The sequence below is a fragment of the Mesorhizobium sp. M1423 genome (genome assembly GCF_040317575.1).
In the GTDB taxonomy this organism is placed as follows: domain Bacteria; phylum Pseudomonadota; class Alphaproteobacteria; order Rhizobiales; family Rhizobiaceae; genus Mesorhizobium.
Genome location: NZ_JAMYKU010000015.1, coordinates 1 through 111022, shown reverse-complemented (window position 1 = coordinate 111022; position 111022 = coordinate 1). Strand labels below are relative to the sequence as shown.

113 protein-coding genes, 1 tRNA gene and 3 pseudogenes (1 of these 117 cut by a window edge) are annotated in these 111022 nt (G+C 63.0%); 59 read left to right on the top strand and 58 right to left on the bottom strand.

Annotated elements, in window-relative coordinates; translation table 11 throughout:
* Positions 1-236, bottom strand: partial view of a translation elongation factor 4 gene (lepA, locus tag NKG95_RS19690; protein WP_353042047.1) — the 5' end (the start) only. 1570 nt of this gene lie to the left of the window's left edge; the window shows 236 of its 1806 coding nt (coding positions 1-236); it begins with the start codon at positions 234-236; the stop codon falls past the left edge of the window.
* A 158-nt stretch (positions 237-394) separates the two neighbouring features.
* Here lepA and NKG95_RS19685 point away from each other — a divergent pair, with 158 nt between their 5' ends.
* From NKG95_RS19685 to msrA, 4 genes are all read left to right on the top strand, one after another.
* Positions 395-1492 (top strand): TadE/TadG family type IV pilus assembly protein, encoded by a 1098-nt coding sequence (locus NKG95_RS19685; protein WP_353042045.1) that lies wholly within the window; start codon positions 395-397, stop codon positions 1490-1492.
* 349 nt (positions 1493-1841) lie between these two features.
* Entirely contained in the window at positions 1842-2567 is a 726-nt protein-coding gene (locus tag NKG95_RS19680) for a DUF1223 domain-containing protein (RefSeq protein WP_353042043.1), read from the top strand.
* Positions 2568-2645: 78 nt separating this feature from the next.
* On the top strand, positions 2646-2948 hold the full coding sequence (locus NKG95_RS19675; RefSeq protein WP_353042041.1) for a hypothetical protein: 303 nt from the start codon (positions 2646-2648) through the stop codon (positions 2946-2948).
* Positions 2949-3025: 77 nt separating this feature from the next.
* Positions 3026-3754 (top strand): peptide-methionine (S)-S-oxide reductase MsrA, encoded by a 729-nt coding sequence (gene msrA / locus NKG95_RS19670; RefSeq protein ID WP_353042039.1) that lies wholly within the window; start codon positions 3026-3028, stop codon positions 3752-3754.
* Between the two features lie 229 nt (positions 3755-3983).
* On the opposite strand, the gene NKG95_RS19665 is transcribed toward msrA, so the two are convergent.
* The 3 genes and pseudogenes from NKG95_RS19665 to NKG95_RS19655 all read right to left on the bottom strand — a co-directional run bounded on the left by NKG95_RS19665 (position 3984) and on the right by NKG95_RS19655 (position 8972).
* Positions 3984-6518 (bottom strand): mechanosensitive ion channel family protein, encoded by a 2535-nt coding sequence (locus NKG95_RS19665; protein WP_353042037.1) that lies wholly within the window; start codon positions 6516-6518, stop codon positions 3984-3986.
* Between the two features lie 101 nt (positions 6519-6619).
* Positions 6620-7602 (bottom strand): annotated as a pseudogene (locus tag NKG95_RS19660) (cytochrome d ubiquinol oxidase subunit II).
* Entirely contained in the window at positions 7599-8972 is a 1374-nt protein-coding gene (locus tag NKG95_RS19655; RefSeq protein WP_353024196.1) for a cytochrome ubiquinol oxidase subunit I, read from the bottom strand. The pseudogene NKG95_RS19660 and the gene NKG95_RS19655 overlap by 4 nt, the downstream one beginning before the upstream one ends.
* A 263-nt stretch (positions 8973-9235) precedes the next feature.
* Here NKG95_RS19655 and NKG95_RS19650 point away from each other — a divergent pair, with 263 nt between their 5' ends.
* The 4 genes from NKG95_RS19650 to NKG95_RS19635 all read left to right on the top strand — a co-directional run bounded on the left by NKG95_RS19650 (position 9236) and on the right by NKG95_RS19635 (position 12244).
* A complete protein-coding gene (locus NKG95_RS19650) occupies positions 9236-10162 on the top strand; it encodes an ABC transporter ATP-binding protein (protein WP_023718883.1) in 927 nt (308 codons plus the stop codon).
* 14 nt (positions 10163-10176) lie between these two features.
* Positions 10177-10938, top strand: coding sequence for an ABC transporter permease (locus tag NKG95_RS19645; protein WP_292656992.1), 762 nt, complete (start codon positions 10177-10179; stop codon positions 10936-10938).
* Between the two features lie 137 nt (positions 10939-11075).
* Positions 11076-11567: a MarR family winged helix-turn-helix transcriptional regulator gene (locus NKG95_RS19640; protein ID WP_353042035.1), complete on the top strand. Its 492-nt coding sequence runs from the start codon at positions 11076-11078 to the stop codon at positions 11565-11567.
* A complete protein-coding gene (locus tag NKG95_RS19635; protein ID WP_353042033.1) occupies positions 11564-12244 on the top strand; it encodes a GNAT family N-acetyltransferase in 681 nt (226 codons plus the stop codon). Before NKG95_RS19640 ends, NKG95_RS19635 begins: the two co-directional genes overlap by 4 nt.
* A 103-nt stretch (positions 12245-12347) precedes the next feature.
* Here NKG95_RS19635 and NKG95_RS19630 read toward each other — a convergent pair whose 3' ends face one another.
* The gene (locus tag NKG95_RS19630) at positions 12348-14339 is read right to left on the bottom strand and encodes a PhoX family protein (protein ID WP_353042031.1); all 1992 of its coding nucleotides are present in this window, start codon (positions 14337-14339) and stop codon (positions 12348-12350) included.
* 201 nt (positions 14340-14540) lie between these two features.
* Here NKG95_RS19630 and NKG95_RS19625 point away from each other — a divergent pair, with 201 nt between their 5' ends.
* The 4 genes from NKG95_RS19625 to NKG95_RS19610 all read left to right on the top strand — a co-directional run bounded on the left by NKG95_RS19625 (position 14541) and on the right by NKG95_RS19610 (position 18077).
* On the top strand, positions 14541-14879 hold the full coding sequence (locus tag NKG95_RS19625; RefSeq protein ID WP_352918696.1) for a hypothetical protein: 339 nt from the start codon (positions 14541-14543) through the stop codon (positions 14877-14879).
* A gap of 14 nt (positions 14880-14893) precedes the next feature.
* Positions 14894-15595, top strand: a complete 702-nt coding sequence (locus NKG95_RS19620; RefSeq protein WP_023718877.1) for a phosphatase PAP2 family protein — start codon at positions 14894-14896, stop codon at positions 15593-15595.
* A 318-nt stretch (positions 15596-15913) separates the two neighbouring features.
* Positions 15914-16183 carry a helix-turn-helix domain-containing protein gene (locus NKG95_RS19615; RefSeq protein WP_023718875.1) on the top strand — a complete coding sequence of 90 codons (270 nt, stop codon included), beginning with the start codon at positions 15914-15916 and terminating at the stop codon, positions 16181-16183.
* Between the two features lie 181 nt (positions 16184-16364).
* Entirely contained in the window at positions 16365-18077 is a 1713-nt protein-coding gene (locus NKG95_RS19610; protein WP_353042029.1) for a SulP family inorganic anion transporter, read from the top strand.
* A 13-nt stretch (positions 18078-18090) separates the two neighbouring features.
* On the opposite strand, the gene NKG95_RS19605 is transcribed toward NKG95_RS19610, so the two are convergent.
* Entirely contained in the window at positions 18091-18951 is an 861-nt protein-coding gene (locus NKG95_RS19605; protein ID WP_353042027.1) for an SMP-30/gluconolactonase/LRE family protein, read from the bottom strand.
* Positions 18952-19066: 115 nt separating this feature from the next.
* Here NKG95_RS19605 and NKG95_RS19600 point away from each other — a divergent pair, with 115 nt between their 5' ends.
* On the top strand, positions 19067-19870 hold the full coding sequence (locus NKG95_RS19600) for a helix-turn-helix domain-containing protein (RefSeq protein WP_353042025.1): 804 nt from the start codon (positions 19067-19069) through the stop codon (positions 19868-19870).
* A 128-nt stretch (positions 19871-19998) separates the two neighbouring features.
* On the opposite strand, the gene NKG95_RS19595 is transcribed toward NKG95_RS19600, so the two are convergent.
* Genes NKG95_RS19595 through NKG95_RS19585 form a run of 3 tightly spaced genes read right to left on the bottom strand, consistent with a single transcriptional unit; the run spans position 19999 to position 22267 of the window.
* A complete protein-coding gene (locus NKG95_RS19595; protein WP_352789088.1) occupies positions 19999-20811 on the bottom strand; it encodes a C40 family peptidase in 813 nt (270 codons plus the stop codon).
* Positions 20812-20852: 41 nt separating this feature from the next.
* On the bottom strand, positions 20853-21797 hold the full coding sequence (locus NKG95_RS19590) for a CHAD domain-containing protein (RefSeq protein WP_353042023.1): 945 nt from the start codon (positions 21795-21797) through the stop codon (positions 20853-20855).
* A complete protein-coding gene (locus tag NKG95_RS19585; protein ID WP_023718867.1) occupies positions 21794-22267 on the bottom strand; it encodes a CYTH domain-containing protein in 474 nt (157 codons plus the stop codon). The genes NKG95_RS19590 and NKG95_RS19585 overlap by 4 nt, the downstream gene beginning before the upstream one ends.
* An 88-nt stretch (positions 22268-22355) precedes the next feature.
* Between NKG95_RS19585 and NKG95_RS19580 the strand changes: the two genes are divergently transcribed.
* The 4 genes from NKG95_RS19580 to NKG95_RS19565 are packed head-to-tail and all read left to right on the top strand — an operon-like array spanning position 22356 to position 26084.
* Positions 22356-23072, top strand: a complete 717-nt coding sequence (locus NKG95_RS19580) for a CerR family C-terminal domain-containing protein (protein WP_023718866.1) — start codon at positions 22356-22358, stop codon at positions 23070-23072.
* Complete coding sequence (locus NKG95_RS19575; protein ID WP_353042021.1) at positions 23069-24022, top strand: HlyD family secretion protein; 954 nt, start codon at positions 23069-23071, stop codon at positions 24020-24022. The genes NKG95_RS19580 and NKG95_RS19575 overlap by 4 nt, the downstream gene beginning before the upstream one ends.
* On the top strand, positions 24019-24939 hold the full coding sequence (locus tag NKG95_RS19570) for an ABC transporter ATP-binding protein (RefSeq protein ID WP_023718864.1): 921 nt from the start codon (positions 24019-24021) through the stop codon (positions 24937-24939). The genes NKG95_RS19575 and NKG95_RS19570 overlap by 4 nt, the downstream gene beginning before the upstream one ends.
* An 8-nt stretch (positions 24940-24947) precedes the next feature.
* On the top strand, positions 24948-26084 hold the full coding sequence (locus tag NKG95_RS19565) for an ABC transporter permease (RefSeq protein ID WP_023718863.1): 1137 nt from the start codon (positions 24948-24950) through the stop codon (positions 26082-26084).
* Between the two features lie 36 nt (positions 26085-26120).
* Here NKG95_RS19565 and NKG95_RS19560 read toward each other — a convergent pair whose 3' ends face one another.
* From NKG95_RS19560 to NKG95_RS19550, 3 genes are all read right to left on the bottom strand, one after another.
* Complete coding sequence (locus NKG95_RS19560) at positions 26121-26774, bottom strand: glutathione S-transferase family protein (protein ID WP_352848277.1); 654 nt, start codon at positions 26772-26774, stop codon at positions 26121-26123.
* A 92-nt stretch (positions 26775-26866) separates the two neighbouring features.
* Positions 26867-27844: a threonine/serine dehydratase family protein gene (locus NKG95_RS19555; RefSeq protein ID WP_353006072.1), complete on the bottom strand. Its 978-nt coding sequence runs from the start codon at positions 27842-27844 to the stop codon at positions 26867-26869.
* A gap of 202 nt (positions 27845-28046) precedes the next feature.
* Positions 28047-28364 carry a hypothetical protein gene (locus tag NKG95_RS19550; RefSeq protein ID WP_023718860.1) on the bottom strand — a complete coding sequence of 106 codons (318 nt, stop codon included), beginning with the start codon at positions 28362-28364 and terminating at the stop codon, positions 28047-28049.
* Between the two features lie 181 nt (positions 28365-28545).
* Here NKG95_RS19550 and mbfA point away from each other — a divergent pair, with 181 nt between their 5' ends.
* Positions 28546-29529, top strand: coding sequence for an iron exporter MbfA (mbfA, locus tag NKG95_RS19545; protein ID WP_023718859.1), 984 nt, complete (start codon positions 28546-28548; stop codon positions 29527-29529).
* Between the two features lie 6 nt (positions 29530-29535).
* On the opposite strand, the gene NKG95_RS19540 is transcribed toward mbfA, so the two are convergent.
* The 3 genes from NKG95_RS19540 to NKG95_RS19530 form a co-directional block, all read right to left on the bottom strand.
* Positions 29536-29880, bottom strand: coding sequence for an antibiotic biosynthesis monooxygenase family protein (locus NKG95_RS19540; protein ID WP_023718858.1), 345 nt, complete (start codon positions 29878-29880; stop codon positions 29536-29538).
* Positions 29877-30209, bottom strand: a complete 333-nt coding sequence (locus NKG95_RS19535; protein ID WP_353006071.1) for an NIPSNAP family protein — start codon at positions 30207-30209, stop codon at positions 29877-29879. Before NKG95_RS19535 ends, NKG95_RS19540 begins: the two co-directional genes overlap by 4 nt.
* Positions 30210-30304: 95 nt before the next feature.
* Positions 30305-30520: a DUF1127 domain-containing protein gene (locus tag NKG95_RS19530; RefSeq protein ID WP_353006070.1), complete on the bottom strand. Its 216-nt coding sequence runs from the start codon at positions 30518-30520 to the stop codon at positions 30305-30307.
* Between the two features lie 68 nt (positions 30521-30588).
* Here NKG95_RS19530 and NKG95_RS19525 point away from each other — a divergent pair, with 68 nt between their 5' ends.
* Positions 30589-31263 carry an ArsR/SmtB family transcription factor gene (locus tag NKG95_RS19525; protein ID WP_352789094.1) on the top strand — a complete coding sequence of 225 codons (675 nt, stop codon included), beginning with the start codon at positions 30589-30591 and terminating at the stop codon, positions 31261-31263.
* Positions 31264-31487: 224 nt separating this feature from the next.
* Here NKG95_RS19525 and ligD read toward each other — a convergent pair whose 3' ends face one another.
* The 3 genes from ligD to NKG95_RS19510 form a co-directional block, all read right to left on the bottom strand.
* On the bottom strand, positions 31488-33989 hold the full coding sequence (gene ligD, locus NKG95_RS19520) for a DNA ligase D (protein ID WP_353042018.1): 2502 nt from the start codon (positions 33987-33989) through the stop codon (positions 31488-31490).
* A 9-nt stretch (positions 33990-33998) separates the two neighbouring features.
* Complete coding sequence (gene ku, locus NKG95_RS19515) at positions 33999-34850, bottom strand: non-homologous end joining protein Ku (protein WP_352858783.1); 852 nt, start codon at positions 34848-34850, stop codon at positions 33999-34001.
* Between the two features lie 125 nt (positions 34851-34975).
* Complete coding sequence (locus NKG95_RS19510) at positions 34976-35482, bottom strand: YciE/YciF ferroxidase family protein (protein WP_023718852.1); 507 nt, start codon at positions 35480-35482, stop codon at positions 34976-34978.
* A gap of 407 nt (positions 35483-35889) precedes the next feature.
* Between NKG95_RS19510 and NKG95_RS19505 the strand changes: the two genes are divergently transcribed.
* From NKG95_RS19505 to NKG95_RS19495, 3 genes are all read left to right on the top strand, one after another.
* Positions 35890-36036: a hypothetical protein gene (locus tag NKG95_RS19505; protein WP_023718851.1), complete on the top strand. Its 147-nt coding sequence runs from the start codon at positions 35890-35892 to the stop codon at positions 36034-36036.
* Between the two features lie 257 nt (positions 36037-36293).
* Positions 36294-36674, top strand: a complete 381-nt coding sequence (locus NKG95_RS19500) for a thiol-disulfide oxidoreductase DCC family protein (RefSeq protein WP_502895944.1) — start codon at positions 36294-36296, stop codon at positions 36672-36674.
* A 50-nt stretch (positions 36675-36724) separates the two neighbouring features.
* Positions 36725-38452, top strand: a complete 1728-nt coding sequence (locus NKG95_RS19495) for a saccharopine dehydrogenase family protein (protein WP_353042016.1) — start codon at positions 36725-36727, stop codon at positions 38450-38452.
* Here NKG95_RS19495 and NKG95_RS19490 read toward each other — a convergent pair.
* The 3 genes from NKG95_RS19490 to NKG95_RS19480 all read right to left on the bottom strand — a co-directional run bounded on the left by NKG95_RS19490 (position 38365) and on the right by NKG95_RS19480 (position 41981).
* Positions 38365-38748, bottom strand: a complete 384-nt coding sequence (locus NKG95_RS19490) for a DUF1850 domain-containing protein (RefSeq protein ID WP_352858787.1) — start codon at positions 38746-38748, stop codon at positions 38365-38367. The genes NKG95_RS19495 and NKG95_RS19490 overlap by 88 nt on opposite strands.
* Positions 38745-40841, bottom strand: a complete 2097-nt coding sequence (locus NKG95_RS19485; protein ID WP_353042014.1) for a TRAP transporter permease — start codon at positions 40839-40841, stop codon at positions 38745-38747. The genes NKG95_RS19490 and NKG95_RS19485 overlap by 4 nt, the downstream gene beginning before the upstream one ends.
* Positions 40842-41021: 180 nt before the next feature.
* On the bottom strand, positions 41022-41981 hold the full coding sequence (locus tag NKG95_RS19480) for a TAXI family TRAP transporter solute-binding subunit (RefSeq protein ID WP_352481372.1): 960 nt from the start codon (positions 41979-41981) through the stop codon (positions 41022-41024).
* Between the two features lie 258 nt (positions 41982-42239).
* Between NKG95_RS19480 and NKG95_RS19475 the strand changes: the two genes are divergently transcribed.
* Complete coding sequence (locus NKG95_RS19475) at positions 42240-42593, top strand: YciI family protein (RefSeq protein ID WP_353042012.1); 354 nt, start codon at positions 42240-42242, stop codon at positions 42591-42593.
* Positions 42593-43849: an RNA polymerase sigma factor gene (locus NKG95_RS19470; protein ID WP_352495443.1), complete on the top strand. Its 1257-nt coding sequence runs from the start codon at positions 42593-42595 to the stop codon at positions 43847-43849. The genes NKG95_RS19475 and NKG95_RS19470 overlap by 1 nt, the downstream gene beginning before the upstream one ends.
* 15 nt (positions 43850-43864) lie before the next feature.
* On the opposite strand, the gene NKG95_RS19465 is transcribed toward NKG95_RS19470, so the two are convergent.
* From NKG95_RS19465 to hrcA, 6 genes are all read right to left on the bottom strand, one after another.
* Positions 43865-44488: a glutathione S-transferase family protein gene (locus NKG95_RS19465; protein WP_353042010.1), complete on the bottom strand. Its 624-nt coding sequence runs from the start codon at positions 44486-44488 to the stop codon at positions 43865-43867.
* A gap of 472 nt (positions 44489-44960) precedes the next feature.
* The gene (cysK, locus tag NKG95_RS19460; protein ID WP_023718844.1) at positions 44961-45941 is read right to left on the bottom strand and encodes a cysteine synthase A; all 981 of its coding nucleotides are present in this window, start codon (positions 45939-45941) and stop codon (positions 44961-44963) included.
* Between the two features lie 165 nt (positions 45942-46106).
* Entirely contained in the window at positions 46107-46724 is a 618-nt protein-coding gene (locus tag NKG95_RS19455; RefSeq protein WP_353042008.1) for a LysE family translocator, read from the bottom strand.
* 87 nt (positions 46725-46811) lie between these two features.
* Entirely contained in the window at positions 46812-48167 is a 1356-nt protein-coding gene (locus tag NKG95_RS19450; protein ID WP_353042006.1) for a PQQ-dependent sugar dehydrogenase, read from the bottom strand.
* Positions 48168-48267: 100 nt separating this feature from the next.
* Entirely contained in the window at positions 48268-48465 is a 198-nt protein-coding gene (locus tag NKG95_RS19445) for a hypothetical protein (RefSeq protein ID WP_023718841.1), read from the bottom strand.
* 33 nt (positions 48466-48498) lie between these two features.
* Complete coding sequence (gene hrcA, locus NKG95_RS19440; protein WP_352481369.1) at positions 48499-49611, bottom strand: heat-inducible transcriptional repressor HrcA; 1113 nt, start codon at positions 49609-49611, stop codon at positions 48499-48501.
* A 132-nt stretch (positions 49612-49743) separates the two neighbouring features.
* On the opposite strand from hrcA, the gene rph reads away from it, so the two are divergent.
* Genes rph through NKG95_RS19415 form a run of 5 tightly spaced genes read left to right on the top strand, consistent with a single transcriptional unit; the run spans position 49744 to position 53067 of the window.
* The gene (gene rph, locus NKG95_RS19435) at positions 49744-50460 is read left to right on the top strand and encodes a ribonuclease PH (protein WP_353042004.1); all 717 of its coding nucleotides are present in this window, start codon (positions 49744-49746) and stop codon (positions 50458-50460) included.
* A gap of 33 nt (positions 50461-50493) precedes the next feature.
* Entirely contained in the window at positions 50494-50904 is a 411-nt protein-coding gene (locus NKG95_RS19430; RefSeq protein WP_023718838.1) for a VOC family protein, read from the top strand.
* Entirely contained in the window at positions 50904-51581 is a 678-nt protein-coding gene (rdgB, locus tag NKG95_RS19425) for an RdgB/HAM1 family non-canonical purine NTP pyrophosphatase (RefSeq protein WP_353042002.1), read from the top strand. The genes NKG95_RS19430 and rdgB overlap by 1 nt, the downstream gene beginning before the upstream one ends.
* Positions 51578-52741 (top strand): radical SAM family heme chaperone HemW, encoded by a 1164-nt coding sequence (gene hemW, locus NKG95_RS19420; protein ID WP_023718836.1) that lies wholly within the window; start codon positions 51578-51580, stop codon positions 52739-52741. The genes rdgB and hemW overlap by 4 nt, the downstream gene beginning before the upstream one ends.
* 5 nt (positions 52742-52746) lie before the next feature.
* Positions 52747-53067 (top strand): low molecular weight protein tyrosine phosphatase family protein, encoded by a 321-nt coding sequence (locus NKG95_RS19415; RefSeq protein ID WP_023718835.1) that lies wholly within the window; start codon positions 52747-52749, stop codon positions 53065-53067.
* Positions 53068-53257: 190 nt separating this feature from the next.
* Here NKG95_RS19415 and NKG95_RS19410 read toward each other — a convergent pair whose 3' ends face one another.
* Positions 53258-53446, bottom strand: coding sequence for a hypothetical protein (locus tag NKG95_RS19410; protein WP_023718834.1), 189 nt, complete (start codon positions 53444-53446; stop codon positions 53258-53260).
* A gap of 7 nt (positions 53447-53453) precedes the next feature.
* The gene (locus tag NKG95_RS19405; RefSeq protein ID WP_023718833.1) at positions 53454-53636 is read right to left on the bottom strand and encodes a hypothetical protein; all 183 of its coding nucleotides are present in this window, start codon (positions 53634-53636) and stop codon (positions 53454-53456) included.
* 175 nt (positions 53637-53811) lie between these two features.
* Between NKG95_RS19405 and rsmI the strand changes: the two genes are divergently transcribed.
* The 4 genes from rsmI to NKG95_RS19385 all read left to right on the top strand — a co-directional run bounded on the left by rsmI (position 53812) and on the right by NKG95_RS19385 (position 56682).
* Complete coding sequence (gene rsmI / locus NKG95_RS19400) at positions 53812-54738, top strand: 16S rRNA (cytidine(1402)-2'-O)-methyltransferase (protein WP_353023484.1); 927 nt, start codon at positions 53812-53814, stop codon at positions 54736-54738.
* Positions 54731-55108 carry a YraN family protein gene (locus tag NKG95_RS19395; RefSeq protein WP_352640380.1) on the top strand — a complete coding sequence of 126 codons (378 nt, stop codon included), beginning with the start codon at positions 54731-54733 and terminating at the stop codon, positions 55106-55108. Before rsmI ends, NKG95_RS19395 begins: the two co-directional genes overlap by 8 nt.
* A gap of 294 nt (positions 55109-55402) precedes the next feature.
* A complete protein-coding gene (locus NKG95_RS19390; RefSeq protein ID WP_353042000.1) occupies positions 55403-56362 on the top strand; it encodes a complex I NDUFA9 subunit family protein in 960 nt (319 codons plus the stop codon).
* A gap of 83 nt (positions 56363-56445) precedes the next feature.
* Positions 56446-56682: a metallothionein gene (locus NKG95_RS19385; RefSeq protein ID WP_023718829.1), complete on the top strand. Its 237-nt coding sequence runs from the start codon at positions 56446-56448 to the stop codon at positions 56680-56682.
* Between the two features lie 115 nt (positions 56683-56797).
* On the opposite strand, the gene NKG95_RS19380 is transcribed toward NKG95_RS19385, so the two are convergent.
* Both NKG95_RS19380 and NKG95_RS19375 read right to left on the bottom strand, forming a co-directional pair.
* The gene (locus NKG95_RS19380; RefSeq protein WP_353041998.1) at positions 56798-58033 is read right to left on the bottom strand and encodes a flavin-containing monooxygenase; all 1236 of its coding nucleotides are present in this window, start codon (positions 58031-58033) and stop codon (positions 56798-56800) included.
* Positions 58034-58127: 94 nt separating this feature from the next.
* The gene (locus NKG95_RS19375) at positions 58128-58934 is read right to left on the bottom strand and encodes an undecaprenyl-diphosphate phosphatase (protein ID WP_352481365.1); all 807 of its coding nucleotides are present in this window, start codon (positions 58932-58934) and stop codon (positions 58128-58130) included.
* Between the two features lie 161 nt (positions 58935-59095).
* Between NKG95_RS19375 and NKG95_RS19370 the strand changes: the two genes are divergently transcribed.
* The 9 genes from NKG95_RS19370 to NKG95_RS19330 all read left to right on the top strand — a co-directional run bounded on the left by NKG95_RS19370 (position 59096) and on the right by NKG95_RS19330 (position 67741).
* The gene (locus NKG95_RS19370) at positions 59096-59788 is read left to right on the top strand and encodes a glutathione S-transferase family protein (RefSeq protein WP_023678968.1); all 693 of its coding nucleotides are present in this window, start codon (positions 59096-59098) and stop codon (positions 59786-59788) included.
* A complete protein-coding gene (queG, locus tag NKG95_RS19365) occupies positions 59769-60929 on the top strand; it encodes a tRNA epoxyqueuosine(34) reductase QueG (protein WP_352495434.1) in 1161 nt (386 codons plus the stop codon). The genes NKG95_RS19370 and queG overlap by 20 nt, the downstream gene beginning before the upstream one ends.
* The gene (locus NKG95_RS19360) at positions 60926-61834 is read left to right on the top strand and encodes an SDR family oxidoreductase (RefSeq protein ID WP_353041996.1); all 909 of its coding nucleotides are present in this window, start codon (positions 60926-60928) and stop codon (positions 61832-61834) included. The genes queG and NKG95_RS19360 overlap by 4 nt, the downstream gene beginning before the upstream one ends.
* A 56-nt stretch (positions 61835-61890) precedes the next feature.
* Positions 61891-62982: a penicillin-insensitive murein endopeptidase gene (mepA, locus tag NKG95_RS19355; protein ID WP_353041995.1), complete on the top strand. Its 1092-nt coding sequence runs from the start codon at positions 61891-61893 to the stop codon at positions 62980-62982.
* 121 nt (positions 62983-63103) lie between these two features.
* The gene (locus NKG95_RS19350) at positions 63104-64129 is read left to right on the top strand and encodes a glucokinase (RefSeq protein ID WP_023718823.1); all 1026 of its coding nucleotides are present in this window, start codon (positions 63104-63106) and stop codon (positions 64127-64129) included.
* 119 nt (positions 64130-64248) lie between these two features.
* Positions 64249-66108 carry an ABC transporter ATP-binding protein gene (locus NKG95_RS19345; RefSeq protein ID WP_353041993.1) on the top strand — a complete coding sequence of 620 codons (1860 nt, stop codon included), beginning with the start codon at positions 64249-64251 and terminating at the stop codon, positions 66106-66108.
* A complete protein-coding gene (gene dapB / locus NKG95_RS19340) occupies positions 66105-66938 on the top strand; it encodes a 4-hydroxy-tetrahydrodipicolinate reductase (protein WP_502897719.1) in 834 nt (277 codons plus the stop codon). Before NKG95_RS19345 ends, dapB begins: the two co-directional genes overlap by 4 nt.
* A gap of 24 nt (positions 66939-66962) precedes the next feature.
* Positions 66963-67583: a 2,3-bisphosphoglycerate-dependent phosphoglycerate mutase gene (locus NKG95_RS19335; protein WP_352495430.1), complete on the top strand. Its 621-nt coding sequence runs from the start codon at positions 66963-66965 to the stop codon at positions 67581-67583.
* 73 nt (positions 67584-67656) lie between these two features.
* Positions 67657-67741 (top strand) — tRNA-Leu (locus tag NKG95_RS19330).
* A 272-nt stretch (positions 67742-68013) separates the two neighbouring features.
* Here the strand turns inward: NKG95_RS19330 and NKG95_RS19325 are convergent.
* The 10 genes from NKG95_RS19325 to NKG95_RS19280 form a co-directional block, all read right to left on the bottom strand.
* Entirely contained in the window at positions 68014-69165 is a 1152-nt protein-coding gene (locus tag NKG95_RS19325; RefSeq protein WP_353041991.1) for an MFS transporter, read from the bottom strand.
* Positions 69162-70505 carry an HdeD family acid-resistance protein gene (locus NKG95_RS19320; RefSeq protein WP_353041989.1) on the bottom strand — a complete coding sequence of 448 codons (1344 nt, stop codon included), beginning with the start codon at positions 70503-70505 and terminating at the stop codon, positions 69162-69164. The genes NKG95_RS19325 and NKG95_RS19320 overlap by 4 nt, the downstream gene beginning before the upstream one ends.
* Positions 70506-70719: 214 nt before the next feature.
* A complete protein-coding gene (locus tag NKG95_RS19315; protein WP_353041987.1) occupies positions 70720-71091 on the bottom strand; it encodes a DUF4087 domain-containing protein in 372 nt (123 codons plus the stop codon).
* An 88-nt stretch (positions 71092-71179) separates the two neighbouring features.
* Positions 71180-71617 carry a hypothetical protein gene (locus NKG95_RS19310; protein WP_352481358.1) on the bottom strand — a complete coding sequence of 146 codons (438 nt, stop codon included), beginning with the start codon at positions 71615-71617 and terminating at the stop codon, positions 71180-71182.
* Between the two features lie 148 nt (positions 71618-71765).
* Positions 71766-73631: a M60 family metallopeptidase gene (locus tag NKG95_RS19305; protein ID WP_353041985.1), complete on the bottom strand. Its 1866-nt coding sequence runs from the start codon at positions 73629-73631 to the stop codon at positions 71766-71768.
* Between the two features lie 15 nt (positions 73632-73646).
* A complete protein-coding gene (locus tag NKG95_RS19300; protein ID WP_023718799.1) occupies positions 73647-74063 on the bottom strand; it encodes a lysozyme inhibitor LprI family protein in 417 nt (138 codons plus the stop codon).
* A gap of 17 nt (positions 74064-74080) precedes the next feature.
* A complete protein-coding gene (locus tag NKG95_RS19295) occupies positions 74081-76405 on the bottom strand; it encodes a lysozyme inhibitor LprI family protein (RefSeq protein ID WP_353041983.1) in 2325 nt (774 codons plus the stop codon).
* 39 nt (positions 76406-76444) lie between these two features.
* Complete coding sequence (locus tag NKG95_RS19290) at positions 76445-77440, bottom strand: PDZ domain-containing protein (RefSeq protein ID WP_353041981.1); 996 nt, start codon at positions 77438-77440, stop codon at positions 76445-76447.
* A gap of 119 nt (positions 77441-77559) precedes the next feature.
* Positions 77560-77925 carry a hypothetical protein gene (locus NKG95_RS19285; protein ID WP_353041979.1) on the bottom strand — a complete coding sequence of 122 codons (366 nt, stop codon included), beginning with the start codon at positions 77923-77925 and terminating at the stop codon, positions 77560-77562.
* A gap of 101 nt (positions 77926-78026) precedes the next feature.
* Positions 78027-78416, bottom strand: a complete 390-nt coding sequence (locus NKG95_RS19280; protein WP_353041977.1) for a hypothetical protein — start codon at positions 78414-78416, stop codon at positions 78027-78029.
* Between the two features lie 907 nt (positions 78417-79323).
* Between NKG95_RS19280 and NKG95_RS19275 the strand changes: the two are divergent.
* The 3 genes and pseudogenes from NKG95_RS19275 (at position 79324) to NKG95_RS19265 (ending at position 81334) form a co-directional block, all read left to right on the top strand.
* Positions 79324-80294, top strand: a pseudogene (locus NKG95_RS19275) (ABC transporter substrate-binding protein).
* A gap of 11 nt (positions 80295-80305) precedes the next feature.
* Positions 80306-80981, top strand: a pseudogene (locus NKG95_RS19270) (L,D-transpeptidase).
* 134 nt (positions 80982-81115) lie between these two features.
* A complete protein-coding gene (locus NKG95_RS19265) occupies positions 81116-81334 on the top strand; it encodes a hypothetical protein (RefSeq protein ID WP_031212349.1) in 219 nt (72 codons plus the stop codon).
* 125 nt (positions 81335-81459) lie between these two features.
* Here the strand turns inward: NKG95_RS19265 and NKG95_RS19260 are convergent, their stop codons facing one another.
* Positions 81460-83493 carry a transcriptional regulator gene (locus NKG95_RS19260; protein ID WP_353041975.1) on the bottom strand — a complete coding sequence of 678 codons (2034 nt, stop codon included), beginning with the start codon at positions 83491-83493 and terminating at the stop codon, positions 81460-81462.
* A gap of 222 nt (positions 83494-83715) precedes the next feature.
* Here NKG95_RS19260 and NKG95_RS19255 point away from each other — a divergent pair, with 222 nt between their 5' ends.
* Both NKG95_RS19255 and NKG95_RS19250 read left to right on the top strand, forming a co-directional pair.
* Positions 83716-84801 carry a PLP-dependent cysteine synthase family protein gene (locus NKG95_RS19255; protein WP_353041973.1) on the top strand — a complete coding sequence of 362 codons (1086 nt, stop codon included), beginning with the start codon at positions 83716-83718 and terminating at the stop codon, positions 84799-84801.
* A 25-nt stretch (positions 84802-84826) separates the two neighbouring features.
* Positions 84827-86314, top strand: a complete 1488-nt coding sequence (locus NKG95_RS19250; RefSeq protein WP_353041971.1) for a pyridoxal phosphate-dependent decarboxylase family protein — start codon at positions 84827-84829, stop codon at positions 86312-86314.
* A gap of 27 nt (positions 86315-86341) precedes the next feature.
* Here the strand turns inward: NKG95_RS19250 and NKG95_RS19245 are convergent, their stop codons facing one another.
* The 7 genes from NKG95_RS19245 to NKG95_RS19215 form a co-directional block, all read right to left on the bottom strand.
* Positions 86342-87982 (bottom strand): ABC transporter substrate-binding protein, encoded by a 1641-nt coding sequence (locus NKG95_RS19245; protein ID WP_353041969.1) that lies wholly within the window; start codon positions 87980-87982, stop codon positions 86342-86344.
* Positions 87983-88130: 148 nt separating this feature from the next.
* Positions 88131-89138, bottom strand: a complete 1008-nt coding sequence (locus NKG95_RS19240) for an alpha/beta hydrolase (RefSeq protein ID WP_353041967.1) — start codon at positions 89136-89138, stop codon at positions 88131-88133.
* A 16-nt stretch (positions 89139-89154) separates the two neighbouring features.
* A complete protein-coding gene (locus NKG95_RS19235; RefSeq protein ID WP_353041965.1) occupies positions 89155-89832 on the bottom strand; it encodes an isochorismatase family protein in 678 nt (225 codons plus the stop codon).
* A 20-nt stretch (positions 89833-89852) separates the two neighbouring features.
* A complete protein-coding gene (locus tag NKG95_RS19230; protein WP_352845452.1) occupies positions 89853-91157 on the bottom strand; it encodes a M24 family metallopeptidase in 1305 nt (434 codons plus the stop codon).
* Positions 91158-91449: 292 nt separating this feature from the next.
* Positions 91450-92427: a GlxA family transcriptional regulator gene (locus NKG95_RS19225; RefSeq protein ID WP_353023519.1), complete on the bottom strand. Its 978-nt coding sequence runs from the start codon at positions 92425-92427 to the stop codon at positions 91450-91452.
* Between the two features lie 263 nt (positions 92428-92690).
* Positions 92691-93872 carry a cystathionine gamma-synthase gene (locus tag NKG95_RS19220; protein ID WP_352481346.1) on the bottom strand — a complete coding sequence of 394 codons (1182 nt, stop codon included), beginning with the start codon at positions 93870-93872 and terminating at the stop codon, positions 92691-92693.
* Entirely contained in the window at positions 93869-95293 is a 1425-nt protein-coding gene (locus NKG95_RS19215) for a pyridoxal-phosphate dependent enzyme (RefSeq protein WP_353041963.1), read from the bottom strand. Before NKG95_RS19215 ends, NKG95_RS19220 begins: the two co-directional genes overlap by 4 nt.
* A 166-nt stretch (positions 95294-95459) precedes the next feature.
* On the opposite strand from NKG95_RS19215, the gene NKG95_RS19210 reads away from it, so the two are divergent.
* Positions 95460-95597, top strand: a complete 138-nt coding sequence (locus tag NKG95_RS19210; protein ID WP_353041961.1) for a hypothetical protein — start codon at positions 95460-95462, stop codon at positions 95595-95597.
* A 113-nt stretch (positions 95598-95710) separates the two neighbouring features.
* On the opposite strand, the gene NKG95_RS19205 is transcribed toward NKG95_RS19210, so the two are convergent.
* Positions 95711-95878 carry a hypothetical protein gene (locus NKG95_RS19205; protein WP_352918735.1) on the bottom strand — a complete coding sequence of 56 codons (168 nt, stop codon included), beginning with the start codon at positions 95876-95878 and terminating at the stop codon, positions 95711-95713.
* Between the two features lie 172 nt (positions 95879-96050).
* On the opposite strand from NKG95_RS19205, the gene NKG95_RS19200 reads away from it, so the two are divergent.
* Both NKG95_RS19200 and NKG95_RS19195 read left to right on the top strand, forming a co-directional pair.
* The gene (locus NKG95_RS19200) at positions 96051-96380 is read left to right on the top strand and encodes a hypothetical protein (protein WP_023718782.1); all 330 of its coding nucleotides are present in this window, start codon (positions 96051-96053) and stop codon (positions 96378-96380) included.
* Positions 96377-97024, top strand: a complete 648-nt coding sequence (locus NKG95_RS19195) for a cysteine hydrolase family protein (RefSeq protein ID WP_353041959.1) — start codon at positions 96377-96379, stop codon at positions 97022-97024. Before NKG95_RS19200 ends, NKG95_RS19195 begins: the two co-directional genes overlap by 4 nt.
* Before the next feature lie 111 nt (positions 97025-97135).
* On the opposite strand, the gene NKG95_RS19190 is transcribed toward NKG95_RS19195, so the two are convergent.
* From NKG95_RS19190 to NKG95_RS19180, 3 genes are all read right to left on the bottom strand, one after another.
* Complete coding sequence (locus NKG95_RS19190) at positions 97136-97486, bottom strand: winged helix-turn-helix transcriptional regulator (RefSeq protein ID WP_352481342.1); 351 nt, start codon at positions 97484-97486, stop codon at positions 97136-97138.
* A 338-nt stretch (positions 97487-97824) separates the two neighbouring features.
* Positions 97825-99174 carry an FAD/NAD(P)-binding protein gene (locus NKG95_RS19185; RefSeq protein ID WP_353041957.1) on the bottom strand — a complete coding sequence of 450 codons (1350 nt, stop codon included), beginning with the start codon at positions 99172-99174 and terminating at the stop codon, positions 97825-97827.
* A 61-nt stretch (positions 99175-99235) separates the two neighbouring features.
* Entirely contained in the window at positions 99236-99688 is a 453-nt protein-coding gene (locus NKG95_RS19180; RefSeq protein WP_352592220.1) for an RrF2 family transcriptional regulator, read from the bottom strand.
* A gap of 842 nt (positions 99689-100530) precedes the next feature.
* On the opposite strand from NKG95_RS19180, the gene tauA reads away from it, so the two are divergent.
* From tauA to NKG95_RS19160, 4 genes are all read left to right on the top strand, one after another.
* Positions 100531-101544, top strand: a complete 1014-nt coding sequence (gene tauA / locus NKG95_RS19175) for a taurine ABC transporter substrate-binding protein (RefSeq protein WP_352481339.1) — start codon at positions 100531-100533, stop codon at positions 101542-101544.
* Positions 101545-101619: 75 nt separating this feature from the next.
* Complete coding sequence (locus NKG95_RS19170) at positions 101620-102393, top strand: taurine ABC transporter ATP-binding protein (protein WP_353041955.1); 774 nt, start codon at positions 101620-101622, stop codon at positions 102391-102393.
* The gene (locus NKG95_RS19165) at positions 102390-103256 is read left to right on the top strand and encodes an ABC transporter permease subunit (protein ID WP_353041953.1); all 867 of its coding nucleotides are present in this window, start codon (positions 102390-102392) and stop codon (positions 103254-103256) included. Before NKG95_RS19170 ends, NKG95_RS19165 begins: the two co-directional genes overlap by 4 nt.
* Positions 103257-103275: 19 nt before the next feature.
* The gene (locus NKG95_RS19160; protein ID WP_023718773.1) at positions 103276-103464 is read left to right on the top strand and encodes a hypothetical protein; all 189 of its coding nucleotides are present in this window, start codon (positions 103276-103278) and stop codon (positions 103462-103464) included.
* 59 nt (positions 103465-103523) lie between these two features.
* Here the strand turns inward: NKG95_RS19160 and NKG95_RS19155 are convergent, their stop codons facing one another.
* Positions 103524-103709 carry a hypothetical protein gene (locus tag NKG95_RS19155; RefSeq protein WP_023718772.1) on the bottom strand — a complete coding sequence of 62 codons (186 nt, stop codon included), beginning with the start codon at positions 103707-103709 and terminating at the stop codon, positions 103524-103526.
* Between the two features lie 304 nt (positions 103710-104013).
* On the opposite strand from NKG95_RS19155, the gene NKG95_RS19150 reads away from it, so the two are divergent.
* From NKG95_RS19150 to NKG95_RS19140, 3 genes are all read left to right on the top strand, one after another.
* The gene (locus NKG95_RS19150; protein ID WP_353041951.1) at positions 104014-104373 is read left to right on the top strand and encodes a septal ring lytic transglycosylase RlpA family protein; all 360 of its coding nucleotides are present in this window, start codon (positions 104014-104016) and stop codon (positions 104371-104373) included.
* Positions 104374-104626: 253 nt separating this feature from the next.
* Positions 104627-105904: a polyhydroxyalkanoate depolymerase gene (locus tag NKG95_RS19145; RefSeq protein WP_352481335.1), complete on the top strand. Its 1278-nt coding sequence runs from the start codon at positions 104627-104629 to the stop codon at positions 105902-105904.
* A gap of 212 nt (positions 105905-106116) precedes the next feature.
* The gene (locus tag NKG95_RS19140) at positions 106117-106734 is read left to right on the top strand and encodes a transglutaminase-like cysteine peptidase (protein WP_353041949.1); all 618 of its coding nucleotides are present in this window, start codon (positions 106117-106119) and stop codon (positions 106732-106734) included.
* A gap of 9 nt (positions 106735-106743) precedes the next feature.
* Here NKG95_RS19140 and NKG95_RS19135 read toward each other — a convergent pair whose 3' ends face one another.
* From NKG95_RS19135 to NKG95_RS19120, 4 genes are read right to left on the bottom strand one after another with little or no spacing between them, the layout of a single operon-like run.
* Positions 106744-107112, bottom strand: a complete 369-nt coding sequence (locus tag NKG95_RS19135; protein WP_023718768.1) for a helix-turn-helix domain-containing protein — start codon at positions 107110-107112, stop codon at positions 106744-106746.
* Between the two features lie 38 nt (positions 107113-107150).
* On the bottom strand, positions 107151-107687 hold the full coding sequence (locus NKG95_RS19130) for a Smr/MutS family protein (protein ID WP_023718767.1): 537 nt from the start codon (positions 107685-107687) through the stop codon (positions 107151-107153).
* Positions 107684-108790, bottom strand: a complete 1107-nt coding sequence (gene mltA / locus NKG95_RS19125; protein WP_353041947.1) for a murein transglycosylase A — start codon at positions 108788-108790, stop codon at positions 107684-107686. Before mltA ends, NKG95_RS19130 begins: the two co-directional genes overlap by 4 nt.
* A 23-nt stretch (positions 108791-108813) precedes the next feature.
* Positions 108814-109521: a Tim44/TimA family putative adaptor protein gene (locus NKG95_RS19120; RefSeq protein WP_023718765.1), complete on the bottom strand. Its 708-nt coding sequence runs from the start codon at positions 109519-109521 to the stop codon at positions 108814-108816.
* A 198-nt stretch (positions 109522-109719) separates the two neighbouring features.
* On the opposite strand from NKG95_RS19120, the gene NKG95_RS19115 reads away from it, so the two are divergent.
* Both NKG95_RS19115 and secB read left to right on the top strand, forming a co-directional pair.
* Complete coding sequence (locus NKG95_RS19115; RefSeq protein ID WP_353041945.1) at positions 109720-110211, top strand: FxsA family protein; 492 nt, start codon at positions 109720-109722, stop codon at positions 110209-110211.
* A 113-nt stretch (positions 110212-110324) separates the two neighbouring features.
* Positions 110325-110825 (top strand): protein-export chaperone SecB, encoded by a 501-nt coding sequence (secB, locus tag NKG95_RS19110; protein ID WP_023718763.1) that lies wholly within the window; start codon positions 110325-110327, stop codon positions 110823-110825.
* Positions 110826-111022 lie beyond the last annotated feature (197 nt).

The following is a 111022-nucleotide window of genomic DNA, read 5'->3' as shown; positions in this document are numbered from 1 at the left end:
AGGTTGAGGATATAATCCTCGCCATTGTTGGCGCGGTATTTCAGCCGCACCGTCTGCGCCTTGATGGTGATGCCGCGCTCGCGCTCGATGTCCATCGAGTCCAGCACCTGCTCCTTCATGTCGCGCAGCTCCAGCCCGCCGGTCGACTGGATCAGCCGGTCGGCAAGCGTGGATTTGCCATGGTCGATATGGGCAACGATGGAGAAGTTGCGGATGTTCTTGATCGGCGTGGTCATGCGGCGCGCTTTAGCAGGGGCACGGTACATCGGCAAGCGGCGGGGCGCGGACGGGGCGGCGGGGCGGCAAAGTCGTTAAACTTTGATCCATGAGATTAGAGCATAGTTTGCGCCCGGCGTGATAGCCCCACTTGCCTATCGCCGTTTGGGGGGTCGGAATGCCGCTGTCAGCACGCAAATTTCTCAAATCGGTGAGCGGCTCGTTCGCGCCAATGCTCGCCATCTTGCTTATGCCGATGGTTGCCGCATTGGGTTTTTCCATCGACTATACCTCGGCGGTTTCAACCAGGGCCTCGATGCAGAATGCGCTCGATGCAGCATCGCTGTCGATCACGACGCTGGAGACGACCACGACGTTGGCGGACCGCCAGGTGAAGCTGCAGGAGGCATACCTGGCCAATGGCGGGCAAGGCACGGCCAAGCTCGACAGCTTCGTCGTCGCCACCGACGGCGCTGCCAGCATCAAGGCTTCGGCTGGCTTCGCCATGCCGACGAGTTTCATGCAGATCGTCAAGATCAACACGGTGCAGGTCGGCGTTGCGTCGGCGGTGAGAAAGCGGCCGGCACTGATCGAGGCGACGTTCAAGATCGACAAGGTCTCGGGCTGGTGGGACAAGACGATGACGCTCTACGGCACCAAATTCGGTGAGACGAATGCCAATAAGCTGATGAAGATCGTCTACGTACATAACAAGTTTGGCGATCCGAAGGGCTACGGAACAACCTCTGCATACACGATCAACGGGACAACGGAGACGCTGGTCCAGAGCCAAGTATGCACGACCATCACGGTGTACAGCTTCTACGGCCTGCCCACCACCACGATCGTCCAGACCGACTCCATCGGCCGGAAATACGCGACCACCTGCGTCAATACCGGCGCCGGCGCGGTGGTCAATGTGACTGACATGGATAACCTCTATCTGGAGATGAAGATACCGAATCCCAATCCTGGTCTTGATTTCAGATTTGGTCCTGGTCTTGGCGGCGGCTATCTGCAATCAGGCACGAAAGAAACCCTGCGATCAGACGACAAGGCCACGTCCGACCGGCTGTTCATCGACAAGATCAAGACGCCAGCCAATACGATCGTGGACATCTTTACGGCCGTGCCGTGCGGCATCACCGGCAGCCAAGCGTGGGAAGATGGCGGATCACTTACCAACAACACCGTAGGTGACGCCGATTTTTCCTATTTTGTGACCGGCAAATGCGCCTTCAACAAGCGGCCTTCGGAGACCGTGCTTACGCAATAGCCGGGCCAAGTGCCGATCTCCCCCGTGTGGGGGAGATGGCCGGCAGGCCAGAGGGGGGCGCTGTCCCGCGGCTCTCGTAATTTGCAAATCTGGCAACCTCCAATCCGCTTGGCCCATCCTAGCATCGAGTTGGCGTTACTCGGCGTCCGCGTAGGATGACGCTCGGTGGCGCCCCCCTCTGTCCTGCCGGACATCTCCCCCACAAGGGGGGAGATCGGATGTCGCCTCGGCTCTCGCCAATCCCTAAGACGAAAAACTTGGACTTCTCCTCAATCACGAAGCGGTGATGCTGTAACGAACCGTGCGTCGGCGGCGAAGTGTGGACATGGAACCGCACAAGAGGACAGCGATGACCGGATCGAAACGCAGCACGGCCCTTGTCGGGCTCTCCCTAGCATTTTTTTCGGCGACTTTGTTTTCGGCAATCGGGTTTTCGGCAACCAGCGTGGCTGCCGGCCAGACGCTGACCGTCGTCGAGTTGTTCACCAGCCAGGGCTGTTCGTCCTGTCCGCCGGCCAACGCCAATCTGATCAAGGTCAAGGACCAGCCCGGCGTGCTGGCGCTGTCCTTCAACGTCACCTACTGGGACTATCTCGGCTGGAAGGACACATTCGGCAAAGAAGAATTCACGCAGCGCCAGGTCAGTTACGAGCCGTCGCTCGGCCGTTCCGGCCCGTTCACGCCGCAAGTGGTGGTCAACGGCAAGGCCGATGCGGTCGGCGCCAGGCCGGGCGAGATCGAGCAGCTGATTTCGAGTGGCGGCCACGCCGACGGACCTTCGTTGTCGCTCGCCGGCGGGAAGGTCAGCATTGGCGCCGGTCCGGTGCCCGGCGGCAGGGCCGATGTCTGGCTGGTTCACTACCGGCAAGGCGTCGTCGAGGTGCCGGTGGCGCGCGGCGAAAACACCGGGCGCACGCTGCCGCACGCCAATGTCGTGCATTCGCTGACCAGGCTGGGCAGTTGGACCGGCGACGCCACCGCGCTGCCGTTGCCGGCCGCTGCAAGCGGCCTCAGCACCGCGGTGCTGGTCCAGGTGCCGGGCGGCGGGCCGATCCTCGGTGCCGCTGCGAATTAGAACCCGTTCCGAATTTGCGCAACGCCGCAGCGGCGCCGCCGCATGCGATCAACCCTGCCATAACCCAAGGAGACCACCATGACCAATCACCTGACCCTGGCGGCACTCGCCCTCGCACTTTGCTCGACGGCGCTGTTCGCCGGAGGCGCGGCGCGGGCCGAAGATGCGATGAAGCCGGCGATGGCGATAAACGCCATGAAGCCGGCAACCGATGCCATGAAGCCGGCCGGCGCCATGGCGCCTGATGCAATGGCCACAACTGCGGTGAAGGCGGGCGATCCGATGAAGGCCGACTGCATGGACAAGGCCGCCGCCGAGACGGACGCCATGAAGAAGGCAGAGGCGACCAAGGCCTGCGATGCCATGGCTCCGGCCAAATAGGCGATGCGCACAGCAATGTGAGAGCCCGGCGGATCTATCCGTCGTATAATCCACACCAGCATCATGGGAGATCAGACATGACCGGCGCCCTGAAACGATCGTCGATTTTCGCAAAAACAGCACTTGCCGCGCTCATCCTCACGGCCGCCGCTGCCGTGTTCTGGCAGACGCCGGCAGTCTCGGCCGAAGACGCGGTGGTGATCCCGCCGCCGGCAATGGACGAGAAGGCCACCGCCGGGACCGAAAAGGCGGTCTTCGCCGGCGGCTGCTTCTGGGGCGTCCAAGGCGTGTTCCAGCACGTCAACGGCGTAACCAGCGCGGTCTCCGGCTATGCCGGCGGCGACAAGGACACGGCCGTCTATGAAATGGTCGGCACCAGCCGGACAGGCCACGCCGAATCCGTCGAGATCACCTACGAGCCATCCAAAGTCAGCTATGGCCAGCTGCTGCAGGTGTATTTCTCGGTGGCGCACAATCCGACGCAGCTGAACTACCAGGGGCCGGACAGCGGCACCCAGTACCGCTCGACGATTTTTGCCGAAAACGACACGCAGAAAAAGATCGCCGAAAGCTACATCGCCCAGCTCGACAGGGCCAAGGTGTTTGCAAAGCCGATCGTGACGACGCTGGAGACCGGCAAGACCTTCTATCCGGCCGAGGACTATCACCAGGACTTCCTGACGCTCAACCCGACCTATCCCTATATCGTCTACAATGATCTGCCCAAGGTCGAGAATCTGAAGCGGCTGTTCCCCAACCTCTACAGCGAAAAGCCGGTGCTGGTGCTGGCCGCCAACAAGAGCTGAGCTTTTGGGGCCTGCCTAAACTGGAAGCGTCGGCGGGACAGCGCCCCCCTCTGGCTGCCGGACATCTCCCCCGCAAGGGGGGAGATTGGCTATCACCTCGACCTTCACCAAATCTCCAACGTTCAGGACGAGCGGAGCGCTGAAACTGCTAATCTCCCCCCTTGCGGGGGAGATGGCCGGCAGGCCAGAGGGGGGCGCGAAGGATCGCCGACGCCTCTGCGCAAACGACCTAAACCCCCTTTTTCCAGGGCAGGCTCCAGCGCACTTTCTCCAGCGTCGCCTTTGCCTCGGCCGAGTCCGGGTCGGGCTCTGTCTCACGATAATGCGCCGAGCCCTCAGGCGGGTAGGCAAGTGTGTTGTTGAACGCGAATTTGTCGATCTGGCTGAAGTCGGGGAAAGGCAGGTTTTCCGTCTCGCGCCAATCGCTGACCCTTTTCTCCGCGGCGATGCGTTTTTCGTCGTCGATCGGAAGGTCGGTGGCTCTGTATTCCAGCGATGAGGGGAAGGCGAACTGCGCGCCGGCATCATCCATGATGTTGATCATGGACAACAGGATGTCCTCGCGGATGGCTTGGAACTCGGCCACGTCGGCGGTTTTGACGTAGGTGAACACGTCGATGTCGAGCGAATAGGCGCCGAAGCCGGCAAAGCGCACGCGGCACGGCTCGTCGACGACGCGCGGATGGGCGATCAGCAGCTTGCGCAGCTCGGCCAGGACGTAACGCAGCTGATCGGGCGTGGTCTCGTAGCGCAGCTGCAGCGTCGTCGCGAACCGGGTGCGGTCGCGATGCGCGTAGTTCTCGATCTGCATACCGGCGAAATCCGAATTCGGCACCGAGATGATCGTGCGGTCGAGCGACCGGATGCGTGTCGAGCGCATGCCGATATGCTCGATCGTGCCGGACTGGTCGCCGAACTTGCAGAAGTCGCCGACGCTGACCGGCCGATCGGCATAGAGCGTCAGGCCGGAGAGGAAGTTCTGCAGCGTCGGCTGCGCCGCCAGCGCCACCGCCAGACCGCCGATGCCGAGACCGGCAATGACGCCTTCGTAGGGGATGGCGAGCACTTCGGCCAACAGCAGGAAGGCGACGACCAGCACGGCGACGCGCGCGACGCCGGTGGACAGCGAAATCAGCGTGTCGTGGTAGCCGGGCACTTGCCACAGTCCACGATAGTGTTCGGCGACCTTGCCGATCAGGTGCCAGACCACCGGCACGGCACCGATCACGATCAGGCTCCAGGCGATTGCCTTGACCGGGGCGGCGACCACTTGCGGCAGGCCGAGCGGGCGCAGCGTCAACAGCAGGAAGAAGCCAAGCACGATCGAGCGCACCGCCCATTCGACGATGCGGAAGAAGGCCGAGCTGTCCGTCCTTCGCACAAACAAGGAAATCAGCGCATTGGCGATGAAGCCGAAGACGATGCCGGCCACTGCGGCAAGGCCGAGCATCCACCACTGCCAGTGCTCCATCGGTCCGGCGCGGGTGAGCAGGCCGGGGCTGATCTCGCGGGCGAGGCCACGGGCGATGAAGAACGGGTCGGTGCTGGCGAAGGCAGCGAACTCCGGCGCCACCGGCACGTCTTCCACGTCGGCGTAGAGCGCGCGGATGTGGGCGAGCGTCTCGGGCGTGAACTGCCAGATCTTGCCCTTCTCGGTCTCGACAGGGCCGATGACGATGTTGCCGGCGGGATGCTCGAAATAGATGAAGGGGGTGTTGCTCTTCGGGTCGTCGGGGATCTCCTGCCAGTAGACATAGCCGATGCGGTCGATGACCTTTTTGAGATAGCGCTCGAGCAGGAACGCCTCGTCGCCGCGCACCGCCTGACTGTAGTTGCGCAGGTCGAGCGCCGCCTGTGCCGGATCGCCGGCCTCGGTGAGGCCGCTCAACAGTACCTTGAACGTATCGCGTGGCGAGGCGAGCCTGCTCGGATCGTCCACCATGTCGACGGCTTCGCCACGCGCTTCCTGGAATTCGGCGAGCTTGGCCTGAAGCTGGCCAAGTGGCGGCCCGACGATAAACCACTCCCCATTCTTGCGGCGAAAGGTGAGATCGAAGGAAACCCTGGTGCCATATTGCGGGAGCGTCGCCGTCACCTCGTCGCCGGCAATCGTATCATGCGGCAGGCTCCACAGGCGGAACGTCGCGTTGTCGATGACGGTGAACAGGAGCTTGGTGTAATCGGGCATGTTGAGGCCGCCGCGGTCGGCCTCGGTGACGTCGACGAGGCCCGCTGCCAGACCGGCAAGACCCATGCCGCCGCCGGTCGCGCGCGGCACGTTGTCGGCGCCGCTCTCGTTCATCGTCTGCAGGAACGAGCGCATGGTGCTCATCGGGCTCGACTGGTCGACACGGACGTCCTCGACGGCGCTGACGCGCACGCCTGTCCACCATTCGGCGGTGGCGACATCGAAACGGCCCATGAAGCTTTCGCCGTCAGGCGACTGGACGAAGGTGAAGGCGCCCTGGCGGTCGCCTTCGAACCAGTGGCCGACAAGCTTGTCGCCTTCGGCCTTCGCCTCGATACGGCCGCTGTAAAGCGGGTAGACGCCCTTTACGTCGGCGCCGGTCTGCTCGAACTTGATCTGGGCGCCGCCGCCGCGCCATTTCGTGTCCCACACGCCGGTCCAGCTGGCCGCGTCCTGCGCATGCGCCTGCGGCATGGCCGGCAGCAGGCCTGCAAGCGCGAGTGCGCCGACCAGCGCGACCGTCCGGATCAGCATCAGCAACAGCCGATCCTGTCTCGCCGCAAAAAAGGGGGTCATTCTGTTGCCCTTCTTCTGCCGGCGATTCTGCTGGGCCGGCCAGAGAAGGTTATTCCGCTTGAAGATGAATATTCTGTTTCGGCCGGCGCCGGCGAAGCCGGTCAGTCATAGGTCAGATCCGTCGCCTTGCCGCCGAACACGCGGTAGGCAAAGAACGAATAGAAGATGATGATCGGCAGCACGACGACTGTCCCGACCAGGATGACGGCCAGGCTTTCGGGTGCCGAAGCAGCCTGCCAGATGGTCAGCCGGTCGGGCACGACGAAGGGGTAGAACGACCAGGCGAGCCCGGCAAAGCCAAGCGTGAAGATCGCGGCCAATGTCAGGAACGGGAGCAGCGCGTGGCGATCGTCGGGCTTCGGCAGATGAAAGGTCTGGCGCCACAGCCACAGGAACAGCACTGCCGACAGGATCGGCAACGGCGACAAATAGAGCATGGCCGGCCAGACGAACCATTTGTCGAAGATGCGCGCGCTGGCAAAGGGCGTGGCCAGTGATACTGCAACCATGCCGAGTGCGGTCAGCACCAGTGCCGTGCGCAGCCACAGCACCGCTTTCTTCTGCAAGTCGCCTTCCGTCTTGTAGATGACCCAGGCCGCGCCCATCGCCGCGTAGGCGGCGGCAAGGCAGAGCGCCACCAGCGCCCCGAAAGCCATGCCGCCAGGGCCGACGTCCGCATATAGCCCTGCGCCAGCGACGCGATGACCGAACCGAGGAAGAAGATGCGGTTCCAGCGGTGCTTCCTGCCGGCCGGCACCTTGGCGCGGAAATCGAAGGCGACGCCGCGCAGGATCAAGCCGACCAGCAGCACGAAAACCGGAATGTAGAGCGCGGTCAGGATGGTGCCGTGCGCCAATGGGAAGGCGACCAGCAGCAGGCCGACCGCCAGCACCAGCCAGGTCTCGTTGGCGTCCCAGAACGGGCCGATGGCGGCGATCATCGTATCCTGTTCGGTGTCTTCGGCTGCGGCGAACAGGATGCCGATGCCGAGATCGAAGCCGTCGAGGATGACGTAGATCAGGATGGCTAGGCCCATCAGGCCGGCGAAGATCAGAGGCAACAGGGTCGGCCAGTCGAAGCTCATGATGTTTCTCCCGGTTGCGCAACCGGCTGCGACAGCGGCCTGTTCATGACGCCCGGCAGCGGCGAGGTGTCACCATCCTTCGCCGCCTTCAATGCCAGATGCACCAACACGCCGAGATAGGCGATCAGCAGCAGCACGTAGAGGATGAGATAGACCGCGAGCGACAGCGCGACATGGCTGCCGGCGACCGGGCCGACAGCATCGGCGGTACGCAGCACGCCGGTGACCAGCCAGGGCTGGCGGCCGATCTCGGTGGTGTACCAGCCGGCCAGCGTCGCCAGCCAGCCGGACAGCGCCATCGGCACCATGACCAGCGCCAGCGGCTTAGGCAGGCTGTGGCGGCGCTTGAGGAAGAAGGCCGCCGACCAGGAGACGGCGAGCATCAACAGGCCGGTGCCGACCATGATGCGAAAGCCCCAGAACACCGGAAACACCGGAGGATGGTTGCCGGCATAATCGTTCAGCCCCGGTACGATGCCGCCGGCGCTGTGCCTGAGGATGAGGCTGGCGCCGTCGGGAATGGTGAGCTCGAACCTGTTCTCCTTGGCCGCTTCGTCGGGAAGCGCAAACAGCACCAGCGGCACGTTGGGACCGGTGTTCCAGTTGGCCTCCATGGCGGCGATCTTCTGCGGCTGATGTTCAAGCGTGTTGAGGCCGTGCTGGTCGCCGGCAAAGATCTGGATCGGGATCAGGATCGCGGCGGCGAAGACACCGGTGCGCAGCGCCTTCCACATCGATTCCGAGCGATCGCCGTAGAGATAGCGCAGCGCCGACAGGCCAGCGATCAGGAACGAGACGGTCAGCCCCGAAGCAAGCAGCATATGAACGAGCCGGTAGGGCATGGACGGATTGAAGACAACGGCCCACCAGTCGGTGGCGTGCGCAACACCATCGCGAATTTCGAAGCCGGCCGGCGTCTGCATCCACGAATTGAGGGCGATGATCCAGAAGGCGGACAGAGTGGTGCCGCCGGCTACCAGCACCGTCGCCAGCGTGTGGACGCGGTTTGAGACGCGGCGGAAGCCGAACAGCATGATGCCGAGGAACGCCGCCTCGAGGAAAAAGGCCGTCAGGATCTCGTAAGCCAGCAGCGGGCCGGCGATGTTGCCGACCGTCTCCATATAGCCCGGCCAGTTGGTGCCGAACTGAAAACTCATGGTGACGCCGGAAACCACGCCCATGGCGAAGGACAGCGCGAATACCTTAACCCAGGTGAAATAAGCGCGCATCCAGGCGGAGTCGCCTGTCGCGTTGTAGCGGAGCTTGAAGAACAGCAGCACCCAGCCGAGCGCGATGGTGATCGCCGGGAACAGGATGTGGAACGAGATGTTCGCGCCGAACTGTATGCGCGACAGGATGAGCGGGTCCATGGCGGCTCCAGCTGCTGCTTGTTTGTACAAGGATAGGCTTCATGCGCCGGGCGGTCAAAGCGGCGTCCCGCCGCGAGGCGGAACGCCGCAGTGCCGGTTAATCTGCTTTTGCGTGGAATTTTGCTGGACGACCAGGCGGGTGTTGCCTATTCCGGCGAACCTCGATGTCCAGAACTGTCAGGAGCGCCATTGACATCCGGATTTGCGCACCGACATTCAGCGGATTAAATCAACAACTCTGTTTCAAGCAGCCGTTTTCAGCCATGCAGCCGATCATCTCGATTTCCGGGGTCACGAAGACCTACGCCACCGGCTTCAAGGCGTTGAAGGAGATCAATCTCGATATCGTGCGCGGCGAGATATTTGCGCTGCTGGGGCCGAACGGCGCCGGCAAGACGACGCTGATCTCGATCGTCTGCGGCATCGTCAACCGCTCGTCGGGCACCGTCACGGTCGACGGCCATGACATCAACCGCGACTACCGCGCTGCGCGCGGCCTGATCGGGCTGGTGCCGCAGGAACTGACCATCGATGCCTTCGAGAGCGTGTGGGCGACGGTCAATTACAGCCGCGGCCTGTTCGGCAAGCCGGCGGACAAGGCGTTCGTCGAAAAAGTGCTGCGCGACCTGTCGCTCTGGGACAAGAAGGACGCCAAGGCGATCACGCTGTCCGGCGGCATGAAACGCCGGCTGATGATCGCCAAGGCGTTGTCGCACGAGCCGCGAATCCTGTTCCTCGACGAACCGACCGCCGGCGTCGATGTCGAGCTGCGCCAGGACATGTGGGCGATGGTGCGCCGGCTGCGCGAAGACGGCGTCACCATCATCCTGACCACGCACTACATCGAAGAAGCCGAGGCGATGGCCGATCGCGTCGGCGTCATCAACCGCGGCGAGATCGTGCTGGTCGAGGACAAGGCCGAGCTGATGCGCAAGCTTGGCCGCAAACGGCTTGTGCTGGAACTGCGCAGCCCGTTGGCCACCGTTCCCGATGCTTTTTCGCACTACGCGCTGGAGCTTTCGCCCGATGGCGGGCAGCTGACCTATACCTATGACAACCAGAGCGAACGGCCGGGCGTCGCCTCGCTGATCCGCGAGCTCGAGGCGGCCGGCATCCAGTTCCGCGACATCGATACGGAAAACAGCTCGCTCGAGGAGATCTTCGTCAATCTGGTGAGGAAACAGGCATGAACCCGCGCGTGGCCATGAACCTTCATGCGGTATGGGCGATCTATCGGGTGGAGATGGCGCGCGCCCTTCGCACTGTGCTGCAGAGCATCGTTTCGCCGGTCATTTCGACGTCGCTCTATTTCGTCGTCTTCGGCTCGGCCATCGGCTCGCGCATCACCGAGATCGACGGCATCAGCTACGGCGCCTTCATCGTGCCGGGGCTGATCATGCTGTCGCTGCTGACGCAGTCGATCTCCAACGCCTCTTTCGCCATATACTTCCCGAAATTCGTCGGCTCGATCTACGAATTGCTGTCGGCGCCGGTGTCCTATCTGGAGATCGTCATCGCCTATGTCGGGGGTGCGGCGACAAAGTCGATCGTGCTTGGCCTGATCATCCTGGCGACGGCCTCGCTGTTCGTGCCGCTGACGATCGAGCATCCGTTCTGGATGCTCGCCTTCCTGGTGCTGACGGCCGTGACCTTCAGCCTGTTCGGCTTCATCATCGGCATCTGGGCAAAAAGCTTCGAGCAGCTGCAGCTGGTGCCGCTGCTGATCATCACACCGCTGACCTTTCTCGGCGGCAGCTTCTATTCGATCAACATGCTGCCCGGCATCTGGCGCACGGTGACGCTGTTCAACCCGGTGGTCTACCTGGTTAGCGGCTTCCGCTGGAGCTTCTACGGCAAATCCGACGTTTCGGTCGGCGTCAGCCTCGGCATGACGGTGGTCTTCCTGCTTGTCTGCATAGCGATCGTCGCCTGGATCTTCAGGACCGGCTACCGGCTGCGCAACTGATCGACTGGCCCTTGCCAGGCAAAGCAGCCTGATCAATCAACGGAAACAGCGCTGAGTGCAGCCTTGCGACGATAGCCCCTTGACCTTCATGTCTTGTTATATATCATGTTATTGTTTCTAGTGAGACGGATTGGCCTGTGGAAGACGTCATACGATCGCTTGGCTTCCTGTGCCTGGGCAGCAGGATGAAGCGTATAGGCGAACAACTGCAAGCGGAGGCGCAAAGCCTGCTCGACCGGCTGGATGTTCCGGTTCAGGCGAGCCAGTACCCACTGCTGGCCGCGCTCGACAGGCTGGGCCCGCTGCCTGTCGGGGAACTGGCGCAATCCCTTGGCATCGCGCAGCCAGGTATAACGCGAAGCGTCTCGCTTCTCGCCGAGTTGGGATTGCTCGAGGTCAGTCCGTCGATTGATGACCAGCGGCGCAGGATCGTCTCCCTCACCAGGGACGGCCGGCGGCTGGTCGATGTCGCAAAGCGCGAGGTCTGGCCGCGCATCGAGAACGCCGTTGCGGATCTGTGCGCGGATCTTTCGGGGCCGCTTCTCGATCAGTTGGCCGCCGTCGAGGACGGCCTTGCCGCGGCTCCTCTCGACCGTCGAGTGAAAAAGCCGGAGGGTGCTGCGCAATGAGACACCTGCTTGACCGCCCTATCTGGCGCGCGCTTCAGACGCGACATCGGGCCTTCGCGGAGGGTGACAACCTCGCCATGCGATACCGGCCGTCGATCGTCCCTTTCGCCGCCACCGGCGCGGATGACGCGGATAGCCTGCAGGCGCTCGGAAAGCTTGTTCCCCCACGCGAGAGTGTCATCCTGCTTCAGGCGGACGCCATTGCTCTACCCGCGGGGCTTTCCGCGACTTCGACCGCGGCCGGGGTTCAGATGATTGCCGAGCAGCCGTTGCAAACCGTGTCTGACAAACGCGTGCAACGTCTGACGCGAGACGACGCCGCTGAGATGCTCGCCCTGGCGTTGGTCACCAAGCCTGGCCCATTCACGCTCGAAGCCTTGAGCCTGGGCGATTTTTGGGGTGTGAAAATCGAGGGCAGACTTGCGGCGATGGCCGGCGAGCGCATGAAGCAACCTGGCTATACCGAACTCAGCGGGGTGTGCTCACATCCGGAATTTCGCGGCGGTGGCCTGGGCAAGCTGTTGTCCCTGTTCGTGGCAAACCGGATAGTGGCGCGCGACGAAATTCCCTATCTCCACGCCTATGCCAGCAACGCCACGGCCATTAGACTTTACGAGTCCATTGGCTTCAGGTTGCGAAGCACAATGAATGTGGCCGTGGTTCAGCGCACCGAATGATTAGTCGGCGCATAATGCGTAGCATGGATGCATCCCGCATCGGGAAAGGAAGGATTTCGTATCGCCGAAATCCTTCCTTGAGACTGCAAGACCTTGCTGCGTGTCAGACCGCGATCTTGCCACCACCTTGCCTGGTGATCGCAACGACCGCCGGCCGCACCGGCATGTCCGGCTTGAAGTCGGGCCAGCGGGTCGACAAATCCTCATAGTAGGACGGACGGCCGAAAGCCTCCCAGTCCTCGCCACCGTCGCCTGGATGCTGGACGGCAACGAAAGCGGTCTGGTCGTCCGGCGCAAACAGGGGACCACACATTTCGGCGCCGATCGGCACGCGGAAGAACAGTTTTGAGGTCGCCCGCGCCGGCCCTTCCGTATCGACCGCCCACAGACCGTCGGTGCGGCCAGTGGCCTTCGGGCCCTGACCGTCGGTGGCGACCCAGAGGCGGCCGGCCGAATCAACCGCGCAATTGTCCGGCATGCCGAACCAGCCATTGGCCGTGGTTGCAGTCGAGAAGGTGGCGCCGACTGCCGCAACCGAGGGATCACCGCATTTCAAGAGCACCTCCCACTTGCCCTTGGTGGCGGCAAAATCGCCGCCGTCCTCGACGATCTCGATGATGTGGCCAAAGGCATTTTCGGCACGCGGGTTGGCGGCGTCGACCTGATCGGCCTTGCGCTTCGAATTGTTGGTCAGCATGACATAGACCTTGCCGTTGGCGGCATTGGGCTGGATGTCTTCAGGGCGGTCCATCTTGGTGGCGCCGAGCAGGTCGGCGGCGCGGCGCGTCTCGATCAGCACGTCGGCCTGGCTGGCAAAGCCGTTCTCCGCCGTCAGCGGTCCTTGGCCGAAGACGATCGGCAGCCATTCGACCGAACCGTCCTCGGCGAACTTGGCGACATGCAAGGTGCCGTCGTCGAGCAAATCCATATTGGCGGCGCGGTCGTCCGGATTGAACTTGCCTGTGGTGACGAACTTATAGACATAGTCGAAGCGCTCGTCGTCGCCGAGGTAGAAGACGACACGGCCATCCTTGGCGACGATCGATTCGGCGCCCTCATGCTTGAAGCGGCCCATTGCGGTGCGCTTCTTCGGCACCGAAGTCGGATCCTGGACGTCGACCTCGACGATCCAGCCAAAGCGGTTCGGCTCGTTCGGCTCTTTGCCGATGTCGAAACGGTCGTAATGCGCTGCCCATTCATAAGCACCTTCGGGAATGCCGAGCCGCTTGTAATTGGCCGCTTCCTTGTGGCCTTGCGGCAGCTCGCCCGAGAAATAGCCGTGGATGTTCTCCTCGGCCATGACATAGGTGCCCCACGGCGTGACGCCGCCGGCACAATTGTTGACGGTGCCGACGACTTTCGTGCCGGTCGGGTCGGCGCTGGTCTTGACGCGGTCGTGGCCGGCGACGGGGCCGGACAGCGCGATCTCGGTGTTGGAGGTGATGCGGCGGTTGAGCTTGCCGTCGCGAACGACCTGCCATTTGCCGGCTTCCTTGCGGATCTCGACAATGGTGCCGCCATGCGCGGCCATCTCGACGTCGACTTGTTCCTTGCTGAGAGGCGCCTGCTTGGCTTTGCCATCGACGATGGTGACGAGGCCCGGAAACATCAGGTGCGGATTGGTGTATTCGTGGTTGACCACCAGCAGGCCGTGCTCGGCCGAGCCGTCGATCGGGATATAACCGACATAGTCATTGTTGTAGCCGAATTGTCTGGCCTGGGCTTCCGCCGACTGTTTTGTCGGATCGAATTCCGGCGAATCGGCGAACAGCGGATCGCCCCAGCGCAGCAGCACGTCGGCGTCATAACCGGGTGCAACGTGATGCTTGTCGTCGATGCCGGCCTCGAGCTCGTCGAAAGCGAAGGCGGAGCCTTCGGCGGCGCGGGCGTTGTCGGCGGTGATCAGCGCCAGCGGGCTGACGGTAGCGGCTATGGCCGAGACGGCAAGCGAGCCCTTGAGGAAGCCGCGGCGCGAGAACCGCGCGGCGATGATCTCACCCATGGTGCGGTTGTCGCTGGGATTGGCTCCTGGCCCATCGTTTTCCTCGAGCAGGCTGGTGCGGAAATGGGCGTCAGGGGTGCGATGTTCGGTCATAGGGCCTGCCTCTGGCTGGATGGATTGCTGGAGCGTTTTGCCTGGCCAATCCGGTATCGCCGGCAGGTCACAGTTTGATGACATGCCGGCTAATTGCCAGCTGCGATTTCGTATCCAACATCGGCCCGCTTGACCGCGACCGGCGCTTCGGAAACAAGAGCTGCGGCAGGCGCGTAAGGACCGCATCGGGAGGAGCAAAAAGTGAGTTTCTGGGGACTTGGGCAGCTCTGCATTTCGACAGTGATCTTCCTGCTGGCGGCGACGGCGGCGAAGCAATGGGGACTGGCGCCGAGCCTCGGCAAGATCGTGCTGACGTTAGCGCTCTATTCGCTCGGCAATCTGATCATGCTGAGGCTGATCCGAGAATTCGGCATGTCGGTGTCGTTCAGCCTGTCAGCGGTGATCCAGCTGGTGTCGGTGAATGTGGTGGCGCTGGTCTTCTTCGGCGAGCGCGTCAATGCCTTGCAGGCGACCGGCATTGTGCTTGCCATCGCAGCTGTGGCGCTGATCACGCTCGGACCCTATCTGCAAAGGCTGTAACTGCGATCGGGCCGATGAAGAAGACCGCAAGCAGACTGCGCAACTGGCTGGAGTTCCCGGTTCTGCTGGCCGGGCTGATCATTGCCGGCGGGCTGTGGGGGTTCGAGGAGCTAATGGAGATGGCGCGGGCCACCACGCCGCATGCCTTCGATACCGAAATCCTGCTTGCCTTCCGCAAGGCCGGCCAACCCGACAATCCGATCGGACCGGCGTGGCTGGAAGGAGCGATGCGCGACATCACCAGCCTCGGCAGCGCCAGCGTGTTGGTGCTGATCACGGCAGCAATGATCGTCTATCTGCTCCTCATCCGCAGGCCAGGCGCGGCGCTTCTCATGTTCATCGCGGTAGCGGGCGGCCAGGTCCTGTCAAGCGTGCTCAAGTTCGATATAGATCGGCCGCGCCCCGATCTGGTCTCGCATCTCGCCGACGTGGCATCACTTTCGTTTCCGAGCGGCCACGCCATGCTGTCGGCGGTGACATATTTGACGCTGGGCAGCATGGCGGCGCGGTTTTTGCCCGGGCGGACAACGAAGATCTATGTGCTCGGGCTGGCGGTGCTGACGACGGTGGTGGTCGGCATCAGCCGCATCTATCTCGGCGTCCACTGGCCCTCCGACGTATTGGCCGGCTGGTGCGCCGGCTTTGCCTGGGCGATGCTGTGCTGGCTTGCGGCCCGGTTCCTGCAGCGATGGCTCGGGCGGGCCGGCGGCACCTGACTCATGTCAGTCGATTTGCGGTCAAATCAGCCTGTTGATCAGGCCATGGCCGCAGCCTGCCAGCAGGAAAACCATCGACAGCAAGGCTGTCGAGGTCGCCAACGCATTGAATATCTTCACCTGCTCATCCTTTTTGAGTCGTTGCCTGTGAAATCGGGATCGCAATGGATGTCCCGCCAAACGATGCCGAAATTGTAGCATGCTAGCGCATCGGCTGGCAAAGAGTGCTGCATGTTTCACATATGCAAGATGATGCTTGAACCATCATAATGAAGGTATTACACGTGATATCGCAGACTCAGACGGGGGTTTTGGCCGATGATCACTGCCGCGCAGATGCGTGCCGCGAGGGCGCTGGCCGGCATCGATCAGAAGACGCTCGCCGAGCGCGCCGGGGTTTCGCTTCCAACCATTCAGCGCATGGAAGCGAGCGACGGCGTGGTCCGGGGCGTGGTCGATACGCTGATGAAGGTCATCCAGGCCCTTGAAGAGGCCGGGGTCGAGCTGATCGGCGACAACCAGGCGAGCGAGCGTGGCGGCAGGGGCGTTCGCCTCAAGCCTGTCACGCCGCAGAACCCGCAAGGCTGACGGTACTGCCGCATCGCCGAAAATCGAAATCGATTTTCGGATAGTCCAATGCGCGGTTCAAAAGTGTTGGAGCGTACCTGTGCGTCGATTTGGACGCACGCCGCTCCAAGTCGCGACGGCGACCGCCGACAGTCCTGCCGACGATCCCGCCGCCTCCTTGGTTTCATGGGGAAGGCACTCGATGGATCAGACCCGGCGGGCAGTGCATCAACCGGCACGGCCGACATTTTCCGAACTGTTCACGCCGAAGCTGGTGACGGTGCTGCGCGAGGGCTATACGCTCGCGCACTTCAAGGCGGATGCCATCGCCGGGCTGACTGTCGCCATCGTGGCGCTGCCGCTGTCGATGGCAATTGCCATTGCTTCAGGCGTGACGCCGGAGCGCGGGCTCTACACCTCGATCATTGGCGGCTTCCTGGTCTCGGCGCTTGGCGGCAGCCGTTTCCAGATCGGCGGCCCGGCCGGCGCCTTCATTGTGCTGGTGGCTGCGACGGTGGCGCGAGTTGGCGTCGACGGCTTGCTGCTGGCGACGATGATGGCCGGCCTGTTCCTGCTTGCCATCGGCTATCTCAGGCTTGGCACCTACATCAAGTTCATCCCCTATCCGGTGACCGTCGGCTTCACCGCCGGCATCGCCGTCATCATCATCTCCGGCCAGATCGTCGAACTCTTCGGGCTGAAGCTCGCCGGCAAGGAACCGGGGCCGCTGGTGCCCAAGCTGATGGCCATCGGCGAGGCGGCCGGAACGATCAACCTCGCCGCAACCGCGGTGGCGGCACTGACCATCATCACCATTGCGCTGTTGAAGCGGTTTCGGCCGAAGTGGCCGGCCATGCTGATTGCCATCGGGCTGGCATCACTCGTCGTGGCATTGCTCGCCATGCCGGCCGAAACGATCGGCACGCGCTTCGGCGGCATCCCGCGCAGCCTGCAATGGCCGGCCTTCCCGCCGCTCAGCCTCGACAGGATAATCGACGTGCTGCCGGACGCCATCGCCTTTGCGCTGCTCGGGGCGATCGAATCGCTGCTGTCGGCCGTCGTCGCTGACGGCATGACCGGAAGGCGGCATCGCTCCAATTGCGAGTTGGTGGCGCAGGGCTTCGCCAATATCGCCTCCGCCTTGTTCGGCGGTATCTGCACCACCGGCACCATTGCCCGCACCGCGACCAATGTACGGGCCGGCGCGCATGGACCGGTCTCAGGCATGATGCACTCGGCCATCCTGCTTGCCCTGATGCTGGTGGCGGCACCGCTGGCCAGCTATATCCCGCTTGCAGCACTTGCCGGCGTGCTGGCGGTGGTGTGCTGGAACATGTTCGAGAAACAGGCCTTCGCCACCTTGCTGCGCGCCTCGCGCGGCGATGCGCTGGTACTGATGGCGACGTTCCTGATCGTCATCTTCCGCGACCTGACTGAAGGCATCGTCGTCGGTTTTGCGCTGGGCTCAATCCTGTTCATCGACCGCATGGCCAAGAGCATCGCGGTGGAGGCGGACCATCAATCCTTGGTGCAGGAAGACGTTGCCGACCGCGCCAGCGCTTATGATTCCAGCGAGGCGAGCGATGCCGATACTGTCGTCTACCGGATATCGGGCGCCTTCTTCTTCGGCGCCGCCTCGACCGTCGGCACGGTGCTGGACCGCATCGCCGACCAGCGCAGGAACTTCATCCTCGATTGTTCGGCGGTGCCGTTCTTCGATTCGACGGCGGCCAATGTCATCGAGGGCGCGGCCCACAAGGCGAGCCGCGCCGGCGTTCGCTTCATTATATTAGGCGCTTCACCGCAGATACGCCGCATGCTGATCAACCACGGCGTCAAGCGGCCGCTGGTGACTTATGCCGCCTCGATCACGGATGCGCGGGCGCAGCTGAAGAAAGCCGCGCCCGCCGCCTGAGCCGATGGCTGGCTTAGTCGAGGCCTAATGCCGCGATCTCGCCGTCGTTCATCAGCGGCACGAAGATTGTCGACTTGCCGTCGGTGCCGATGTCGGCGCTGCCCGGCTTGAACGTCGCAACCGCTTGCGGCGTGCCGCCGGCTTTGTAGCTGTAGAGCGTGCCGGTCATATACGCGGTGGCGTAAACGCTGCCGCCGATGGCGACGACGCCATCGAGGTTAGCGAACTTTTCTGCGCCGGGCAGTGACGCAATTGCCTTGGTGGCGAGATCGACCGAGAGCAGGCCGCCCGGCTCCGCGGTGCTGAAATCGGGCTTGATGCCCTTGCCCCAGGAAGCGACGATCAGCCGGCCGCCATCGGCGAAGATGCCATTCGGCGAAGCAAGCGCCGCATCCCTGACGAACAGTTCGGGCCGGTCGCCGTCGATGCGATAGATCGTATCGGCAAGCATATCTGTGACGTAGATCTTGCCGGACGCGTCGGCGGTCACGTCGTTGAGGAAGACCGCGTTCGGCACGTCGATCGTCGATGTTAGCTTGCCGCTTGCGAGATCGACGACGCGCACATGGGTGAGGTCGGCGACGTAGAGTTTGCCGTCGGCAATCGCCATGCCCTTGGGCGCGTCCATGCCGTCGGTCCAATGTTGCGTAACCATCTTCCCGTCCACAGACAGGACCGACAGGTATCCATTGCCGTCGGCGTCGCCGGGATTGCCAACGATATTGGAGATGATGATGCGTTTGCCGGCGGCATCGAACAGCGCCGATTCCGGTTGCTCAAGCCCGGTAGCGCGCCAGAGTTCGGCCGCCTGAACTGCCGGCGCGGCGGCGATGCCGACCAGGGCGAGAAGTATCGAGGTGAAGAGGCTCTTCATGGCTAGTCTCCTGTAATGGAATGGGGGAGAGCTAGGCCTTTCGATACTTTTCGGGAAGATGTATCGGGACTAGTACCGAAGGCTGATACCAAATCGCGTAAAAGAGGTGCATCCCATGAACGGCCCGATCTTCGAAGCGCTGAAGCGGACGCTTAAAGCCAAGGGCGTGACCTACCGTGTCCTTGCCGAGCGGATGGGCGTTTCCGAGCCGACGGTGAAGCGCATCTTCCATGAGCGCAACTGCAAGCTCGACCGGCTGACGGAGATCTGCGCTGCCGCCGGCGTGGAGTTGGAGAACGTGCTCGGCTCGATGAACAGGGGACCGGGACCTGCCAACCGGATCGCGCCGGAGATCGAGCGCAGGCTCGCCGGGCGGCCGGCACTGCTGTTCGTATTCGTCATGCTTTCCGAGAAATTCACGCCAGAAGGCATCATGCGCTCACAAGGGTTGAGCGAGGCTTCGATGTTCCTCTATCTGCGCGACCTCGAGGAACTCGGCCTGGTCGCGCTTGGTGGCGGCCTGTCGGCAAGGCTGCTGGTCGAGGCGCCGATCCAGTGGAATTTCGACGGGCCATTGCGGCCGCTGTTCGAGATGACCAACAAGAATTTCATCGGCTGGGCCATCACCCATCTTGAGCGCGAGGCGACATTCGTCAGCTTCTCCAGGCGGATGCGGCCGGAAACGGCGGAAATGGTCAGGCGCGAGGCGGAGGAATTGGCGGAGCGCGCCAAATTGCTTGCTCATCACGACCAGCACACGACGCCCGAAGACGGGCTGGTCGGCTACAAATGGACGTTTGCGTTCGGCGCAACGCCGTTCCCGGTGATCATGCCGATCGGGCCACATCCGCGCGACGCAGGCGCGCGGACGGACAATCGAGTTGCGGCCGCCGCAAACGGACGACGTCTGCCGGCCTAGGTCAAGATGCAGAACGACCGAGTCCGGGCTGTTGGCGGCAGCCAGTCTGACTGAGCTTCTTACCCCAGAGTATCGGCCGCAAAACCGGTTCTCGGAGGGCCCCATGCTCAAACCACAAGATCGAGCGGCTATCCGGCGGTCTTCGTCTCCGGAGCGGCCGCGACCGCCTTGTCATCCCAGACCATCTGCCGGTAGTCGAAGCCGTATTCCAGCGTCGGCTTGACGATGCGGAAATAGGGCGACAGGTCGAAGTCGCGCGGCGTGTAGAGCGAGTGATGGCGGATGTGGAGGATTTCCTTGCGCGAATAGCTCGACTGGGCCGAGGCACGGCCAGGCGCGCGGGTAATCTCCGGCAGGATCGGGTAGCGGATCCGGCCATAGGCCTCGGCAATCAGCGAAGAGCAGATGGCGCGCGTCGGGTCGCCGGAACCGAAAGCCAGCATGCGGCGGCGCCAGCGCACCGGCACCGGCGGCGTCGGCAAGAAGTAGCGCAGCATGTCGAATATGTTCTTGAGATCGTATCTGAGACCCAGCCTGCCGATCATGAAGGCGACGACCGCTTCGCGATCGTCGGGAGCCAGGCCGCTCGCCCGGCAGATGCGGGTGTTGTAGCTGCGGTAGCGCGACAGCGGCACGGCGATGCAGCCATCGCCGAGCGTGACCTCGATCAGGCGCCGCCGTTCCGACCCGTCCTCGGGCTCCGGCAATGCATCGCCGACATAAAAGGCGGCATGCGACCAGGTCGACTGGGTGAGGTATTTGATCGCCGCCGAGATCTTCTGGTTGCCTTCGATGAGCAGGATGTCGCCGGGCTCGAGCGTGCGGCGTAGCGTTTCGGCGTCCGACGGCGTGTAAGGCTCGTAGCCGGACGATTCCTCCTGCAGCCGGCCGGCAAGCCAGCGGCCAAGTCGGTCCAGAAGCGTGTCGCCGGGCTCGGTCATGCCAGACGGCGATTACCACAGGGCGACAAATTAGACCATGATCAGCCCACGCCAGGCGCGCCGGCGTCTTCGTGCGGTACCGCTATGAGATCCTCGCGCACCTTACGGGCGAGCTTCCTCGTCGAGCGCTTCGGACTGTCGCCGAAAAGCTCGGCCGCCTCGGCGAGGCAGGTTTTTTTCAGGCCCTTTTCCGAGCGCTTCAGCAGCTTGCCAAGCAACCGCGTCTCCTCAGCGGGGCCAAGCGGCTGGTCCTCGGCATCGAGAAGCGCGCGCATGACGAGCACATCGTGCAGTTCGCCGAGCCGCTCGCCCAGTTCGTCGACGGCCTTGCGCCGCGTCTTGATCGGCGTCGGCCACAGCCTGCCGAGCAGCGACAGATGCATGCCATGCGTCTTGGCCGCCTTGCGCAGATCGTGAAAATCATCGGCCGCGCCGCGCGAAGCGGCCTTGTCCAGCGCTTTCCTGGCGCGGCGCAAAGTGATGCGCGCGCCTTCGGCGAGCACGTCGGCAGCCTGCTCCGGCTGGTCGGGCAAAGCGAGCTTGTCGATGCGGACGACACCTTCCTCGCAAGCGGCAACCGCCGCGCCTATCGCAGCGTCGAGGCCCGCTCCGACATGCAGCTCATGCTGGCGCGCGACGAGCCTGTCGCGGACGGCACCGAGACCGCCGCCGGCACTTTGCTCGGGAAAGCTTGCCGCCAGCCGGTCGATTGTTTCGACGAGCGCGGTCGCCTCGCGCGGACCAGCAAGCAGAGCCGCCACCTGGCGGTAGCACTGATTCTCGGTCACGCAGAATGTTTCGTCTCCGGAACGGACCAGGCGCAGCAAGGCCCGGACGTTCTTCAGCCGTTTGCGGCATTTGTGCAGCCCCTGTTCGGGCCTGTCACGCGCCGCGTTCAGATGGTCGAGCGCCTTGCCGATCTCCTCGGCGAGGATGCGCCGGACCTCGCCGGTCAGCGACATGCGCGGATCGATACGAAAGCTCATGCGACGATCTCCGGAATCCCCCCAAGGGCGAGCGACGCGTTGTAAAATCTCGGCTCGCCGGTGACTTCGCGGCCGAGCCAATCTGGCAGCATTTCGTCCGGTACATCCTCCTGCGTCTCGAGCTCGGCGATCACCAACCCCGCAAGCGTCCCGCCGAAGACATCGACTTCGTAGAGATAGCCGCGGTGTCTAACATGGTGGCGTGTCTTCTCGATGACACGTCCGATGGCAAAGGCCTGCATCTCTTGCGCCTCCGCCAAAGGCACCGGATATTCGAATTCATCGCGCTCGCGGGCCTGGCTGCCGAACTTGAGCGTCAGCTTGGCAGCGGCATCATTGCTGATGCGCACACGCACCGTGCGGGTAGGCTCGGCGACAAGATAGAATTGACGGATATGAATGTCCGCCTTGACCATTCCCCGCCATTCCTCACCTGAGACCAGGAATTTACGCTCGATTTCCTTGCCCATGGCGAGGCACTAAAGCGCGCACGGCCAGAGTTGGCAAGCCGCTTGACCGCAGTTGACTTTAATCATTCGATTGATTAAAGTATAGACCATGATCAAATCGCCCAGTGCCAGCGGCCTTCCTCATGAAGCGCCCAAGACTGCCGCGGATATGACGCGGACGGCCCTCGTGCGCGCGGCGCTGAAGCTGTTCGGACGCCAGGGTTTCGACGGCACGTCGACGCGCCAGATCGCGGCTGAGGCCAAGGCCAATATCGGCTCGATCGCCTATCATTTCGGCGGCAAGGAAGGGCTCCGCAACGCGGCGGCCGACTACATCGTAGACACCATCCAGACCATTGCGGGCCAGGCGATCGGCAATCTGCAAGCGCCGCCCGCGGCATTGGCGGACACCGAGGCCGCGCGCGCACATTTAGCCGTCGCACTGGAGCGGATGGTCGCCTTCATCGCGGCAAGGCCGGAAGCCGGCGAGATTGTACAGTTCGTCCTGCGTGAGCTGTCGCATCCAACCGCCGCGCTCGACCGTATCTATGACGGCGTGTTCGAACCGGCGCATCACCGGCTCTGCCTGATCTGGGAACAGTCGACGGGCGAGCCGGCCGAGAGCGAGCGCACTAAACTCACCGTATTCACGCTGATTGGCCAGGTCGTCTATTTCCGCATCGGCCGCGAGGCGGTTATGCGCCGGATGGGCTGGCGCGAGATCGGCGATGACGAGGCCGGCAAGATCGCGGCAACAGTAACCGACAATCTCAGCGCGATTTTAGCTCGGCGCGATTTGGCTGTCCGGAAGGATCGTGGATCATGAGCCTGCTCTGTTCTTTGCCGCTTGCCGCCCAGCTTTTCAGCGCCTGCGCGCCGGCAGCACCGCTCGCCGTCGGCTACGTCGAGGGCGATTATGTGCTGCTGGCGCCGATCGAGGTGGCCCAGGTCGAGACGATTGCGGTCAAGCGCGGCGACCGCGTAGCGCCCGGCACGCCGGTGGTGACGCTGGAAAACGCCGACGCCAAGATCGCCATCGCGCAGGCCGAGGCGGCCCTCGCGCAGGCCCAGGCGCAACTTGCCGACCTGCAGGTCGGCAAGCGGCCGGAAGAGATTGCAGTGCTCAAGGCGCAGGTCGACATGGCCAAAGCGCAAGCCGCCGACGCCAAACGCAGATACAGCCGCGCCAGCGATCTGTTCAAACGCGGCACCGGCACGCAGGCCGATTATGATACGGCTTCCGCGGCGCTGGAGACGGCCAACGCGCAGGTCGGCCAGGCGGAAGCCAATCTCGCTGTCGGCGGCCTGCCGGCACGGCCGGAGACGATCAAGGCCGCCGACAATCAGGTCAGGCAGGCGCAATCGGCGCTGGAGCAAGCGCAATGGCGACTGTCGAAGCGTGTGCTCACGGCGCCCTCGCCCGGCAGGGTCAACGATGTCATCCGCTATCCCGGCGATACAGCCGGGCCGACCGCGCCGGTCATCTCCATACTGCCGGACGGCGCAGTGAAGCTCAGCGTCTATGTGCCGGAAAGCGCGTTCTCCTCGGTCGAGGTCGGCACGCTGCTCAACGTCCATTGCGATGGTTGCGGATCGGGCGTGAAGGCACGCGTCAGCTATGTGTCGCCGGATCCGGAATTCACGCCGCCGGTGATCTACTCGCTCGAGACCCGGCAAAAGCTGGTCTATCTGGTCGAAGCGCGGCCGGACGGCGACGCCAGCGCATTGCAGCCCGGGCAGATCGTCGACGTCGATCTGGCGGACATCGGAAAATGAACGTCATCGACGTGCACGGCCTGGTCAAACGCTTCGGCGACAAGACTGTCGTCGACCATGTGACGATGACCGTGGCCGAGGGCGAGATCGTCGGCTTCCTCGGGCCGAACGGCTCGGGCAAGACGACGACCATCCGCATCATGTGCGGCTTGCTGACGCCCGATGAGGGTGAAGGCACGGTTCTGGGCTTCAACATCCGCACCGACAGCCTGCGGATCAAGCGCGAAGTCGGCTACATGACACAGAGATTCTCGTTCTACGAAGACCTGACGATCGGCGAGAATCTCGAATTCGTGGCGCGGCTCTACCGGCTGAAGCCGCTCGACGAACATGTGGCCAAGACGCTTGAGGAGCTCGGCCTGACATCACGCAGAAACCAACTGGCCGGCACCTTGTCCGGCGGCTGGAAGCAGCGGCTGGCGCTGGCCGCCTGCATCATGCACAAGCCGAAACTGCTGCTGCTCGACGAACCGACGGCTGGCGTCGACCCGAAGGCGCGGCGCGAATTCTGGGACGAGATCCACCGGCTGGCGAGCGGCGGGCTGACCGTGCTGGTCTCCACCCATTACATGGACGAGGCCGAGCGCTGCCACCGCATCAGCTACATCTCCTATGGCAAGATGCTGGCCACCGGCACGGTTGAGGACGTGGTGAGGAATGCCGGGCTGACCACCTTCGTCCTGCAAGGGCCGCGGCTCGATCAGGTCGCTGCCGCACTTCATGGCCGCCCAGGCGTCGACCAGGTGGCGCCGTTCGGCGCGACGCTGCATGTAGTCGGCTCCGACAGGACGGCGCTTCAGGCAGCGCTCGCCGACGTCGAGAAAGACCACAAGGGCGTCAGGGTCTCGCCCGGCGAGACCAGCCTGGAGGATGTGTTCATCCAGTTCATGTCCGGTTCGAAGGACAATATGGGATGAAGAACGGGATAAACAGCGTCTTTTCCTTCGCCAGGCTCGGTGCGCTGCTGATCAAGGAGTTCATCCAGATGCGGCGCGACCGCATCACCTTCGCCATGATGCTGGGCGTGCCGCTGATGCAGCTGGTGCTGTTCGGCTATGCCATCAACAACGATCCGAAGAGCCTGCCGGCAGCGCTGGTGGCGATGAGCAGCGATCCTTACACGCGAGCCATGGTTTCGGCGCTGCAGACCACCGGCTATTACCGCTTCGACCATGTCGCGCAAAGTGCCGCCGAAGCCGAATTCCTGATGGCGCGCGGCGACGTTGCCTTCGTCGTCACCATTCCCGCCGATTTCGCCCGACGGGTCGAGCGTGGCGACAGCCCGCAGATCCTGATCGAGGCGGATGCGACCGACCCGGCCGTCGCCAGCGGCGCCATCTCGACGCTCGGCACCGTTGCCAACCAGGCGCTGCTCAGGGCGCGCGGCATGCAGGAGACAGCGGCCGAAGCTGCCCGGGGCCAGCTCCAGGTCGTAGTGCACCGGCGCTACAATCCGGAAGCCGTATCGCAATACAACATCGTGCCCGGCCTGCTCGGCGTCATCCTGCAGATGACGATGGTAATGATGACCTCGATCGCGCTGACGCGTGAGACCGAGCGCGGCACGATGGAGAACCTTCTGGCGATGCCGTCCAGCCCGCTCGAGATCATGCTGGGTAAGGTGCTGCCGTATCTGGCGGTCGGCGCCGTGCAGGTGCTGGTGGTGCTGGCGGCATCGAAGCTTCTGTTCGCCATCCCCTTCACCGGATCGATGTCGCTGCTGTTGACGGCCGTCCTGATCTTCGTGCTGGCGCTGGTGCTGCTCGGCTACACGATCTCGACGATTGCCCGCACGCAGATGCAGGCACTGCAGCTCACCTTCTTCTTCTTCCTGCCGTCGATCATGCTGTCCGGTTTCATGTTCCCCTATCGCGGCATGCCGGACTGGGCGCAGATTTTCGGCGAGGTGCTGCCGCTGACGCATTTCCTGCGCATCATCCGCGCGGTGATGCTGAAGGGCGCCGAGCTGCCGGCGGTGGCAACGGAGATCGGCTGGCTAGTGGTGTTCGTGGCGCTGTTCGCCGGCGTGGCGCTGGTGCGGTTCCGCCGGACGCTTGATTAGGGTCGAACTCGATCCGCTTGTGCAAATGACCGAGATTCACACCGGCTTGGCCTGACCCGGGACCGGCGCCAATTCAGGTGCATTGAGCCCTTCGAAGGGATCGCGCCAGGTGTCGATTTCTTCAAGCTGCCGATACCAGCGACCGACAGAAGGATAATCATCGAGCGGCAATCGGGCGACGTCGTTGAAGGGCAGAAACGTCGCCATTCGAAAGTCGGCATAGGAAACCGAACTTCCGACCAGCCAGTCTCGCTCGGAAAGCTCGGCATCAAGTATTGCGGCGGCGGTGCTGAAGTCGCTCAGGCCCTCCTCAACCCGCGCCTGATCGATCGGGCCGAGCCCATAGCGCTGTTTGGTCCCGCGTTCGAAATGCACGACGTCGCAGGCTCTTGCGAAGTTCTCTTTGCCCCAACTCAGCCATCGGATCATCTCGGGCTCGTCGTCGCCGGTGCGCCAGAAATGCGAATGCGTGTCGCGTGAAAACCGGCAGGCTATGGCGTCGGCCTCCCAGAGGCTTTTTCCCAAGCCCACAAGGATAGGCAATGAAAGATTTGGATTGAGCGGCCGAAAGCGCTCGGCCTGCCCCGGAGCGAAGGGAGAGGCGAATTCGAACTCGACCTTGGCTTTGAGATACCGTGCCACCGCGACCGCGAGGCGAGGATTGGGATTGCGGCTGAAGAACAGTTTCATTGATCTCAGTCTTTGAAGGGTACCGGTTCGACCGGGCGCAACGGACGCTCAAGCACCTCGAATCGGCACATGACCTGGAACTGGTTGCTATCCTAGCCGGCAGCAATGATCTCGGCATAGGTGCTGAGATCGACATTGCCACCGGAGAGCGCCACGGCAATGCATTTCCCGGCAAGGTCGATCTCGCCTGACGACAGCGCGGCCAAGCCGACGCAACCGCCAGGTTCGACGACCAGCTTCAGGCAAGCCATGGCATCGCGCATCGCCTGTGCCACCGCCTTGTCGGAAACGGTGATGGCGCCGGCGAGATTCTTGCGGTTGATCTCGAAAGTGATCGCGCCCGGCTCTGCGACGAGAAGGGCATCGCAGATCGAGGTGTGGCCGGGCGCGTTCGACACCCTGGCGCCTTTGATCAGCGAGCGGCGTGTGTCATCGAAATGCTCGGGTTCCACGGCCCAGACGGCGGTGCCCGGTGAGGCGTCCTTGACCGCTATCGAAATGCCGCTGCTCAACCCGCCGCCGCCGCAGGGAACGACTACCGCATCCAGGCTGACGCCAAGCGCTTGTGCTTGGCGCATCAATTCGAGGCCGATCGTGCCCTGGCCGGCGATGATGGCCGGATCGTCGTAGGGCGGCACCAGGACCATGCCCCTTTCCACGTAAGAACGGACGACGGCAGTGCGATCGTCGCGGACCCGGTCGAAGGTGATCACTTCTGCGCCCATCTTCCTGACATTGCCGACTTTCATCGCCGGCGCATCGGTGGGCATGGCTATGACGGCCTTGACGCCGAACATCGCCGCTGCGGCGGCAACGCCTTGCGCGTGATTACCCGACGAGAAGGCGACGACGCCGCCAGCGCGTTCTTCCGCCGAGAGCGAGGAGAGCTTGTTGTATGCACCGCGGAACTTGAAGGAGCCGGTGCGCTGCAACGTCTCGGGCTTGAACAGGATCCTGGCGCCGAAGCGCTTGTTCAGCTCCGGCGATTCGATCAGCGGCGTTTCGACGATCAGGCCGGACAATCGCGCTGCTGCGCTGCGGATATCGGCGATGCCGGGAGGGGTGGTCATGGCGAGGTCCTGCAAGAAATGAGACCGCCTATGGTGCACGGAAAGGGAGGCCGCGCACCAATGAAAAAATGTGACGGTTACAATTCGTCTTGCAGGCAGGAGAGGAGCGTGCCTGCCACCTGCCGCCTCCTCGTCTCTCCGCCATGCGGTCGTCGCTTCAATCGACAAATCGTTGCCGATTGACCGGCTTGGCCGCCGCTCCTCACCCCAACAGCGTCTTTTGCCGTTTGGGACCGCCCATCTTACGCCAGGTGTTGAAGCGGTGGGTGGCGGCGGCGAAGGAGATCTTCATCTGCTGGGCGACCGAATAGCGCGACTTGCCCTCGTCGAACAGGCGATAGCAGCACTCGACACCCTCCTCAGTCAACTTGCCATCGGGAGCCTTGTTGTGCGGATTGGCGGGATCGAATTTTTCGACCTGCTGCTCGACCAGGCCTTTCAGGCGCTGCAGATCCGCCTCGATGTTGGCGATCAGGTCGAGGACTGGTTTGGGATCAAACGGCTGCTGTTTTTCCGGCATCTGCGGGTTCCTTTCTCTTGGTTCAGATTCGGTTATATAAGTGAACGTTCACCGATAGCAAACGACGACCTGCTCGGGGTTTCGAAATCTGTAGCTTTTGAGCATGAGTGGAGCACGCACGATTGACCGGCGACGTGCAAGGTCATAGTTTAGAACTATTCTAAACTAGGGTGAATTTCTCATGCTTTCCCGCGTTTTCGGCCTCGGCCGCCGTTCCTTTGAATCGCTCTCGGAACAGGAGATCCTGGCGCTCGCCATCTCCTCCGAGGAGGATGACGGGCGCATCTATCGCGCCTATGCCGACGGGCTGGCGGAAAGCTTTCCGCAATCGGCCAAAGTGTTCGAAGAGATGGCGGAGGAAGAGGACGGCCATCGCGATTCACTGATCGAGCTTTACCGCAAGCGTTTCGGCGAGCGGATACCGCTGATCCGGCGCGAACATGTGAAGGGTTATTACGAGCGCAAACCGGACTGGCTGGTGAGGCCGCTCGGCGTCGATCATGTGCGCAGCCAAGCCGAGGCCATGGAGCGGCAGGCCTACCTGTTCTATGTCGAGGCGGCCAAGCGCACAGGCGATGCGTCGACGCGAAAGCTGCTCGACGATCTGGCGATCGCAGAACAGGGCCACGAGACACTGGCGCAGCGGCTCGAACAAAAGCATGTGCCGGGCGCGGTCAAGGACGAAGAGGCGGCGGCCGAGCAGCGCCAGTTCATCCTGACCTACGTACAACCGGGGCTGGCGGGGCTGATGGATGGGTCGGTGTCAACACTGGCGCCGATCTTTGCCGCCGCCTTTGCCACGCACGACACGTTCCAGACCTTTCTGGTCGGGCTTGCTGCCTCGATCGGCGCCGGCATCTCGATGGGTTTCACCGAAGTGGCCTCCGACGACGGTAAGTTGTCGGGCCGCGGCTCGCCGGCAAAACGCGGTCTGACCGTCGGCGTCATGACAACGCTGGGCGGGCTCGGCCATGCGCTGCCCTATCTCATCCCGCTTTTCTGGACGGCGACCATTGTCGCCGCCGTGGTGGTTTTCTTCGAGCTGTGGGCGATCGCCTTCGTGCAGAACCGCTATATGCAGACGCCATTCTGGCGCGCCGCCTTCCAGGTGGTGCTGGGTGGCGCGCTGGTGTTTGCGGCAGGGGTGCTGATCGGGAATGCATAGCAGCCCCTATCCGTTCACCACCCGGCTGTCTGCTGGCGCCTCGGCGCGTTCGGTCAGGCCGTAGTCGCGCACGACGTGGGCGATGCGCAAACGATAGTCGGCAAAGATACCGCCGCGCCCGGCTTTCTGGGCCTGCCGATGTTCCTGCGTGTTGCGCCAGGCCTTCACCGCTTCCTCGTCGCGCCAGAAGGACAGCGACAGGATGCGGTTCGGATCGGCAAGGCTCTGGAAGCGCTCGATCGACAGGAAACCGTCGATGCCGTCGAGCAGCGGCCGCAGGTCGGCGGCGATGCCGAGGTAGGCTTCGCGCTTGCCCGCCGCCGGCTCGACCTCGAAGATGACGGCGATCATGGCTTTACCAAAGGACCATGCGGCCCGGAGGCCAGCTTGAGGAAGATGCGATCCTCCTTCAGGATGAATTTTTCCCGCCGGGCGAACTCGTAATTCGCCTTGCCGGCGGGATCGGCGGCGAGCCGGGCGCGGTAGACTTCGTAGGCCGCAAGACTGTCGATGTTGTAGGCGGCATAAGCCGTGGTGGCCGAGCCTTCGTGCGGCGCGAAATAGCCGATCAGATCGGCGCCGCAGCGCGGGATCGCCTGCCCCCAATTGCGGGCATATTCCTCGAACGCCGCCTTGCCGAACGGATCGATCTCGTAGCGGATGAAGCAGGTAATGGTCATTTTCGCCTCCTTGGCGGGTGGATGTTTCTTGCGACCACAGTTCGAGCCGGGTCGAAACGTTCCGAAGATCGATATGCTAGGCAATCCCTCGCTGATCATGCCTGCCAGAAGGATTTCGCGTATTCGCGACGGACGTCTTCGGGTGTCAGGCCAAGGTCACGCAGCAGATGATCGTCGATTTCGGCGAGATCGAGGCGCTGCGAATGACGGTCGTACCACCGCTTCAGGAGCCGCAGCCGCAAGCGGCGCAAGACAATTAACGGGAACGGCCGGCGAGCAGGCGCGGCGCTGAGAATGGTCCTTGCAGGCATCGTCGTCTCCTTGATTTGCATCGAGATTAATGCTTGTCTGACGAGGATGCTTCGATGAGGAACGAACTATGCGCGAAGGCCCTGACATAGCCCGCATTGCCAGCCTGGTCGGCGATCCGGCGCGGGCAAACATGCTGTCCGCACTGATGGGCGGCACAGCACTGACGGCGAGCGAACTGGCACTCGAAGCCGGCGTGTCGCTTCCGACAGCGAGCTCCCATCTATCGAAGCTGATGGAAGGCGGGCTGCTGACGCTGGCGAGCCAGGGACGGCACCGCTATTACGGCCTCGCCGGCCCGCAGGTGGCAGGAATGATCGAAGCCATCACCGGCGTCGCTGCTGCTGTCGGGCCGCAGAGGGTGCGACCCGGCCCTCGCGACGCGGCCATGCGCGTGGCGCGGGTCTGCTACGACCACCTCGCCGGCGAGCAGGCGGTGGCGATGCTGGACCGTCTTGTCGCTCGACAAGTGCTCCTGCGCGACGACAAGGAGATCCAGCTTGGGCCGTCGGCCGCCTCGCATTTCGCCGCGATCGGCATCGACATCCATACCAAAGCGCGGCGACCGGTGTGCCGGGCGTGCCTCGACTGGAGCGTGCGGCGTTCGCACCTTGCCGGCACGCTGGGCGCCGCCATTCTCGACAAGATCCTCGCCGAGAAATGGGCGCGGCGCGAGAAGGACAGCCGTGCCGTGATCTTTTCACCGGCAGGCAAGCAGGCCTTCGAGAAAACGTTTCTCGCCTGACAGATCGCTTCGACGCGCTAGTACGCATTCGTCGTTTCACGGAAACGCCGAACCGCTCTGTCTTTTTGTTTTGACGCAATTCCGGACGGAAAACCTTTTCATACTTTTCCTGGAATTGCTTTAAAGCGCGTCGCGTTCGACCGGCCTCATGCGATGCGCTTTAGGTCCTTGTTTTGATGCATGTCGTTATCGCAAAACCGCTGCACACTTTTGCGCGACATGCACTAGTCGCGCTTGAGCAGCTTGGCCTGCTTGAAAAAATCCGCCCAGGGGTCGGCTTGCCCGAGCCGCTTCAGCGTCGTCTTGTCGCCGATCGGAAAGGCATTGGGCGGCAATCCGGCCTCGATCTCCGCCCAGGTCACCGGCATCGATACCGTGGCGCCCTTTTTGGCGCGCGACGAATAGGGGGCGACGGTGGTGGCGCCGCGGCCGTTGCGCAGATAATCGACGAAAATCCTGCCCGTGCGTGCCTTCTTCGACAGCGTCGCCGTGTAGCGGTCGGGTGCGCCCTGTTCGAGCGCTCGGGCGAACTCATGGGCGAAGCCCTTGACCTCGTCCCAATCCGCCGACGGCTTCAGCGGCACGACGACGTGGTAGCCCTTGCCGCCCGAGGTCTTGACGAAATTCGGCAGGGACAGTTCGTCGAGCCGGCCGCGGATGTCGAGTGCCGCCGCGCGCACCGCCTTCACGTCGACGCCCTCGTCGGGATCGAGATCGAAGATGATCTGGTCGGGCTTTTCCAGCTCCTCGGTGGTCGAGCCCCAAATATGGATCTCGACGACGCCCAGTTGCACCAGTGCCACGAGACCGTCGAAATCGCGGATGAACAATATCTCCTCGCCATCGGTCGGATCCTTCATCACGGCGATCTTGTCGTGCATGCCGGCCGAGGCATGCTTCTGGAAGAAGCGTTGGCCGCCGACGCCGTCCGGCGCCCGCACGAGGCTGAGCGGCCGATTGATGACGAACTGCTTCATGCGCGGCCAGACCAGCGCGTAGTGATCGACCAGATCCTGCTTCGATACGTTCTCCTCGGGCCACAGAAGCTTGTCAGGGCGGGACAGCGTAACCGAGGTTTTCGCCGCGCCTGCGGTTTTGGTGGGCTTTGGCTTCGGCTCTGCCGTGGCTGAGCGTGCTTTCGGTTTCTCCTGCACGACTTCCTCCGCCGGCTTGTCCTCGCGCAATCCCTGGAAGGACGCGTGGCGTATTATACGGTCCGACGTCCAACTGCGAAACTCCACTTCGCCGACAAGTTCGGGCTTGACCCAGACCAGCCCCTTGCCCCTTGGCACCGCGCTGTCGAAGGGCGAGGTTGTCGTCTTCAGCGCATCAAGCCTTTTCTTCAGCTCGTTGGTGCTTTTGGCCGTGAAGCCGGTGCCGACGCGGCCGGCATAGCGCAGCTTGCCGCCCTCGTGATAGCCGACCAGCAGCGAGCGCAGGCCACGCCCGGTCTTGTCCGACGGCATGTAGCCGCCGATAACGAATTCCTGGCGCGCCGTGCATTTCGACTTCACCCACGAGGGAACACGGCCGCTGCGGTAGGGCGCATCGGCGCGCTTGGAAACGACGCCTTCTAGACCCAGCCGGCAAGCGTGCTCCAGCATGATCTTGCCGGGCTCGGCAAAATGGTCGCTGAAGCGCACGGCCTGATCCTCGGCCTGTCCGGCGAGCAGGCTGCGCAGCCTTTCCTTGCGCTCGACCAGCGGCTCGGAACGGATGTCTTGACCATTGAGCTGCAACAGGTCGAAGACATAGTAGATGAAACGGTCCGTACGGCCCGCCGACAGATCTTGCTGAAGCAGCGAGAAGGACGACACGCCATTATCCGCCAGCACGACGATTTCGCCGTCGATGACGGCATCGGTACATTTCAGACCGCCAAGTGCCGCGACAATTGAGCCACCAAATTTGTCGGTCCAGTCGAGGCCGGTGCGTGTCAAAAGCCGCACCTCGGTACCGGCAAGCTGCGCCTGCATGCGATAGCCGTCGAACTTCACCTCATGCAGCCAGTCCTTACCGGGCGGGGCGTCCCGCTCCAGCGTGGCGAGCGCCGGCTCGACGAATTCGAGCCGCCTTGCCGCGACAGCCTTCGCTTTGCCGGCGGCCGGCCTGTCGGACTGCCAGACGCTTGGCTTCTTGCCGTCGGCGGTCTTGCCTTCGCCGACCTCCTCGATGGTCAGGCCGGATTTCACCGATTGCGGCGCCTCCTGCAAAATGTCCTCACCGGGACGCGCGGCGGCATCGTCGGACTTGATCAGCAGCCAGTTGTCGCGTTTTTCGCCGGGCCGCGGCTTCAGCCGCACCAGATGCCAGGCGCCATGCAATTTGTGGCCATGCAGTTCGAAATTGATATGGCCTTTCTTCATCCCTTTGGCAGGGTCGCCTTCGGGGACCCACGTGCCTTCGTCCCAGACAATGACCGAGCCGCCGCCATATTGGCCCTTGGGGATGGTGCCTTCGAACGGCGCATAGTCGATCGGGTGGTCCTCGACATGCACGGCGAGCCGCTTCTCATGCGGGTCGAGGCTCGGGCCTCGCGTCACCGCCCAGCTCCACAGCACGCCGCCATGCTCAAGGCGAAGGTCGTAGTGAAGCCTGGTGGCGGCATGCTTGTGGATGACGAAGATGCCACCCGGCACGGCTTTCTTGCCGCGCGCGAGCTTACCGGCCGGTTCGGCGGTCTTCTTGAAATCGCGCTTGGCGTGATATTGCTCGAGGCCGGCCATGGTCTGATCCTAAGCCGATTTGCGCCGGGCGGCTTTGGACTTGGCGGCTTTTGCCGGGCGTCTGGCCTTTGCCGGCGGGCTGGCCTCCGACGAAAGGCTCTTCTTCAGTGCATCGAAGAGATTGACGACGTTGGAGGGTCGCGGTTCTGCCTTGGTCTTCGGTGCCTTCTTGCCGGCCTTCTTGGCGCGGACCAACTCGATCAGCGCGTTTTCGTATTTGTCCTCGAATTCGGAAGGATCGAACTTCGCCTGTTTCTCATCGACAATGTGTTCGGCCAGCCTGATCATCTCGGCGTCGGTCTTCACCGGCTTGATGTCGCCGAACACCATCTCGGGCCTGCGCACCGTATCGCCATAGCGCAGCGTCGTCAGCAGCAGGCCCTTGCCCAGCGGCTCGATGACCACCGGACGCTCGCGGCGGTAGAGCACGATGCGGGCAAGGCCCGCCGTCTTCTTGGCGGCCATGGCGTCGCGGATGACGGCAAAAGCCTCTTCCGAGACATCGTCCGCGGGCGTCACATAATAGGGCGTGTCGAGATAGATCTGCTGGATCGAAGATTTTTCGATGAACCCGTCGAGGCTCATCGTATGCGAGGATTCGATCTGGACGGCTTCGATCTCCTCCTCCTCGATTTGGACGAAGTCGCCGTCGCCGATCTCGTAGCCCTTGATCTCGTCGCCTTCATCGAGCGGCTTGCCGCTTGCCGAATCGACATAGACGCGCCTGACAGTGTTGCCAGTCTTGCGGTTGAGCACGCGGAACGAAACTTTTTCGGCCTGGGTGACGACATTGGTCACTTCGACCGCGCAGGTGACCAGCGAAAGCTTGAGATACCCTCTCCAGGCGGGGCGCGGCGCCATGACAAACTCCCTGCGCGACAACGTTCAACCGAGAACGGGCAAAGTCCGTTCCGGTTCCGGCGGCGCAAAAGGCAAGTCCGGGCTTTCGGCCCAGCCTTGCCTGAACTCCATTCTCGATCGCGGCCCTACTCGGCGGCTTGCAGGTTGATCTTGCTTTCCGCCATCTCGGTAAGCTTGCGGTCGGTTGCCTGTTCCTCCTTGAGGTTGTTGGCCAACACATTGGCGCAGTCGCTGCGGCCCAGTTGCTTGGCCCAGGCAATCAAGGTGCCGTAACGGGTCATCTCATAATGCTCGACCGCCTGGGCGGACGCGATCAGTGCAGCGTCGAGGACCTCCTTGTCGGCGATGTCGCCGCTGACCTCATCGGCCTCTTCCAGAATGCCATCGATGGCCGGGCAGTCGACCTCCTTGGCCTTCACGCCGTGCAGCTCGAACACCTGCTCGACACGCTGAATATGACCCTTGGTCTGGGCGAGATGCTTCTCAAAGCCGGCTTTCAACTGCGGATCACTCGCCTTGTCGATCATCTTCGGCAGCGATTTCTCGATCTGTTTCTCAGCGTAATAAATGTCGCGCAGCGTGTGCACGAAGAGATCGTCGAGTGTTTTGATGTCCTTCGAAAAGAAGCCCATGGCCTTTGCCTTTCCATTGCTCTTGCTGTTTCGGATTTTCGGCCGCGGCTCAACCCGAGCACGGCGGCCTGCGGAACCGGTTCGTCCCGGCACTGGGAAATCAACGTGCGGCTGACGGGCCGGTTCCTGGTTTTTCAACCACGTGCACGGAAATTTCGCGGTGGCAGCAAAAGTGAAACAAACGCGCGCCTCGGCGACATTCAGGCGAAACATCTGTGATGCAAAAGTCACACTGGGCGAAATGCCGACGGACAGCACGGAAACACCGCGAATCAGCCGCATTGCAGCCATGAACAAAGGCATTTTCGACCAGAGATTAACATCGCGTTCACCGACTATTCACGCCTGGACGCTATGATCCCCGCAATTCGGAAGGGACATCCGAAACGGGACAGGGACCGAGTAAAATGAGCTTCTGGAATCAAATCGCCGGCTATGCCGCCGCCATCCGCGAATTCGTCGCGCCGACCTATCGGCCCGAGCGCTATTACATGCGCGGCCCAGGCCCCGCCTGCGCGCGCCGTGGCAACACGCTTGGGATCAGCGTGCACTGATGATGACCAGGGAAAGCCGTCACGACAGCCGTATCTGCCGGCCCGACGCCGACAACCGGTCAACGACCTATCGCGCCGAGCGCCCTGCGCTGACCGACAGACGGCGGGCGACAACGCCAAGCCTCTAACATTCCGGGCTTTGATCCAGCCGCCGGCAGGCTTAGTGTCGCCTGACACCAGCTGCCGGGCGCCACGTGATCGTCAAGCCGAACCATTCTCCTGAGCCGCCAGAATTCGAATCAAGTCGCTCGTTGATCGTGTTCGACGGCGTCTGCGTGTTGTGCTCGGGTTTTGTGCGGACGGTGGTAAAGCTCGACCGCAAGGGCCACTTCCATTTCGTAACGGCGCAATCGCCGCTCGGCGAGATGCTGTTCAAGAAATACGGGCTGCAGACGGATCGCTACGAGACCAATCTCGTCATCATCGATGGCGCGGCTTTCACACGCCTGGACAGTTTCGTTGCCGTCATGGCCGAACTCGCCTGGCCATGGCGAGCGGCGCGGATCCTGCTGTTGTTGCCGCGCCCGCTTCGCGACTGGCTCTACGATCGCATCGCAAAGAACCGCTACGCCCTGTTCGGCAAGAAGGACAATTGTGAAATCCCTTCCGCCGAGGTGAGGGCAAGATTGATCGGCTAGGCTCATCGCCGTGGCCGGGAGCGGCGCGGGGCATTTTGGGGGAACTGCGGATGAAGGTTCTTGTCGTCGGCGGTTATGGCACCTTTGGCGGTCGCACCGTCGAGCTTTTGGAGGGCGAGCCCCATCTGATCCTGTTCGTCGCCGGGCGCTCGCTCGCCAAGGCTGACGCGTATTGCAAGAAGCGCGCCCCGACGGCAGCGCAACTGCTGCCGGCACTGTTCGACCGTGACGGCGATCTCGCCGTGCAACTCGCTGCATTTGAGCCTGATATTGTGGTCGACGCGAGCGGTCCGTTCCAGGCCTATGGCGAGGGACGCTATGGCCTGATCGAGGCATGCATCGCCCGGCGCGTCAACTATCTCGATCTTGCCGACGGCTCGGATTTCGTCGCCGGTGTCTCTGCGTTCGACGAGGCGGCGCGAAACGCCGGCGTCTTCGTGCTATCCGGAGTCTCGAGCTTTCCGGTGCTGACGGCGGCGGTTGTGCGCCGCCTGTCTTCGGACCTGACGCGGGTCGACGGAATTCGCGGCGGCATCGCGCCGTCGCCCTTCGCCGGTGTCGGCGGAAACGTCATTCGCGCTATCGCCGGTTACACCGGTCAGCCGGTGCGCCTTGTTCGTAATGGCCGTCCCGAACAAGGCTGTCCGTTTACCGAGCAGCTCCGCTATACTATCGCGCCGCCGGGCCAGCTGCCGCTTCGAAACACGCTGTTCTCGCTGGTCGACGTTCCGGACCTGCGTGCTCTGGCCGAGCTTTGGCCGGAGGCGAGGACCATCTGGATGGGAGCCGGGCCGGTACCCGAGGTGCTGCACCGCGCCCTGATCGGCCTCGCCTGGCTGGTGCGCGCCGGGTTGATCGGTTCGCTTTCGCCGCTGGCGCCGCTGATGCATCAGGCGACGAACCGGCTGCGCTGGGGCGAGCATCGCGGCGGCATGTTCGTCGAGGTGGAGGGATCGGACCGCGCGGGCGCCACCGGCAAGCGCTCGTGGCATCTCTTGGCCGAGGGCAACGATGGGCCGCTGATCCCGTCGATGGCGGTTGAAGCGCTGGTCCGCAAAGTGCTGGCCGGACATCAGCCCGCGCCGGGCGCACGGGCGGCGGTGCGCGATTTAGAGCTCCGGGACTATGAGGCCCTGTTCGCCGGGCGGACGATCTACACCGGCTTCAGGAACGGGGCCGCGGACGAGGACAAGCCGCTCTATACCGAGCTGCTCGGTGCCGCCTGGCAAGGCCTTCCCGAGGCAATTCGGTCAATGCATGACCGTACGATCACGGCCGCAGGCCGCGCTAGCGTAGAACGCGGGCACAATGTTCTTGGCCGGCTAATGGCCTGGATGGTCGGCTTCCCCGGAGCAAGCGAGGACATCCCGGTTCATGTCCGCTTCGACACCGACAAGGACGGCGAGACCTGGACGCGGACATTCGGCAAGCACAGTTTTTCGAGCCTACAGTTCGCAGGCCGGGGTCGATCGCAGCGCCTGCTGTGCGAACGCTTCGGCCCGCTGACCTTCGCGATGGCACTGGTTGCCGAGGACGGCCGGCTGGCACTGGTCTTGCGCCGCTGGAGCTTTTTTGGCTTGCCGCTGCCGATGTGGCTCGGTCCACGCTCGACTTCCTACGAAACGGTGGAGGATGGCTGCTTCCGCTTCCATGTCGATATCTCGCATCCGCTTGCCGGCATGATCGCCCGCTACCGTGGCTGGCTAGAGCCTTCCGACCCGCACGGCTCCAGCGAGATCGTGTCGCCTGCCACCTTGCCAAATTCGCGGCAGTCCTGAGCCGTGCACAGCGTCCAGCCTTGACCCGTGGCGCCCGAGGCGGCGAGCACCAGGCGCGGCTGTGGCCCGACCCGGGGCGCATAGACCCACCAGCCGTCGCGCAGCGCCGAGCCTTGCGGCGGCTCCATGCCGGCGCCCGAGCCCTTGATTCGTGCCTCGACGAGTTGCAGGCCGGACGGCAGCACCTTCCAGTCTTCCTGCCACTGGGTCTTCTCCACAGAATGCGTCCAGGAGAGCGTGAAGGCGGCGACCGCGAGCGTCATCGTCTTGCCGGCCGCGACGATGCAGAGGCTCATGCCGAATTGGCCAGTGACGCCTGCCGCGCGCGCCAGCAGTGCCACCCGATCCAGGCAAGAGACAGCGCCCAGCCCGCCTCGTCGGTGAGCGGCAGCGCCGCAACCAGCAGCACGCCAGCGGCGAAGGCGACGAGGCGTTCCCACCAGGCCATGCGCTGGGCGAGAAAGCCGACGGCGGCGGCGCCCCACAGGACGATGCCCATGCAGGCTTTGATGACGATGTAGGCGACCTCGACGGGATAGCCGAACTGGGCGGCGATCGGGCCGGGGTCCTGCAGCATCAGCGCCGGGGTATAGACCGCCATGAACGGCACCACGAAGCCAGCAATGGCAAGCTTGGTGGCCTGGATGCCGATCTTGAGGCCGCTTTCCTTGGCCATGGGTGCGGCGGCGAAGGCGGCCAGCGCCACGGGCGGGGTGAGATCAGCCATGATGCCGAAATAGAAGACGAACATATGGCTGACCACCAGCGGCACGCCGAGCGACAGAAGCGCCGGCCCGGCTAGCGACGAGGTGATGATGTAATTGGGAATGGTCGGGATGCCCATGCCGAGCACCAGGCAGGTGAGCATGGTCAAAAGCAGCGACAGGAACAGATTGTTCTCGCCGATCGAGATGATCCAGCCGATGAAGGTCGAGGCGATGCCGGTGAGCGTCAGCGTGCCGATGACGATGCCGACGATGGCGCAGGCAATGCCGACCGGCAGCGCGTTCTTTGCTCCCTCGGCAAGGGAATCGACGCATATGCGCAGTGTCTCGCGCCCGCCCTTGAAGGTGAGGCAGGCGACGACCAGCACGGCGATGACCAGGCTGAGGATGTTGACGCCGAACTTCATGAAGGAAGCGGCGGCAAGCCCGAGCGCCAGCCAGAAGACGACGCGGAAGGCGAGCGGCCCGATCGATGCCGCCAGCGGCGTGCCGAGGATAAGCACAATGGTCAACGCCAGGCCCATGGTGCCGGCGAAGACCGGTGTGTAGCCGGCAAACAGCAGATAGATCAGTGCTGCGAGCGGCAGTACCAGCGGCCAGTGTTGTCTCACCGCATCCCACGGATTGGGCAGGTCGGCCTTGGCCATGCCGTGCAGGCCGGCCTTGCCGGCCTCCAAATGCACCTGCCAGAAACAGGCGCCAAAATAGAGCAGCGCCGGAATGATCGCCGCCTTGACCACCGCGGCATAGGGAATGTTCAGCGTCTCGGCCATGATGAAGGCAACCGCACCCATCACCGGAGGCATGATCTGGCCGCCCATCGACGAGGTCGCCTCGACGGCTCCGGCGAAGGCCGAGCGGAAGCCGAAGCGCTTCATCAGCGGGATGGTGAACTGGCCGCTGGCCACCACGTTGGCGACGCCGGAGCCGGAAATGGTGCCCATCAGCGCCGAGGACAGCACGCAGACCTGCGCCGGGCCGCCGCGCCATGAGCCGACCAGGCCAAGTGCAAAATCGTTGAACAGCGCGATCATGCCGGCGCGTTCGAGAAAGGCGGCGAAGACGACGAAGATGAAGATGTAGGCGGCCGAGACATAGATCGGCGTGCCGTAGATGCCTTCGGTGCCATAGGCGAAGGTGTCGACGAGCTGGGCGAAATCATAGCCGCGATGGATGAAAGGCGGTGGCAGATGATTGCCGGCAAATGCGTAGGCGAGAAAGATGAACGCAATAACGGCAAGCGGCAGTCCCATCAACCGCCGCGCCGCCTCGAAGACCAGCACGACCAGCACCGCGCCGACGATCAGGTCAGGCGTGGTGAGGAAGCCAGAGCGGCGGATGAGGTCGGCATAGAATACCCAGTTGTACAGACCGGTGGCGAAGCCGAGCACGCCGAGAGTCCAGAAGACTGCTTTCGCCGGGACGCTTTTGGCACGCAGATTGGCGATCAGGGCAAAGCCGAGCAGCAGCAGGAAGCCGACATGCATGGCGCGCACGACCTGGCTCGGCAGGCTGCCGTAGGCGGCGATGTAGATCTGGAAGATGGAGAAGGCGACGCCGATAAAAAAAGCCGCCTTGCCGGCGATGCCTTCGCCGAAGCCCGGTGGCAGGCCTTCGACAGGGATTTCGGCTGTGGTGGAAAGAACGGTCGGGGTTTCGGTCATTGGCGGGGTTCCTGGGGGGCGTCCCTCTCCCTTGAGGGGAGGGTGGACAGCCGCCGAAGGCGGATGGACGGGTGGGGTAACCTCAACTGCCTCGACCTTTGCCTGAACGATGGAGCGCGTCGCCGAGGACCCCTCCCGGCCCTGCGGGCCACCCTCCCCTCAAGGGGGAGGGATGGCGCCTTACTTCACCAATCCCTTTTCCTTGTAATACCTCTCGGCGCCTGGATGCAGCGGCACCGGCATGCCGTCGAGCGCCTTGGCCGGGTCGATCGCCTTGGCGGCGGCATGGGCAGCGGTGAGCTGGTCGAGATGCTCGAACAGCAGCTTGGTCATCTGGTAGGCGGTCTCGTCGGAGACATCGGCGCTGGTGATCAGGAAATTACCGACGGCGGCGGTCGCGACATCATCGGTCTGGCCCTCATAGGTGCCTTTCGGGATGACCACGGAAAGATAGGGCGAGCCGATCTTGGCGACGTCCTCCGCCGGCACGGCAACGATGTTGACCGGGACCGAGGTGGCGAGGTCGCGGATCGAGGCAACGCCCAGGCCAGCCGATTGCAGCGTGGCGTCGAGCTGGCGGTTCTTGATCAGCTCCACCGATTCGGCGAAGGGCAGATATTCGATCCGCCCGAGGTCTTCGTATTTCAGCCCGGCAGCGGCGAAGATCGTGCGGGCGTTGAGCTCGGTGCCCGAGGCCGGCGCGCCGACCGACAGGCTCTTGCCCTTGAGGTCGGCGAGCGTCTTGATGCCGGACTCCTTGCTGGCGACGATCTGGATGTAGTTGGGATAGATGGCGGCAATGCCGCGCAGCTTGTCGAGCTTGCCTGGGAAACCGGCTTCGGTATTGCCCTCGGCGGCCAGCTTGACGGAATCGCCGAGCGCAAAGGCGATCTCGCCCTTGCCCTGTTGCAGCAGGTTGAGGTTTTCGACCGACGCTTTCGTCGCCTGCACCTGGGTACGCGCGCCTTCGATGCCCTTGCCATAGATCTCCGACAGCGCTACGCCGAGCGGATAGTAGACGCCCGACGTGCCGCCGGTCAGCACGTTGATGAATTCCTGTGCCTTGACCGATACCGCGCCAAGGCCAAGCGACAGCGCCAGCGCGCCGGCTGCAACAAATTTCGTCCTGAAATTGAGCATGCGATTTCCTCCCTGAAAATGCGCCGCCGTGCCCTCCTCTGCGGCACGAAGCGAAGCGAGTTTAGACAGCGGGCGGGAAATGCCAACCCGCAATAGCAGCGATTAGACGAACGGCTAGGCGATGCCGTAACACATCGGCGCTTGCGCGAGATCGCATCGCGGCCGAAAGATTTTTCCAGCGCCTGTCGAAATCGGGCAGGGCCGCGCGACATACGTCCGGCTCGCAACGATGCGGCCTTCGAGAAACGGGAGAAGACCATGCGATATATGCTTTTGATCTACGGAAACGAAGCGGGGATGGCGGCCGCGTCGGCAGATGCGGTGACACAGATGTCGAGCGCCTATGTCGCCTACACCGAAGCGCTGAAGAAATCGGGCGCCTGGCTCGCCGGCGACCGGCTGAAGCCGACGCAATCCGCTACCTCGGTGCGGATGGCCAATGGCAAGACCAACGTGCTCGACGGCCCCTATGCCGACACCAAGGAGCAGCTTGCCGGTTTCTATATGATCGAAGCGGAGGACGTCGACGCGGCTATTGCCTGGGCGGCGCGCTGCCCGGGCGCCAGCACCGGCACGGTAGAGGTGCGGCCGATCTGGGAACTCACCATGTGATGCCTGAACTGCCCGACACCGCACGGGCGGCGGCGGAAGCGGCCGCCCGGCAAAGCTACGGCAAGCTGGTCGCCTATCTCGCCGCACGCACGCGCGACGTGGCCGCTGCCGAGGACGCCTTGGCCGATGCCTTTGCAGCGGCGCTCGAGCGTTGGCCACAGGCGGGCGTGCCCAACAAGCCGGAAGCCTGGCTGCTGGCGGTGGCGCGCCGGCGCCGCGTCGACGCGCTCAGACGGCGGCTGACAAGCGAGGCGGGCCGCGACCACCTCAGGCTGATCGCGGAGGAGATGGAGGCACGCATGGCCGACGAAGACCTGCCGGACGAGCGGCTCAGGCTGATGTTTGCTTGCGCTCATCCGGCGATCGAGGCCGGTATCCGCGCGCCGATGATCCTGCAGACGGTTCTGGGCTTCGACGCAGCGACCATCGCCTCGGCCTTTCTTGTCTCGCCGGCCACGATGAGCCAGCGCCTGGTGCGCGCCAAGGCCCGCATCCGCGAGACCGGCATTCCGTTCCGCGTGCCGGAGCGGGCCGAACTCGGCGAGCGGCTGGGCACCGTTCTGGAAGCGATCTACGCGGCGTTTGCCGAAGGCTGGTCCGACCCCGCCGGCACCGAAGCGCAGCGGCGCAATCTCGCGACCGAAGGCATCTGGCTCGGCCGGCTGGTCGCCTCGCTGATGCCGGATGAGCCGGAAGCACTCGGCCTGCTGGCGCTGATGCTGTTCGCCGAAGCGCGGCGCGCAGCGCGGCGCAATGCGGCAGGCGACTATGTGCCGCTAGCGGAGCAGGATCTTGCACTGTGGGACGATACAATGATCGACGAAGCGGAGATGCTGCTCGGGCGCGCCGCTGCCAAGGGCGTGGTCGGCCGCTACCAGCTCGAGGCCGCCGTGCAGTCAGCCCATGCGACAAGGCGGCTGACCGGCGGCACCGACTGGGTCGCGATCAAGGAGCTCTACGACGCGCTGTCGGTGATTGCCGGCTCGCCGGTGGTGTCGATCAACCGTGCGGTGGCGATTGCCGAGGCCGAAGGTGCTTCGGCAGGATTGGGCGCCCTTGATCAACTCAGCGGCGACAAGCGGCTGTATGACTATCAACCTTACTGGGCCGCCCGAGCGGGCCTGCTGGCAAGACTCGGCAGAGTTCCGCAAGCGAGCGAGGCCTATGACCGGGCTATCGGCCTCGAACGCGATCCGGCCGTGCGCCGGTTCCTGCAGGAACGACGGGCAGGTCTCGACCGCGCGGAAAGACACTGAGACAAGGCGGAGTGCTTAGGCCGGCCACATGTCGTGGGAAGCATTCAGCCTCTTTATCACCCGATGTTCCCGCAAATTGGCCCACAGGCGTTCGATGTTCGGCCAAGCGGTTGGAATCTTCGCGACCTCGGGATGCCAAGCCACCAACATGACGAGATAGATGTCGGCCAGCGAGAGCCGGTCGCCGACCAGCCAGTCGCGGCCTTCGAGGGCGGCATCGAGAATGGCGAAGCCGCGATCCATTTCCGAGACCGCCGCCTGTTTGACGGCTTCCACGCCGCCGGGATCTGTCGTGTAGCGATGAGCGTAGAAGAACCGCAGGTCAGCCGAATAGATGACGGAGGACATGAAAAACATCCAGCGCAGGAAGTCGGCACGGTCAGGTGTGTTCGCTGCCGGCGCTAGAGCTGCTTCCGGATAGCGTTCGGCGAGCAGGATGCAGATTGCCGCCGACTCGGTCATCGAATGCCCGTCCGGCAAGACCAGGACCGGGACCCGGTTCAAGGGATTGATGTCGAGGAAGGCCTGGTTGGGTCGGCCTTTTGGAACATCGATCTGGTCGAAAGGCACTCCCGCTAAAGCAAGCGCCGCCTCGACGACAAAGCCGCCGGTATTGGCACGCGTATAGAGCTTGTACATGAAGTCCTCCACCTGCCGGTGCAGCGACGATTTGATATGGAAGTGACTCGCCGCTCAAGCGAACGACGCCCGCCACAGGTGGTTTTTCAGCAGTCCAGCGCTGTTATCTGGGTCCTCGGCGCACGCGTTGGAGCCTGCTGCCCCTTAGGTGAACTAGCACAGTACAAACCTTCGAGATTAGCTGAAACACCCCTCCACTTCGTCATCCCAGGGCGGAGCAAGGAGCGAAGCGACGCGGCGCAGACCCTGGGATCCATGCCGCAACTTCCGAGCGTCGCGACGGTGCAGAGCCTTTAGATGTCGGAAGGCAGCGTGCATGTAGATGTCGGAAGACAGCGTGCATGCTGTCGATGTTGCAACGGCTTTCGTTTTCTGCACCGCGGTATTCGTTGGCCACGGTCACGGAATGGATCCCAGGGTCTGCGCTCCGCTTCGCGTTCGCTCCGCCCTGGGATGACGAGGTGTCCAGACTCTAAGCGCCCAATCCCTCGAACAGGATCGTCGAGAGATAGCGCTCGGCGAAGGAGGGGATGACGACGACGAGGTTCTTGCCCTTGTTCTCCGGCCGCGAGCCGACGACGATCGCCGCCTGCAGGGCGGCACCCGACGAGATGCCGACCGGTACACCTTCGAGACGGGCGACGAGCCGTGCATTGGCGACCGAATCCTCGTTCGAGACCTTGACGATCTCGTCGTAAATCGTCGTGTCGAGGATTTTTGGTGCGAAGCCGGCGCCAATGCCCTGGATCTTGTGCGGGCCGGGTTGGCCGCCGGACAGTACCGGCGAGGCCTCCGGCTCGACGGCGACGACATGCACCGAGGGCTTGCGCTTCTTCAGCACCTGGCCGACGCCGGTGATGGTGCCGCCGGTTCCAATGCCGGCAACGAAGATATCGACTTCGCCATGGGTGTCGTTCCAGATTTCCTCGGCTGTGGTGCGGCGATGGATTTCCGGATTGGCCGGGTTCTCGAATTGTTGCGGAATGACGGCATCGGGCAGCGTCGCGGCCAGCTCGTCGGCCTTGGCGATGGCGCCCTTCATGCCTTTCGGCCCTTCGGTCAGCACCAGCTCGGCGCCGAGCAGCGCCAGCATTTTGCGGCGCTCGACCGACATGGTTTCCGGCATCGTCAGGATCAGCTTGTAGCCTTTGGCGGCGGCGGCAAAGGCGAGCGCGATGCCGGTATTGCCCGAGGTCGGCTCGATAAGCGTGGTCTTGCCGGGCGTAATCCTCCCAGAAGCCTCCAGTGCCTCGATCATCGACACGCCGATGCGGTCCTTGACCGAGGCGATCGGGTTGAAGAATTCGAGCTTGGCCAGCAGATTGGCGACGACACCCTTCTCCCTGGCGAATTTGTCGAGCCGCACCAACGGCGTGTCGCCGATCGTCTCGGTGATCGAATTGTAGATGCGGCCGCGGCCGGGCACGTGTGTGGGGGTGGCGGGCTTGTTCATTGATTTTCCTCCCAGAGGTCAAGCGGCAAGAGTCGGGCGGGCATAAGATAGAGCCATCCGCCGCGCAAGATAGGCTGTCGATCGAAAATATCCGAGTGAAGTTCGTGCCGAATGCCCTCGCCTTGGAAAGGCGTGACAATTCCTGGCCGGCTTGGCGAAAGAGGTCTATTGGCGGGCGGCGATAGCTGCCGCCGCCCCGATCATGAAACCGGCGGCGGTGCGGTTGAGTGCCCTCAGCGCCCGCGGCGACTTCAGGAACCAGCGCGCTTTGGCCGCGAGCGCCAGATAAGGCACCAGCACCACAAGCAGGACGACGATCGTGAGCGCGACTAGGATGCCGTAATCGGCCAGCGTGATCGTCTTCAGATCGACGATGGTCGGGGTGATGGCTAGATAGAAGATCATCGTCTTCGGATTGCCGAGCGTGACGGCGAGACCGGCTACAAAGCTGGATGCCAAGCCGCCCTTGCCTTTCTTCCCCTCCACCGTCTCGGGCGTGATGCCGTTCGTCCAGAAACGCCAGCCAAGAAAAGCGAGGTAGGCGACGCCCAGCCATTTGATGACCAGAAAGATCATGCCAAAGGTCTGTGCGACGAAAGCGAGGCCGAGCACCACGGCCGTGAGATACGTCAGGTCGCCGAGCATCAGCCCGAAGGACATGGCCAGCGACGAGCGGAAGCCGGAACCCAGCGCACGCGCAACGAGTGCGGTGACGCCGGGGCCGGGGATGGCTGCGGCGATGCCGAGGGCAGCACTATAGGCGAGGAACCCGGTGAGCGTCATGATTCGCTCTTGTCGCACAATGTGGAAGTTGGGTGAATTCCCTCGGCCCGGATTCGATTGCGCCAGCGCAGCAGGCGACACCGCCGTTCAAGAGCGGCCGTCTTCGTAGGTAACGCGCCAGATGGTGCCGTTGCCGTCCTCGGTGACGATCAGCGAGCCGTCCTTGGCCATCGCGACACCGACCGGGCGGCCCCAGACGGCGTCGTTCGAGATAACGAAGCCGGTCATGAAGTCCTCATATTCGCCGGTCGGCTTGCCATCCCTGAATTTGAGCCTCACCACCTTGTAGCCGGTCCTGGCGCCACGATTCCACGAACCATGCATGGTGACGAAGGCGTCACCCTGATAATCCGCCGGGAAGTTGTTGCCGTCGTAGAAGGCTATATTCATCGGCGCCGAATGCGCCTGCATCAGTACGTCCGGGACAGTGGCCTTGCCGGCTAGGTCGGGCCGCTCGCCCTGATGGCGCGGATCCTCGTGATTGCCGATGTAGTACCAAGGCCAACCATAGAATCCGCCGTCCTTGACTACAGTTGCAAATTCGAACGGCACATTGTCGCCGAGTTCGTCGCGCTCATTGACGACGCACCACAATGCGCCGGTGGCGGGCTGCACGGTCATGCCCGTACAGTTGCGCAGGCCGGTGGCGACAGTTCGGGGATTTTTCCCATCCGGATCGAAGGCGAGCACATCGGCACGGCCGTCCTCGGAGCCCCAGGCCGCCCCGAGCGGCTTTGATTTGGCCCAGGCGTCGAGGCCGCTATCCGGCTCCTTGCCTATGTCCTCGGCGACGTTCGAGGCGGAGCCAACCGACAGATAAAGCGTCTTGCCGTCCGGCGAGAAGGCGATGTCGCGGGTCGTGTGACCGCCCGACGGGATTTTGGCGACAATGGTTTCTGGTTTACCGGATGCCTTCAGGTCACCGTCGCGATAAGGAAAGCGGACGATGCTGTCGCTGTTTGCGACATAGACCCATTGCGGCTTGTCTCCTGGCGGATAGAAGGCGATGCCGTAGGGATAACTGAGCCCCTTGGCGAAGATCGCTTTCTCGATGGGCTTGGCGCTGCCCTCGGCGAGACGATAGACACGTATCTGGTCGGCATGGCTGTTGGCAACGAACAGGTCGCCATTCGGAGCGACGCGCACGACGCGCGGATTGACGATGCCGGATGCGATCAGTTCGGCCGAAAAGCCCGGCGGCAAATCTGGCTTGGCGCTTTCGGGCCGTTCCGCCACGCCGGCGCCGTTCGACGCGGATTGGGCGGGATCGGCTGGCGGCATGTCTTGCGGCCCGATCAGGCGGCGGGTGCCAGGCCTGTCGGCGTGCCAATCGCCAAAAGCGGCTTCGCCTTTGAGCACCTTCTGATCCGCCTGCTGGGCGGCTGCCGGTGTCGCAACAAGGAGAGCAGCGGCAATGGCCGCAAAGCCGCCAGATCGGATCATCAACGTCCTCCGGGATTCGCCTCGAAAAGGGCAAACGGGATGAGGCATTGGTCGTTCAAGCGGCCGTCCAGCACACGAGGATTTGAAGCCGAACTCCGATTCACTTGCCGGCGGCGTAGAAATCGTCGTCGAGGCGCTTTTCCAGCGCGACCAGATCGGCCGGCAGCGGCAAGCCCATGGCCCGCATCTCTTGCAGCTTCTCGCGCAACTGCTCTTGCACCTCGTGCTGATCCTCAGGCTGGTTGATCATTTCTTCGAGCAGCAGGCTGATCTGGGCCTTGAACGATTCCAGCGCCATTCTTTTTCTCCTTGCGGCAGGCCGCGGCGGCTCCTAGCGCAGCATGCGCGAAATCAGCTGCGCGGTATAGTCGACCATCGGTACTATGCGCGCATAATTCAGCCGCGTCGGCCCGATGACGCCGAGCGCACCGACGACGCGGGCGTCCTTGTCGCGATAGGGTGCCACCACCAGTGATGAGCCCGACAGCGAAAACAGCTTGTTTTCCGAACCGATGAAGATGCGCACGCCCGGGCCCTCCTCGGCGAGGTCGAGGAGCTGGATCAGTCCGTCCTGGGTTTCGAGATCCTCGAAGAGATGCCGCAGCAATTCGATGTCGGCCTGGGCAGTGACGTTTTCCAGGAGATTGGCGCGGCCGCGCACGATAAGCCGCCCAGGCACCCCGCTTTCGGCGCCTGCCCAGACCGCCAGGCCCTTCTCGACCAGATCCTGTGAAAGCGTATCGAGGGCTGCCCTGGTCTCTTCCTTGATGCGGGCGATCTCGACCCGCGCTTCGGCCAGGGTGCGGCCGCGAATATGGGCGTTGAGGAAATTGGAGGCTTCGTGCAATTGCGAGACGGTGATGCCGGCGGGCAGATCGACGACGCGATTTTCGACGTCGCCGTTCTGCGAGACCAGCACGGCCAACGCCTTGGTCGGCTCGAGCTGGATGAATTCGATGTGCTTCAGCGCCACCTCGTTCTTGGCGGCGAGCACAAGGCCGGCGCCGCGCGACATGCCGGACAGCATCTGGCTGGCCTCGGTCAGCATATGCTCCAGCGTCGCGCCCGAGCCGGAGGCGCGCACCTGCGCCTCGATGGTGCGGCGCTCCTCGTCGGAGAGGTCACCGAGTTCCATGAACGCATCGACGAAGAAGCGCAGGCCAGCCTGGGTCGGCAGACGGCCGGCCGAAATATGCGGCGCATAGATCAGGCCGAGATGCTCGAGGTCGCTCATCACGTTGCGGATGGTGGCCGGCGATAGCGACGACGGCAGGATGCGCGACAGGCTGCGCGAGCCGACCGGCTCGCCATCCCTCAGATAAGAATCGACGATGCGCCGGAAGATGTCGCGCGAACGCATGTCGAGCGATTGAAGCGCGGGCGATTGCAGCGCGTGCGACGGGAGCACGTGCGATTGCGAACCGGGATCGACTGCCTTGGTCATTTCGAGCCAAAAACCTCCGGCCCGAAGATATAGACTTCCGCGGCGTCGGCGCAACCGGTCCATTTTCCTTTGCGCCTCACGCCCAGTGCGGCTACAAGCCGGCCAAGATCCCGAAGAAAGAAAGAAGCCTGAATGCGCCCTTCCAAACGCCAGTTCGACGAAATGCGCCCCATCTCCTTCGAGCGCGGCGTCTCCAAGCATGCGGAAGGCTCGTGCCTGGTGAAGTTCGGCGACACGCATGTGCTGTGCACGGCCAGCCTGGAGGAAAAGGTGCCGGGTTGGATGCGCAACTCCGGTAAGGGCTGGGTGACGGCGGAATACGGCATGCTGCCGCGTTCGACCGGCGAGCGCATGCGCCGCGAGGCTTCGGCCGGCAAACAAGGCGGCCGCACGCTGGAGATCCAGCGGCTGATCGGCCGCTCCCTGCGCGCCGTGGTCGATCTGCAGGCGCTCGGCGAGCAGCAGATCACCGTCGACTGTGATGTGATCCAGGCCGATGGCGGCACGCGCACCGCTTCGATCACCGGCGGCTGGGTGGCGCTTTACGATTGCCTGCGCTGGATGGAAGCCCGCCAAATGGCGAGCCTGGGCAAGGTGCTGAAGGATCACGTTGCGGCGATCTCCTGCGGCATCCATGATGGTCAGCCGGTCATCGACCTTGACTATATCGAGGATTCCTCGGCCGGAACCGACGCCAATTTCGTCATGACCGGCAAGGGCGGCATCGTCGAGATCCAGGGCACGGCCGAGGGCGAACCGTTCTCGGAAGAGCAGTTCGCGACCTTGATGGGGCTGGCCAAGAAAGGCATTCAGCGCCTGGTCAGCCTGCAGCAGATGGCGGTGGACTGATCTTCAGTTTATGACGATGAGGGTGACGATCCTGTGACTCCTTCCGCAATCCTGGAATCAGCACTCTACGTAACGGATCTTGCTGCCGCGGAACGGTTCTATTCGGGCGTCCTCGGGCTCGATCCGCTCGGCAAGGTCGAGGGCAGGCATCTCTTCTTCCGCTGCGGCGACGGCGTGCTGCTTATCTTCAATGCCGAGGCGACGAAAGTGCCGCCGCCGGCCGACGCCAGGCTGCCAGTGCCGCCGCATGGCGCCGTCGGCGAGGGCCATCTCTGTTTCGCCGCAAGCGCCGACGAGATCGTGCGCTGGAAAGCGCACCTGGAAGCAAAGAGCATCGCCATCGAAAGCGAGTTCGAGTGGCCGCAAGGCGGCCGCTCGATCTATATTCGCGACCCCTCGGGCAATTCGATCGAATTCGCCGAGCCAAGAATCTGGGGCATCTGATGCATTCGCAGACTGTTCATTCGCCAATTGTTCATTCGCTTGATGGGCATAAGATCGTCGTCGCAAGCCACAATGCCGGCAAATTGCGCGAATTCGCCGATCTGATGGCGCCGTTCGGCATAGAAGCGAGGTCCGCCAAGGAATACGGCTTGCCGGAACCGGACGAGACCGGCACCACTTTCGAGGAGAACGCGCTCATAAAAGCCTTGGCCGCTGCCAAGGCCACTGGATTGCCGGCGCTGTCGGACGATTCCGGCCTATGTGTCGATGCGCTCGACGGCGCACCCGGCGTCTACACTGCCAACTGGGCCGAGACGCCGGACGGCCCCCGCGACTTCGGCATGGCCATGCAGCGCACGGAAGTGGCCTTGCAGGAAGTTGGCGCGATCGCGCCTGCTCAGCGCAAGGGCCGCTTTGTCGCGGTCATCTGCCTGGCCTTTCCCGACGGCCAAGCTGAATATTTTCGCGGCGAGGTCGAGGGTACGCTGGTATGGCCGCCGCGCGGCGAACTCGGCTTCGGCTACGACCCGGTGTTCTTGCCCAACGGGTTCGAAAAGACTTTCGGCGAGATGACCGCTGAGGAAAAACATGGCTGGAAGCCCGGCCACCCGACAGCGTTGTCGCACCGCGCCCGCGCCTTCCAGAAATTCGCGCAAGCCCGATTGGCCGCCGCATGACTATGCTGCTCGACCGCAGCCCGGGTTTCGGCGTCTACATCCACTGGCCGTTCTGCGCGGCCAAGTGCCCCTATTGCGACTTCAACAGCCATGTCCGCCACCAGCCGGTCGACCAGGAGCGTTTTGCGCGCGCCTTCGAGGCCGAGCTGGCGACCATGCGCGGCCGCACCGGGCCGCGCGAGGTGACAAGCATCTTTCTCGGTGGCGGTACGCCGTCGCTGATGAAGCCGCAGACCGTGGCGGCGGTGCTAGATGCCGTGGCGAAGAACTGGACGGTACCAGATGGCATCGAGGTGACGCTGGAGGCCAATCCTTCCTCGGTCGAGGCCGAGCGCTTTCGCGGCTATCGCGCGGCGGGCGTCAACCGGGTGTCGCTTGGCGTGCAGGCGCTGAACGACAAGGATCTGCGCTTTCTCGGCCGTTTGCACAATGTCGATGAGGCCCTGCATGCGATCGGCCTGGCGCGCGAGATTTTCCCACGGTTGTCCTTCGACCTGATCTACGCGCGGCCGGACCAGACGCCTGAAGCGTGGCAGACGGAACTCGAGCAGGCGATCGGCCACGCCGCCGACCATCTGTCGCTGTACCAGCTGACCATCGAGGAAGGCACGCCGTTCCATGCACTGCATGCAGCAAGGAAATTCATCATTCCAGACAACGATGTTGCCGCCGATCTCTATGCGTTGACGCAGGAGATCACCGCCGCGCACGGACTGCCGGCCTACGAGATTTCCAACCACGCCAGGCCCGGCGCTGAAAGCCGGCACAATCTCACCTACTGGCGCTATGGCGAATATGTCGGCGTCGGTCCCGGCGCGCATGGCCGTTTCGTCGAGAGCGGGCGGCGCGTGGTGACAATCGCCGAGAAAATGCCGGAGACCTGGGCCAATCTGGTCGAGGCCAAGGGCCATGGCGTCACCGGCGGCGAGATCCTAACGCGATCGGAAGAAGCCGACGAGTTCCTGCTGATGGGGCTGAGGCTGGCGGAAGGCATCGACCTTTCCCGCTACGAGGCGTTTTCCGGGCGCGGCCTGTCGACGGCACGGCTGTCGGTGCTGCAGGACGAAGGCCTGGTGGCGCCGATCGGCAATGCCCGCCTGCGCGCCACGCCGGCCGGCATGATCGTGCTCGATGCCGTCGTGGCGGATCTGGCCAGATAGTACCGGTGAAGAACGTTCTCTTCGTCTGCAGCCAGAATCGCTTGCGCAGCCCGACGGCGGAGCAGGTGTTTTCCGGTCGCAGGGACATCGAGGTCGCTTCGGCCGGCACCAATCACGATGCCGACACTCCGTTGACGCACGAACTTGTCGCCTGGGCCGATATCATCTTCGTGATGGAAAAGGCGCACCGCGGCAAACTGCAGCAGAAATTCAGGGCCAGTCTAAGGAAGGCTCGGGTGATCTGCCTCGATATTCCCGACGACTATGAATTCATGGACCCGGAACTGGTCCGGTTGCTGGCGGTGAAGGTATCGCGATATCTCTGAAGGCTGTCGCGCTACTGCGCCTTCGTCATCCTCGGGCTTGACCCGAGGATCCATGCCGCTACCCTTGTCGAAGAATGCTGCGGTAGAATAATTCTGAACTGTCGAAACGCTTGAATATTACGGCATGGATCCGGGCGTCTGCGCCGCGTCGCTGCGCTCCTTGCTCCGTCCCAGGATGACGAAAAGAGGATCAAGCGTCGTGCTTGAAACGACGCTTGCCGCGGTCCTTCTCGGCATGCGCTTCTCCGGAGCGGGTCTGCTTGATCTCGCTCTTGTCGCGCGGGGCAGAATGCTGGTCGCCTGTGGGATGTGATGCTGCGCCATCGCGGGCGCTTTTTGTTTCGAGACGGGTGATGAAAATATCGAAGCGATTGGGCATCGTCCGGTCAGTGCTCCGTCGTGCTGTCGGTTTCGGTTACGGGCTTGCTCTCTGCCAATGGCTGGCGTGCGAGCGGTTTCCTGGCCTCGCCATCCGCGTTGCCACGCAGGCTCTTGTCGCCTGGCGCGGCGAAGCGCTTGCGGCCGGCATAATAGGGTTCGAAAACGTCCTGTATCGTCAGGCTGTCCATCCTGCTCCTCCCGAGATCAGGGTTAAAATTCGCCGGCAACGGTTTCGTTCCCTACTATGGCAAAGGCATGGCGGCCGGTTCACGTCGGGACCCCGTTTGGAACCGGGCGTTTGCAACCCAGGCTTTTGCAACCAGGCGTGAGCCGTGCCAAACAGGGTCGAACGGAGTTGTGCAGGTGACCGGCGAATTGGCCAAACGCAGTTATGTGGTCGGGCAGACCGAGATCGCCGCCCGGCCGCTCGAGCCGGCGCTCTATCTGGTGGCTACGCCGATCGGCAATCTCGCCGACATCACGCTGCGCGCGCTGGAAACGCTCGCCGCCGCAGATATCGTCGCCTGCGAGGACACGCGTGTTTCGCGCGTCCTGCTCGACCGCTACGGCATCCGCCGCCGCACCACCGCCTATCACGAGCACAATGCCGCCGAGGCCGGGCCGAAGCTGATCGCGGCACTGCTGGCCGGGCAGAGCGTAGCGCTGATCTCTGATGCCGGCACACCGCTCATCTCCGATCCCGGCTACCGGCTGGTTGGCGAGGCGCTGGAACGCGGCATTCGTGTCGTGCCGATCCCCGGACCGTCGGCGCCACTTGCCGCTCTGACGGCATCCGGCCTGCCTTCGGACGCCTTTCTGTTTGCCGGCTTCCTGCCGGTGAAGACCGGCCAGCGGCTGACGCGGCTGGAAGCGCTGAAGGCGGTGCCGGCAACGTTGATCTTCTTCGAATCGCCGCGCCGGCTGGCCGAGACGCTCAGTGCCATGGTCGAGGTGCTGGGCGGCGCCCGCAAGGCGGCGATCGGCCGCGAGCTGACCAAGACTTTCGAGGAGATGCGGACCGGCACCCTGCAGTCACTCGCCGGCCATTACGCGGCAGCCGATACGCCTAAGGGCGAAATCGTCATCTGCGTCGGCCCGGCCGATGCGGTCGCTGATGAGCCTGAAGACATCGACCGGCTGCTGCTTTCGCTGGCGGCCGAGATGCCGGCCTCCAAGGCGGCGGCGGAAGCCGCCAAGATGACGGGTGGCCAAAAACAGACGCTCTACCGACGGCTGCTCGACCTCAGGAATGCCGGAAGAGACGGGGCCGGCGGAGACGGCGATGGCTGAACGGCCGAGCGCCAGCCGGCAAAAGGCCTACCGGCGCGGCCATCACGGTGAATGGCTGGCGGCGGCGGCGCTGATGCTGAAGGGCTACCGGATTCTTGCCCGCCGCCACCGTACCAGGTTTGGCGAGATCGACCTGATCGCGCGGCGTGGCGATTTGGTGCTGATCGTCGAGGTCAAGGCACGCCGTACGCTGATCGAGGCGATGGAGGCCGTCGGCCGCGAATCGGAGCGCCGCATCGAAGGCGCGGCCGATTTCTGGCTGTCGCGCCAATCCGACTACGGAAAATTATCGGTGCGCTTCGACATGGTGGCGGTATTGCCGTGGCGCTGGCCGGTGCATGTCGAGAACGTTTTTTACGGGGGGAACTAGGTCATTCCCGAGGTGGGGTCGGTTTTGCCGCGATCTCCGGTTCAGATTCGATTGCCTGTCGTCTCGTCGATGGGAACAAGCAAGTAGCGCCATTTGCTGCCTGGATCATGTGCCGACGCTCACCTGGATTCGCTCAATCGATCGGTTTGTCGACCTGGTCTCCGCCCAGCACTGACTGGAACAAAAGCGTTCCTGCGTTGTTCTCCAACCGTCCTGATGTTCGACGGGCTGGTTCAAATGCCGATCAGGGCAGTCCTCGTGGCAGGCATGCGAGGACAAGGGATGGCGAGGCAAATGGATCCCGACGATCTCAACCAGGAACGGATCGTCACCGTGTTCGGCGGAACTGGCTTTCTCGGGCGCAGGATCGTGACGCGGCTCCTGGAAAGGGGTTTCACGGTGCGCGCCGCATCTCGCCATCCGGCTCGCGTGGCCCTGGTCTTTTCCTCGATTACAAGGATGCCCGAAGCAGTCGAGGCGGATATATTGGATGCGTCCTCGATCGGGTCGGCCATTACCGGATCACAGGCGGTCGTGAATGCTGTCAGTCTTTACGTCGAGCAGGGCGTCCAGACCTTTGAACGCGTCCATGTGAAAGCCGCGGCCGATCTCGCTGCCGTGTCGCGCAAGGTCGAGATCGATCAGTTCGTCCAGATTTCAGGGATCGGCTCCGATCCTCAATCGGATTCGAATTATATAAGGGCACGTGGGCGCGGAGAAGTTGCCGTGGGAAACGCATTTCCCGGCGCTTTCATTGTGCGTCCCGCCGTCATGACAGGACCTGACGACGCTTTCCTCACGACCATTGTGAGGCTGATACGCCTCCTGCCGGTCTATCCGCTGTTCGGCGATGGTGGCACACGGCTTCAGCCGGTCTATGTGGCCGACGTCGCGGAAGCAGTGAGCCGGCTGATCGACGGGCGAAGCCACAAGGGTTCACCCATATTCGAATTCGGCGGTCCGCGTATCTATACCTATAAGGAACTGCTTCGGGAGATCGCCCGACAGCTCGATACGCACGTAAAGCTGATGCCGGTGCCGTTTGCTGTATGGAACGCCTTGGCTGGCGTCGCGGAACTCCTCCCGGCTGCCCCCATAACACGCAACCAGATCGATCTTATGCGTCAGGATAATGTGGCAGCAATTGACGCGCCGGGCCTGAAGGAACTCGACATCGAGCCGCGGGATATCGACGAGGTGATCCGCGTGATCGAACAGCGCCGAGGCGTAGGCTCGCGCTCGTCTCCGCCTTAGGACGGCCCCCTGATCCTGGCGGGAACCTATCGCCGCGCGACAGGTTGGTCGAGCTTGAAGCCAATTAAAGAAGGAAAAGAACTATGGCCAGATGCGATCAATGCGGGAATGACTACGACAAGGCTTTCAAAGTGACGATGGCCGAGGAGACCTACACATTCGACAGCTTCGAATGCGCGGTCCAGAAACTTGCTCCGACGTGTCCGCATTGCGGATGCCGGATCATCGGACATGGCGTCGAACAGGATGACATCATCTACTGCTGCGCACATTGCGCCGCTGAGGAAGGTGCGAGCGCGCTGACCGATCGCGCGCCTTGATGCACCTCCTTTGGCGTCTCCAGGGCGACCATTCCGAATGACTGCGCCGGCTCATCCCTATATGGCCAGTGCTGTCAGCCCGACGACGACCAGCCGAGGTCCAGACGCGCCGAGGTCAAGGCCGCCGCACCTGGACAAGTCGCTCCACAATGCCAGCCACCTCCTCTGGAATGGCCGGTATGGTGCCCGATTTCCGTGTCGACCCGAAATCGAGGCCGGCGAAAAAGAGACCTGGAACAGCGCCGACGCCATCCTCGTGGACGGGCTGGCCGGCCGCATCGAGCGCGCCAGGAAGCCGGACCCATGAGAAATCGCCGGTGAAACCCGTGCACCAGATCACTGATCTGATGCCGCTCGCCGTCCAGTCGAGGGAGCGGATCGGAGGATCGGGCAAGCGCGGGGCAACCGTCTCGGCTGGATCATCCTCGGCCAGGGGCGCATCGAGGCCGGCGCGCTCAATGTACTCGTCGACCAGGCGCTTGGCATTCGCCGAAACCTCGTCGGCAAATCGCATATGGTCGTCGAGTTCGTCGCCGAAGACGAGGTTGCCATTCTCCACGCCCCTGAAGCGGCCGAGCAGCACCACGCCCTGTGCACTCAGCGATTGCAGGCTGATTGTATGGGTCGCGCCGACCAGCGCGCGGGCCTGCAGCTTGCCGGAGGGGAGGACGAGTTCCTTGCGCGGAACGTCGAGAAAACCGGACAGCGTCAGCCATTTAAGTATGTTGCCCCCGCGGTAGCGCCGCACCCAACGGCCGTTGCGGCTGGTCGCCAAAAAGACCGCACGTCCGGCCACCGCCAGATCCTCGGCGATCTGGCCGCCCGACTGGCCGCTGCCGACCACCAGCACCGCGCCATTCTCGAACTCGGCCGGGTTGCGATAAGCCGAAGAATCGACTTGGCGAACTGCCGCCGGCAAGTCCGCCGACCCTGGTGGCCGGACCTGTCGGTTCTGGTCGCCGGTGGCGATCACCACATTGCGCGCCAGAAGCACGCCACGAGCCGCCGTAGTGACGCGAAAGATCCCATCGTCTCTCGTCAGCTCGTGAACCGGAGTTTGGGTGCTTACCGGCAGGCGGTGCCGCTCGGCATAGCCTTCGAGATACGCGACAAATTCGTGGTGGGTTATCGCGCCCCAGGGCTCCGGCCCCTCGTAGGAATCACCGGGTAAGATGGAGCGAATGGTCGGCGAATTCAGTCGAAACGAATTCCATCGCTGCGTTCGCCACGTTTCGCCGATCCGGCCTCGATCGAGCACACGGTGGTCGCGGCCCTGCCGTTTCAAGAAGTAGCTGACGCCGAGCCCCGCCGGACCGGCGCCAATAACGAGGGCGTCAAGAACTTCGCTCATGCATTCCCCCTGCCAACCATACGTCCACAAGATCGTATGGCTCGGCTTCGGGCAAGAACAGAGTTCCGGCTGGGATTGCGCTATCCGCGCCGGCTCACCCCCAGATTGCCAGCCCCGCCAGGCCGACGATGCCCACGACCAGCCGCCACCAGCCGAACAGCGCATAGCCATGGCGCGAGACATAGTCGAGCAGGAAGCGCACGACGATTAGCGCGGTGACGAAGGCGGCGACGAAGCCGACGGCGATGATAGGCAGGTCGGCACTGCTCAGCACATTGCGGTTCTTGAACAGGTCGAAGGCGAAGGCGCCGACCATGGTCGGGATGGCAAGGAAGAAGGAGAATTCCGCCGCCGCCCGTTTGTCGACCCCGAGCAGCAGCGCGCCGACGATGGTCGAACCCGAGCGCGATGTGCCGGGGATCAGCGACAAGCACTGGAACAGCCCGATCTGCAGATAGAGCCTGGTCGGGAACCGCTCGACATCGTGGTAATATGGCTTCGGCTTCATGCGATCGACCAGCAGCAGGATGACGCCGCCGATGATCAGCATGATGCAGATCAGCCGCGGCGATTCGAACAGCACCGTCTTGATGAAATCATGCGCCAGCGCGCCGACGACGGCCGCCGGCAGGAACGCGATGAGAATGCCAAGGACGAAATGCCGCGTCAGCCGATCGTATGGCAGTTCGAGCAGCATCTTCCAGAGCCGGCGGAAATAGACGCTGAGGATCGCCAATATGGCGCCGAGCTGGATCAGGATCTCGAAGGCCTTGCCGGTCGAATGAAAGCCGAGGAAATGGCCGGCGAGCAGGATATGACCGGTCGAAGACACCGGAATAAACTCGGTCAGGCCCTCGAGCATGCCGAGCAGCAGCGCTTCGACGACGGTCTGGCTTTCCATGGCAACCTCGGCGTTGGAGGGAGGGCTTGAGAAAACGGCTTGCTTGTCACGGCGCGGAACTCCCCCTATAGGTCGCAGCACCCTGACAGCCCCTGAATCGGGCGGCCAAGACTTACCGGCGCAGCCGGCGATTTGCCAGTGCGCTCTATTATCGCGGGACCATGCTAACGCTTTTCCACCATCCGATGTTCGCCAGCTGCCGCTTCGTCCGCCTCGCCTTTGGCGAGTATGGCGAGGAACTGGCACTGATCGAAGAGAAGCCGTGGACGCGGCGCAAGGAGTTCCTGGCGCTGAACCCGGCCGGCACGCTGCCGATCCTGCTTGCCGAGGGCGACGTGCCGATTGTTGGCGCAGTGGTCATTGCCGAATATCTCGACGAGACGCGCGGCGTACTCAAGCGCGACAAGCGGCTATTCGCCGAAGACCCGATGGAACGCGCCGAAATCCGCCGGCTGACCGACTGGTACCTCAACAAGGCGGAAAGCGAGGTTACCCGGCATCTGGTGCGCGAGCGCGTTCTGAAGCCGGTCATGCCGGAAACAGCGGGCGGCGGCTCGCCCGATTCGGCGGCGATCCGCGCCGCCCGCGCCAATATCCGCCAGCACATGAAATACACCAACTGGCTGGCCGGCACCCGTCATTGGCTGGCCGGCAACAAGGTCACCTATGCCGATCTCGCGGCGGCGGCGGCACTGTCGGTGCTCGACTATCTCGGCGAGATCGACTGGCGCGAACACAGCGCCGCGCGCGAATGGTATACAAGGGTGAAATCACGGCCTTCGTTCCGGCCGCTTCTGTCCGACCGGGTGCGTGGCCTGTCGCCGGTGTCACATTATGCGGACCTCGATTTCTGATACGGCAAAGCTGCGCGCGCTGATCGACCGCGAGGCGCGGAACGCCGGCTTTGACGCCGTCGCCGTCACAACGCCCGATGCGATTCCGCGGGCGCCGGAACGGCTGGCCGAATTCGTTGCCGACGGCTTTCACGGCTCGATGGGCTGGATTGCCGAAACGCTCGAGCGGCGAGGCAAACCAGCGGCGCTCTGGCCAGAGGTCCGCTCGATCATCGTGCTGGCGATGAATTACGGCCCCGACCGCGACCCGCGCGACATCCTGGCAAAACGCGATCGCGGCGCGATCTCCGCCTATGCGCAGAACCGCGATTATCATGACGTCATGAAAGGCCGGCTGAAGGCGATCGCCGGCAAGCTTGTTGCGCGCGCCGGCGGCGACGTCAAAGTGTTTGTCGACACCGCGCCGGTGATGGAAAAGCCGCTGGCCGAGGCGGCCGGCCTCGGTTGGCAAGGCAAGCACACCAACCTGGTCAGCCGCGCCCATGGTTCCTGGCTGTTCCTCGGCACCATCTTCACGACGGCCGAGCTGGTGCCGGACGCGCCTGAGGACGATCATTGCGGCTCCTGCCGCGCCTGTCTCGACGCCTGCCCGACGGACGCCTTTCCGGCGCCTTACCGGCTCGATGCGCGGCGCTGCATTTCATACCTCACCATCGAGAACAAAGGACCGATCCCACATGAGTTCCGGGAAAAGATCGGCAATCGCATCTATGGCTGCGACGACTGCCTGGCCGCCTGTCCGTGGAACAAGTTCGCCCAAGCTGCCTCCGAGGCTAAGCTTGCCGCCCGCGCGGACTTGCGCGAACCGCCGCTCGCCGAGCTGCTTTGCCTGAACGACGCTGCCTTCCGCGCGCTTTTTTCGGGCTCGCCGGTCAAGCGCATCGGCCGCGACCGTTTTATCCGCAACGTGCTGATCGCGGCCGGCAATTCCCAGGACTTGTCGCTGGCCGGCGCCGTCCGCGCGCTGCTCGACGATGCCTCGCCGCTGGTTCGCGGCGCCGCGGTATGGGCGCTGTCGCGGCTAGTGCCGGGTCAGGAATTTGCCGAACGTGCCGCAGCCGCTTTGCAAGTAGAAGGTGACGAGGCGGTAAGAGGCGAATGGCTTCTGGCCCTGCCAAAGCCGATCGAGGCCCATACATGACAAAAAAGCAGATTTTCATCTTCGGCGCCGGTTATTCGGGCAGGGCCTTCGCCGGCGCCAACAGGGATGCCGACACAACGATCTTCGGTACAACACGGTCGCTGGAAAAATTCGCGGCGCTGCGGCAAGCCGGTATCGTGCCGCTGCGTTTCGATGGCACGCTGACTTCCGAAATCGGCGATGCGCTTGGGAAGACAACCCATCTCGTCGTCTCGGTCGCGCCGGACGAGGCCGGCGACCCGGTGCTGGGCGCGGCACGCGAGGTGATCGTGGCCAACATGCCGGAGCTCGAATGGATCGCCTATCTCTCCACCGTCGGCGTCTATGGCGACCATGGCGGCAACTGGGTGGACGAGGCCGCCGAATGCCGGCCGTTGTCGAAGCGGTCGGCGATGCGTGTCGCAGCCGAGCAGGATTGGCTGCAACTGGGCCACGACATCCACCGGCCGGTGGCGATCCTGCGGCTTTCCGGCATTTATGGGCCGGGCCGCAACGCCCTGGTCAATCTCGAAAACGGCACCGCCCGGCGACTGGTCAAGCCGGGCCAGGTGTTCAACCGCATCCATTGCGACGATATTGCCGGCGCTCTCTGGCATCTAGCCGAAGGCGATCGCGGCGGCATCTTCAACGTCACCGACGACCTGCCGGCGCCGCCGCAGGACGTCGTCGCCTATGCCGCCAGGTTGATGGGCATCGAGCCGCCGCCCGAAATTCCGTTCGAGACCGCCCAACTTTCGCCCATGGCGCGGTCCTTCTATGGCGAGAACAAGCGTGTCGCCAACGCGGCGATCAAGGCGGCCGGCTATGGCTTTCGCTTCCCCGACTACCGCTCGGCTCTCGACGCCATGTGGGCGAGCGGCGACTGGCGCGACGGCGAGGCGCGCAGTCCGATGAAACGGTCGTGATCGATACGTTGCGCGGGGCGTGGTATGATGCGGTTCAAACCGCGGAGGGGTCCAGCTTGGGGAAGACGTTAAAGCGAGCCTTGCCGGGAAAAACACTGCTGCTGACGGCAGCACTGGCCGTCGCCGGCCTAACGCTTGCCGCGCAAACGGCGAGCGCCGAGCAACGGGCAAAAGAGCTGTTCGGCGCCAAAAAGCTGCCGGCACTCGCAGCAGCGCAATCGATCGGCTTTTATTCCAAAGGCTGTTTTTCCGGCGGCGTCGCGCTGCCCATGGACGGCCGGCACTGGGAGGTGATGCGACCGTCGCGCAACCGCCGTTGGGGCCATCCGGCGATGATCGCGATGATCGAGAAACTATCGCGCGATGCCGCGGCCGACGGCTGGCCGGGCCTGTTGATCGGCGACATCTCGCAACCGCGCGGCGGGCCGATGCTGAGCGGCCATGCCTCGCACCAGATCGGCCTCGACGCCGACATCTGGCTGACGCCGATGCCCGACCGCAAGCTTTCGACCGAAGAGCGCGAAAACATCAGCGCTACCTTGATGGTCGATGAAAAGACCCATCTGGTAAAGGATGGCCTGTGGACGCCGATGCACACGCGGCTGTTGAGGCGCGCCGCGAGCTATCCCGAAGTCGAGCGCATCCTGGTCAATCCAGGGATCAAGAAGAAGCTCTGCGACACGGTCAAAGGTGACCGCAGCTGGTTGCGCAAGGTCAGGCCGCTCTGGGGCCACGATTACCACTTCCACATTCGTATCGGCTGCCAGCCTGGGTCACCCGACTGCAAGGCGCAGGAAGCGACGGCGCCAGGCGATGGCTGCGACCAGGCGCTGGCCTGGTGGTTCACCGAGGAGCCGTGGCGCCCCAACAAGAATCCGGACAAGCCGAAGGCACGCGACGTGATGACGATGGCGAACCTGCCCAGGCAATGCCAGTTCGTGCTCGACGCGCCGGCTCCGGCCTCGGCGGAAGCAGTCACCTATTATGGCGACGGCGTGCCGATCGCGGCCGTACCCGCTCCCGCGGCAGAGCCTTCGCCGCCGCCGACGATCGCAGCCGGCGCGGCAGCGCTTCCGGCCTCGGCGAACGCCTTTGTGGCGACCCCCGAGATCCGCATTCCGCTGCCGCGGCCACGACCGGGGCACTGATGCGGGCAGCGTGTTCGCTGTCTGCATCCGTGCATCTCCACTTCGAAAACCGATTTCCCTTTTTGCGGTCATGCGCTAGTCAACGAGAGAACGGCGATACGCGTCGGGAACGGACGAGAGCATGCCAGGCGTAAGCGACGACGACACTCTGTTGCGGTTTCCGATTCTGATCGGCGACATAGGCGGCACCAATGCGCGCTTCTCGATCGTGCTTGACGCGAATTCCGAAGCCGGCGAGCCGACGATCGTCCAGACCGCCAACTTCAATACGATCGACGAGGCGATCCAGTCGGCCGTGCTCGACCGCTCGTCGGTCCGGCCGAATTCAGCTGTGCTGGCGGTAGCCGGTCCTGTCGAAAGCGACGAGATCCCGCTTACCAATTGCCCATGGATCGTCAAGCCGAGACAGATGTTCGCCAGTCTCGGTCTCAGCGACGTCGTGGTGCTCAACGACTTCGAGGCGCAGGCGCTGGCCGTCGTCGCGCTCGGCGAAGAGCATATGGAAAAGATCGGCGGTGACGCGCCGGAACCGAATTCCGGGCGGGTAGTGCTCGGCCCGGGAACCGGGCTCGGCGTCGCCGGGCTGGTCTATGCGCTGCATCACTGGATACCGGTGCCCGGCGAGGGCGGCCATATGGATATCGGCCCGCGCTCGCCGCGCGATTTCCAGGTGTTTCCGCATATCGAGAAGCTCGAGGGCCGCATCTCCGGCGAACAGATCCTGTCCGGGCGCGGCCTGGTCAATGCCTACCGGGCGGTGGCCAAGGCGGACGGCAAGCCGTCGCCCTTTACCACGCCCGCCGAGATCACCGCCGCGGCGCTGGCAAAGAACGATCCGGTGGCCGAAGAGGCGCTGTCGATCTTCGTCACCTGCCTGGGACGCACCGCCGGTGACCTCGCTCTGGTGTTCATGAGCCGCGGCGGCGTGTTTCTCACCGGCGGCATCGCGCAAAAAATCCTGCCGGCGCTGCGGACCGGCAATTTCCGCGCCGCCTTCGAGGACAAGGCGCCGCACAGTGCCCTGATGCGCAGCATGCCGGTCTATGTCATCACCCATCCGCTGGCGGCGCTTTTAGGGCTGGCCGCCTATGCCAGAAATCCGTCGCTGTTCGGCGTGCAGACGGCGGGGCGGCGCTGGCGGGTCTAGGACACAAGCTGCGCCGCGACGAAGTTTCGCCGTCCCCGGCCATAGGCAAGCCGCCATTGGGGCGTTAAGAGGTTGCCGAATTGCAGCCCGGCCGAACCGAAACCACAAAGCGCTCCAACTTGACACTTCCAGCACCAACCAAAGGGAAAGTCCGGCCCAGCGAGATCGTGGCGGTGATCCGCCGCATCATCGCCGAGAACAGCCGCGACTATCGCTGGTACTATGCTCTTGCCGTGCTGTGCCTGGTGACGATCGCGGCGACGACCGCCTTCACAGCCTGGATCATGAAGGATGTCATCGATCAGATCTTCTACCAACAGCGCGGCGATCTTATCGCGCTGATCAGCGTGTCGATCCTGGCCGCCTTCATGCTGCGCGGGCTGGCCAGCTACGGCCAGGCAGTGACGCTGGCCAAGATCGGCAACAATCTGGTGGCGCGTTATCAGCGCCGCATCTTCGACCATCTGATGAAGCTCGGCGTCAGTTTCTTCAACGACACCCGCTCGGGCCGGCTCGCCGCGCAGATCAACGAGAACGTCAACGGCATCCGCGATCTCCTGTCGATGACGCTGACATCGCTGGCGCGCGATGCCGTGTCGCTTGTCGCGCTGGTCGGCGTCATGATCTGGCAGGACCCGATGCTCTCGGCGATGTCGCTGCTGATCGGCCCGCCTTTAATTTATAGTGTCACCTATCTGATGCGCCGGGTACGTCGCATCACTCGCGAATCGGTGCAGATCAACTCGCGGCTGATCGGCGCCATGCAGGAAGCGACGCAAGGCATCGCTATCGTCAAGGCCTTCACCCTGGAGGACGAGCTGTCGCGCCGCATCGGCGGCCTCGTCGCCGGCGCCGAGCAGCGGGCAAACAAGATCGCCCGCGTCTCGGAACGGCTGACGCCGATCTCCGAAATGCTGGCCGGCTTCGCCGTCGCCGGCGTCATCGCCTATTCCGGCTACCGGGCGACTGTCGGCGGCCAACCGCCGGGCGCGGTGTTTGCCTTCATCACCGCCCTGCTGCTTGCCTATGACCCCGCCAGGCGGCTGGCGCGTATGCAGGTCGGCATGGAAAAGTCGCTGGTCAATGCGCGCATGATCTACGAGCTTCTCGACCTCGAGCCGCAGCAGGGTGACGTGCCGGGAGCCGCCGAGGCGAAATTCACCTCTGGCGAAGTGCGCTTCAACAATGTGTCCTTCCGCTATGTCGAAGAGGCGCCGGTCCTGCAGGATCTGAGCTTTGTCGCCGCTGCCGGCAAGGTGACTGCCATCGTCGGAGCTTCGGGCGCCGGCAAGACGACGCTGGTTGCGCTGCTGCAGCGCTTCTACGACGTCGAGTCGGGCAGCATCGATATCGATGGCCAGGACATTTCAAAGGTCACCAAGCATTCGCTGCGCGGCTCGATCGCCTATGTTTCGCAGCAGCCTTATCTGTTCGAAGGCACCATCCGCGACAACATCCGCTACGGCAGGCTGAGCGCCACCGACGCCGAGATTGAACGCGCCGCCCAACAGGCCGCGGCCGACGATTTCATTCGCCAGCAGCCGCAAGGCTACGACACGCCCGTCGGCGAGAACGGCGTGACGCTGTCGGGCGGCCAGCGCCAGCGCGTATCGATTGCCCGCGCCATCGTTCGGCAGGCGCCGATCCTGCTGCTCGACGAAGCCACCTCGGCGCTCGACAACGAGGCCGAGGCCCGCGTCCAGGAAGCGCTGACCCATGTCATGGAAGGGCGCACCACCATTGTCATCGCGCACCGGCTGTCGACGGTGGTCAATGCCGACCATATCATCGTGCTGGAGCAGGGCCGGCTGGTCGAACAGGGCACGCACGCCTCGCTGATGGCCGACCCGCACAGCGTCTATGCGCGGTTCCACCGGGTGCAAGGCAGGAAAGGGCTGGGGCTTGTCGATGACGGCAAGCCAATCCAGACTGCGGCGCAACATGTCCGCGCGAAAAAGGCGGCCGGGAGACATTCATGAGTGACATACCGACCGCGAGTGAAATGGGCCTGGTGGTGGTCGGCGCGGCCGGCCGCATGGGCCAGGCGCTGATCCGCGCCATCCACACCATACCGGGCGCGCGTGTCGCCGGCGCCATCGCGCCGGCCGGATCGCCCCATATCGGCAAGGATGCCGGCGAGCTGGCCGGCGTCGGCCGGCTCGGCGTGGCGATCGGGGACGATCCGCTGCCGGTCTTCGCCAAGGCCGACGGCGTACTCGATTTCACCACCCCGGAAGCGACCGTCGAATTCGCCGGCTACGCGGCGCAGGCGCGCATCGCCCACATCATCGGCACCACCGGCTGTTCGGCCGAAGACAACGCCAGGATCGCGGCCGCCGCGCGGCACGCGACGATCGTCAAGTCAGGCAATATGAGCCTCGGCGTCAATCTGCTGGCGGTGCTGGTGGAGCAGGCGGCGCGCGCGCTCGATGCCGACGATTTCGACATCGAGATCCTGGAAATGCATCACCGGCACAAGGTCGACGCGCCGTCGGGAACGGCGCTGCTGCTCGGCGAAGCCGCCGCTAATGGGCGCGGCATCGACCTTGACGGGAACAGCGTGCGGTCGCGCGACGGTCATACCGGCGTGCGCAAGGCAGGCTCGATCGGTTTCGCCAGCTTGCGCGGCGGCTCGGTCGTCGGCGACCACAGTGTGGTGCTGGCCGGTACCGGCGAGCGCATCACGCTCGCCCACCATGCCGAGGACCGGGCGATCTTTGCCCGCGGCGCAGTCAAGGCAGCCCTGTGGGCGCGCGGCCGCAAGCCGGGCCTCTATTCGATGCGGGACGTGCTCGGCCTGACCAGTTGATCCATAAAATTTGAAGGAGCAAATATGTCGAGAACTCTCGTGCTCGTGCGCCACGGCCAGAGCGAGTGGAACCTGAAGAACCTTTTTACCGGCTGGCGCGACGTCGACCTGACCGAACTAGGCCATACCGAAGCCAAGGCGGCCGGCGCCAAGCTCAGGGCGCGCGGCATGAAATTCGACATCGCCTTCACGTCGTCGCTGATCCGGGCGCAGAAGACCTGTCAGCACATTCTAGACGCTGTCGGCCAGAGCGGGCTCGAGACCATCCGCGACCAGGCGCTGAACGAGCGCGACTATGGCGATCTCTCCGGCCTCAACAAGGATGATGCGCGCAAAAAATGGGGCGAGGACCAGGTGCATATCTGGCGCCGCTCCTACGACGTGCCGCCGCCCGGCGGTGAAAGCCTGAAAGACACCGGCGCACGCGTCTGGCCCTATTACCTGCACGATCTGCAGCCGCATGTGCTGCGCGGCGGTACCGTGCTGGTGGCGGCGCACGGCAATTCGCTGCGCGCGCTGATCATGGCGCTGGACGGCAAGTCGGGCGAGGAGATCGTCAAGCTCGAGCTCGGCACCGGTGTGCCGATCATCTACACGCTCAACGCCGATTCCACGGTAGCGTCGAAGGAAGTGCTGGAGCACTGAGCCGGAGAAGGAACGCGGCTTTCAAAAAAGCGCGTTGACACTCATCCTTTGCCCGCTTAATGAGCGCGCACCAGCCCAGATGGCGGAATTGGTAGACGCGCACGGTTCAGGTCCGTGTTCCGCAAGGAGTGGAGGTTCGAGTCCTCTTCTGGGCACCAAATTCCCGTTTCGAACTTTTGATAAGGTTCAGAAACCCCAAGAAAAAGCCCCGGTTTTGCCGGGCCTTTTTCTTGGCCGGATGTCCTAGGCTGTACGCGTCGACAGCGCACCAGGATTTTCGCTCGAGAGCTTGCGACGACAACGATCCCCTCCTTTTCAGCCGCGAGCTCGGCAGCTGCCTTTTTTGGAAAGCGTGACGTTAACGTCGAAGCTCATGTCGGCTGGGCCGTTGCCGGCACGGCACCCGCCAACAATACAGATGCCGCAATCGTCATACCACCCTGCCTCGTTTCCATATCTCCTCCCGCGAGCCGGCAAACAACGTGAATCCGCCACAGGTGATCGCAGCGAAGACGGGCAGACCATGCGGTGAACTTTCCATCGCCATGCCGGCGATGAGCGGCCCCAGGAGCGCGCCGATACCCCAGGCGATGGAGAGCAACGCATAGATGCTGAGCAATTCTGCGTCCTTGTAAGCCTCGCCGAGCATGGCGACCGTAGTCGTATAGATGCCGACGAAGGCACCTCCCCACAGGAAAAGCAGGGAATAGGCAAACCACGGGTGCAAGAAGGCCAAGGGCCATGCAAGCGCCCCAAGCGCCGATATGGCCGCAAGGGCAATCAGCAGCCACCGGCGATCCATTCGGTCACCGAGCCAGCCGATGGGCAATTGCAGCAGGATCGAGCCGATAAGGAGCACGGTTAACAGGAGCGTCGCTGAATGCTCCGGCCATCCAAGGCGGATGGCATAGAGCGGCAATAGGCTGAGACCGGCCGCTTCCAATGCGGCGTTCAAGACTGAGGAAGCAACCGCCACTGGCGCTAGTTTGAGGTACCGAAACGGATTGCCGATATCCTCGCGCGCTGGCTTGGCTGCATCGGGCCTACCTACGATCAGGACCACGCAAGCGACAAGTGCTATTGCAGCGCCGACAATGAAAGCAAGAGACTCCTCACGTCCGACCAGGACCAGGATGGCAGGGCCAATTGCGGTGCCGCAGGAAAGAGCGGTCATATAGATTGCTATCATTCGTCCCCGGTTTCTCTCACCGGCAAGCTGGTTGAGCCACGTTTCGGAAACGACAAACAGCGTCTCTGACGCCGCTCCGAGAGCCGCACGCAAGGGAAACCAGACCCAAAGAAACGGTGCCAAGGGAAAAAAGACGAACAACCCGCCCGATGCTATTAGAGCTCCCTTCGCCAGCCGCACAAATCCAAGCTGCTGTGCAAGGCGGGGCAGGTAGGGGGCCGCCAGAAATACACCGATGGCGTACATGGCACTGTTCGCCCCAATAAGGCTTTCGGAATAGCCCGCTTCCGCCAGCTCAAGTGCAATCAGCGGTGCGCTGAGGCCATAGGTCAGCCCGAAGATTGCGGCGGTCAGGATGACGACCGCTGACGTGCGCACAAGCCCGCTCATCATGCAGGCGCCCCGTCGCGCTCGGCCACATGGGCGAGCTTGCGGCCAGTGCTGAACGCGTCGGAGAGCTTGCTTCTCCAGCGCCGGTCGCTGTGCTCAACAACGCTGCGCAGAAGGCGCGTATAGTCCAGAACGAGCCCAGGGGTCCACGTCAAGGCCTCAGCCCGGCCGCGCACGAGCCGCAACAACCAGAATTGCGGGTTGCTGATGATCTTGAAGATATCCCGCCAAACATGGCCGCTGTACGATGCGCCCTCCAGAGCCGCATCGAGTGCCTGGATAACGGTTGTCGAGCAGTTGCGGGCCGTGAGATTGTAGGTCTTGTCCTGAGAATATGCTTCCCAGAATATCCTCAGGGCTTGCGGATTGAACCTGTGGAACGTCACCTTCTGGTCCGGCTCACACCAGTCGGCCGATTCCTGTGCAAGGGACTCGTTGAACCGCCCAGCTACATTATTCTCATGTCCCGCCGAGAGAATGGCCCGGAAGTCGTCAGGGCTGTGGTCGATGTCGTCGAACGGATAGTGGCTGATGTAAAGGTCCGGTGGCATTTCCAGCGCGGAATGGCCCGTTGAGATCACGCCTTTCTTGTCGACTGCCGCGACATACCGGTCGATTAGAATCCTGCGCTCCGGGTCCTTTATCGAACCGACAGCCGTCCAGACATAGACATTGAGGACCTCGTCCGCCTTGGCCCAGACATCGCCGTTTGCGGGAATGACCGGGCGGGCCACGCGACCCTGCCAGTTTCGGGCCGCATAAAGCGGCAGGGAGGTGATCGAGCCGCCTTTCGGCAATTGCCGTAATGGCAGGGCCATCCGCACAAGTGCATAGCCGGATGTCAGCAGAAGGAGCGCAAAGCAAAATGGAACTGTCAGCTGGTGCGGGACCGGCCAGGACATCAAGATGCCGATGGCCAGGCTGATCTCGATCAGGCCGGCGATAATCCCCACCCGCCAGCGTGGGTTGTGGATCACGAAAGCGGAGCCGATCCGAAAGAGCCCGTCAACCAGGAAGGCAGTGCCGAACACGATTGCCGCGCCGATATTGTTGTCCCAGGGGACGTCGAAGACCAGAAACGCCGCGAACAGAAATGCGATGCCACGCAGCGTATCAATCCAATGCTGGCGAAGCCCGACGGATATGGCCGCGGCAATTTCGACCAGCCCCTCGACTACCAGGAATATGGCGAGCGTATCCAGCGCGACGGAGAGCGCGCCATCGCTCAGATCGAACAGGATGGCAACCCCGACAAGCATCCAGATGACGCCTGCCGCAGTCAGGAGCTGCCAGATGGGTTTCAGCGCACGCGCCCCAAGAAAAAGAAAAACCAGCCGGATCATGATGCGTTTCGGTAGCCTTGTGGCGCTACGGCGCCATCTGGTTGACGTTTCCGAATATTGGCCGCGACTTCTCCACGGTCCCGTCTTCGTTCGGTTCCACAAGCTGAACCCATCAGATGTTTAATTACGGAAGCATCGCCGGTCCGTCCCTTCGATCCAGAAGCAATTGGAGGAGAGGCGCCGTTTCCTGACTGTCGCCGGTTCCTGGTCATGCCTATCCGTCCGGGTTAGGCAGCGATCTGTCGTTGCGACAGCGCACGAGCGGAAGGATTTCGCCCGAGATCACTCTGGTGATCTTTTGCTGCTTGGCGTTGGTTACGACGGTCATGCACGCGCATCCGTAGCCGTGGCCGGAACCAGGCACATTGGTCTCGACGAATTGCCGCTCGTCAAAGGCCGGCACATTGTCGATGCCTCTGGGATCCGGTCGCCCCTGCATCTGGATCCACCAATCCCCGTCACTGTCGGTCAGGACGAGGTTGCCGGGTGTCGGGCTGGAGTACCAGCCACAACGGCGCTCGGCGTAGGCGGCGGCAGGCAAGGACATGATGGCCAGGCAGAAACAGGTAGCGAATAATGGGCGCATGAGAACCTTTACCTCCTTAAGTAAAGCAGGTCATGCCGCCGATAATCTGCGTTGACGCAGGTAACGAGGCGGCATGATTTTGTAGGCCTTATGGCCTCAACTTCGTGTCCACATTTTCTTCGATCAATCCGCAATGAAGCGTCACAGGCTTCCTTTGGACATCGCTTAGTGGACCGTCGATGAAATCGCAGCTGAGCAGATTGTCCGGACTGCTCTTGCGTGCGGATGCAACGTTGACGTTGACCTCGGGAGGGCCGGCAAGCCAGTCGAGACGCTTGGTGTCGACCTTTGTGCCGCCGATGTGGGCGTGGCCCGCTGTGCCCGCTATCTCGACCTCTTCGTCCTGCGGCGTGAGATCGATCTGGCCGACTTCGTTGGCGTGCTTCTCGGCACTCCGCTTCGGGTCACCGTAATAGGAGGCGAGGACAACGATCCCTTCCTTTTCAGTCGCGAGCTTGGCGGCTGCTTTTTTGGACAGCGTGACGTTGACGTCGAAGCCGAGGTCGCCCTGGGCTGTCGCTGGCACAGCACATGCCAACAGCGCAGATGCTGCAATCGTTACTGCGGGCAGTGATCTATAGCGTTTCACAATCCACCTCCTTTAGCCCCTCACGCAATGCCGATACCCCCGCATCCTTTCGTGTCTGGCTCCGGCATCACGCTCGCCGCCGGCTTCACCGTGAAACAACATTCAGACCAACGCGCGACAGTTGAGGATCTGCTGGAGGCAGATTCAAACGCTTCAATCTGTCGGCGGTTTCCTGTTCTATGTGCAGCCCCCAATCGGAAAAGAACCGGGTCAGGTCCTGATTTGCGACCGTACTGGCACGCAGGATAAAGGTTTGTACCTTGACCGCATCCTGCTTATTGGCATCGTCCAGTGGATGCTCGCGGTAATATCGGTGAAGCTTCGGATAGAAGTCCTCGCCGAGACCCCGGCGCAATTGATCGAACATGACCAGCCGCACCCAAAGCTCATCGTCGTCATCCGCGCTGGCACGCATTTGTTTTTCATTGTCGAAATCGCGCGTCTTCCGCGCCAGATATCGCGCCGCCAGATCCAGCGGCGTCTTGCCGGTAGAGTCATCGCGCTCTTTCAAACGGGACGGATGGCCAAAATGTGCCTGGGCATTGAGGGAATAGATATTGACCGTAGTTTCTACGATCTCGCCCCAGGTCCAATCCTCCTGCTGGTACATATGGCCGGTTTCATGCCAGATCGACCACGCTTGTCGCAGCTTATTCACGTCCAGCAAATCACCCATGTTGCTGCCGGGGACACCCATAAAATAGTTGCCTGCGTACATGTATATGCCGTCGTCGAAGACCTTCGCCGGTGTCACCGTGTCCTGCTGATAGTGCATGCGCAAACGGGATGCCCGATGAAGTTTGGAGGAACCGTCGAGACCGGATAGTGCATCGTACCAGCCTAGAATTTGCTCGAGGGTGTCGAGAATTTCCGCAGGGTCGTCCTGAGGCGCCCTCATATAGACTTTGCGGGTCGCGGTAATGGCAACACGCTCGCTTATCATCTCGACGAATGGCGCACCGGGCATGTCGGTGAGCATTTTACGCCAGTCTTCGAAGCTTGTTTTTCCCTTGACGTAGAGGGGGATCGAACTGCCGCCGCGCACGATTGCCACGTCGATCGGAGGCAGAGCCGCACTGAAGCCGCTGTAGGCGTAGCGGAAATGGATCAGCCCGTCGCGCTTCGCCGTGAAGTCGGTGCGCCCTTCCTTGGCAATGACCAATTGCGGGTCATCCTGGGGTCTTTCGTCATAGAAGCTGTTCATCGGGCCGATCATGATCATCAAGCCGTCGGGGGAAGGCGGCAGGCCTTCGGCCGTAACCGATACTGCCTCTCCCTTTCTCACGAACACACCGCTTGGCTGATCGTCCATCAGCTTCGTGCGTCTCAGCCTATTGGCCTCGGGTGTGGCTGCAGGCATCGGAGCGAGGCGATAGCGCTTGTTCAGATTGTCGAATTCCGACACCGCTGCCGGTCGGTCGCCATTGCCGGCCGGATAAAGCAACCACTGGGCGTTATCGTCCAGGCTGGCGTCATAGACGATGATCTGAGCGTCGTCCGCACGTTCATTGGCCCTGACGTTGAGCGTCGTGCCGCTGTCATCCAGCTCGATGCCATAGCTGTTCAGATGCGGCTTGAAGCGCCATGCCTGCCCCTCAGCGGACTGCTCGTCCTTGAGGACGACACTCGTATTCCCGTTTTCGTCTTCGTCGCCCCCAGCAAGATACGTTCCGTATCGTCGAGGCCGGATCTGATAGGTTGCGCCGTTCGTTTCCCCGGTCGCTCTGGTGATGGTCCACAGCTGCGCGGGACCATCCTTGGGTTTGCGAGCGGACTGACCAAGCACGATCTCGCCATGCCTGCCTTCAAAGGCGGTGAGCGCTTTGTAGGAATGCTTCGCGACGATGTAATAGTCCCCTTCGGGGATCTCAGCGGCAGCTGCGGCCGTAACAATTGCCGCCAGCAACAGCCCAGCTATCAAGTGCACTGCAGATACGATGAAGGTCTTCATCCCGGCACCGATGTGTCAATTCGCGGCCGGAACGGGACAACTCATCGGATCGCCCTGCTTGCCGCATTTCAGGTAACCCTCGAAGGCTTTGACCCGGGATTGCGCCAGGCTGTCCATGCACTGCGCGGTGAGCATCGGCATTACGCTTCCTCCGGCCGCTCCTGAAGTCTGGAAACTGCACTCGGCGTCGCGAAATTTGTCCCAATCCCGTTGAGCTTGGACAAGAAGCTTCCTGGTATCCGCATCGTCCTTCAGGCGGGCTTCGATCTGCTTGTAAAGCTCGTTGAGCTTCTTGTCGGATTTCTTGAACGCCGCATCGGCGCACGCATTCAGCGAGGCCTGATCCTTGGCGGCGTCGTAGCACTTGTCCTGGGCAAAGGCGAACGTCGGCATGGCCAGAACCACGGCGGCAGTCAGTATTGCGGTTTTCATCGATTTCCCTTTCCCGATTATCTGGTTTTCATTGGATCAGCTTTGCCACCTTCGGCGACCGTGACGCTGCCGGCCTTTCCTGAGCCGGTCAGCTTGCCGCCTTCCTTGACAGTGACTTTGCCGGAGACTTCCCCGTCGACGACAAGCAGTCCCGAGACGGAAATGTCACCGGTCAAAGAGCCGGTCACGCGCAACTGCGCCCCTGACGCGACTTCCGTCACGCCGGAATAGTTGTTCTTGCCGCTCAGCGTCAGCTTGCCGCCGGCGACAACGAGGCCGCCGCTCATGCCGCCGGCGTCATCAAAGTCCGCTATGGTTCCATCAAATTGCCCGTCGGCTTCTGTCAGGATCAGTCTGCCCGCACCCAGATAGACATTGCCTTTACCACCAAGGTTGCGAATGACCGTATCGTTCAGGGAGTGCGCCACCCCCCAGGGCTTCAGGTGGTTTCCTTTCTGATCGATGTTGAGCACACCGTCGACCATGACGCGCGAGGAATGCTCGATGCTGCCCGGCCCGGCCAGAGTAAGATAGCCATCGGCCGCGACATGGGTTGTGCCGGTGTAGGTATTGCCCCCGGTCATGCGCACGTCCGCGTCCTTCTCGATCGTGAAGTCGCCGGCGCCGGAGATGATGCCGGCCAGTCCGAGCCAGCCATTGCTTCCAGCATCGCTGGTCGCGCGATTCAGCTGCACTTGATCCTCGGCAGCCGCATCTGTCGTAAAGTTGGCGGCGCTGACAAAATAGGGTGAATATGCGGTTGTTCTGTTTTCCAGATCATACATTACGGAATTGGACTGAAAGAAGGGTAAGCCGATAGTAATTCCATTGCCGTCAACCTCATCGCTTTGGCGATCGATAACGACATCGCTGTATTCCTTGTTGTTTAAGCTATCGTCAAATCCAAAAAACTTGAAGCTCATTATATCCGAACTATATTCCTTTATTTGAAATCCTCTCGATCGAAGCTTATTTAAAACACCCTCTGAGGTTATGGAGACAAAAGTCGCCGTTCCTGTATCCAACAACACGGGCCCATTGAAATAAACCGAACGCTTCTTCCCCTTATAGTCAAAAGAAATTGTATAACGGTAAGAGCCTTCGTTCACATTGGACGCGTTCGCGCCTGTGTGCGGGAATCGTTTCTGGTAATGTTCGTAAAGCTGAGAACCCAGTTCGCCCCAAGGCATCAGGGCCGTAAACTGGGATCTCAAACTGGGAGACAAATTCAGCGCCAGGCAGGGAACGCAACCCGGTGTGGTCTTCTTTTTTCCAAGATTTGCATTGGCAGAGACCACATAGCCGCTTTGGGTTTGACTGCCGGGGGCAGTGGTCTGGTCTCCCGCAAAGATAAAATCGGCGGCTCCAAAGATGCCGTAAAACGTCGTCGAACCCCCGGGTTCGCCGTTCTGCATGCTCTTGCGCGCATTAAGATCCGCATAGACCGGCGTATCGCCGTGGTGGCCCACGGGCTTTTGCGTCAAGTTCACATCCTCGAGGTCGCCGAAACCCTTTGTGTAGACGTAATCCACCACCCGACCAGCGGCGAAGCCGCCATCGAGGGTTACGACAGGCTTTGGGCGATCATCCGGATCGTAAAAGGACAGGCTGTCGAAACGGACCTGTTGTACCCAATCTCCATAGGTGCCGTCTCCATAGGGGTACATTTCAGGCTTGCTGCCGGGCACCGGCTTTATGCCGGGGACACTCGAATCGATCTCCGCGTTGAACTCATCCGACCCGGTGTCGAATTCGTACAGACGAGGCTTGGCACCATTGATGCCCACCACGATCCCGAGTTTGTGATAGATGACTTCATCACGGTCGGCTCCGTATTCCCTGACATGTTGCAATGGAATGGATATCGGGCCGGCAGCCTGGGCAAGGCCGGTCCGGCCGTTCTCATCGGCCACAGGGGGTACGGCAGGTGATGTGTTCGCTGCCGGAACGGGGCAGCTCAGATCGCCTTGCTTGCACTTCAGGTAACCCTCGAAGTCCTTGACGCGGGATTGCGTCAGGCCGTGCATGCACTGCGCGATGAGCATTGGCCTCATGCTTCCTTCGACCGATCCTGCGGTCTGGAAACTGCACTCCGCGTCGCGAAATTTGTCCCAATCGCGCTGTGCCTGGACGAGAAGCTTCCTGGTATCCGCATCGTCATCGATGCGGGCTTCGATCTGCTTGTAAAGCTCGTTCAGCTTCTTGTCGGATTCCTTGAATGCAGCGTCGGCGCATTCGTTCGTGGCGGCCTGGTTCTTGGCGGCGTCATAGCACTTGTCCTGGGCAAATACGGACGCTGGCATGGCCAAGATCATGGCAGCGGTCAGGATCGAGGTTTTCATCGACTGTGCTCTGTTTAGAACCGCTGGCCCGGACGACCGCTAGTTGGAATCGTCATCGTCCGATCCATTACTGTCGTCGCTACTGTCATCCGACGCATCGCCATCCGTGCTGTCATCGTCGGTGTCGGTGCTGTTTTGGTCATCGTCACCGCCCGCTGAGTCTTCATCGTCGTTCTGATCGCCAGAATTGTCCTGGTCATCGGAACTATTGTTGTCGGTATTGTCATCCGAGCTATCGTCGTCGGTGTTGTCGTCATCACTATCGTCCGACTGCTGTTCATCGTCATTCTGATCGCTTGAATCGTCCTGATCATTGGAACTGTCATCGGTGCTCTCGTCCGAGGTATCGCCATCGGTGTCTGCGCTGCTATCGTTGGAATCGTCGTCAGCATCGGCAGAAGTCGCGTTGGCGTCTGGACTGGCGTCGCCGGGCAGCGAGTCGTCTTCGCGATAGCTTGTGTCTTCGAGGCTTGTCTCCATCTCGTCGTCGTACTGATCGACGATCTGCGTCCACTCCTCATGGTTATCGACGCTCGTCCATTGCGAGATATTGTTGACCGAGATGTTGGTATTGAAGTTGTTGACTGTGATGTTGGTATTGACCTCGACGACATCTGCGACTTCTGTTCCGCGGTTCACGCCAAACAGAAAACTGGTAGCGCTCACGGCAAGAGCGGCCCATACGAGTCGGTCGACATCGGTCGGCGTCGAAATCGGTTGATGCCGCACTGTGGCAAGCACGTCACCCGGCCGGATGCCTTGCCGCGCGGCAACGCCATGGGGTGCAACGGCCAAGACATACACCCCGCGAAGCTTGGGCGGGATCTGGTAGCGGTGCCGAGAGGCGTGGTTGATGGGTATCAAAACCGCGTTAAGAGCCCGGGAAACATAGGGTTTCGGCAGATCATATTTGCTGGCATACGCAACATTGATCGTGTGCGGGACGGCTACACTCACAACAGCCGTCATTTTCACTGAAGTTGCCAATGCACGGGCGAACTGCATTATCAGTCTGGACTTTCGAACAGTTTGCATTTTGCACATCCTGCAGCTGATGATTGGAATCGATCTCAGAGCCCCGGCGCCCCGGAGCGCTCACCAATGATTCTCCCCCTGCACCAACGGTCAGCGGCAATTTCCAGCGATCATCACCGTCATTCCGTAACTTCCTCGGCAAAACACTTTGCCAGATCTTGCGGCGCTCCGAGCTTCTTCGCCCAGGATACCAGTTCAGGTTTTTCCGACGGGTCGGCATAGCCGCCCCACACGTCGCGAAATTGCTTTTTTCCGTCGACCGTCTGGAAGAACATCACGCCGTCGTCGCTCACCGGCGTGGAGACGTAGGCGGCGCTCCAGTTGCCGTTCTCCATGATCGTGATGAACTTCACCCGAGCAGGCTTGACCTTGTTGTCCAACGCCGAGGCAACGAGGGGGGCATATTCCTGCTTGCGCGCCTTCGTCACATCGACCTTTACGCCGTCGCAGGCACCATTCGCGGCGAAAGCGAAGGTCAGCGTCATTGCCAACCCTGTGAGGCCGATCACAACGATTTTGGCACGTCGGCGGACCAGGCTGCTGAATTCAGACATAATTGGCTTCCTCCTTCTTCGCCCGGTGCCCACTAATCGGAATCGTCGTCGTCCGATGAACTGTCATCGTCCGGTGTATCGACCTCGCAGCCGATGCCGCGGCAGCCTTGGTAGTTGCCTTGCGTGTCGAAGTTCGGATTGCCTTCCTTGTCGTACTGCGGCCTGTCGTCGATGCTTTGATCCCCGTCATCAGGATCGTCGACTTTACATCCGAGCCCATGGCAGCCGATGTAGCGGCCCCTGGTATCGAAGTTGGGATTGCCGTTCCTGTCGAACTGCGGCCGGTCGTCTATCTTTCGGCTTCCTTTATGGGACCGATCAACCAGGCAGCCCCTTCCGCGGCAACCATCGTAGTCGTCGGTGGTACAACCGGAGATCGCCATCAAAGCAGTGGCCAAGGCCGCATAGATTACGAATTTCATGATTCATTCCTCCGACTGGCTGGCGGCTCGGATCGTCCGCATCGGAAGGCTATCGCAGGCGGCGATCCCCGCTTTTGTCGCGAAGTCTGGCGCCAATCGGAGGAGGGCAAAGCTTCGCCGGCCATCGAACGAGAGCCCGGCTGTGGACGATGCATTCGACGAGTTAGCCGACGGTTGCCGTAATCTCTTACGTGGGAGGGAACGCTCCCGGCGGGGGCCGCCGCATTAGCGAATGTCAATATTCCTCTCCATGCTTAGTGCCCCGTCCGCCCAAGCATGCTTCAACAATCCGCTGACGCGGCTGTGCTTCTAAAAAGTTGCATCCGATTCGGCCTGCGGCAAGGAAAAACCCAATATTGCGGGGATGAATTTTGTAAATGCTTAATAATTCGGAACCAGCGCCGGCTATCTTAGCAGATTCTGAAATATGATCGGAAGCAAGTGTGCGGAATACGCTCTTAGCTTCATTCCTCTTTATCTCGTGTTATTGCAAGTAGTTTCATATGTTATTGCGAATTTTCGCACAGCCTTGTAAAATAGCGCGACGGCATCGCTTCTTATATGATCGCTATAATCCGAATCTATTGTGGTATTTTTTTCGAATCCAGCCAAGCCGTTGCGCAGGCCGAAAGAAACGCCGCTCAATCATTCGACTTTTTCAACGCTGCGGCGTGCCGCATAGAGGCGCAGTGGGGGCGCCGCGGCCGCGTTGTGAGCATCTTCCCAGTCGGATTGTCATCGGGTAGCGTGCAGGGGAGGCACGTGAAGGCGCTCTCTTTGGCTAACGCACTGCCACACCTTCAGCAGTTGCCCGTCGGAAGATGGGGCTGGTGTCACAACCCGGTGCTTGCCGCGACAGTTTGTTCCCGTCCCGGTTCATTTCAGCACCGAAGCGAGGGGGGAAGAGATGCACAACCGATTTCGGCAGTGCCTGCGGCAAATGTCGCTGGCAGCGTTGACGATGCTGGCGCTAAACATCCCGGTCCACGCGGCTGATCTCGTCATTGCGATGCCGAACTGGCCGTCCGGCCAGGCCACGGCAAACATCCTCAAGGTCAGCCTGAAGGAAAAGTTCGGGCTTGATGCCGACGTGCGCGAGATGGGGACGCTTATCGCCTTTGCCGGCCTCAATTCGGGTGAGGTGGATATTCATCCCGAAATCTGGCTGCCCAACCTCGACAATCTGGTGAAGAAATATGTGGACGGTGCCGGCACGGTGGCCATCAGCCCTATTGGCGTGCCGGCATGGTAAGGCATATGCGCGACGCGTGAAGCAGCCGACAAATTTGGAATTCACGACGTTTCGGATCTCAGCGACCCGAAGAAAACCGCCGCGCTGGATACCGATGGCGACGGACGTGGCGAATTCTGGATAGGCGCTGAGGGTTGGTCCTCAACCGCTATCGAGCGCGTCCGCGCCAACAGCTATGGCTATGCCAAGACAATGACGTTGCTGGAGACGCCCGAGGATGCCGGAATGGCGGCTGTCGATGCCGCGGTCGCCACGGATCACCCGATGGTGTTTGCCTGCTACGCGCCGCATTACGTGTTTGAGCTGCACGACATTGTCCGGCTTACCGAGCCGCCCTTCGACCCGGCAAAGTGGAAGATCGTACTGCCGTCAGAGGACCCGCTCTGGGTCTCGAACTCCAGCGCGCCGGTGTCATGGGATACCGCCAATTTCCATATCGCCTACGCCACCTCGCTGCGCAAAAATATCCGAAGGTGGTGGCGTTCCTGGAACGGGTCGAGCTGAAGCCCGAGGAAATCACCAAGATGAGTTATGCGCTCCAGGTAGAGCGTCAGGATCCTTATGAATACGCCAAACAATGGGTTGCCGCACAAGGCGCCCGGGTGCACGGGTGGGCAAATCCATGACCCGAAATCTGATGACCGTGGGGCGCGCCACTCTCCAGCGGAGCTCCCTTGCAACAATTGTCGCGGCAGTGTTCGGTCTTGTCGCGGTGGCGGCGCTGGCTGCGGGAACACAGGTTTTCGGCCCGAAAACCCACAAATGGGTGGACTACGATCGCACCAAGGCGCGCAAATACTATGCCGCGCATAATGAAGTGCCCGAGGCATTTCGTCCGCAGTGGTCAAGTTCCGCACCGCGGAAGTGCCGGGCACGATCATCATCGATGGCAACCAGCACTTTCTCTACCTTGTGCAGCCGGGTCAGCAGGCCATGCGCTATGGTATCGGCGTGGGCCGGGAGGGGTTTGGCTGGGCCGGCATCGTGCGCGTCGGCCGTATGGCGGAGTGGCCGACCTGGACACCTCCGGCCGAAATGGTCGCTCGCGATCCAAAGGCGGTGAAATATGCCGGAGGCATGAAGGGGGGCCGGACAACCCGCTCGGCGCAAGGGCGCTCTACCTCTATGAGCGCGACCAGGACACGATCTACCGGATACACGGCACCCCGGAGCCCTGGACGATCGGGCTCGACGTGTCGTCGGGATGTATCCGGATGAGGAACGACGACATCGTCGATCTCGCATCCCGCGTCAAGGTCGGGGCCAAGGTCATCGTCCTCATGCAGGGGGCGGCACTTTACAAAGGCGTGTGAGGGCATTCGGAGAGGGACAAGCAATGTCGGCAAAAAATGCAGTGAGAACTTCGATTCGGGCGACAGCAATTGGATTCCTGGCTGGAGCCCTTGGCGCTTGCGTCAGCGCGCCATCGCCGCCGCCGCAGGACCAGATGTCCAGGACCAAGGTCGAAACGGCGCCGGCGGACCTTCAGCTGCTTTGCGCCAATGCGGTCGCCAAGGCCAGCGGCGTCGACAGCACCAAGATACTTCCGGTTTCATCAAGCAAGCTCGATTCCAAGACCTATCAGGTCGAACTCGATGCCAGCGGCAAGAAGACAAGCTGCCTCGTGGATACCGACGGCAATGTCAAATCCGTTGAGCCCGTCTGATCCGCTCCGGTCGACGAATTTTGCGACCGATCTGACCATTGGCGCCTTGGGCTGCGGACATGACGATGTTTGGGGCGGCCAGCCGCGATGAGCGGTTTAGAGAACCCGGGCTAACCGCGCCTGCTTCACCTCAGCCCGATCCGCTTGGCGCCTTGCCGGAACAGCGCCTCGGCGTCCGGCTCGAAGCGGAAGGTGCCGATGAAATCATCGGCGCAGTAGTTCGGCAGCGTCTTGCGCAACGCGGCGGCGAAACCTTGAGCCTCGTCCAGCCGTCCCGCCAGCGCAAGGCAATGCGCGGCGATTGCCAGGATGATGGCATGGGCGTTGGGACGCGCGGCTGCTTTCAGCGCCCATTCGGCGGCTTCGTCAAACTGGCCGAGCCGGACATGCGACATCGCCCTGGCGCCCAGCATGCCGAACAGCAGCGGATCGAAGGGGCTCAGATGCCTGGAATGGTCGGATGAGCCGATCGCGGCCTTCGGGTCGCCGGACTGCGAGTGGACGAAAGACAGGGCATAGTGGCCAAGCGCGAAATTAGGGCTGAGGTCGACGGCGCGTTCCAGCTCGATGAGGGAGCCGTCCTGCTCGCCGCGCAGCCACAGCGCCCGCCCCATGGCCCAATGCGCGGCCGGATTGTGATCGTCGACGAGAAGGCTCTGGCCGGCTGCCTCGAAGGCCATGGCGCTCTCCTGATCGCGGTCGCCCCAGCGCTGGAAGGCATTTTGCCAATGAGTGAAGGAGAGCCCGGCATAAGCGCGGGCGAAGGTAGGATCGAGCTTCAAGGCCAGGTCGAAGAAATGCCGGGCCTGCTCGTTTTCCGCGCGGGTGAAGCGGTACATGTGCCACAGGCCGCGGTGATAGGCCTCCCAGGCGTTCAGCGAATTGGGCGCCTTCAGCATGGCGCGGTTGCGCTCGACCGTCTCGATCTCGGCCGAGATCGACGAGACGATGCTGTTGCCGATATCATCGAGCACGGCAAAGATGTCGTCCGGCTTGCGCTCGAACGTCTCGGCCCAGACTATCCTGGCGGTGCGCACTTCGACCAGCTCGACAGCAACGGTGACGCGGCCCGCCTGGCAGCGCACCATGCCCGTGGCGACATAGTCGACGTTGAGCCGCCGCCCGGCATCTTCGGGCGCGATGTTTTTCTCCGCCAAGGCAAACACCGAGCCGCGCGCGATGACGAAGAAATCCCTGAGCTTGGCCAGGCGGGTGATGATGTCGTGGGTCAGGCCGTCGGCAATCCCTCCGCGAGGGCCACCAGGAACGCCGCCGATGCCGGCCTGTTCAATAAACGGCATCACCGCAAGCGAAGCCTTGCGCGACGTTGCGGCGTTGGGATCGGCAAGCATGATAGGAGGTACCGAGAGCGGAACGGCCGGCTGCACCCATGATGACGCGCCGTGCTGACAGCGGATTGCCCGCCATGCGTCGCGAACGGGTCCGAAATCCAGGTCTTCGGACTGGAAGTGCCGTAAGGCGGCCGCAATATGCTCCTCGGCCGCGCCGAACTGGCCGCGCTGGGCGAGCCTCGTCAGCAAGGCCAGATGCACACGGCCGTCGAATGGCGCGAGCTCTAGCCATTTTTCGAGGTGCGCGGACACGTCATCGGAATCGCTGGGGAGCCGCTCGACAAGCTGTTGCAGCACGGCCGCGTGGCATGAGCTGAAGCGGCGGCGCTGAGCGGTCAACCAGCTGTTGAAATGCGGGCTGCGGTCGATCTCCAGCCCGTCGAGGAAATCGCCGGCGAACAGCCGGGAAAGCGCCAGCAGGCGTTCGAGCTCGAGCGTCTCTATTCCCTTCGTCGCGGCGGAGGCAATCTCCACGGCATCCACGGATACACCGTTCAGGTCGAGCGCGACCGTGTCGCCCTGTGCCTCGATCCTGCTCCGATCGGATTCGTCGAGAACGCCTCGAAGCTTGCTGAGGCACCAGCGGAGTTCGCCGCGCGGGTCGTTCGGCACGTCCCACAAAAGCTCGCAGAGCCGGCTGCGGCCGACCGGATGCGGCGCCAGCGCCAGATAGGCGAGCAGCGCACGCAGCTTGCGCGATTTTGGGAGCTGGATGATGATGCCGTTGCGTGCGATCGTCAGCGGGCCGAGCAGGCGCACGGAAAGGCCGGTCACCTCGCCGTCGAGGCTCGATCGGGTGGATTCCACGTGCGTTTCCACGCCTGCTCCCACGCTGGCCAGTCGGCCTTTGTTTTATCACCAAACGCGACACGGTGCATCCGGCGGCGAATTTCCGCGCCGGATGCCGCCATGGCCACATTGCCGGGAGGCAAATGTAGTGCGGCAAGGTCTCGAAACCTCGCCGCCCAAGCCACCGGTCTGTAACCGGCCCGTGACGACAAGAGACAACGACGAAGCGAGGAGATCGACATGTTGCATCAACAGAAAATCAGAACCACCGCCGGGCGCGGCCGCCTGTTCGACAGCATTCTCGACACGGTCGGCGATACGCCGGTGATCCGCATCAACAATCGCGGACCGGATCATGCGACGATCTATGTGAAGGCCGAGTTCTTCAATCCCGCCGCCTCGGTGAAGGACCGGCTGGCGCTCAACATCATCGAGGAAGGCGAGCGCAGCGGCGCCTTGACGCCGGGCCAGACCGTGGTCGAGGCGACCAGCGGCAACACCGGAATCGGCCTTGCCATGGTCTGCGCCCAAAAGGGCTATCCGCTGGTGGTGACGATGGCCGACAGTTTTTCCATCGAACGCCGCAAGCTGATGCGCATGCTGGGCGCCAAGGTGGTGCTGACGCCACGCGCCCAGAAGGGTTTTGGCATGTACAAGAAGGCGGTGGAGCTGGCCGAAGCCAATGGCTGGTTTTTGGCCCGCCAGTTCGAAACCAAGGCCAACGCCGCCATTCACGAGGCGACGACGGCGCGCGAGATCATCAACGATTTCGCCGGCTCGCGGCTCGACTGCTTCGTCACCGGCTATGGCACGGGCGGCACCGTCGTCGGCGTCGGGCGCGTGCTGCGGCAGGAGCGTCCGGAGACCCGGATCGTGCTCGCCGAACCGGCCAACGCGCAGCTGATCGGCAGCGGCAAGCCGCAGCAGCGCGGCGCCGGTGGCGCGCCTGCCGCCAGCCATCCGGCCTTCGAGCCGCATCCGATCCAGGGCTGGACGCCCGACTTCATTCCGGACGTGCTGCAAGAGGCGATCGACGCCAGCCTCTATGACGAGGTGGTGCCGATTGCCGGGCCCGAGGGCATGAAATGGGCCAAGGCGCTGGCGCAGAAGGAAGGGATTTTCACCGGCATCTCCGGCGGAGCGACCTTCGCTGTGGCGCGGCAGATCGCGGAAAAGGCGGCGCCCGGCTCGGTGATCCTGTGCATGCTGCCCGATACTGGCGAACGCTACATGACGACACCGCTGTTCGACGGCATCGAAGCCGAGATGGACGCCGAGGAGACTGCGCTTTCGCAGTCGACGCCCGGCTGCCAGTTTCCGGCGTGACGGCGGCACATCGGGAGCGGCCTGTATGGACACGAGGCCTGGATTGGCCATCACGGCCACCGAGGAAACGCTTGACCCCTCGAACTGGGCCGACGTGCAGGTCCTGTCGCATCGGATCGTCGACGATGCCGTCGCTTACCTGCGCGATGTCAGAGAGCGTCCGGTGTGGCAGGAGATGCCGGTTGATGTGAGGACTTTCTTCACGGCGCCGCTGCCGCGTTCGCCGGCTCCGCTGGCCGAAATCTACGGCGACGTCACAGGGAAGCTGATGCCCTATCCGATGGGCAACATCCATCCGCGCTTCTGGTCCTGGTATATGGGCTCTAGCAATTTCACCGGCGCGCTCGGCGATTTCCTGGCGGCGATCCAGGGCTCCAATCTCGGCGGCGGCAACCATGCCGCCGCGTTGATGGACAGCCAGGTCGTCGACTGGTGCAAGGAAATGATGGGCTTTCCGCAATCGGCCAGCGGCACTCTGGTCAGCGGCGGCTCGATGGCCAACATCATCGGGCTGACCGTGGCGCGCAACGCCAAGGCGGGCATCGACATACGCGAGCACGGGGTTGCCGGCATCGACAAGCCACTGCGTTTCTATGGCTCCGACCAGCTTCACTCCTGCCATCGCAAGGCGATGGAGGCGCTCGGCCTCGGCAACCGGGCACTGCGTCGCATCCCGAGCGATGCCGGGCTGCGGATCGACATCGCTGCGTTGCGGGCGGCGATTGTCGAGGACCGTAACGCGGGCTTCAAGCCGGCCTGCGTGATCGGCACGGCCGGCACGGTGAACACCGGCGCGATCGACGATCTGCAAGCGCTGGCAGACCTGGCGTCACAAGAGGATCTGTGGTTCCATGTCGACGGGTGCATCGGCGCCCTGCTTGCGATTGCGCCGGACAATTCGCATCGCGTTGCCGGCATCGAACGCGCCCACTCAATCGCGCTCGATCCGCACAAATGGCTGCACGCGCCGTTCGAGGTCGGCTGCGCGCTGATCAGGGATGCCTCCGCGCATCGCGGCACGTTCGCGGTGACGCCGGAATATCTGGAATCGACCCCGCGCGGACTCGCCTCCGGCCAATGGCTGCACGATTTCGGCTTGCAGACGTCACGCGGTTTCCGCGCCCTGAAGGTGTGGATGGCGCTGAGAGAGCACGGCATCGAAAAGTTCGGCCGGCTGATCGACCAGAACATTGCGCAGGGACATCATCTCGGCGCGCTGATCGAGGCGGAACCGGCTCTCGAACTGGTGGCACCGGTGAACATTAACATCGTTTGTTTTCGCTACCGCGGCGCCGGGCTGACGGGAGAGAGGCAGAAGGCGCTCAACACCGAGATCATGCTGAGGCTGCAGGAAGAAGGCATCGCCGCCATTTCCGACACGACCGTGCATGGCCAGCATTGCCTCAGGGTGGCGATCAACAACCACCGCACCCGTCGCGACGATCTTGACCTGCTGGTCCGGGAAACGGTACGGCTCGGGCAGGAGATTTCAGGGACGGGCGTGGCCGGCTAACGCTGGCCTTTCTGTCGAGCGGCGAGACTAGGCATCGAGCCAGACCTTCTCGAAATGCTGCTCGAGCGACTGGTGCTGCTCGCAGCCATGCACGCCCTTGCGGTAGGTGCGGTAGACCGAGCGCCAGTAGGGCTGGATGATGATGCCGGAATCGCGCAAGTTCTGTTCGATCTTGGCCATGAGCTCCTTGCGGGCGCCGGGATCGGGCATCGCCAGCGCCTTGTCGAGTAGACTGTCGAATTCCGGATTGGCATAGGCGCTCTCGTTCCACGCGGCGCCAGACTTATAAGCGAGCGCCAGCACCTGGACGCCGAGCGGCCGGCCGAGCCATTCCGTGCAGGAGAAGGGATATTTGCTCCAATCGTTCCAGAACGTCGCGGCCGGCAGCACAGTGCGCTTGATCTTCAGCCCGGCCTCGCGCATCTGCGCGGCGATGGCGTCGCCGGTGCTCTTCTGCCAGTCGACGTCGACCGAGATGAGTTCATATTCGTGGTCGGCCTTGCCGGCCTCGGCGAGCAGGGCCTTGGCTTGACCGGTGTTGCGGACGGCCGGGCCGATATCGGCGTATTCGGGATGCATCGGCCCGACGTGATGGTTCTCGGCAGGCTTACCGCGATTGTCCATGCCGATCTTCAGCACGGCGGCGTTGTCGACCGCGAGCTGGGCGGCGCGGCGCACCTTGATGTCGTCATAGGGCGGATTGCCGATGTTGAAACGCGCGACGATGGTCGAGCCGGTGGCGATTTCCGAATTGCTCAGGCCCATGGAGTCGGTCTGCGCAACCGTGTCGGAGGCGGTTTCATGGTCGGTGTCGATCTCGCCCGATTCGAAGGCCGACAGCATGGCGTTGGGATCGGAGCCGTAGTCGACCCATTTGATGCCGTCGAGGTAGAAGTCGCCCTTCCACCATGGCTTGTCCTTACGGCGGACTTCAGCGCCGACCTCGGCGTCCCATGCGACGAGTTCGCAAGGCCCGGTAGTGATCGCCAAGGCCTTCAGCGGATCGCCGTCGCCATCATAGCTGCGGTGCATGATCAGCGCCGGATAGTCGGCCATGCCGGCGATCAGCGAAATGTCGGGCTTGGGCAGATTGAGCCGGACGATGAAATCGTCGACGCGCTCGATGCCGCCGTCGACGGCCTTCTTGGTATCGGCGTTGACCAGTGCGCCCATGCGCGCGGCGACCGAATTGCCGGCGACAGACGCATCGCACCAGCGCGTCAGATTGTGGATCACGTCGTCGGCGTTGAAGGTGTCGCCGTTCGACCAGGTGATGCCCTTGCGGACATGCAGCGTCAGCACGCGGGCGTCGTCGCTGGTCTCCCAGCTCTCGAGCAGCCATGGCTCGAAGGTGAAGTCGCGGTTCCAGCGCACCAGATATTCGTTGCACTGACGGGCGACGTTGGACATCTCGACGCCGTCGAAAGTGCGCGGATCCTTCCAGCCCTTGACGTTCATGGCGACACGCAAGATGCCGCCGCGCTTCGGTTCCTCGGCCCTGGCCGGTGACGGCGCAAGCCCGCCCAGCGCCAGCGCGCCGGCAGCGCTGACGCCGAGCGCAGCCATGGTGGCGAGATATTCGCGCCGGTTCATCTGGCCTTTCTTGAAGCCATCGGCGACGGGCTCGGCCTGCGGATGCAATTTCCGGTCGGTCAGCATGAACTTCATCGTAAATCCTCCCTGTCGGGCCGGCGCATCGCGGATGCGGGCTCCTTACGTGGCGTGATGATAGGGCTGGCCTGACCGAAGCAGTGTTCGGGTTTCCGCAGTTGTTGTGCGCTGTTCCGCGACAGTGGAGCTTGGAGGACGGTCCGCGTCACTCAGGCCAATCACCTCCGCCCAGCGCGGCTATTGCCGCGATTATGCGCTCAAACGCCTGGCCGGCGCGCGGTACGGTTTTGCGGGCGCGCAGGAAGCTGTGCACCAGCCGCGGCTCTTCGCGCCACCATGCCTTGCCGCCGGCGGCAAGGATGCGATCGCGATAGGCCTTGCCGTCAGCCGACAGCGGGTCGCATTCGGCAGTGATGACGACCGTCGGCGGCAGGCCAGAGAAGTCCGTATCGCCGAGCGGCGAAAATGTCGGGTCTTCCGGCGACTGCCCCTTCCCTGCCCGGATATGCCGATAGAATTCGACGTCGCGCAATGTCAGCAGTGGCGCCTCTGCGTGCTCGACATAGGAGCCGGCGCGCTCTTTGCTGTCCAGCTCGAGGCCGTCTAGCTCGTCACCGCCGAGCTCGGGATAAATCAGCACCTGGCCGATCGCATGGCGAGGATGGCGGCGTGTCGCCTGCGCCACTGCGGCAGCCAGGTTGCCTCCGGCGCTTTCGCCGCAGAGCACGATCGGCAGGCCGGTCGTCGCCGCAGCCCATTCGAATACGGCCAGCGCATCCTCGAAGGCCGCCGGATGCAGATGCTCGGGCGCCAGCCGGTAGTCTGCGGACAGAACGGGAAAGCCAGTGCCGGCGCAAATCTCGGCGCAGATGTCGTCATGGCTGTCGAGCCCGCCAAGGACGAAGCCGCCGCCGTGATAATAGACGACCATCGCTTGTGGCGCCGTGCCCGCCATCTGGTAACGCCGGACCGGGATCGCATGGTCAATGGCAGGAACCGCGCTGTCGCTGGCCTTGACACCGGACGGATAGGGCTCGCGGAACGCCCGGCACATGGCGTCATAGACCGCCCGCTGCCTGTCGATCGGCATGTAGACGATCTCGGGCGGATACGACTCATTGACCCGGTCGATATAGGCCCACAGCTCCGGATCGAGCAGCGTTTGGTATTTTCCGCGCTCTGTCGTTTCTGGTCGATCGGCCTCGGTGATCATCGCGGCGCGGTCCCGCTCAGAGCTCGGCGTAGAGGCGGGCGGCGTTTTCGTAGCTGAAGCGCAATGGCACCGAGCCCTCGACCTGCCAGGCTTCGACCGTCTCGCCGGCCAGCAGCCGACAGGCGCCGTCGGTGGTGGTGACGGCGCCGCCATAGAGCCGGTTGGCGAGATTGAGAATGGCCGTCTGATGCATCGCCGTGCTGCCGCTGCCGCAGGCATCCTTGACCAGCAGCACGCGAAACCCGAGCGCCACCGCGTCCTTTACGGTGGCATCGATGCAGGCCTCGGTCCAGACGCCGGCAACGACCAGCCACTCGACGCCATCGGCCTTCAGCCGCTCGGCGGCAGGCCCCGCGCGGAAGGCGCTGGCATCGGTCTTGACCAGCATCGTCTCGCCTGTCGCCGGGCCCACTTCCGGACAGATCGCCGTCAGTGGATCGTCCTTGTCGGAAAACGCCGACTTGCCGTTGGCCTCGACCGGGTGGAACGGCCGTGCCGTGGCGAGATCGACGACATAGGCCCAGTGGTACAGGGGCACATTGTTGGCCCGAGCCGCCTGCTGCAGCCGCTGGACGTTGGCGAGAATGTCGCCATAGCCTTCGACCAGATAGCGCTTGTCCCGCCGATGCTCCTCCTGGAGATCGATGAACACCGCCGCCGCCTTGCCGCGCTTGATCGAGATCGGGCTTTTCATGCAAAACTGCCTGTCAGCACTCAAACGTGCCTGTCAAGGAAATCGTCCTCATAGGGAAAGCGCGACAGGAGTTCGGTGCCGGTCTCGGTGATCAGGATCTCGTCCTCCAGCTTGACGCCCTCGCGGCCGCCCTTTTCGCCGATATAGCTTTCGACGCTGACCACCATGCCGGGCACGATGACACCGTCGCGGCCATAGGTCTCGTAATCCATGGCATGCGCGATGAACGGCGTCTCGCCATGCATGCCGACGCCGTGCATGACCGAGGTGTAGCGCTGGTCGACGAAGCGGTCCGGGATCTTCCAGGCCTTTTCGGCAATCTCGCGAAACGCCATGCCCGGCTTGACGACCCCGATGTTGTGCTGAACCTGATCGTGCGCCATGCGGTAGAGCGATCTCTGATAATCGGTCGGCTTGCCCGGGCCGCAGCGGAAGGTGCGCGAAAAGTCCGAATAATAGCCGTAGCAGCCGATCGTGTCGGTATCGAGCGCCAGAAGTTCGCCCGGCCTGATCTTGCGGCCGCTCGCCTCATTGAACCATGGGTTGGTGCGCTGGCCCGAGGTCAGCAAACGGGTTTCGATGAATTCGCCGCCCTGGCGGATCACCTCGCCATACATGATGGCGAACAACTCGTTTTCGGATACGCCGGGCTTGATCGCCTCGCGCACCGCATAGACCGCTGCCTCGGCGCCAGCCATCGACACCTGCAGGCATTTTACTTCCTCTGGCGTCTTGACCGCGCGCACCGCCAAAATCTCGCCCTGGCAATCCCGGACGTCGCAGCCGCGCTTTTCCAACGCCAGTGCCTGCAGATGGCTGCAGCGGTCGAGCCCGAGCTTCATCGAGCCGCCGCCATGCGCCTTGAGCAATTCGGCGATCTCATCGGCGAACGGGCCGGCTGTTTCGTCGTCACGGCCCGACACCGAAGACCAGACCAGCTTCGACGGCCGCGCCTCGTCGATCGTGTCGAGCACCATCGAGACATGGTAGCTCTGCGGATATTCGAACAACACGATCGGCCCTTCGGTCGGGATGAAGAAGTAGCGCGTCGAGTTGCGCAGGAAATAGCCGAACATGTTGCGCGAGCCGGTGGCGTAGCGCTGGTTGTAGGGGTCGAACAGCACGACGCCGCCATAGCCGGCCTCGCGCATCCACGCGCGCAGCTTGGCCAGTCGCCCCTTGCGCAGCGCGTCGGCATTGATGAAGGACGGCTCGGTATCCGACAACCACATGCCGCCGGCCGGATCGGCCGCAGCCGGATGCCGCATGCGATCCTTGAAGTCGACATCCTCGGTGCTGTCCGGGTCAAAAACGACGATGCTCATGGGTGCCTCCTGGAAGCCAGACCATGGAGCAAAGGACGTGCGGGCGTTGTGCGGAAAACCGCAAATGTTGTGCTGGATGCCGTAGACAGGCTGGCGGGACAGCACCCCCCTCTGGCCTGCCGGCCATCTCCCCCTCAGGTGGGGAGATTGGACGTCACTTCAGCTTTCGCCAATCTCCAAAGTTGTCGAGTGAGCTTTGCTTGCGAAGCTACCAATCTCCCCCCTTGAGGGGGAGATGGCCGGCAGGCCAGAGCGGGGTGGGCGGGAACTCAGCGTGGAGCGATTAACGCCGCTAGTGCCTCCTCATCACCTTCGGCGCGTGGCCATGCTCCTCCCGGAACGCGCGGGCAAAGCTCGACATCGACGCAAAGCCGCAGGCCAGCGCCACGTCACGCACCATCAGCGTCGAATGTGCCAGGAGATCAGCGGCGCGCTTCAGCCGCAGGCGGCGGTAGTAGCCGTTGGGCGAGATGCTGAGCTCGGAGCGGAAATTGCGTTCAAGCTTGTCGGAGGAGACGCCGAGCCGCCCCGCCAGCTCCGCCATGCCGAGCCGCTCCTCCACCGCATCCTCCATGATGGCGATGGCCGACAGCACCAGTTCGTTCTGGACGCCGGTGCGTAAGCGCAGCGGCATCAGCTTGCGGTCGACGCTGGAGCGCAGCGGGCTGTGCACGAACCATTCGGCGACGCCGGCCGCCAGCTCGGCGCCATAATCGTTGGTGATGATCTCCAGCATCATGTCGAGGCTGCCGACGCCACCGGCCGAAGTGAAGCGCTTGCGGTCGATGACATAGAGATCGCGCCTCAGCTCGATATCCGGAAACGCTTCGGTGAAGGCTGCCTGGCTGGTCCAGTGCAAGGTGCAGGCATGGCCGTCGAGCAGGCCCGCGCGGGCGAGGAAGAACGCCGCATCCGCCACCGCACCGATATGGGCGCCGCCGCGCAGGCTCTTGCGGATCCAGCTCACGGCATCGTGCGCGACGAGATGATCGGCATCGCCGCCCGAGCAGACGACGATGCGATCGACCTTCGGCGCGTCATGGGCGGCAAAGCCGGGCTGGATGACGACGCCGTTCGAGGCCTCGACCGGGCCTTCGGCGGCGCCGACGATGATCCAGCGATAGCAGTCCCGCTTGGCCAGCACGTTCGCCGCGCGCAACGGCTCGATGACGGAGCTGAACGCCATCATCGGAAAACCGGGGAAGACCAGGATGGCGAAGGTCAGCGGAGTGTCGCTTACCGTCGGTTGGTTGCGGTGTCGGTTGTTCATAGGGAGACTACCATTTCGCCAGATGGCGCCAAGGTCAACGGAGCAGCGTGTAGGCTCCGATCTTTGGTGATCCTTCACGCCCCCCTCTGTCCTGCCGGACATCTCCCCCACAAGGGGGAGATCGGCAGCTTCGCCGTCCGTCCGTGTTTCAGCGATGGAGATTGGCGAAAGCGCAAGATGACGGCCAATCTCCCCCCTCGTGGGGGAGATGCCCGGTAGGGCAGAGGGGGGCGCTGTCCCGCCGTCGTTTCGGCATCGTGCACTCAACTCGCCAGCGCCTGATCCAGATCCGCAATCAGATCATCACCATCCTCGATCCCGGCCGACAAGCGCACCAGCGAATCGGATATCCCGATCTCCGCGCGTTTTTTCGCCGGGATCGAGCCGTGCGTCATCAGTGCGGGGTGCTCGATCAGGCTTTCGACGCCGCCGAGGCTTTCGGCCAGCGTGAACAGTTGCGTGTGCTCGAGGAAGCGCTTGGTGCCGGCGAGGTCGCGGTCGAGCTCGATGGTGATCATGCCGCCGAAGGCGTGCATCTGCCGCCTGGCGATGGCGTGCTGCGGATGGCTGGGCAGGCCGGGATAGATAACACGGCGGATGTCGGGGCGGCTTTCCAGCCAGTGCGCGATCTTCTGGCCGTTCGACGAATGACGCTCCATCCTCAGCGCCAGCGTCTTCAGGCCGCGCAGCGCCAGGAAACTGTCGAATGGCCCGGAAATGGCGCCGATGGCGTTCTGCAGGAACTTCAGCCGATCGGCGAGATCCTTGTTGTCGCCGACCACGGCGACGCCGCCGACCATGTCGGAATGGCCGTTGAGGTATTTCGTCGTCGAGTGAACAACGATATCGATGCCGAGCTCCAGCGGCCGCTGCAGATAGGGGCTGCAGAAAGTGTTGTCGGCGACCGACAGCACGCCTTTGCGCCTGGCCAATGCCGCGACGCCTTCGAGATCGACGACACGCAGCAGTGGATTGGTCGGCGTCTCGACCCAGAGCAGCTTGGTTTCCGGGCGGATCGCCGCTTCGACCGCGGCAAGATCAGTGAAGTCAACGAAGTCGACCTGGAGGTTGGCCGAGCGCTTGCGCACCCGCTCAAGCAGCCGAAACGTGCCGCCATAGATGTCGTCGGTGGCGACGATGTGGGCGCCGGAATCGAGCAGTTCGAAAATAGTGGCGATCGCCGCCAGCCCCGAAGCGAAGGCGAAGGCGGCTGTGCCGCTTTCGAGGTCGGCCACAGCGCGCTCGAAGGCAAAGCGGGTCGGGTTCTGGCTGCGGGCATATTCAAAACCCTTGTGCACGCCCGGGCTCTGCTGGCCATAGGTCGAGGTCGCGTAGATCGGCACCATCACCGCGCCCGTCGTCGGGTCGTGGCTCTGGCCGCCATGGATGGTGCGCGTCGAGAAGGCGAGGCGGTTCCTGCCCGATACGGTGGCTTTGACGGTCATCGGGCGCGCCTCAGATGGTTGATCAGGTCGATACGGGTTATCAGGCCAATGAATTCGTCGCCATCGAAGACGATAGCGACCTCGTTGCGGTCGAACACCGGCAGCAGCGCATCCAGCGTCTGGCTGGCCTGCAGCGTGTGCAGGGTAGAGGTCATGGCCGTACTGACCGGGGCCTTGAAGCGGTCCCAGCGGCTGTCATAGGGGCCTTCGACCTTGGCCAGGATATCGCTTTCGTCGATGATGCCGACGAGCTTGCCCTCGTCCAGCACCGGCAGCTGCGAAACATCCGAGCGGCGCATGCGTCCATAGGCGTTGAGCAGGCTTTCGTCGGGGCCGACATACACGGTGTCGCCGGTGCGATGCGAGCGCATCACCAGATCGCGCAAATCGCCATGCTGCTCCTGCTCGGCAAGGCCCTGTTCGGCCAACCAGAAGTCGTCGAACACTTTCGACAGATACTTGTTGCCGCTGTCGCAGACGAAGGTGACGACGCGCTTCGGCACGGTCTGCTCGCGGCAATAGCGGAGCGCCGTCGAAAGCAGCGTGCCGGAAGACGAGCCGGCGAGGATGCCTTCCTTCGAAAGCAGGTCGCGCACCGCCAGCATGCTCTGCTTGTCGGGGATGGAATAGGCCTTCCTGACCAGCGACAGATCGGCATTGGGCGGGACGAAATCCTCGCCGATGCCTTCGACGGTCCAGCTTCCGGCCTCTACCATCTTGCCGGTCTTGATCAAAGGCGCCAGCACCGAGCCGACCGGATCGGCCAAAATCATCTCGGTCTTCGGCGAGACTTTCGCGAAATAGCGGCCGAGCCCGGTCAGCGTGCCGCCGGAGCCGACACCGACGACAACCGCGTCGACGTCGCCTTCGAGCTGTTGGAAGATTTCCGGTCCGGTCGTGGTTTCATGAGCCAGCGGATTGGCCGGGTTGGCGAACTGGTTGGCATAGAAGGCGCCGGGCAGCTCGACGGCGATCTTTTCGGCCATGTCCTGGTAATATTCGGCATGGCCCTTGCCGACATCGGAGCGCGTCATGCGCACTTCGGCGCCGAGCGCGCGCAAATGCTGGATTTTTTCGCGGGACATCTTGTCGGGAACGACGAGGATGATGCGGTAGCCCTTGGGGATGCCGACCTGGGCGAGGCCGAGACCGGTGTTGCCGGCGGTCGCCTCGACGAGGGTGCCGCCGGGCTTCAGTCTGCCCTGTTTTTCGGCGGCGGCAATCATCGACAGCGCGATGCGGTCCTTGATCGAGCCGCCGGGATTCTGGCTTTCGAGCTTGATGAACAGCCGGCACTTGCCGATGTCGAATTTGGTCAGCTCGACGACCGGGGTCTGCCCGATCAGGTCGAGAACCGAGGCATAGGGCGGGCGCAGGCGGGACGATGCATCGTCCGGTGCTACGATCTTGTGCTTGCTCATGTCAGATGCTCCGTTGCCAGAATGAGCAACCGCCCTGGAAGACGGCAACCTACCGTCTTTTCCAGCCGTTTGCAGTTGGAAAGAAGATAGATCGTGCCAATCCGGCCGCCAGCAGGGGAATGGAATTTCGCGAAAGCTTCGCCGGCCTCCAGGCAGGGCAAAAGATTTGCAGAACCTGTTTAGGGCTCAGGCGATCGCCGCCTGGGCTTCGATCTCGATCAGAAAATCCGGATTGCCGAGCCCGGCGACGCGCAGCACCTTGATGATCGGCGGCGCGCCACGATTTGCCCCGAAGGCGATCTAGGCGCCGAATGCCGGCCCTATGTCCAGGTCGCCGGCGATATGGACCGAGAGGCTGACAAGGTCTTCAGGCTTTGCCCCACCGGCTTCGAGCACCTTTGCCAGGTTGGCAAGCGCCTAAGCGGTCTGCGCAGCGAGATCGTCCCTGGCGACGATCCGGCCTTGCGCGTCGACCCCATGCTGGCCGCCGACCAGCACGATGCGCGCGGATGCCGGCAGCGACACGCCTTGCGAATAGGCCGGGTTGCTGTGCATGCCCTCGGGGTTCAGCCTTTCGATGGTCACTGCACTTTTCCTCCTCAGCGAAAACTATACCGCGGCCGCCTGGCCGTCCGTAGGGTCGCACGGCACAGAACGGCAATCGTGCGGCCGTTTCAACGCACCATCTCGTTCGTTGCCGCCGCTGATTCCGCCATGCTACCCGGCGCTGGTCGAACAGCAATGCAAGGAATGGCCGATGAAGATTCTTGCCTATGACAATTTCAAGCCCGGCGTCACGCTCGACGACCTGCGGCCTTATTTGCGCGACGAAGTGTCGAACGTCTGGCGGCTCTGGAAGGCGGGGATCGTGCGCGAGAATTATGCGCGCGGCGATATTGGCGGCGTCATCATCGTCTTCGAGCTCGACAGCGTCGCGGAAGCGCGGCGCTACACCGAGGACTTCCCGCTGTCCAAGGCCGGGCTGCTGGAATGGCACTTCATCGCCTTCGACGCGCCATTGCCGCTGGAATTCCTGTTCGACCCGACCGTCGACATCGCCAAGCCGTGGGACCGGACGGCGGCATGATCCGGTCGCGCGACGGGATCGAAATCCCGGCCAGCCTGGCTGAGTGGTGCGATCCGCGCCGCACGGCGCTGGTGGTCTACGACATGCAGGTCGGCATCTGCCGCCAGGTGGCCGGCGCCGCCACCATCGTCGAGCGCACCGGCACGGTGCTGGAAGCGGCGCGCGTGGCCGGAATGCGGGTGGCGTTCACGCGCCATCTGTCGCTGCCGCGCAAATGGATGGGCGCGACGCAGCTGCGCACCGCCATGGCCTGGCAGCGGCGCGACAGCCCCGACACAGTTGAGCCGTGGTTCCCGCGCGACGCCGAAGCGACGCGGATCGTGCCCGAGCTGGAACCCCGCGATGACGAGGCGGTGTTCGACAAGCTCACGATGTCGGCCTTCGATTCCACCGCGTTCGGCTTTGCCTTGCGCGATTGCGGCGTGCGCACGATAGCGCTCGCAGGCATCGCCATGGAGATCGGCATCGAGCCAACCGTTCGCCAGGCGACCGACAATGGCTTTGTCGCCGTGGTCATCGAGGATGCCTGTGGCTTCGGCAACCGCGAGGCGCGCGACCGCTCGATGGCGACGCTACGCTTCCTCGGCGAAGCCGTTGTTACCGATGTCGCCAGCTTCTGCAGCGCGCTTGCCGGACCGGGTTGAGGACAGTCGGCTTGCTAGAGCGATCCACCCTTTCACGCAAACGTCGAACCGCTCCATCGCTTTGTCTCGCAATTGCGGACAGAAAACCGCTCCGCGCTTCCCGGAATTGATCTAGGTGGCTGCGCTATCGGTGCGAAAACGCACGCCCTCGGCGCGGCCATGCACGCTTCCCCAGTCGTAGAGCGCCTGGAGCGCGGCGGCGAGATCTTCACCGCGCCCGGTCAAGGCGTAGCGCCCCTTGCCGTCGGGCGACATCTCGAGCGTGACGAAGCCGATCTCGACAAGCTCGGCCAGGCGCTGCGTCAGCATCTTGTCCGAGAGCGAGGGGATCAGCCGGCGCAGGTCGGAATAGCGCATCGGCTGTTCCTTGACGTGCGCCAGGATCACCGTCTTCCATTTGCCGCCGAGCGCGTCGAGCGCGAACTCGACCGGGCAGCCGTAGAGTCTTCCGCGTTGGGTCATGCGCCATGGTAGGCAAGGCATGGTGACGACGGAAGCAGAATTCGCCCGGTCATCTGGCCAGGGGTCGCGGCTCACGGCCTCGCCGGCCACAAAATCCATGGAGGAGAACGAAGATGAGCGTACGCGACGCCAATCCGATCAACGCGCAACAGCCGAAACGTGTGGCGATCGTCATCGCCAACCCGGCTGTCTCGACCACCACGGGCTGGCCGGTCGGCTTCTGGCGGAGCTAGCTCCCGCACCCCTGGTTCGCCTTCACCGCGAGGTTATGCGGTCGAGATCTTTTCACCCAACGGCGGCGGTCTTGCATCCGAAATTGCGTCAAGACAAAGGGGGCCTTATCCGAGCAATCGCTTGCTTAGCCGCGCACACTGCACGCGAATATCGGGAATGGCGTCGATCTCGAAGAAGGTGCCGCGCGTCAGCGGCCCGACCGCCAAAATCTTGGCCGATACTGTGCCATCGCCGGCGATGACCTCGCAGTCCGCGGTCACATCGAGGCCGAGCCGCAGCGGATCCGGCCGTGCCAGCCCACGGTCGACCAGCGACCGCACCACGCTGTTCGAGGTGGTCGAGATATCCCTGGCGATGCCGGTGCAATCATAGATGCGGGCGACATCGAACCTTTCGAGGCGCTGCATGTGGCGGGACTGGACCTCTACGGTGTAGCCTGCGGCGATGTCGACGATGCGGCCGGCGACAAGCCGGATGCGGCCGGCCTGCACCGCCTCCGTAACGCGGGCGTAGACTTGCGGCGCCATGCGATGGCGGTGGATGTCCCACCACGCCTTGGTGTGCTCGACAAAGCGGCGCTTGGCCGAGGACGGCCAGTTCTGCCAGATCTTCTGGTTGAAGGGCCTCAGACCGTCGACGACGTCGCGCCAGTCGATGCCGGCCTTCTGGTTTTCCCGGATCAGGTCGCGGAACCAGCCGACGAAATAGGAAAGCTGGGTGCCGAGCGGGATATCGGCAACGTCGAGCTTGATGGGATTGCCCTTGCGATGCGGCGAAGGCAGCAGGCCGCGCCGCGACACCGCGACGATCGCGCCGCGATGACCGCGCTGCTCGAGCGACAGAAAGGCATCGACCATGCTCAACCCCGTGCCCAGCACCAGGACTCGGGCTTCGGGGTCGAGCGCGCTGTCGGCCTCGGATCCCATCCTGATCGCGTGGCCCTGCCCCGCCCCCGGCTCCTCGTCATGGCCGGTCGCCAGCACGGCAAGATGCGCAACCACGCTGGTGCCGTTGGCCAGCGCCACCTCGACGCCGGACGCGGTCGGCGAGATCGACAGGCTCTCCTCGCGGATCAGGCGCAGCCGGCCCGTCTGCTGCTCACGCGCCTCGAGCTCGTCGAGCAGCTCCTTGAGATAGCGGGCGTAGACGCTGCGCGGCGCATAGACCGGTGCCTGGTCCGGCGTTGCCAGGCCGCGTTCAAGTAGCCAGCGCGAGAAATTGCCGGGATCGTCGGCATAGGCGCTCATGCCCAACGCGCTGACATTCAGCACATGGGCTGAGAGCAGCGTTGAATAGGCCATGCCTTGCCCAAAATGCGGGCGTTTTTCGACCAGGCTGACGCGGAGATCGGGATTGGGCGACTTCAGCAGATGCGCGGCAAGCACGACGCCGCTGGCGCCGCCACCAACAATGATGATCGAAGTTGGAATGATCGAATTTGCGCGTCCGGTCATGCGCGCACCAATTGTCTTGGGAGCCATTGGTTCCGGAATTCTCGGGTCAGGCTTTGTTGATTCAGGCCTGGATTTTCAACGGCACCGAAAGGTCTTCGTCGCCGGCGATGTCGCGCATCTCGGCGAGGCTGCGCTGGTCCAGCACCTCGGCGATGGCCTGCCGGACCTCCAGCATCAGATGTCGGACTTGGCATGTCGCCTCGTTGCAATCTTCGCAGCGCTGATACTGGGTGCGGCTGGCGCAAGGAATGGGGGCAAGTGGCCCGTCGAGCACGCGCACGACGTGCCCGACCTTGATCTCGTCCGCTGGGCGCGCCAGGCGATAACCGCCCTCCTTGCCCTTGCGGCTCTGGACGAAACCGGCATTGCGCAATTCGCCAAGGATGGCATCGAGGAACTTTTTCGGAATATTGTTTGCGCGGGCGATGTCGTTGACGAAGGCGAGCTGTCCAACCGGCAGGCGCGCCAGATGAACGAGCGCCTTGAGGCCGTACTTACCTTTTTTCGTGAGCATAACCCGAACGTTTCTCTGTCATGCGATGACCCAAGGCCATCGGTTGCGAAACGCCTGGCGTGCCTCCCCGCCGCGTCCAAGCTGTCACTACAGATAAATTCTAGTGACATGATATACAAGCCAAGAAACGTTGATTTTGTTTCGTTTTCAAGCCGCAATGGCCATTTTGGCCGGGGCTTGTGCCCCTACGAGCACAGGAGCCGCCGCCAATAGGACACCGGCAAACTGGCCGGCGACAGGAATGTCCCGACCGGCCGACAGCAGCTTCTGTCCCTGAATTTGAAGGCCAAAGCATGCCGCGCGCGGCAACAAGGAGGGTGGCGTCGCTCATCGTCCTCTCCAATCCTTCAATGTCCATAAGAATACTAGACTTAACCCCGAGCACAGGAAATTCACTTTCAATTGTTCGGCCGTTCGCAGCATGGATTTGCCGGTGACCGGGCCAAAACGGAAAATTCTTGTTTGCGGCTGATGGCGCAATCACCGGTCGCTCCAACGGACAGCGAAGCCAGAGGCGAGGTGGAGCCAAGAAGGCAATTGAGGTGCTGCGCCATTGTTCAAAGCAGCGACGCAGCGGAGACCCGAGGATCGATGCCGCTATACTGACCAACGAATGCAGATCCAATAGTGCGCGCCATTCCGTCTCTGTTTCGGCTGACCTGACCGTCAACAGACCTTAGGCCGAGGCCCGCTGCAGCCGCCATATCCGCCTTCGCGCCGCGCCACTGACGGCTTTTTTCTAACAAGACGGCAATGGTTGGAAGGATTTAACTCTACAAGCCTTATAGACTTAGCTGACTATGAGGGAGCGATCCGATTTTTCTCTTTTCAAGGAGCCTTTCATGTCCACTATTTCGCGACGCGTCGTTCTCCTGTCCTCGGCGGCTCTGGCTGGTGCCGGCTTTCTCGGCCCAGCCCATGCGAAGGACCTCAAGATCACTATCGGCTACCAGACGGTCGTCGAACCCTCGAAGGTGCCGCAGGCCGACGGCGCCTATGAGAGCGCGACCAAGGCGGCAATCGACTGGCGGAAATTTGATTCCGGCGCCGACGTGATCGCCGCCGTCGCTTCCGGTTCGGTCGACATCGGTTATGTCGGCTCGAGCCCGCTGGCGGCGGCGGCGAGCCGCGAGCTTCCCATCCAGACCATCTTCATTGTCGGGCTGATCGGCGAATCCGAGGCCCTTGTCGCCCGCAACGGCGCCGGCATCGAGAAGGTCGCCGACCTTGCCGGCAAGAAGGTGGCGGTACCCTTCGTCTCGACGACGCATTACAGCCTGCTTGCGGCGCTGAAGCATGAGGGTGTCGAGCCGAAGTCGGTCGATATTCTCAATCTGCGGCCACCGGAGATCGCGGCGGCATGGGCGCGCGGCGACATCGACGCCGCCTATGTCTGGGATCCGGCACTCGGCCAGATCAAGACGTCGGGCAAGGTCGTGCTGGATTCCTCGCAGGTCGCCGCCTGGGGCGCGCCGACTTTCGACGCCTGGATCGTGCGCACCGACTTCGCCGAAAGGAACCCGGAGGCGGTGCGCGACTTCGTCAAAGTGACGGGCGCTGCCTATGCCGAATTCCTGGCCAAGCCGGATCAATGGTCGGTGTCCTCGCCGCAAGCGGCCAAGATCGCCAGGATCACCGGGGCCAAGCTCGAAGACGTGCCGCAACTGCTGAGGGGCTATGTCTTCCCGACGCTCGAGGAGCAGGCCTCGGACAAGTTCCTCGGTGGCGGCACGGTCAAGGCAGTCGAGGCGACGTCGGCCTTCCTCAAGGAGCAGGGCAAGATCGACGCCGTGCTGCCGGATTATTCGAAATACGTGTCGTCGAAATATGTCGGCGAGGCGCTTGCCTCGAATTAGCGACCGCTCAATGCGCGCGTCCTCCCTTCCCTGACGCGCGCGTTGCCTGCAGATTCAGAATATCGGCGACGCCACATGACGCATCTCCTGCTCGACAAAGTCTCGATTCATTATGAAGGCCGGCCGGCGCCGGCCGTCGAACGCGTGTCGATTGACGTCGCCAAGGATGACTTCGTTGTCCTGGTCGGCCGCTCCGGCTGCGGCAAGACCTCGCTGCTCAATGTCGCTGCGGGCCTGGTCGAGCCTGTGCGCGGCAGCGCCACGGTAGGCGGCAGGCCGATCACGGCGCCAGGCTCGGACCGCGCCGTCGTGTTCCAGAACGACGCGCTGTTTCCGTGGCTGACCGCGCGGGAAAATGTCGCCTTTGCGCTCAGGCTGCGCGGCGTCGGGCCAAGTGAACGGGCGCGGCGCGCCGATGCGCTGCTGGCGCTGGTGAAGCTCGACGGTGCCGGCGACAAGCGCATCTGGGAGCTTTCCGGGGGCATGCGCCAGCGCGTCGGCCTGGCCCGGGCGCTGGCGGCCGAGCCGCAATTCTTGCTGCTCGACGAGCCGCTGGGCGCGCTCGATGCGCTGACACGGGAACGCATGCAGACAACGCTGCTCGATCTGTGGACGGCAAGCAATGTCGGCGTGCTGATGGTGACGCACGGCATCGAGGAAGCGCTGGTGCTCGCAACCCGCATCATTGTGCTGGCTCCCGACCCTGGGCGGGTGGTGCGGAGTTTCGAAACCGGCTTCAGCCGGCGCTATGCAGCCGGCGAGGCCATTCGCAGCATCAAGGCCGATCCCGCCTTCGCCGCGGCGCGCGGCGAGCTGACCGATGCGATCTTCGAAGGAGAGGCAGCATGACCGTTACCTCCTATACCGAGCGGCCGCAGCGCTCCAAGGCCGACGACGGAGCCGACGCGCTGTCGGTGCCGTGGTCGCGGCCGCGGCCAAGACGCAGCCGCGCTTCGGCACGCACGGTCAGCGCCGTCACTGTTCTGGTGGTGCTGGCGGCGTGGGCACTGTCGGCCCGCCTGCAATTGGTGTCGCCGGTTTTCCTGCCGTCGCCCGTGGCAGTCTGGAACAAATTTGTCGTCGTCGCCCGTGACGGCTTTGTCGACGCGACGCTGCTCCAGCATATCGCCGCCAGTCTGTGGCGGGTATTTGCAGCGCTGATCGCGGCCGTTTTCGTCGGCGTTCCCATCGGGCTGGCTATCGGCATCAGCATCATAGGGCGCGGCATCTTCGATCCGCTGCTCGAATTGCTGCGGCCGATCCCGCCGCTGGCCTATCTGCCACTAATCATTATCTGGTTCGGCATTGGCGAGCCGTCCAAGATCCTGGTGATTGCCATCGCCATGCTGGCGCCGGTCGCGCTGTCGACGGCATCGGGTGTTCGCGGCGTCTCGCAGGAACGCATCAATGCGGCACGCGCGCTTGGCGCGACCCGCACGCAGCTTGTCCGGCACGTGATCCTACCCAGCGCACTGCCCTCGATCCTGACCGGCCTGCGCATCGCGCTTGGCGCCGGCTGGTCGACGCTGGTTGCCGCCGAGCTGGTGGCGGCGACGCGCGGGCTCGGCTTCATGATCCAGTCCGCCGCCCAGTTCCTCGTCACCGACGTGGTGGTGATGGGCATACTGGTGATCGCGGCCATTGCCTTCGTGCTCGAATTCATCATCCGCAGGATCGAGCGGGTGCTCGTCCCGTGGGCGGGGCGGGAGTGACCGGATCGGAGACGTGACGATGCCCCATTCCACCGCTGTGCTGCTTGCGCGTTTCGGCCATTGGCTCCGCCTGATCAAGGCCGGAGACAAACAGCCGCCTGAGGACGAACGCAAAGCGCCGACGCCGGTGCATCTGGACGCGGAGCGCAACCGCTTACCGCCGCGCGACGAAAGTTTCTACTGGGGCTGGCAATACTGGTCGCGGTGACCGGCCGCCACGGGTCCGCTGTGCGCTGCTCTGGCGGGAGCCTGAGGATCGACGCCTGCTCAAACGCGCGAACGGTTCGCCCAGGCCAGGCCGGCCAAGCCAACCAGCGCGGTGACGATGCCGACATAGAGCCATTGCGACTGGCCGGTCATGAAGCTGCCGCCGATAAGGCCGATGCCTTGCAATGACCACAGCACGCCGATGGCGAGCACAATCAACGCCAGCAGATTTTTGATCAATCTCATTGCTAAAACTCCTTTCCAAGTCGATCATCGGCCGCGCTCCTGCCGGAATGGAACAGCGAAAGAAGCGGCCCGGTCAGGCCAACTTCTACTTAGATGCAAATCTCTGATCTTGTGCAAGACGTGCTGAGGTCGATGCGAAGATCATCAAAGAAGCTGTGCCTTGCTGCGGAAACTCTCTGACAAATTGTTTCGCACCGACTCCAAACGTGTAACATTGTCATGGAACCGACAGATCATTGCCGCATTTGCTGCCTCATTCGCCTCTAACCGCTGCGGGTCTGTCAACGGAGCCAGTCCCCAACACATGAACAAAAGCAACCAGACCGCGCTTGCCGCGGCCATGATCGCGGCTGGCCTGATGGTCGGCGCATCCACTGCCGGCGCCGCCGCTCAGTGCGGCCGTGCCTCCTGGTACTCACTGCATTCCAGAACCGCTTCCGGCGAACGCATGAACCCGTCGGCGCTGACCGCAGCGCATCGCAGCCTGCCGTTCGGCACCAAGCTGAAGGTGACCAACCGCAACAATGGCCGCAGCGTCGTCGTGCGGATCAACGATCGCGGCCCGTTTATCAGGGGCCGCGTGCTCGATCTGTCGAAGGGCGCCGCCAGCCAGCTCGGCTTCATCAGCTCGGGCCATACCGCCGTCTGCATGGCACGCGTCTAACAGTCAGAGCGCCAGGCCGGACACCTCCTCCGACGATCGCACCGATAGGCGTACCCTTGGCTACGCCTTCGCAGGTGCACATTGAGCCGGCTGTTGCCGTTGAAGGCGGATTCCCAACATCTTGGACGAAAGAATGAGCATAAATCACGCAAGTTGACGTATTGCATCGCAGCAAATTGTTGCTAACCTCCCGCAAGACAAGGCTCGGCGCTGCTCGTCGGCCCTTCGATCGCAGTCGGCAGCGGGGTTCTCGATGTTCTACCAGCTTTACGAACTGAACCATGCCGCCTTGCAGCCGGCCCGCCTCTATGCCGATGCGGTGCGCCTGTTCTACTCCAATCCGCTCAATCCGGTTTCACACACGTCCTGGGGCCGCTCGGTCGCGGCAACGGCCGAATTGTTCGAACGCACGACACGCCGCTACGGCAAGCCGCAATTCGGCCTGACCAAGACCGTGGTCGACTGGAAAACCGTCGAGGTCAGCGAACGCACCGTCTGGTCGCGGCCGTTCTGCAATCTGGTCCGTTTCGAGCGGGCTGTCCCGGCCGGGCGCCGGCCGGATCCGAAGCTGTTAATCGTCGCACCGATGTCGGGCCACTATGCGACGCTGTTGCGCGGCACGGCCGAGGCGATGCTGCCCTATGCGGACGTGCATATCACCGACTGGGTCGACGCCCGGATGGTGCCGCTTGCCGACGGCAGCTTCGACCTCGACGACTATGTCGACTACATTGTCGACATGCTGCATGCGCTGGGACCCGACACCCACGTGATGGCGGTGTGCCAGCCGTCGGTGCCGGTGCTGGCGGCGGTGGCGCTGATGGAAGCCAAGGGCGATCCTTTCGTGCCCTCGACGATGACGCTGATGGGCGGCCCGATCGACACGCGCCGCAACCCGACGGCGGTCAATTTGCTGGCCCAGGAAAAGGGCATCGACTGGTTCCGCGACAACGTCATCATGCGCGCGCCCTGGCCGGTGCCGGGCTTCGGCCGCGAGGTCTATCCCGGTTTCCTGCAGCTTTCGGGTTTCATGAGCATGAACCTGGATCGCCACATCATCGCCCACAAAGACTTCTTCATGCACCTGGTGAAGCATGACGGCGACAATGCCGAGAAGCACCGCGAATTCTATGACGAATACCTGGCGGTGATGGATCTGACGGCGGAATTCTACCTGCAGACCGTCGATACCGTCTTCGTCCGCCAGGCCTTGCCCAAGGGCGAAATGACGCATCGCGGTGTGGCGGTCGACCCTTCGGCGATCCGCAATGTCGCCCTGTTCACCGTCGAGGGCGAGAACGACGACATCTCCGGCCTTGGCCAGACCAAGGCGGCGCACGACCTCTGCATCAACATTCCGGCCGACAGGCACGCCCATTACATGCAGCCGGCGGTCGGCCATTACGGTGTGTTCAACGGCTCGCGCTTCCGCTCCGAAATCGTGCCGCGCATCGTCGATTTCATTACCAGCTACGGCCGCCAGAACCGTGTTGCGGTGAAGCCCAAGCTGGTCAGGACCGGCAAGAAATAGGCGACCAGCGATGATGCCCGTCAATCCGCATCAGGTCGGTCAATGCCAAAATCATCGGTTGGCGGGGCCGTGCGGCCGGTCGACCTGTTGCACAATAGTCGCGTTGGCGCCACGCAGGTAACCATGCCGCAAAAATCAATCCATCCTCATAATTGACACCGACTGTAAATACCCCTTAACGTTTCGTTAACAACAAGGGACAAGCGGGGACAATGATTTCCTCACCAATGGCGAGAACGGTACGCCTGTGCGCGCTGGCTGGACTTACTGTGGCGGCAGGTTGGGCCAGTTCGGCCTCGGCAGCCAGCCCGATGATAACAGGTGGTCCGACGTCGCAGCCGATCGGCCATTATGATTTCTGCAAGACCTACCCGTCGGAATGCTCGATCCGCCCGAAGGATCTGTCGCCCGCCAGCATGACCGGCTCGCTGTGGCGCAAGCTGCTCAGCGTCACGGTAAAGGTCAACGCCGCCGTCAAGCCTGAGAGCGACTTCGACATCTACGGCAAGGACGAGGTCTGGGCCTATCCCGACAAGGGTGTCGGCGACTGCGAGGACTATGTCCTGGAAAAGCGCCGTGAGCTGAACCGGCTGGGCGTCTCGTTTGCCGATCTGCTGATGACCGTCGTGCGCAAGCCGGATGGCGAAGGCCACGCCGTGCTGACGGTGCGCACCGACAAGGGCGACTACATCCTCGACAATCTGACCGACCAGGTCCGTTCCTGGGACCAGACCGGCTATCGTTTCCTCAAGCGGCAGGCGATCGACAATACCGGCCGTTGGGTCTCGATCCGCGGCGGCCAGCAGGTTCTGGTCGGCTCGGTCCAGTAACAAAGCAACTCATTTCGGCCGGTTCAGCGCGGCGCGGAGCGACGCAATGATGCGGCGAAGCTCGGCTTCGTCGAGCTTTTCGATGTTGTCGGCCAGGAGATTGGCAAGCTCGGTCGCCGCCGGGCTAAGGCCGGACGTGTCGAGCTTGACGCGCGGATGCGAGGTTTCGGCCAACCGCGCCAGTTCCTCGGCGTCGTCCCAAATGATGTTGAAATAGCCGATGATCTTCTGGATCAGCGTCCAGCTCGGCGCACCGCGGCGGCCGTGTTCGAGCGCCGAGAGATAGGCTGCGCTGACGCCGATCGCCTTGGCCATGTCCTTCTGGGTGACGCCGCGCTCGTTTCGCAGCACGCGAAGCTTTTCGCCGAACGGGGTCACGAGCACATCCTCATTGGCGCATCCTCATGGGCGCATCCTCAAGAGCGCGCCCGCCGCAGACGGACGTAAAGCGCGCCCGAGCCGCCATGATTGCGGGCGGCATGGTCGTGGCTGGAGACAAGGGGCCGGAAGGCGGGCGTCGACAGCCATGACGGCACGGCGCGTCGCAAGACGCCGTCGCCGCCCGACGAGGAGCCCTTGCCGGTGATTACCAGGACATAGCGGATGCCGCCGGCATGCGCCCGGTGCAGGAAGGAAAACAGCAGCGAATAGGCTTCGTCCTGGGTCAGGCCATGCAGGTCGACGCGGCCTTCGATCGGCAGCCGGCCCTTCGACAGCTTGTCCAGCGTCGGTTCGTCGAGTGCGTGGGAAACATGCTGCGCCTTCGGTTTCGCGGCTGCGGCAGCATTGCCCGCGACCTGTACTGGCGGCGGCGCCTGCCTGGCGTCGTCGATCTCCGGCCCAATGTTGGGAATATCGACGGCGATCTTGCCCTTCAGCGGCTTTGTCGTGCGCGCCACCAGGTTCCATAGAACCCGGTCGTCCTCGCTCAGCCTGTCGATGCGCCGGGTCATCGATCTGCTCCTGAAATCAGCGACCGGGGGATCAGCGCATAAAAATCGGCGGCGTTGCGGATAACGCCGGCGATCTCGCCGGCCGCATCGCCTGACCCAGCGAACAGATCGCCGCGGGCTGGCCCGGTGATCGCCGAGCCGGTGTCCTGTGCGATCATCAGCCGCCGGAACGGTTTTCCGTCGAAGGCGGTCAGCGACGGCGCATCGATATGGAAGGGCGTGCCGAACGTGTGCAGCAGTCGGTCGACGGCGATCGAGCGGCCGGGTGCCAACGGCACCTTGGCGGCAGCGATCGGGCCGAGCTCCGGGTCGTCGACGCCCATCTCGCGGAAGAAGATGTAGGAGCGGTTGCGCCAAAGGATCTCGTCGACGCGCTCCGGACGCGCCTTGAGCCAGGCACGGATCGACTGCATCGTCACTTTTTCCAGCGGGATCTCGCCTTCGTCGCTCAGGATCGTGCCCGGTCCGGTAAAGCGCTGGCCGGATTTGGCGGCATAGGTGACGCGGCAAAGCTCCCCGTCGGTCATGTTGAGCCGCGCCGCGCCCTGCACGTGGATGAAGAAGGCATCGACCTTGTCGGCGAGCCAGGCGATTTCCAGGCCTTGTCCAGCGAGCGCGCCGCGTTCGATCTCGCCGCGGTCGAAATATTCGACCGGGTCGTTCGGCGCCGCACGAGCGAAGGCAAGATAAGGATCCATGCCGGAAGGACGATTGCCATCGTCGATGTCGACAAGGTCGGCCGGGCGGGTTAGCAACGGCACCGAAAATCGTCGCGTGCGCACCGGCGAGGCGTCGACCTCCGGCTCGTAGAAGCCGGTGACGAGGCCTGGGCCGCCGTTTTCCGCCCCTATATGGGCCGGCACAAAGTAGCGCTCGAAGAAGCTTCGGGCCTCCAACCGATTCGCCGGCGAAACGGTGCGCGCTGCGGCATAGGCTTCGGCAAAGGCGCCGAAATCGACGCCGAGCGCGCCGGAGCGGTAGGGTTTCGTCAGGACATGAAAGGCCGAGCGGCGAAAGGCCTCAAAGGCAGGGAGTTGGTCGTCCTCGTCCCAGCCCGGCAATTCGCCAAAGGACTTTTCGCTGAAGACTCGAGAAAGCGACACGACAGCCCCCGCCGCCGTCCAGTTCAGTCTTCTTCTTCGGTGGCGACGAGCTTCCAGTTCGGATCGCGCGAGCGCGCGTCACGAGCGAAGGTCCAGACGTCCTTGACCTCGGCGACGGTCTCGGGATCGCCGTCAATGACGGCGCCGGCCTTGTCGCGGGTCGCTGAAATCAGTTCGCTGACAATGCGCAGCGTGATGTGCGCCTCGCTGCCCTTCATCTCGGCCGAAACGATGTCGGCCTTGTCGATGCCGACGAAGGAGGACTGGATTTTTTCGGCTTTTGCCTCGCGGTCGCCGATGGCCGCGACAAAGCCGTCATAGACCTCGCGCGACAAAAGGTTCTTCAAGGTTTTGCGGTCGCCATCGGCGTAGGCCATGACGATCATCTCATAGGCCATCTTGGCGCCGTCGACGAAGGTCTTCGGGTCGAAGGTCGGATCATTGTCCTTGATCGCCCGCAGGCCCCGGTTGAGATCTGTGTCGGGCTTGGCAAAGGCGTCGATCGCCGTATAGGCATCGGCCGCCGGCTCTCCCGCCAGCCGCTTGCGCGGCAGCGAAACCACGTTCTCGGGTTTCTGGGCGGCATCCTTGTCGTTCTTGCGCCCTGCCGTATATGGATCGAAGGGCGGGCGTTCGTTGCCCGTGCGTCGGCCAAGCACGTTGCGCAGCTGGAAGAAGATCACCACCGCCGCAATCAGAAAGAAAATTGTGCCGAAGTCGAAGAAGCCCATATCTTGCGCCAATCAATCCCTGCTTTGGCCGGACCAGCGGCCAAGCAAGGGCCGCGATCACATAGCGTTCAGTATCCAAAGCATATAGAACGCATGGCGCAATCATTCAAATCAAAGGCAGCCATACCTATCTAACAGCTCTGGTGCCAGCGGCGATTGCTCGCCGGCCGGCAAAACATCGAAACGATCGGTCAAGATTTGCGTATCTCGCTGCTTCCCCTGTTTGTTCTTGCGCTTCCGCTGCTGGAGATAGCCGGTTTCGTCATTATCGGCCGCCAGATCGGCGCGCTGGCGACGGTCGGGCTGGTGCTGGCCTCGAGCGTCGCCGGCGCCTTGCTCCTTCGACACCAGGGTTTTGGCGTCATGGCCAGGGTCCGTGCCGAAATGGATGCCGGCCACGATCCGAGCCGCCAGCTTGCGCACGGCGCCATGATCGTTCTGGCCGCGATCCTTTTGATCATCCCCGGCTTCATCTCGGATATTTTCGGCATTCTACTGTTCCTGCCACCGGTGCGCGATCTTGCCTGGCGGATGCTGAAAGGCCGCATCGTGCTGGCCACCGATTTCGGCGTTGGTTTGCGGGCAAGGCAACGCGGCAAGACCATCGATCTCGACGACGGCGACTATTCGCGCGCCGACGACCATGCGCGCGGGCCTGACTCTCCGTGGCGCCGCCTCAAGGACGAGTAGCCGCAAGGCAACCGGCGTCTTTTGCAAACTTGTCTTGTCGTGCCGGCCATGATAGCGAACGCCCGAATTTCAATCCGGTCAGCAACGCTGCCCAGGCAAAAGGATCACAGCTTATGGCCAGCAACGACGACGCCCCGACCGGCGCAGCCAACGGTAATGGAAATGCGGAGCAGCCTTCGCTCAACGTGCTTGCGCAATATGTGAAGGACCTGTCCTTCGAAAGCCCCGGCGCGCCAAACTCGCTGCGCGGCCGCGACAAGGCCCCCGGCATCGCCATCAACGTCAACGTCAACGCCAACCCGCTTTCGGACAAGCAGTTCGACGTCAATTTGACGCTGAATGCCAAGGCGTCGTTCGACCAGGAAGTGCTGTTCAATGTCGAACTGGTCTATGGCGGCGTCTTCTCCATCAGCGGCTTCCCGCAGGAGCACATGCTGCCGATACTGTTCATCGAATGCCCGCGGCTGCTGTTCCCGTTCGCCAGGCAGATCATTGCCGAGGCAACGCGCAATGGCGGCTTCCCGCCGCTGATGCTCGACCCGATCGATTTCGCGCAGATGTTCCAGCAGAAGCTGGCCGAGGACCAGGCCGCCGCCAAGGTCAAGGTGAGCTGAAGGCGTTTGTGTCTCGATAGCGTTTGAGAAACCCGGCCTTGCGCCGGGTTTTTTTATGAGCCGCTGGCGGGACAGTGCCCCCTCTGGCCTTCCGGCCATCTCCCCCTTAAGTGGGACCTGTTGCGCAGTCATGAGCAAAAGCTTGCGGCGGCGGGGTTGCGGCGGTTGTTCGCTTGTTTGCGGGGGATTTGACGTCT

Coding starts and splice junctions, on each gene's coding strand:
- NKG95_RS19360 (WP_353041996.1), top strand. CDS start 60,926: ATGACAAAAAAGCAGATTTTCATCTTCGGCGCCGGTTATTCGGGCAGG.
- NKG95_RS19240 (WP_353041967.1), bottom strand. CDS start 89,138: ATGATCACCGAGGCCGATCGACCAGAAACGACAGAGCGCGGAAAATAC.
- NKG95_RS19285 (WP_353041979.1), bottom strand. CDS start 77,925: ATGACGCTGACCTTCGCTTTCGCCGCGAATGGTGCCTGCGACGGCGTA.
- NKG95_RS19290 (WP_353041981.1), bottom strand. CDS start 77,440: ATGCAAACTGTTCGAAAGTCCAGACTGATAATGCAGTTCGCCCGTGCA.
- NKG95_RS19455 (WP_353042008.1), bottom strand. CDS start 46,724: ATGACGCTCACCGGGTTCCTCGCCTATAGTGCTGCCCTCGGCATCGCC.
- NKG95_RS19335 (WP_352495430.1), top strand. CDS start 66,963: ATGTCGAGAACTCTCGTGCTCGTGCGCCACGGCCAGAGCGAGTGGAAC.
- NKG95_RS19150 (WP_353041951.1), top strand. CDS start 104,014: ATGAACAAAAGCAACCAGACCGCGCTTGCCGCGGCCATGATCGCGGCT.
- NKG95_RS19575 (WP_353042021.1), top strand. CDS start 23,069: ATGAGCCTGCTCTGTTCTTTGCCGCTTGCCGCCCAGCTTTTCAGCGCC.
- hemW (WP_023718836.1), top strand. CDS start 51,578: ATGACTATGCTGCTCGACCGCAGCCCGGGTTTCGGCGTCTACATCCAC.
- rdgB (WP_353042002.1), top strand. CDS start 50,904: ATGCATTCGCAGACTGTTCATTCGCCAATTGTTCATTCGCTTGATGGG.
- tauA (WP_352481339.1), top strand. CDS start 100,531: ATGTCCACTATTTCGCGACGCGTCGTTCTCCTGTCCTCGGCGGCTCTG.
- cysK (WP_023718844.1), bottom strand. CDS start 45,941: ATGAACAAGCCCGCCACCCCCACACACGTGCCCGGCCGCGGCCGCATC.
- NKG95_RS19465 (WP_353042010.1), bottom strand. CDS start 44,488: ATGTACAAGCTCTATACGCGTGCCAATACCGGCGGCTTTGTCGTCGAG.
- dapB (WP_502897719.1), top strand. CDS start 66,105: ATGAGTGACATACCGACCGCGAGTGAAATGGGCCTGGTGGTGGTCGGC.
- NKG95_RS19550 (WP_023718860.1), bottom strand. CDS start 28,364: ATGCCGGAAAAACAGCAGCCGTTTGATCCCAAACCAGTCCTCGACCTG.
- NKG95_RS19230 (WP_352845452.1), bottom strand. CDS start 91,157: ATGAGCATCGTCGTTTTTGACCCGGACAGCACCGAGGATGTCGACTTC.
- NKG95_RS19185 (WP_353041957.1), bottom strand. CDS start 99,174: ATGACCGGACGCGCAAATTCGATCATTCCAACTTCGATCATCATTGTT.
- NKG95_RS19195 (WP_353041959.1), top strand. CDS start 96,377: ATGATCCGGTCGCGCGACGGGATCGAAATCCCGGCCAGCCTGGCTGAG.
- NKG95_RS19475 (WP_353042012.1), top strand. CDS start 42,240: ATGCGATATATGCTTTTGATCTACGGAAACGAAGCGGGGATGGCGGCC.
- NKG95_RS19405 (WP_023718833.1), bottom strand. CDS start 53,636: ATGGACAGCCTGACGATACAGGACGTTTTCGAACCCTATTATGCCGGC.
- NKG95_RS19525 (WP_352789094.1), top strand. CDS start 30,589: ATGCGCGAAGGCCCTGACATAGCCCGCATTGCCAGCCTGGTCGGCGAT.
- NKG95_RS19675 (WP_353042041.1), top strand. CDS start 2,646: ATGACCAATCACCTGACCCTGGCGGCACTCGCCCTCGCACTTTGCTCG.
- NKG95_RS19165 (WP_353041953.1), top strand. CDS start 102,390: ATGACCGTTACCTCCTATACCGAGCGGCCGCAGCGCTCCAAGGCCGAC.
- NKG95_RS19350 (WP_023718823.1), top strand. CDS start 63,104: ATGCCAGGCGTAAGCGACGACGACACTCTGTTGCGGTTTCCGATTCTG.
- NKG95_RS19450 (WP_353042006.1), bottom strand. CDS start 48,167: ATGATCCGATCTGGCGGCTTTGCGGCCATTGCCGCTGCTCTCCTTGTT.
- NKG95_RS19480 (WP_352481372.1), bottom strand. CDS start 41,981: ATGCTCAATTTCAGGACGAAATTTGTTGCAGCCGGCGCGCTGGCGCTG.
- NKG95_RS19265 (WP_031212349.1), top strand. CDS start 81,116: ATGTCCAGGACCAAGGTCGAAACGGCGCCGGCGGACCTTCAGCTGCTT.
- NKG95_RS19220 (WP_352481346.1), bottom strand. CDS start 93,872: ATGACCGTCAAAGCCACCGTATCGGGCAGGAACCGCCTCGCCTTCTCG.
- NKG95_RS19585 (WP_023718867.1), bottom strand. CDS start 22,267: ATGGGCAAGGAAATCGAGCGTAAATTCCTGGTCTCAGGTGAGGAATGG.
- NKG95_RS19610 (WP_353042029.1), top strand. CDS start 16,365: ATGGATCAGACCCGGCGGGCAGTGCATCAACCGGCACGGCCGACATTT.
- NKG95_RS19665 (WP_353042037.1), bottom strand. CDS start 6,518: ATGACCCCCTTTTTTGCGGCGAGACAGGATCGGCTGTTGCTGATGCTG.
- NKG95_RS19225 (WP_353023519.1), bottom strand. CDS start 92,427: ATGAACAACCGACACCGCAACCAACCGACGGTAAGCGACACTCCGCTG.
- NKG95_RS19160 (WP_023718773.1), top strand. CDS start 103,276: ATGCCCCATTCCACCGCTGTGCTGCTTGCGCGTTTCGGCCATTGGCTC.
- NKG95_RS19410 (WP_023718834.1), bottom strand. CDS start 53,446: ATGCCCAATCGCTTCGATATTTTCATCACCCGTCTCGAAACAAAAAGC.
- NKG95_RS19655 (WP_353024196.1), bottom strand. CDS start 8,972: ATGGACCCGCTCATCCTGTCGCGCATACAGTTCGGCGCGAACATCTCG.
- NKG95_RS19370 (WP_023678968.1), top strand. CDS start 59,096: ATGCTAACGCTTTTCCACCATCCGATGTTCGCCAGCTGCCGCTTCGTC.
- NKG95_RS19280 (WP_353041977.1), bottom strand. CDS start 78,416: ATGAAATTCGTAATCTATGCGGCCTTGGCCACTGCTTTGATGGCGATC.
- NKG95_RS19180 (WP_352592220.1), bottom strand. CDS start 99,688: ATGCTCACGAAAAAAGGTAAGTACGGCCTCAAGGCGCTCGTTCATCTG.
- NKG95_RS19600 (WP_353042025.1), top strand. CDS start 19,067: ATGAACGGCCCGATCTTCGAAGCGCTGAAGCGGACGCTTAAAGCCAAG.
- mbfA (WP_023718859.1), top strand. CDS start 28,546: ATGCTTTCCCGCGTTTTCGGCCTCGGCCGCCGTTCCTTTGAATCGCTC.
- NKG95_RS19595 (WP_352789088.1), bottom strand. CDS start 20,811: ATGACCGAGCCCGGCGACACGCTTCTGGACCGACTTGGCCGCTGGCTT.
- NKG95_RS19215 (WP_353041963.1), bottom strand. CDS start 95,293: ATGAGCAAGCACAAGATCGTAGCACCGGACGATGCATCGTCCCGCCTG.
- NKG95_RS19445 (WP_023718841.1), bottom strand. CDS start 48,465: ATGGCGCTGGAATCGTTCAAGGCCCAGATCAGCCTGCTGCTCGAAGAA.
- ligD (WP_353042018.1), bottom strand. CDS start 33,989: ATGGCCGGCCTCGAGCAATATCACGCCAAGCGCGATTTCAAGAAGACC.
- NKG95_RS19485 (WP_353042014.1), bottom strand. CDS start 40,841: ATGACCGAAACCCCGACCGTTCTTTCCACCACAGCCGAAATCCCTGTC.
- NKG95_RS19395 (WP_352640380.1), top strand. CDS start 54,731: ATGGCTGAACGGCCGAGCGCCAGCCGGCAAAAGGCCTACCGGCGCGGC.
- NKG95_RS19615 (WP_023718875.1), top strand. CDS start 15,914: ATGATCACTGCCGCGCAGATGCGTGCCGCGAGGGCGCTGGCCGGCATC.
- NKG95_RS19555 (WP_353006072.1), bottom strand. CDS start 27,844: ATGACCACCCCTCCCGGCATCGCCGATATCCGCAGCGCAGCAGCGCGA.
- NKG95_RS19535 (WP_353006071.1), bottom strand. CDS start 30,209: ATGACCATTACCTGCTTCATCCGCTACGAGATCGATCCGTTCGGCAAG.
- NKG95_RS19250 (WP_353041971.1), top strand. CDS start 84,827: ATGGACACGAGGCCTGGATTGGCCATCACGGCCACCGAGGAAACGCTT.
- NKG95_RS19315 (WP_353041987.1), bottom strand. CDS start 71,091: ATGCGCCCATTATTCGCTACCTGTTTCTGCCTGGCCATCATGTCCTTG.
- NKG95_RS19540 (WP_023718858.1), bottom strand. CDS start 29,880: ATGATCGCCGTCATCTTCGAGGTCGAGCCGGCGGCGGGCAAGCGCGAA.
- ku (WP_352858783.1), bottom strand. CDS start 34,850: ATGGCGCCGCGCCCCGCCTGGAGAGGGTATCTCAAGCTTTCGCTGGTC.
- NKG95_RS19635 (WP_353042033.1), top strand. CDS start 11,564: ATGAGACACCTGCTTGACCGCCCTATCTGGCGCGCGCTTCAGACGCGA.
- NKG95_RS19645 (WP_292656992.1), top strand. CDS start 10,177: ATGAACCTTCATGCGGTATGGGCGATCTATCGGGTGGAGATGGCGCGC.
- NKG95_RS19130 (WP_023718767.1), bottom strand. CDS start 107,687: ATGACCCGGCGCATCGACAGGCTGAGCGAGGACGACCGGGTTCTATGG.
- NKG95_RS19650 (WP_023718883.1), top strand. CDS start 9,236: ATGCAGCCGATCATCTCGATTTCCGGGGTCACGAAGACCTACGCCACC.
- NKG95_RS19140 (WP_353041949.1), top strand. CDS start 106,117: ATGATTTCCTCACCAATGGCGAGAACGGTACGCCTGTGCGCGCTGGCT.
- NKG95_RS19325 (WP_353041991.1), bottom strand. CDS start 69,165: ATGATGAGCGGGCTTGTGCGCACGTCAGCGGTCGTCATCCTGACCGCC.
- queG (WP_352495434.1), top strand. CDS start 59,769: ATGCGGACCTCGATTTCTGATACGGCAAAGCTGCGCGCGCTGATCGAC.
- NKG95_RS19510 (WP_023718852.1), bottom strand. CDS start 35,482: ATGGGCTTCTTTTCGAAGGACATCAAAACACTCGACGATCTCTTCGTG.
- NKG95_RS19255 (WP_353041973.1), top strand. CDS start 83,716: ATGTTGCATCAACAGAAAATCAGAACCACCGCCGGGCGCGGCCGCCTG.
- NKG95_RS19570 (WP_023718864.1), top strand. CDS start 24,019: ATGAACGTCATCGACGTGCACGGCCTGGTCAAACGCTTCGGCGACAAG.
- NKG95_RS19580 (WP_023718866.1), top strand. CDS start 22,356: ATGATCAAATCGCCCAGTGCCAGCGGCCTTCCTCATGAAGCGCCCAAG.
- NKG95_RS19300 (WP_023718799.1), bottom strand. CDS start 74,063: ATGAAAACCGCAATACTGACTGCCGCCGTGGTTCTGGCCATGCCGACG.
- NKG95_RS19505 (WP_023718851.1), top strand. CDS start 35,890: ATGAGCTTCTGGAATCAAATCGCCGGCTATGCCGCCGCCATCCGCGAA.
- hrcA (WP_352481369.1), bottom strand. CDS start 49,611: ATGACCAAGGCAGTCGATCCCGGTTCGCAATCGCACGTGCTCCCGTCG.
- NKG95_RS19170 (WP_353041955.1), top strand. CDS start 101,620: ATGACGCATCTCCTGCTCGACAAAGTCTCGATTCATTATGAAGGCCGG.
- rph (WP_353042004.1), top strand. CDS start 49,744: ATGCGCCCTTCCAAACGCCAGTTCGACGAAATGCGCCCCATCTCCTTC.
- NKG95_RS19530 (WP_353006070.1), bottom strand. CDS start 30,520: ATGCCTGCAAGGACCATTCTCAGCGCCGCGCCTGCTCGCCGGCCGTTC.
- NKG95_RS19120 (WP_023718765.1), bottom strand. CDS start 109,521: ATGGGCTTCTTCGACTTCGGCACAATTTTCTTTCTGATTGCGGCGGTG.
- msrA (WP_353042039.1), top strand. CDS start 3,026: ATGACCGGCGCCCTGAAACGATCGTCGATTTTCGCAAAAACAGCACTT.
- NKG95_RS19375 (WP_352481365.1), bottom strand. CDS start 58,934: ATGGAAAGCCAGACCGTCGTCGAAGCGCTGCTGCTCGGCATGCTCGAG.
- NKG95_RS19390 (WP_353042000.1), top strand. CDS start 55,403: ATGGATCCCGACGATCTCAACCAGGAACGGATCGTCACCGTGTTCGGC.
- NKG95_RS19490 (WP_352858787.1), bottom strand. CDS start 38,748: ATGAGCCTCTGCATCGTCGCGGCCGGCAAGACGATGACGCTCGCGGTC.
- NKG95_RS19620 (WP_023718877.1), top strand. CDS start 14,894: ATGAAGAAGACCGCAAGCAGACTGCGCAACTGGCTGGAGTTCCCGGTT.
- NKG95_RS19495 (WP_353042016.1), top strand. CDS start 36,725: ATGAAGGTTCTTGTCGTCGGCGGTTATGGCACCTTTGGCGGTCGCACC.
- NKG95_RS19200 (WP_023718782.1), top strand. CDS start 96,051: ATGAAGATTCTTGCCTATGACAATTTCAAGCCCGGCGTCACGCTCGAC.
- NKG95_RS19470 (WP_352495443.1), top strand. CDS start 42,593: ATGCCTGAACTGCCCGACACCGCACGGGCGGCGGCGGAAGCGGCCGCC.
- NKG95_RS19605 (WP_353042027.1), bottom strand. CDS start 18,951: ATGAAGAGCCTCTTCACCTCGATACTTCTCGCCCTGGTCGGCATCGCC.
- NKG95_RS19190 (WP_352481342.1), bottom strand. CDS start 97,486: ATGACCCAACGCGGAAGACTCTACGGCTGCCCGGTCGAGTTCGCGCTC.
- NKG95_RS19380 (WP_353041998.1), bottom strand. CDS start 58,033: ATGAGCGAAGTTCTTGACGCCCTCGTTATTGGCGCCGGTCCGGCGGGG.
- NKG95_RS19630 (WP_353042031.1), bottom strand. CDS start 14,339: ATGACCGAACATCGCACCCCTGACGCCCATTTCCGCACCAGCCTGCTC.
- NKG95_RS19590 (WP_353042023.1), bottom strand. CDS start 21,797: ATGAGCTTTCGTATCGATCCGCGCATGTCGCTGACCGGCGAGGTCCGG.
- NKG95_RS19145 (WP_352481335.1), top strand. CDS start 104,627: ATGTTCTACCAGCTTTACGAACTGAACCATGCCGCCTTGCAGCCGGCC.
- NKG95_RS19320 (WP_353041989.1), bottom strand. CDS start 70,505: ATGATCCGGCTGGTTTTTCTTTTTCTTGGGGCGCGTGCGCTGAAACCC.
- NKG95_RS19680 (WP_353042043.1), top strand. CDS start 1,842: ATGACCGGATCGAAACGCAGCACGGCCCTTGTCGGGCTCTCCCTAGCA.
- NKG95_RS19295 (WP_353041983.1), bottom strand. CDS start 76,405: ATGAAAACCTCGATCCTGACCGCTGCCATGATCTTGGCCATGCCAGCG.
- NKG95_RS19305 (WP_353041985.1), bottom strand. CDS start 73,631: ATGAAGACCTTCATCGTATCTGCAGTGCACTTGATAGCTGGGCTGTTG.
- secB (WP_023718763.1), top strand. CDS start 110,325: ATGGCCAGCAACGACGACGCCCCGACCGGCGCAGCCAACGGTAATGGA.
- NKG95_RS19685 (WP_353042045.1), top strand. CDS start 395: ATGCCGCTGTCAGCACGCAAATTTCTCAAATCGGTGAGCGGCTCGTTC.
- NKG95_RS19155 (WP_023718772.1), bottom strand. CDS start 103,709: ATGAGATTGATCAAAAATCTGCTGGCGTTGATTGTGCTCGCCATCGGC.
- NKG95_RS19235 (WP_353041965.1), bottom strand. CDS start 89,832: ATGAAAAGCCCGATCTCGATCAAGCGCGGCAAGGCGGCGGCGGTGTTC.
- NKG95_RS19245 (WP_353041969.1), bottom strand. CDS start 87,982: ATGAAGTTCATGCTGACCGACCGGAAATTGCATCCGCAGGCCGAGCCC.
- NKG95_RS19560 (WP_352848277.1), bottom strand. CDS start 26,774: ATGAAACTGTTCTTCAGCCGCAATCCCAATCCTCGCCTCGCGGTCGCG.
- NKG95_RS19385 (WP_023718829.1), top strand. CDS start 56,446: ATGGCCAGATGCGATCAATGCGGGAATGACTACGACAAGGCTTTCAAA.